The organism is Pseudomonas sp. microsymbiont 2, assembly GCF_054788395.1.
Genome location: NZ_CM139112.1, coordinates 2,025,395 through 2,140,737, shown reverse-complemented (window position 1 = coordinate 2,140,737; position 115,343 = coordinate 2,025,395). Strand labels below are relative to the sequence as shown.

Here is a 115,343-nt window from a genome sequence, read left to right as displayed (position 1 = left end):
TCCGACTTCAATACCTCACGATCAAGGTCGTCATAGTTTCTATCGGTCACCGACACCGGCGCCAATGGCAGTGGACAGACCTTGAAGTCCGAAGTCACTCCAGGGCCCCACTCACGCTTGACTTTTCCTGTGGCGCTGTAGGTCGTGCATTTGACCATCCACTGACTACCCAACTGCGCTGCCTCTTTCACCACTTGCCCATTAGCATTACGCTCGATAACCGTCTGCTTACCTTCCGCATTGACCGTCTTGACGACCTGGCGCTCCGCGTCAAACACATAATCCATTGTGTCCGCCGCATCCGAGCGTGGGCCATCAACTTGTATCTGGTTGCCAACGGCGTCGTACTTAAAAGCACTCGCCAGATTCAGCTTTCCACTACCACCGAAGTCCACTGTTCGCGTCTTGGGCGCATATTTGTTGGACGTATCGTAAGTGGTGACAGTCAGCACGGAGTTGCTGGCATCGATCTTCACCGTCTCGTTGGAGGGCAAGTAGAAATCGGGCCAGCCGCTACGACTGAAAACGGAATATCCGTATGTGGTCTGCGGCGCCAGGCCAGCCGAGTCCTGAGGTTTGGTGACTTGCTTGATTAATCCCTGGGCCGTATAGGTGGTACTGGTAACGTTACCTCGTGCATCCGTGACAGAGGCGACCCGATTGGTGGTTGGCTCATAAGTGAAACTTTCAACTTTCGCGGGAAGCGTCGAGCCTGGCTTGGCTACCTTGCGAATGGTTTTGACGTTGTGCGTGCAACGTTTTTCGCCGCCGGCACAGGTGGCATCATCATAGGTGTACTCCGTGTAATTGCCTTCCGGCTCCGTCCGCCGCACGACGCGAGAATGCGCATCATAAGTCGAGTAAGTCCAACGCCCCATGGGGTCGCTGGATTGCAACGTATTGCCGGCGGCGTCGATGTAATTATTGCGCACGAGGCCATAAGGGCCAATTTCCGCCGTCAGGAAACCGGAGAACAAATAGTTATATGTTTTACCGTTCGCATTGGTCTGTGTCTCGACCCGGCCCAGCGCATCATAGACGTTCGTCACCACTGCCTTGCTGGGATTGGCAGGTGTAAAGTGCTGGGTCATCCGACCTGGAAGATCGTAGACATAACGCGCCGGCCAATTCAACGCATTGGTGAATGTAGTCAGATTGCCACTGGTGTCGTATTGATACTTTACGATCCGCGTACCATCGGTCACCTGGTTGATTCGTCCATTGCTGTAACTGAACCCCAACGAGCGCCCCAGACTGTTCTCTACCAGTGTCAAGTTGTTACCCGAGTAGGTAAATTTCACCCGGATACCACTACGGTCGTCATAGCTGACAATTTTTCCGCTGGCATCATAGTTTTGTCTGTGACGATTCAGCTTTTCGTAGGCAAATGTATTGTCGGTGTTCTTGATCAACCGCGACGATTTTCCGGGTGGTGGATTGTACGTACCGTCGGGCAGCTTGACGAAAACCTCACCATTGAGCCCCTGCCCAACGACAACCGTGTTATTGGTAATCTGTTCGCCCAACCAGTTCTGGCTAATGGCAGCGATGACGAAGGCCTCGGTCGACTCCGTCGTGTCCATCAGCAAGTCTTGGGCAACACGCAACTCGACCAACGCACTGACCGCATCCAGCGCCGAGTCCTCGCCCAAGCCCTGGTAACCGTCGGAGCCGACCCGGACGGTGCCATTGAAGTTGTGGGCCCAGCCTTTACCCAGTACGCCATCGCTGGTACGCAATCCGGAACTGTAAAGACGCTGGAAACCCAGACTGGCGGGAAACTCCCCCACGCCAACGCTGATATCCGCGTTCTCGTACAGGAAGTTTCCCTTGACCATGTCGATGGGGTCGCCGAAAGCCTTGCCGGTAAACTGAGTCAACGCATTCCACTGACTCTGCGCATAGGTCACGGTGTTGTTGACGGTATTGGCCGCCGCCTGGTAGACGCTACTGAACCCACCGGACAGGCCACCGCTGATCATGGCGCCGACCACCAGGTTCGGTTCATTACGCAATGTGAAGTAGCCGACCCCTGTCCAACTGGCTTCGGTCTGGCTGCAATTGGCCGGGATGATCACGCGCCCACCAGCTTCCACAGTACTTTGCAGGGAGGCAAAATAAGGAGCGCAATTGATCAGGTTAGGCTTGACCTGAGACGCATAGTTATTGGCTGTACCGCTGAACACCTTCAGCCCGGAAGCGACCGCCTTGTCCAGCAGGCTGACCGTGGAGACTGCCTTTACTCCTGTCGTTTGTTGCACGGTGGTCGACTCAAGCATGCTGATATGCCCCATCCAGCTGATGAAGGCTGCACGCTCTCTCTGCTCGTTAGCGTCGATATTCACCGTCGACATCATGTTGCCAGGCAGGTCGACATAAGCGGATTTGTAGTGCCCCGTGATCCCGACCTGATGGTGCGACAACATGGAGCTGCCGCTGATGCGCCCGGCAATAGACGCCAGCTCGGTGGACTGACCCAGCCATTGCGCGCCCAAGACCGCGAGGCTTGCTCCCAACACGGCCTCAGAGGTCTCTGCGGCACCGCTCGCGCGTGCCGACTCCAATGAAGTCAGGTAATGCTGCGCCAGCCCCCTTCCTACCGGCCCCCAACCATTGTTGACCAGGTAGGTGCCGCCGCCCTTGATACTTTGGGTAAATTCCTGGTTGCTATCGGTTCGAACATAGGCGTTATGCGTGATGGTCATGGTGACGGTGCTATCAGCACCATTAGCCACGGTACTGCCAGTTGCCACCACGGCACCATCCAACTTGAGCTCTGGCTGGTTGCTCCCGTTGTAGGTAATGGTCAGGCGCTTGCCGTAGATGGCATCCGAGGTGAATGTCTGGTCGATACCCTGATAGCGCAGGCGCAGCGTCGGCTTGGCCGCAGGTTCGAGATAAGTGCCCTCGAGAGTGCCGTATGCGGGGTCCTGGTAGGGTAAGGACGTCTGACGTTCGTTTTGCCCAATGTAGGGCACGATCGTCCATCCGCCCAAGATATCGTCGACCCTCGCCGCGGGCTTGTTGCTTCGCAACCAACTGGCAAGGTTGCTTGCCTGGTTGCTCAGGTTGTTGATGATGTTGGTTCGGTTGAGGCCCTGGACGTAATTGGCGTTAATCGTCGCGCCTGATTTCGCGCTGGCCAGGAAGCTGCTGGCGTTATAGCCGGCAGCAGCAGCCAGGTCGATGCCTGGAGTGCGCGTATGCGGCTTGTAACTCGGATCGAACACGTAATCGCTGCCACCGATATTGGTCTTCACCCAGACATGCTGAAGCACGATATCCACCAGCGCCGCGTTCAATCCCGGGCAGGTCCCGGCCACGCTGGCATTGATGGCGCCATAGGGAATCTGAGAGGCGCCGAGCTGGTTGACCACCGCACAGGCATTGTCGATATCGAAGCCCCACCAGTCGCGCAATTGAGCAGCGCTCAGGTGTATGACGCCGATGACATAGTTCGCGTTGTAGCCGGAAGCGCGCAGCAGTTCGACCATGAGCGCAGCTTGGTCATGCGCTGTTCCCTGATTGTCGAGCAGCGCGCCCAAGGCGCCTTTCTGCACGCCCCACACGGGGTAGTAATCGACGTTATTGCGGATGTACTGGTAAATCAGGTCCGGGCTGTAGTTCAGCGCCCTCGCCAATACCGGAATCGAGGGTGGGCCCAATGGCGCTGCACTGGACGACTGCGCACGCTGCGCATTTTGGGTCGATCGGGCCTTGTTGCCGCCATTGCCACTGCTGTGATCGCCCTGTATCAGGTTCGCCGGAAAGGTTCGCGTACCACGAAGGGCATTGGCCTGCTCCAGGGACGTAGGCGCCATTATCGCCCGCGTGGTCCCACCCGGGCCCAACTGCTCGTGTGCCCCGACAGCCTGTACCGACCCTGCCGTCATCGCCGAAATCCCTGGGGGAGAATTCAAAGCTGGTCGCCCCGGTATTACGTGTACATTGCCTTGCGCCGACACACCACAAGCCACAACCAGGCTCGCTAGCCCAGCAACTGCCGACAGCCTACGTAACGAACTCATGCATCCTCCCCTTCCCGGTCAGAAACCGGGCAGCAACAAGCGTTGGCTTTATCCATTTGCGAAACACACGCACAAGATCGCCCCCTGCCATGAATGACAGAGAGGACCATGTGCCGAATGTCAGGGTGAGCGGGTCGTGGTTACCGAGGTCCGGTTACCCGCCGCGTCGTATTGATAGGAAATGGTCGTGGTCGTACTGCCATCGCTGTATACCACTTGGGTGACCCGGCCCAGCGGGTCGTAGGTATAGCTGACCGTGCCAGCCGATGCAGCGCCTGAGACCATCAGGCCCAGGCTGACCAGCATCGAGCAACACAAGGATCCATACCTTTTCTTATTCTTGCCAACGTCCATGTCGCCCCCGACGGGAATGGTTCCCGCTTTCCAAGAAATGGCTTGCTGACGACAGCATAGAAAAGAGCCAGCATTGTGCCACCTCATCGGATCATTTTTTTACTCAGGGACCGAGATAGATGAACTGCCAGTCGCTGTATCGCTGTGGATCGGCAACCGACGCTTGCGCACCTTTGAGTGCCTTGGCCAAAGGACGCGTTGGAGAACCGCTGCGAACACCGGCGATGCCACCGTTTTCGGACGGCACGGGCAAGAATGGACGAGCCGTGATCGGATCAAGGTAGAGTCGGCGCAGATACCGTCTGACCACCACATGACGTCGATCATGCAGCAGCTCCTCCAAGCGATCCGGGTAGCGAAACGCGCCTTGCGGAGAACTCAGGTAATACGCCTGGATCGCTGTCTTGTAAGCCTCTCCCAGCCGTATCAACTCAACCTCCTTGTAGCGTTGCGCCACTCGCGATTGGAGATCCAGGTAATGCCCTGCCCCCACCGTGACAAGAAACACGACGAACAGGAACCAGAAGTAGGTCAACCCTGTCTGCCACCAACGGCCTCTTACCATGAACGGTATTCCGTGCCATCCAGCGCCTTGCCCGTCGCGCCACTGAGCACATCGACGATTCTCGAAGTGCCTCCATCATCCTTGACGACACGTTCCCAGGTATCGCTACGTCGGGTCAGTGGATCTACCGGGAGTTGCCGCAGATAACGCAGCTCGACCAATACCTCCAGACTCTCTGGATAGCGATCATGGTCTGCCATGTAGAAATCCAGCGCCTGACGCAGTTGTGCGAGATTTTCTCTGAGCACCGCCTCCTGTGCTTTGTCCACTTGCTGCACATAACGAGGAACGACGATCATCAGCAGCGTCGCGACAATGGCCATCACGACCAACAGCTCGATGAGGGTAAACCCTTCAAGCCGCTTGCCGCGCTGCCTACCACTCCTTGTAAGGTATGCCATTCAATCCTGTTCCTGCGCTTCGTGAATAGACGTCGTACACATCGTCCCCCGCTTGCGGTGCCTCGGCCGTGCTGGCGTAGCTGCGCAGGCCCCAGCCGCGCTCACCACCGCGTGACGCCTCTGGCTGCATGGGATCACGAGGAATACGTCGCAAGAAGTACAACCTTCTGCCCTTCGGATCACGCAGGTCGGTCACGCCAGTGACGAGCAACTGCAAGCTTTCGGGGTAGCCCGTGGTCGTCGCGGAGCGATAGATCCGCCCTTCGTCGCCCGCTTTCTTGAACGCGTCGATCGCCTCGCGAATCTGCCAAAGGGCGGTCCTCAGCTCCTGCTCCTTGGCACGCTGTATGGTCATCTGTGCCAGGGGGGTGACGATCAATGCCAGCAAGGCCACCAATGCCACGGTCACCACCATTTCAACGAGGGTGAAACCACCGTTGTGTCGATGCGAGGCCAGCCCACGCATCACGGGTTATCCATGCGGGCCGAGCTGTACTGACCTGTCGGCGTCAAGCGTTGGGATCGAGTGGATGCCCGCTCCAGGGTACCCGACTCGAAGGCAGGCGGCTGGTTGGCCTGAACCTGACCATTTCGCACAATGTGCGGGGTGATCTGCAACACGATCTCCGAGCGCGCATTATTTTTGCTTTTGTTCGAAAAGAGCCGACCTATGCCTGGAATCCAGCCAAGTCCCGGAATCTCCGAAGTCGCCTGTTGCGATTCATCCTTGAGCAGCCCCGCCAGGACCTGCTTCTCGCCGTCACGCAAACGCAACATAGTCGTGGCGTTGCGGGTACCTATCTGATATGCCAGCAGGCCATTGGTCGAACGAATTTCCTTGGCGATATTGCTGACCTCGAGGTCGACATTGATCGACACGTCGTCGTTGAAGTGGATTTCCGGTGTCACCTCCAACTTCAATCCGACATCCAGGTAACTGACAGACTCCATCGACGCGCTCGAGGTCTGGTTGACCGTCGTCGTGATAACAGGGACTTTGTCTCCGATCAGAATCTTCGCCCGCTGCCGGCTGCTCACGCGTATTCGTGGGTTGGCCAGCAACCGTGCGTCGCCCCCCGCCTTCTTGAAATTGATGATCGCCAGAGGGTCTGGGTAATAGAGCAGAAAGTTGCTGCTGTTGAGATTACCCAGTTCCTCGAATGACAACGCCCCGGGTTTCTCTCCTGCCCCTTTCACCCCCACACTCAAGGCATCTGGGTACTGGATTCCAAGGTTGCTCCTGTCATCGGTGTTGACCTCCATGATCTCCACCTCCATGACGACTTCTGGCTCTGGTATGTCATAGATTGCGACCAGGCGCTCGGCGGCGGCGATCACACCAGGTCGATCACGCACGACCACAATGCGCTGCGCTTCATCCACATAGATCGTACGCGGTGCCGCCAACGCTTTGATCATGTCCTGAATCTTTATTGGGTCCGCGCTTCTCAGGTAAAAGGTACGCACCATCAATTCCTCATAGCGGCTGCGCTTTTCCTCCTTGTCGGGATAGATCAGAAACGCATTGTCGCTCAGCGTCTTGCGCGCCAATTGATTCATGTTGAGCACCAGGTCCAAGGCCGCGAGCACGGTGGTATGCCGAGAGTAGATGGTGGTGCGCAAGTCCGACGGCACGTCGTTATCAAGGACGAAGTTGATGCCTGATGTCTGTGTCAGGATACGCAGCAAGTCCTGCAGTGAAATGCCGCTCATCTCCAGGGTGATCGGCTCCTGCAAGCGGGGATCGTCACTGGTCATGTCCGTCCCTGCCGCGAGCGCTTCCTGGCGCTGCACGGACTCCAGCAACTGCCCGGCCTCGGGCTGCGAAGGTGCCATGCGCAGCAGCGATTCCAAGCGCTTCCGCGCGCCCTTGAGATCCCCCTTGTCAATGTCGGCCCGCGCGGCGTCAAGCGCCTGTGCCTGTGCCTGCTCCCGAGGAATGTCGACGAGGGCACGGCTCGCCATTTCCGCTCCCGGTTGAAGGCTCAATACCCGCTGGTACAAATCGCTCGCCAGTTGCCATCGTCGAGCCTCGCGGGCGCTTTTTGCCTGTTGCATCAGGTCGGTCAGGATATGGTCACGGCGTTGCACATAGAGCAAACCGTAGGTCATGGGGTCTTTTTCCGCCAACTCACGGTAGCTGGACAACCCTTCCTCGAAGTTCCCCTGCTCGATGAGCTGCTGCGCTTGCTCCGCCTGATTTTCCAAGGTGGCGCACCCGGTCAACAGCCACCCAAGTACTATCCATAGTCCTCCCAGCCGAGAGGGCAGCCTGGCTGCTCTTGTCATGTCCATGTTCACTGTATTGGAAGATTCTGGGAGACGGGCAACACATGCCCCCCTGCGTCGTTCGACAGCGGCTGATCCGCACGCACCATCGGTATTTGCCTGGTCACGCCCGATTGCCGGTCGCGCAGCTGCACCTGCTGCTCATCGATACGCGTGAGCCGCCACTTTTCATCGATACTGTCCCCTTGTTTGTAGGCATGAACGCCGTCGCCATTGTCCAGAAACACATAGTGTTCACCGCCGCGCAACAAGCGCCCACGATAAACAGGGTCAGGCGCCATCGCCGGTATCGGCATGGGCTCGGGCAACGACTGCTGGAGTGTTTCGATCCTCTCCACTGGCTCGGCGGCGACCTCGGGCTGGTAGCCTGGCAACTGTGCCTCATCCAACAGAGATGGCTGGCGCGTCCACACCACCTGCACGGGCGCGCGATGCGCCTGGTCACCTCGCTCGACGGACGACGGCCCGGACTGCGGTAACAGCACCGGGGATGGCTCGAGCAGCGTCACCAGGGTGAGCACCAGAACGAGTGCCATCCCGACCTGGAGGGCTCGGGAAACCCCCTCCCTGGCCATCATGGCGCCGGCTCTTCTGCGACACCTGCACGCATGTAGAGCCGGGTGTTCAAGGTCAGTCGCACGTTCGCCGAGGCATCGCCCACCAGCAGCTCGTAGGTCAGGTTTTCGATCGCCAGGCTGGGCATCTGCACCAACAACTGATCGAGATAATGCCGCACCGCCGTAGGTTGGCCGGTCAGCACCAGGCGAGCCGCCAACTCGACGACAGGAAGATTGGCTTGTCGCTTGATCTGATACTCGGCCTGCAGCAATCGAGCATCGGTGTCACGCGCCAACTGGTGCAGCGTCTCCAGGTAGTGCAAGCGGGTGCTTTGCGCTGGCAAGAATGCCAGAAAGTCACCGACCAGGTCTGGGCTCCTGGCGCCGGGGTCCGCCTGCCCGGCGGCCACCGTTGGCGGCGTTGCCCGCAAGGATTTCACATCGTGGCGTAGCGGCTCGATGATGAGCCACCAGACCAGAAGCGAGAAAAGCAGCGATGCAAAAAAGATGATCTGCGGCACACTCAGCGCAAACCAGATTCTGCGCCCATGCCAGCGTAGCGCCCCCCATGAAGCAGTTGATAACCAGTCACTCATGATCGGCCCACTCCAGAGCGACCTGGAAAACCACCGAAGAAGTCCCGACATTGGTCGCCGCCTCCTGGAAGGTTTCACTTTCCAGATGAACCGAGCGCCACGCGGGCTCCACCGACAACCGCTGCAGAAAATCCAGCATCGAGGCAGAGTCCTGGGCTTGACCTGTCAGCCGCCAGGTACCATCTCGAACGCTCACGGGCTCCAGATAGAGTGTCTTGATCGAGCCTTCGACACGCTGCAAGGCCCCCCAGACCGCGCCCCATGGATAGCGCAAGGCCGCGGCCATCGCCCTGATCTCGTCTTCCGATTTTCGCGCGGCGGCGTTCGTGCTGGCGTGACTCGGGCGCGGTGATGCCGTCTCCACTGTCAGGGCCGAGAGCAAAACGTCCCGCTGCGCGAGCAATTGGGCTCGCCACCCTACCAGACCGACGCTCAGCAGAAGCGCCAACGACGCGCCAAGCCACCATCGCGTGGATCGAGGGGCGGCGCCAAAGTCGATCTCCAGTGACTGCATCTACTGGCCACCTGCGTAGAGAACATAATCGAAACAGCGCCGGGACACATCGACAGGGTGTCTTGACCAGGATGCCGATAGACTGCCCTCGGGCGCATAGACATAGGTCGATGCTGCCGTCTCCCAAGGTGGAAAGTCTGCAGGGTGTGAACAAGGTCGAACGTCGAGGGCCGTCAGCCAACCCGTCTCGATCTCGATGCGCAAAACCCTGGACTCATCGACCATGAAGACACTTGCGCGGTCTTCGACCGAACAGGGCAACTGACGCCATGCAAACGACAGGAGTGGCTCGATACGCCCATGCGAAATGCCATTGACTGCGAACAACCGCTTCAGGCCAGCAATCAGCTCGCCTGGTACGAAACTCGCGACCTGCGCGCCGCGGTACCTCGACTGCGACAGCAGCAGCGTGAACGCCTCTGGCGGATCGGCGAAGCAGCGCGTGAACATACGCCATGCCATCGAGCCTGCCAGCTCGCCATCCACGAGGCGCTCGTCCCACGGGAGGAGCAGATGCCGGCACCACTGCAGGCCCAGCACCACATCCACCACCAATCGCCCGCCTGTGCCAACGCTCTCCAGCGCCTGGGCAAGCGCCTGGGTGACATCCGCAAGCTCCGCACCCTTGAACGCTATTCGCGCAGTCATGAGCCCGTCTTGCGGCTCCTCCCATGCCAGGGAAGTCTCGCCAATGAAAAGCGTCATCCGATCACGGCAACGCAATCGCCTAATCCACGAATGTGACACGATTGATCTCCTCCAGTGATGTCGTGCCTTCTCGAACCGCCTGCAAGGCCTGATCGCGCAACGAACGCATGCCTTGCTCCCGAGCAAGGGTCTTCAGTCGCGTGACCGACGCCTGCCCCGCGATCAGCTCACGCATCGCGTCAGTCAGCACGAGCACTTCGGCAATTGCCCAGCGGCCCCGGTAACCTACACCTCGACATTGGGCACAGCCGCGCCCCTGCTTGAACGTCCAGCCAGCCACCGCTGCGCAATCCAGGCCCGATGCGTGCAGCAAGCCTGCATCCGGCTTGACCGGCTCGGCGCAATGGACGCAATTGAGGCGAATCAGCCGCTGTGCGATCACACCGTTGAGCGCGGTGACAAAACTGTAGACATCGACCCCCATGTGGCGAAATCGACTCAACACATCGAATGCGCTGTTGGCATGGACCGAGGTGTATACCAGGTGGCCGGTCAACGCCGCCTGCACGGCGATCTCCGCAGTCTCCCGGTCGCGTATTTCACCTACCAGCACACGATCAGGATCATGGCGAAGAATCGAGCGCAAACCGCGCGCGAATGTCAGCCCCTTCTTCTCGTTCACGGGGATCTGCAACACGCCGGGCAGTTGATACTCCACCGGGTCCTCGATGGTGATGATCTTGTCACTACCCTGGTTGATTTCGCTCAGCGTGGCATACAGTGTCGTGGTTTTCCCGGAACCGGTGGGGCCGGTCACGAGCAACATGCCATAGGGTTGCGCAGCCAGTTTGCGAAGCACGCCGCGCGAGTGCCCATCGAACCCCAGAATATCCAGATCCAGGCGCGCCAGCTCGGCAGTCAACGACTGTTTATCGAGAATTCGCAGAACGACATCCTCACCGAACATGCTAGGCATCACCGACACTCGAAAATCGATCGCACGCCCATTCATCGTTGCCGCGAAACGCCCGTCCTGGGGGATGCGTTTCTCACCGATGTCCAGCTCCGCCATGACCTTTATCCGCGAGATCACCTCATCGGTGATCGACAGGTCAGCCAATGCCCGAGCCGGTAACAGCACGCCGTCCAGGCGGTACTTGACCACCAGACCTTGACCAGAATTTTCGAAGTGAATATCACTGGCACCCTGGCGGTGAGCGTCGTAGAGCGTCGAATTGACCAGGCGAATCACCTGGCTTTCATCACGCGCGATCGATGCCGGAGAAATCTCATCGGCGGCGCGCGTGGTACCCGCCTCCACGGTAACCGAGCTCAGGTGCGCGATCGCTTGCTCGTGTCCTTCGTATCGGCCGAGTACAGCTTTGAGAATATGCGGATGGACGAAGGCCAATCGGAAAGCGCCGCGGAACCGATAGCTACCCCAGCTCGCCACTTCAGGATCCAGCGGATCGGCCACCACCAACCAGCGCTCGTCACTTGTCGCCCTCGCGAAAAGACACTCACGCCGCAGGCACTCTGAGTAATCCAATGCATCGAAATCAGGCTTCAGCGCGGCCAGTTCGCGCTCGTCGAGCAGCATCCAGTTCGAGTGGCGCGCAACGGCCTGAAGAACCTCTTCGCTCGAGCGTCCCGACAAGCGTTCGAGTGCAATGAGTACCGGTTCGCGCTCGAGCTCGAATGCCGTACGTGCCGGCAGCAGGCATTGCTCGAGCCAATCGTGGTCGCAGGACTTCATTGCACCCCCCCGGCAAGATCGAAGATGGGAAGGTAGAGCAAGATGACGATCGCCCCGATCACCAACCCGATCACGACCATCAGGATTGGCTCGAACAAGCGCGAGAAGCGCTCGAGCCACTGCGTCACCTCAGCGTCGTGGAACTGCGCAGTCTGCTCCAGCATGGTCGCCAACTGCCCATTGCGCTCGCCAACACGGATCAGACGCAGCGCCACGGAGGTAACCAGGCCGCCGTTGGCCAATCCATCGCTTAGGCGCTTGCCTTCCTCGACCTCACGAATAGTGCTGTCCAGTGCCGCTTTCTGGGAGTCGTCGAGCAATCCTCGCACCGTGCGCAGCGCCTTGATCATCGGTATGCCGCCGCTCAGCAGCAAGCCCAGCGCACGATAGAATCGCGACAGCTGCGCCAGTCGCACCTTGGGACCGATCCATCGATTGCCGATGAGCAATGCCATCGCGCCGTTGCGGACCTCAGGCCTCATCGACAGCAACACCAGAGCAACCGCCAGGCTCAGCGCGCCACCAAGCGCCCATGGCCAGTGACCATTCAACCATCGCCCCCACCCCATCATCCATCGCGACAGCAGCGGCAGCTCCGTGTTGATGTTGTCATAGACCTCGCTGAATCTCGGCACCAGGTAGCACAGCAAAAACACGCCCACTGCCGTACCGGCTGCCATCAACAGCAGCGGATACAGTGAGGCACTCACGATTTTCTGACGAGCCTGGGTCGTCTGGATGTTGTAACGCAGGAACCGTTGCAACGCATCGACTAACTCACCCGTGTGCTCACTGGCGGCGATCGACGCCACGAACAGCTCGGGAAATTCTCGTGGATACCCCCTGAGCGCGCGGGACAGGGGTTGCCCCTCTCGAACCCGCCCCAGCACACCGAGCAATACCTGCCGATCGTGCACGACAGCGCCCTCGCGCTCGACCAGCGCTTCCAGCGCCTCGATCAACGATAGCCCGGCCTGCAGCAGCGACAGAACCTCATGGGTCAGCAAACCGATGTCCAGCCGGCGATGCCGGACCCAATCAGCGAACTGCCACCCAGCCGCGCGCACTTGAATGACATCGCCAACCACTTTGGCGGCCTGTTCACCAGCGGCCTCGGCAGAATCAGCAGCCACCAGCACTTCTGTTATCACGCCTAGCCGTGATACCCCACGAACTCGATATTTGGACATGGTGCGTCGCCAGAAAGGAAGAAGGCGGCAATCAATAGGTAATATCGGCGTTCTCGCCAGTGCCCCCTGGCGTGCGGTCCTTGCCAAAGGAAAAGAGGTCGAAATCGGCCTTGGATCGTTCGGCAGGATAACGATATTGGTAGGCAACGCCCCAGGGATCTGCGGGTACGTCTTTCTTCAGGTAGGGACCTTGCCAGCGCGATTCTCCTGGCGGCGGGGTATTGAGGACGGAAGTCCCCTCTTGGGTGGTGGGATAACGTCCGACATCGAGCCTGAACTGATCGATTGCCTTTCCGAGAATGTCCAGCTGAGCTTTGGCCGTGGTCAGTTCAGACTTGGTCACGTTGCCGAACAACCGGGGCCCGACGATGCTGGCAAGCAAGCCGATGATGACCAGCACCACCAGCAATTCCAAGAGTGTGAAGCCCTGCGCACGCGCGCGCTGGAAACCCGTCGTGGATCTGTAGCTCATCCTTGATTCCTACCTTGTCCTTGGATGGAATGTCCTGTTCTTGTTATCCGGTGTTGCTCGATCCATACGCAGCTTCGCTCACGCGTACGGCGGGAAAGGCATACCGTGGCCAATGTGCCGCCCAGATGATTGCACAATGCCATAAATTTAGCGGATTGGTGATAGCTTGAAGATACTTTTTCACACCTGCGGCACCACATCGGGTCAACGCGTGGCCTCGATCGAAAATGCTGCCGAGAACACGCTCATCGCCTCGACCCGACAGCAGCACAACGCGCCCTCGCTCGGACCGGACACTGCGCCCGGTGAAGGTTCAACGCGGTATTGATGATCCCGATATGGCTGAACGCCTGCGGAAAATTCCCCAACATCCGCTGCCCCGCCGGGTCGTACTGTTCCGCCAGCAACCCCACGTCATTGCACAGCCCGATCAGCCGCTCATAGAGCCCTTGCGCTTCTTGCTGGCGCCCCAGCAGCACATAGACATCCGCCAGCCAGAACGAACACACCAGGAAAGTACCCTCCCCCGGCGTCAGGCCGTCGCTGCGACTGTCACTGTCGTAGCGCAGCAGCAGGCCGTTGCGCAGCAGGCGTCGTTCGATCTGCTGCAGCGTGCGCTGAAAGCGCGGATCCTGTGCCGGCAAAAAACCGGTCAACGCAATCTGCAGCAGGCTGGCATCCAGCTCAGTGGAGCCATAAGCCTGAACGAAGTGACTGCCGCTGGCATCCAGTCCACGGCGACACACCTCATCACGGATCTCATCCGCCACCTGTCGATAATGGCGCCCCCTCTCGCGGTCTTCCTCGGTGGTATCGGCCAGGCTCGCCGCACGATCGAAGGCGACCCAGGCCATGACCTTGGAATGCACGAAATGCTGGCGACCGCCGCGTACTTCCCACAGCCCTTCGTCCGGCTCACGCCAGATGCGCTCGAGGTACGGCAGGATCGCCCGGGCGATCGCCGCGCTGCGCGGATGGCGCGGCAGGCCACCCTTGATGGCCTGGGTCATGGCATCGGCCAGTTCGCCGTAGATATCCAGTTGCAACTGCGCGGAGGCGGCGTTGCCGACCCGCACCGGCTGCGATTGCTCGTAGCCGGGCAGCCACGGCAAGGTGAACTCAGGCAGGTCACGCTCCCCGGCCAGGCCGTACATGATCTGCATCTGCTCAGGGTTGCCGGCCACCGAACGCAACAGCCACTCGCGCCAGGCCTGGGCCTCGTCGAAGTAGCCAAGGTTCATCAGCGCCAGCAAGGTCATGGTGGCGTCGCGCAGCCAGCAGTAACGGTAATCCCAGTTGCGCTCGCCGCCAACACGCTCGGGCAGCGAGGTGGTGACGGCCGCGACCATGCCGCCGGTGGGCGCGTAGGTCATGGCCTTGAGGGTCAGCAACGAGCGGCGCACCTGCTCGGTATAGGGTCCGACATCGGGGCAGCGGGCGGCGAAGGCCTGCCACTGGTCGATGGTCTGCTCGAGGGCGTGCTCGACATCGCAAGCGGGTTGCACGGGCAAGTGCGAGGCCTGATGGCACAGGCTGAACACCTGGCGCTCCCCGGCACGCACGCGAAAGCGCGCGACGCTGTGGTGGTCGCGACCATGGGTTTCGATACTGCTGCGCAGGATCAGGCGATCGGGGCCGGCGACGGCGCTGAGGGTCCGTGGATCGATCTTTTCCACCCAGGGCACGCTGCGGCCATAGTCGAAGCGCAGCACCAGGTCCATCTCGAAGGCCGTCTCGCCGCTCAGGCCCTCGACGATGCGCAGCACGGCGTTGCGCTCGCCCAATGGCATGCAGTCGAGCACCCGGGCGCGGCCACTGGCGGTGGTCCAGGTGGTTTCCAGCACCAAGGTGTCGTCCAGGTAACGCCGGGTACGGTGTTCGACGGGGTCGCTGGGGGCGATGCGCCAGCGGCCGTTTTCCTCGTTGCCCAGCAGAGCCGCGAACACGGCAGGGGCATCGAAGCGTGGCAGGCACAGCCAGTCGAGGGCGCCATCGCGGTTGACCAGGGCGGCACTGCGGCAGTTGCCGATGAGGGCGTAGTCTTCGATCAGCGCGGGCATCGGGGATCCTCTGGCGGGGTGGGCCTGAGTTTGGATGCCTTGGCGGTTGCAGTCGTTCCGCTGGGAGTTGCGCAGCGACCTCAGCCCTCACGCGGGGCCAGCCCACTCACACAGGCACAGCGCATGGCTTGAGGTCGGCGCGCATCCTGTGGGAGCGGCTTCAGCCGCGAACACCGGCAGAGCCGGTGCCAGGCTCCGCGTCATCTGCTTCGCGGCGGTTCGGCGCCCCGACAAACCCGCTCCCACAGGAATAGCGCAAGCTGGTCCCGCAATGAGAGCTGAACCGATCAGCATTCACCCCAAGTCATGCCACTCGCGCTTGTCCCGCGTCAGCAGCTCGTCACCCGCCTCGGGCCCATCCTCCCCCGCCGCATACCCATGCACCTCGCCGCCCTCCGCCGCCCAGGCATCGAGGAACGGCTGCACGGCGCGCCAGCCGTTCTCGATGTTGTCGGCACGCTGGAACAGGGTCTGGTCACCGGTGAGGCAATCGTAGATCAACGTCTCGTAGCCGGTCGCCGGGGTCATCTTGAAGAAGTCCTTGTAGGCGAAGCCCATCTCGACATTCTCCATCACCAGCTCCGGCCCCGGGCGCTTGGCCTGCAGGTCGAACCACATGCCTTCGTTGGGCTGGATCTGGATCTTCAGGTAGTTGGGCTTGGGCCGCTCCAGCTCGCTTTCGCGGAACTGGGCGTAAGGCGCCGGCTTGAAGCAGATGGCGATCTCGGTGTCGCGCACGCTCATGCGCTTGCCGGTGCGCAGGTAGAACGGCACGCCAGCCCAGCGCCAGTTGTCGATCATCACCTTGAGGGCGACGTAGGTCTCGGTCTGGCTGTCCGGGGCGACCTTGGCTTCCTCGCGGTAGCCGGGGAGTTGCTTGCGGCCATGCTTGCCGGCGGTGTACTGGCCACGCACGGAATTGCGCAGGGCCATCTTCTGCGACCAGGGGCGGATGGCGCCGATCACCTTGGCCTTTTCGCCGCGCACGGCATCGGCGCCGAAAGCCGCCGGTGGCTCCATGGCGACCATGGCCAGCAGCTGGAACAGGTGGTTGGGCACCATGTCGCGCAGGGCGCCGGTGTTGTCGTAGAAGGCCCCGCGCGTCTCGACGCCGACGGTCTCGGCGGCGGTGATCTGCACGTGGTCGATGTAATGGTTGTTCCAGAACGACTCGAACAGGCCGTTGGAAAAACGGCTGACCAGGATGTTCTGCACGGTTTCCTTGCCCAGGTAATGGTCGATGCGGTAGATCTGCCGCTCGCTCATCACCTTGAGCAGGCGGGCGTTGAGCGCCTCGGCACTGGCCAGGTCGGTGCCGAACGGCTTCTCCACCACCACCCGGCGAAAGCCCCCGCCCGCCTCGTCGAGCAGGCCGGCATCGCCCAGGCGCTGGGCCACCTCGGGGAAGAAGCGCGGCGAGGTGGCCAGGTAGAAGATGGCGTTGCCGTGGCGCGTCTTGTCGATGCGCCGGGCCAGCGCCTGGTAGGTCTGCGGATCGAGGAAGTCGCCGGTCTGGTAGTCCAGGCGCTTGGCCAGGCGTGCCCATACTTTCTCGTCCAGGCACTTGCCCGCGTCGCGCTCGGCCATGAAGGCGTGCAGGCGCTCGGCGAACGCTTCAGCCGTGGAGGCGTTGTGGTCGACCCCGACGATACGCATGTTGCGGTCGAGCAGGCCGTCACGGCTGAGGTTGTAGAGCGCCGGCATCAGCAGGCGCTTGACCAGGTCGCCGCTGGCGCCGAACAGGAACAGGGTGCACGGCGGCGCAGCGGGAATGGTCGATTTGCTCATTCAGTCCTTCTTCTTCTCGACGTGGCCGCCAAAGCCCAGGCGCATGGCGGAGAGGATCTTGTCACCATAGGTGCCCTGCTGCTGGCGCGAGCGGAAGCGGGCGAACAGCGCGCTGGACAGCACCGGCACCGGCACGGCCTGCTCGACGGCGGCGTCGATGGTCCAGCGCCCTTCGCCGCTGTCGGATACCGAACCGCTGAATTCGCTCAGTTGCGGGTCGGCGACCAGCGCGTCGGCGGTCAGGTCCAGCAGCCAGGAGGTGACCACGCTGCCGCGGCGCCACACTTCGGCGATCTCGGCCACATTCAGGTCGAAGCGCTGGTCTTCCGGCAATTCCGGGCCGCCCTTGCTGCGCAGCAGGTCGAAGCCTTCGGCGTAGGCCTGCATCAGGCCGTACTCGATGCCGTTGTGCACCATCTTCACGTAGTGACCGGCACCGGGCGGGCCGGCGTGGATGTAGCCGTGCTCGGCGCGGTCGTGCTCGCCGCTGCGGCCCTGGGTGCGCGGAATGTCGCCGACGCCTGGGGCGAGGGCCTTGAACAGCGGCTCCAGGCGCTCGAACACCGTTTTTTCACCGCCGATCATCATGCAGTAACCACGGTCCAGGCCCCATACACCGCCGGAGGTGCCGACATCGAGGTAGTGCAGGCCACGCTTGCCCAGCTCGGCGGCGCGGCGCACGTCGTCTTTGTAGAAGGTGTTGCCGCCATCGATGATGGCGTCGCCCGGCTCGAGCAGGTCGGCCAGCTGGGCGATGGTCTGCTCGGTGATTTCGCCGGCGGGCAGCATGACCCACACCGCGCGCGGCGCCTTGAGTTTCTGCACCAGCGCACCGAGGTCGTGGGCGCCCACCGCGCCTTCGCCTTCCAGGGTGGTGATGGCTTCGCGGTTGCGATCGTGGACCACAGTGCTGTGACCTGCGCGCATCAGGCGCCTTGCGATATTGCCGCCCATGCGGCCAAGCCCGATGATTCCCAGTTGCATGTGACGACGCTCCAGTAGCTTTTGCTTTACAACAATTGACGATTTCAGATTAGTCCAGCGTTCTGGCAGAGGGTTCACCGACGAACGGGGCGACAACGATAAACAAAAAAGTTCCCAAGGGCCTGCGGAGAATTCAGAATGCGCGCCGCATGAAGCGACTACGCTTCCAATTGTCACCAGCCATGCGAGGTGTGCCATGGGTACCCTGATGCCAGCCACTCCCACCCAGACCCTCTATGTCACCGTGCGCCGCGACGAGTTGCGCCAGTTGAAGGACGAACGCGACCAGTTGCGCCAGCAGGTCGCCCAGCTGAACCTGCTGCTGGAGCAGGCCCGCGTGCAAGGCAAGGCCGCCGGTCTCTGATTCATCCTTCCCGTGTGGGAGCGCCATGGCTCCCACCCTCTCGCTGACGCCCTTTCTTGTTGCCGTATCGCGCCCGCCGCGGGTCGAACCCGTTGCGTTGCGCTGCGACCCTCATATTTTGCAACAACTCGCCAACGTTTGCGCGGGCAAACGTCCCCGAGAAATATGACCAACGGGTCACTTTTGTCGCATTTCGTCTCCTACACTCCAGTTTCGGCCCGCGTTTTGCTCATAAAAAAGTGACGTAAAAAAGTCGAACTTTGCAAAACACGGGCAGGTCAGGACTTAAGTGGGCCGACGCAAAAGGACTTCCTCACGTCAGGCCCGCCCACCCCAACCAGTCCATACGTCTTTCGGCCGGAATGCCGAACGTGCCGTGCCTGCGCGCACGAATCTGGGGCAAGGACCGCACTACGAAGATGCAACAACGATCAGAGAGCACACCCACGAGCCAACGTTAAGCACACACCAGAACAAGGGACGGAGAGAAGTATGATCAGTGCCGCTGTCGAACCTCACGTAGAGTCATTCAACCCGGATAGCCGCGAGCCGCTGCCATCGGCGCTCGCCCCGACAGTCAAGGCACCCGGCGCCCAGCGCCAGCACAATCCGAATAAGCGCAAGATCCTGTTCGTCACCTCGGAGATCGCCGACCTGGTCAAGACCGGCGGCCTGGGCGACGTGTCCTCCGCCCTGCCCCGCGCCCTGGCGCACCTGCACGACGTGCGGGTATTGATCCCTGGTTACCGCCAGGTGATGGAAAGCGACAACCCCATCCATATCGTCGGCGAACTGGGCGGCCACGCGGCCCTGCCACCGTGCAAGATCGGCCGCATGGACCTGGCCGACGGCCTGGTGATCTACGTGCTGATCTGCCCCGAGCTGTACCAGCGCGACGGCACCCCCTACGGCGCCAACAACGGCCGCGACTGGCCCGACAACCATATCCGCTTCGCCCGCCTGGGCCTGGCGGCGGCGGAAATCGCCGCCGGCGAAGGCATGGCCCACTGGCGCCCCGACCTGGTGCATGCCCACGACTGGCCGGCCGGGCTGGCCCCGGCCTACATGCACTGGCGCGGCCTGAGCACGCCGACCCTGTTCACCATCCACAACCTGGCCTACCAGGGCGTGTACAGCCGCGGCTGCAGCCCAGAGCTGGCGATCCCCGACCACGCCATGCAACAGGAAGGCATGGAGTTCTACGGCAAGCTGTCGTTCCTCAAGGCCGGGCTGGCCTACTCCAGCCACATCACCACGGTCAGCGCCACCTATGCCCGGGAGATCACCACCCCCGAGTTCGGCTGCGGCCTGGACGGTTTCCTCGCCAGCAAGGCCCAGCAAGGGCTGCTCGGCGGCATCCCCAACGGCATCGACGAAAGCTGGGACTCGGCCACCGACCAGCACCTGCACCACAACTTCAGCCTCAACGACTGGGCCGGCAAGGCGCGCAACGCCCAGCAGGTGCGTGAGCTGTTCGAACTGGAGCCGTCGGACGGGCCGCTGTTCGCCGTGGTGTCGCGGCTGGTCTACCAGAAAGGCCTGGACCTGACCCTGGGGGTGGCCGACTACATCGTCCAGCAGGGCGGCCAGATCGCCATCATCGGCCGCGGCGAACCCGAGGAGGAGCAGGCCATGCGCGAGCTGGCCCTGCGGCATCCGGGCCGTATCGGCGTGCGCATCGGCTTCAACGAGACCGATGCCCGGCGCATGTTCGCAGGCTCCGATTTCCTGCTGATGCCGTCGCGCTACGAGCCCTGCGGCCTGAGCCAGATGTACGCCCAGCGCTTCGGCTCGCTGCCGGTGGCGCGCAACACCGGTGGGCTGGCCGACACCATCGACAACGGCGTCACCGGCTTCCTGTTCGACGACTCGACCGTCGACAGCTACCGCGAGGCCCTGGCCCGCGCCTTCTACGTGTACGGCAAGAAGAGCCTGCTGAACGCCATGCGCTGCCTGTCGATGACCCAGCCGTTCAACTGGTGCCAGGCGGTGGAACCCTACGCCCGGCTGTACGAAGACCTGGTCAGGCAGGCGCAGTACGCCCACTACTGAGCGGAGAGCCGGCGATGCACAAGCATGGCGCACAGTTGCTGGACGCCACGTCGGCGCGCTTCGCCCTCTGGGCGCCGGATGCGCGCAGCGTGAGCGTGGCGATCGGGCAGCGGCCGCCCCTGGCGCTGCGGCCCGACGGCGATGGCTGGTACACCGGTGTCGGTCCCTGCCAGGCGGGCGAGCAATACCACTATTGCATCGACGATGAGCTGCAGGTGCCCGACCCGGCGTCGCGCTATCAGCCCGAGGGCGTGCACGGCCCCAGCGCACTGGCGGATGTCGGCGCTTATCCATGGCGGCACCCGTGGCAGGGCCGGCCCTGGCACGAGGCGGTGATCCAGGAGCTGCACGTGGGCCTGCTCGGCGGCTACGACGGCGTGACCAAGGTGCTGCCGCGCCTGGCCGAGCTGGGCATCAGCGCCATCGAGCTGATGCCCCTGGGGCAGTTCCCCGGCGCGCGCAACTGGGGCTACGACGGCGTGCTGCCGTTCGCCCCGCAGCACAGCTACGGCACGCCGCAGGCGCTGTGTGGCTTGGTCGACCAGGCCCACGGCCATGGCCTGATGGTGCTGGTGGACGTGGTCTACAACCACTTCGGCCCAGACGGCAATTACCTGCACCGCTACGCCAGCGGTTTTTTCCGCGACGACCGACAGACGCCCTGGGGCGCGGCCATCGATTTTCGCCGCGCCGAGGTGCGCGAGTACTTCATCCAGAACGCGTTGATGTGGCTGTGCGACTACCGCTGCGACGGCCTGCGCCTGGACGCGGTGCACGCCATCGACCAACCGGACTTTCTCGTCGAACTGGCACAGCGGGTACGCGCCGCCGTCGAGCCCGGACGGCAGGTGTGGCTGGTGCTGGAAAACGAGCACAACCAGGCCGCGCTGCTGCACCAGGGCTTCGACGCGCAATGGAACGACGACGGCCACAACGCCCTGCATGTGCTGCTGACCGGCGAGACCGAAGGCTACTACGCCGACTACAAGGACCGGCCGATCGACCAGCTGGCCCGCTGCCTGGCCGAAGGCTTCGTGTTCCAGGGCCAGCCCGACCGCCACGGCACGCCTCGGGGCGAGCCCAGCGGCCACTTGCCGCCCAGTGCCTTCGTGCTGTTCCTGCAGAACCACGACCAGGTCGGCAACCGCGCCCTGGGCGAACGCCTCACCCGCCTCTGCCCGCCGCAGGCCCTGCGCGCCGCCACCGCGCTGTTGCTGCTGGCGCCGATGATCCCGTTGCTGTTCATGGGCGACGATGACGGCAGCCGCGAGCCGTTCCTGTTCTTCACCGACTTTCACGATGAATTGGCCGATGCGGTGCGTGAGGGGCGACGCGGCGAGTTCGCCCACTTCGATGCCTTCGCCGACCCGCAAAAGCGCGAGCGCATACCCGACCCCAATGCCGAGGCGACCTTCGTCTCTTCCAGGCCCCAGCGCCAGGACGTGCTGGCCGGCTGGCACGGCCTGTACCAGCAATTGCTCGACCTGCGTCGACGCCATGTCATCGCGCACCTGCCCGGCACCCGCGCCCTGGGCAGCGAGGTACTCGGCGACAAGGCGCTGACCGCCCGCTGGCGCCTGGGCAATGGCGACGAGCTGCGTATCGACCTCAACCTCGCCGCCCTGCCCCAGCCGGTCGCGCTGCCGCCCCTGGAACGGCGTCTGTACGACAGCAGCGACAACGCCCACCCTGACTCGACCCTCGCGGCGCACAGCTGTGTGGTCAGCCTGCTGCCCCCCGACCAGGAGACGCCATGAGCGAACAGCCCCTTCACCGCCTGGCCGCTCGGGTGGGCCTGGCCCGCGACTGGATCGACGCCAACAATCGCCCGCAGCAGGTCAGCGACGACGTGTTGCGCCGGGTGCTCGCAGGCCTCGGCCACCCGGCCGGCGACGTCGCCGCCATCGCTGCCAGCCTGCGCGCCGTCGAACAGGCCGAGGACAGCAAACACCTGCCGCCGCTGCTGACCGTCGATGTCGGCCAGCCGCTGGACCTGCAACGCTATTTCAGCGCCGACCGCCAGGCGCACTGCACGCTGGAGGACGGCAGCCGGCGCAGCCTGGCCCTGGACGCCCAGGCGCGCCTGCCGGGCGAGCTGCCGCTGGGCTACCACCGCGTGGACATCGATGGCCGCACCTTCACCCTGGCCGTGGCGCCGCCGCGCTGCCATGCCCTGGAGGACCGCGTCGAGCAGCAACCGCCGCGCTGCTGGGGCATCGCGGCGCAGCTGTACAGCCTGCGCCGCCCAGGCGATGGCGGCTACGGCGACTGCCTGGCCCTGGAGCAACTGGCGCGCAACGCCGCCGAGCGCGGCGCCGATGCCCTGGCGATCAGCCCGATCCACACCCTGTCGGCGTTCGACCAGCGCCACTTCAGCCCCTACTCGCCGTCCAGCCGGCTGCTGCGCAACGTGCTCTACGCCAGCCCCGGTGTCGTCTTTGGCGAGCGCGAGGTGCGCATGGCCATCGAGGCCTGCGACCTGCAGGGGAGCCTCGACACGCTGGAGCAGCAGGCGCTGGTGGACTGGCCACGGGCCGCCGATGCCCGCCTGCGCCTGCTCGAGGCGCTCTACCGGCAGTTCAGCCAGGGCGAGCATCCGCTTCGCCAGGACTTCGACAGTTTCCGCGCCAGCGCCGGCGAGCAGCTGGAGCATCATTGCCGCTTCGAAGTGCTGCAGGCCGAGGCGGTCAGTACGGGCCTGGGCGCCGACTGGCGCCGCTGGCCCAAGGCCTGGCACGCCCCCTATCACCCCGAGGTCGAGGCCTTCGCCAATACCTACCCGGCGCGGGTCGAGTTCCACGCCTTCTGCCAGTGGCTGACCGAACGCAGCCTGCAACGGGCCCAGGACGCGGCGCGCGGCAATGGCATGGCGGTGGGCCTGATCGCCGACCTGGCGGTGGGGGCCGACGGCGCCGGCAGCCAGGCCTGGAGCCGCCAGGACGAACTGCTGGCCGACCTCCAGGTCGGCGCCCCGCCGGATATCCTCAATCAGTCCGGCCAGGACTGGGGGATCTGCGCCTTCTCCCCCGAGGGCCTGCGGCGCAACGGCTACCGCGCCTTCATCGAGATGCTGCGGGCCAACCTGGCCCATGCCGGCGGCCTGCGCATCGACCATGTGATGGGCCTGCGCCGCCTATGGCTGATCCCCCGTGGCGCCAAACCCAGCGAGGGCGCCTACCTGAACTATCCGCTGGACGACCTGCTGCGCCTGCTGGCACTGGAGTCCACGCGGCACCAGGCGATCATCCTCGGCGAAGACCTGGGCACCGTGCCCGAAGGCTTGCGCGAGCGCCTGGCCGACAAGGCGGTGCTGGGCATGCGCGTGCTGCCGTTCGAGCAGACCTCGCCCGGGCAGTTCAAACCGATCCTCGACTGGCCGGACAACGCCCTGGCCACCACCGGCACCCACGACCTCGCCCCCCTGGCCGGCTGGCTGGTGAGCCGCGACATCGACTGGAGCCATCGCCTGCGACTGCTCGACGCCGCCGCCGAGTTGCGCTGGCGCCACACCCGGGCGCTGGAGCGCGACGGCCTGCGCCGCACCCTGGAACAGAACTATGGGCCGCTGGGCGACGACGCGGCGCTGATCGACGCGGCGATCCGCTACGTCGGCCATACCCGCGCGCCCCTGGTGCTGGTGCCGCTGGAAGACCTGCTGGGCAGCGACGAGCAGGCCAACCTGCCCGGCACCACCGAAGGCCATCCCAACTGGCGCCGGCGCTTCAAGGCGCAGGTCGCCGACCTGCTCGACGACGAGCACGCCGCCCGCCGCCTGGAGCTGCTGGCCCAGGCCCGCGAACAGGCCTGGGAGCGCGATCGATGAAACCGTTGACCGCCACCCTGCGCCTGCAGTTGCACAGCGACTTCACCCTCGATGACGCAGTGCCGCTGGTGCCCTACTTCGCTCGCCTGGGCATCAGCCACCTCTACGCCTCGCCGATCCTCGCCGCCCGCGCAGGCTCCCGGCATGGCTACGACGTGGTCGACCCGACCCGGGTCAACCCCGAGCTCGGCGGCGAAGCGGCGCTCGAGCGTCTGGTGGCCGCCCTGCGCCAGCACGGCATGGGGCTGATCCTCGACACCGTGTCCAACCACATGGCCGTGGGCGGCGCCGACAATCCCTGGTGGCAGAGCCTGCTGGCCTGGGGCCGGCGCAGCCCCTATGCGGAATTCTTCGATATCCAGTGGCACTCCAGCGACCCGTTGCTGGCCGGCCAGCTGCTGTTGCCGTTCCTCGGCAGCGACTATGGCCTGGCCTTGCAGAACGGCGAGATTCCACTGACGTTCGACGCGCAACAGGGGCGTTTCGAGGTAGCCCACCACGATCACCGCTTCCCGATCTGCCCGCTGGACTACGGGCGGATCCTCGACCAGGCCGAGGATCCGCGCCTGCTGGCATTGGCCGCGCGCTTCAGCGCCCTCGGCGAGGCCAGCGACCCTCTGACCGAGGCCCAACCACTGCACCGTGAGCTGGCGCGCCTGGCCGCCACCGGCGCAGACCTGCAAGGCGCCCTCGCCGCCTTCGACAGCCGCATTGATGACGGCTTCAAGCGCCTGCACCTGCTGCTGGAGCGGCAGACCTACCGCCTGGCCAGCTGGCGCACCGCCGCCGACGACATCAACTGGCGGCGCTTCTTCGACATCAACGAACTCGGCGGCCTGCGCGTGGAGCGCGCGGTGGTGTTCGAGGCCACCCACGCCAAGCTGTTCGAGCTGATCGAGCGCGGCCTGGTCGACGGCCTGCGCATCGACCATATCGACGGCCTGGCCGACCCACGCCGCTATTGCCGCAACCTGCGTCGGCGGATCGACTCGTTGCTGGCGCGCCGGCCACTGGCCGGGGCGCTGGCACACTTCCCGATCTACGTGGAGAAAATCCTCGGCACCGACGAACACCTGCATCGCGACTGGCTTACCGACGGCACCACCGGCTACGAGTTCATGAATCAGGTGTCGCTGCTGCAGCACGACCCCGCCGGCGAAATATCGCTGGGCGAACTGTGGAGTGACGTCAGCGAACGCCCCGCGTTCCCCGAGGAGGTGCGCCTGGCCCGCCACCTGGTGCTCAACGCCAGCCTGGCCGGCGACTGCGAATCCGTGGCCCAGGCCCTGCTGCAGGTAGCCCGCGACGACCTGATGAGCCGCGATCTCACCCTCGGTGCCATTCGCCGGGCGTTGCAGGCGTTGGTCGAGCACTATCCGGTGTACCGCACCTACATCAATGCCTGCGGTCGCCCCGCCGAGGACGAAGCGTTCTTCCAGCAGGCGCTGGCCGGTGCGCGGCAGTCACTGGGGGAAGCCGACCGGCCCCTGATCGATCAGCTCGAACGCTGGCTCGGTGGCCAGCCGTGGCGCCAGCTGCCACCAGGCCGGCCACGCAAGCACCTGCGCCATGCCTGTGTGCGTTTCCAGCAACTGACCGCGCCCAGTGCCGCCAAGGCCGTCGAGGACACCGCGTTCTATCGTTCGGCCCGTCTGCTGTCGCGCAACGACGTGGGCTTCGACGCCGAGCGCTTCAGTGCCGATGCCTCCTGGTTCCACAACGAAGCCCAGCGCCGCCTGCGCGACTTCCCCGACAACCTGCTGGCCACCGCCACCCACGACCACAAGCGCGGCGAGGACTGCCGGGCGCGGCTGGCGGTGCTCAGCGAGCATGGCCCGTGGCTGGCCAGCCGTGTCGAGCATTGGCGCGAACTGGCCGCGCCGCTGCGCGAAATCCTCGACGATGGCGACGCCCCCAGCCCCGCCGACGAACTGCTGCTGTTGCAGACCCTGCTCGGCAGCTGGCCGCTGACCCTCGACCTGCATGACCCTGCGGCCCTGCGCGTCTATGCCGAGCGCATCCGCCAATGGCAGCGCAAGGCGCTGCGCGAAGCCAAGCTGCGCAGCAGCTGGGCCGCGCCGAACGAACGCTACGAGCAGGCCTGCGCGGCCTATGTCGATGGCCTGCTGCTGGACGACGAGAACCAGCAGCTGCGCCAGTCCCTGCACGAGGCGGCGCGCCGCCTGGCCTGCCCCGGCGCCTTGAACGGCCTGGTGCAGTGCCTGTTGCGCATGACCACGCCCGGCGTGCCGGACCTGTACCAGGGCAACGAGTACTGGGACTTGTCCCTGGTCGACCCGGACAACCGCCGCCCGGTGGACTACCCTGCAAGACGGGCCAGCCTGGACGACGCCACGCCCCTGGCCGAGCTGCTCGCCCACTGGCGCGACGGCCGCCTCAAGCAGGCCCTGGTCGCCCGGGTGCTGGATGCCCGCCAGGCCCACCCCGAACTGTTCCAGCGAGGCGCCTACCTGCCGCTCACCGTGCGCGGGCGCCACGCCGACAAGGTGCTGGCCTTCGCCCGCCTGGGCGAGGACGCACGCGCCATCATCGTCGTACCGCGGCTGGCCAGCGCCCTGCTGGGCCCGGCCGCCACCCCGTTGATCCCGGCACAGAACTGGGACGATACCCGGCTTGTCCTGCCGTTTGCCTTGTCGCCTGCCAACTGCTCGGGACTTTTCGGCGGCGGTGCTGTCACCCCTTCAAGGGAGCTGATGTTGAGCACCGTGCTGATGGAGTTTCCGGTCAATGTGTTGATTGAACATGCCTAACTGCATTCAGGAGCGTCGAGATGAGTGTCGAAGAAAAGCGTATTCGCGAGTTCGCCTATCAGATCTGGGAGTCGGAGGGTAAGCCGGCGGGACAGGAGGACCGTCATTGGCAGATGGCGCGCAAGCTGGCCGAGGCCGAGGCATTGGCGCCCAAGGCCGCGCCGCGCAAGAAGGCGGCGGCCAAGCCTAAGGCCGCTACTCCTGTGGAAAAACCGCTTCCTGTGAAGAAGCCCAGAGCCGTGAAAAAGCCGGCGAGCTAATTGCCATGTAGCGCCTGTACCGGCCTTATCGCGGGGCAAGCCCGCTCCCACGTTCTGATCGCGTCATATTCCATTGTGGGAGCGGGCTTGCCCCGCGATCTCTCTCCCCCGGACCATGAGGACCGCCATGAGCCCGCGCACCCCGAAGAAGACCCGCTCCGTCGCCCCGTCGCGCATCCGCGAGGGCCTGCCCTTCCCGCTCGGCGCCACCTGGGACGGCCTGGGGGTCAACTTCGCCCTGTTCTCGGCCAACGCCAGCAAGGTCGAGCTGTGCCTGTTCGACGCCAGCGGCGAGCAGGAGATCGAGCGTATCGAACTGCCCGAATACACCGACGAGATCTACCACGGCTACCTGCCCGACGCCCATCCGGGCCTGGTCTACGGCTACCGTGTGCACGGTCCCTACGAACCCGAGAACGGCCACCGCTTCAACCCCAACAAGCTGCTGATCGACCCCTACGCCAAGCAACTGGTCGGCACGCTGCAATGGTCCGAGGCGCTGTTCGGCTACACCATCGGCCACCCCGATGGCGATCTGTCGTTCGACGAACGCGACAGCGCGCCGTTCGTGCCCAAGTGCAAGGTCATCGACCCGGCGTTCACCTGGGGCCGCGACCAGCGCGTGCTGATCCCCTGGGAACGCACGATCATCTACGAAGCCCACACCCGTGGCATCAGCATGCGCCACCCGGCAGTGCCCGAGCACCTGCGCGGCACCTTCGCGGGGCTGGCCAACGACGAATTGCTGGCCCATATCAAGGCACTCGGCGTGTCGAGCCTCGAGCTGTTGCCGATCCACGCCTTCGTCAACGACCAGCACCTGCTGGACAAGGGCCTGAACAACTACTGGGGCTACAACAGCATCGCCTTCTTCGCTCCGCACCCGCGCTACCTGGCCAGCGGCAAGATCGCCGAATTCAAGGAGATGGTCGCGCACCTGCACGACGCCGGGCTCGAGGTGATCCTCGACGTGGTCTACAACCACACCGCCGAGGGCAACGAGCGCGGCCCGACGCTGTCGATGCGCGGAATCGACAATGCCTCCTACTACCGCCTGATGCCCGACGACAAGCGCTTCTACATCAACGATTCCGGCACGGGCAACACCCTCGACCTGAGCCATCCACGGGTGCTGCAACTGGTCACCGACTCGCTGCGCTACTGGGCCGGCGAGATGCACGTGGATGGCTTTCGCTTCGACCTGGCGACCATCCTCGGGCGCTATCACGACGGCTACAGCGAACGCCACGGCTTCCTCGTCGCCTGCCGCCAGGACCCGATGCTCAGCCAGGTCAAGCTGATCGCCGAACCCTGGGACTGCGGCCCCGGCGGCTACCAGGTGGGCAACTTCGCCCCTGGCTGGGCGGAGTGGAACGATCGCTTTCGCGACACCGTGCGCAGCTTCTGGAAAGGCGACGAAGGCATGCTCGCCGACTTCGCCTCGCGCATCACCGCCTCGGGCGACCTGTTCAACAACCGGGGGCGGCGGCCCTACGCCTCGGTCAATTTCGTCACTGCCCATGACGGCTTCACCCTGCGCGACCTGGTGTCGTACAACGACAAGCACAACGAGGACAACGACGAGAACAACCAGGACGGCACCAACAACAACCTGTCGTGGAACTGCGGCGTCGAAGGCCCCACCGACGATCCCGAGATCAACGCCCTGCGCATGCGCCAGATGCGCAATTACTTCGCCACCCTGCTGCTGGCCCAGGGCACGCCGATGATCGTCGCCGGCGACGAGTTCAGCCGCACCCAGCACGGCAACAACAACGCCTACTGCCAGGACAGCGAGATCGGCTGGGTGAACTGGGACCTGGACCAGGACGGCAAGGATCTGCTGGCCTTCGTCAAGCGCCTGACCCGCCTGCGCCTGGCCTACCCGATCCTGCGTCGCTCACGCTTCCTGGTCGGCGACTACAACGAAGCGATCGGGGTCAAGGACGTCACCTGGCTGGCACCGGATGGCAGCGAAATGACCGTCGAGCAATGGGAAGACCCCCACGGACGCTGCCTGGGCATGCTGATGGATGGCCGCGCCCAGGTCAGCGGCATCGCCCGGCCCGGTGCCGAGGCGACCCTGCTGCTGATCGTCAACGCCTATCACGATGTGGTGCCGTTCACCCTGCCGGCGGTGCCGGAGGGCGACTACTGGAGTTGCCTGGTGGATACCGACCGGCCGGAGCTGCGCAAGCCGCAGCACCTGGCATTCGAAACGGTCTTCGAGGTCAAGGGCCGGTCGCTGCTGTTGCTGGTGTTGCAGCGCGAGGAAGAATGATCCAGAACCCGTCTCCCCGCGCCTCCGGGCGCGGGTTAAGCCGTGAAGATGACGGGTTTGCAGGCACCTGTAGCAACGATTCGGCATAGCCGCGAAGCGGCAAAGCACCGTTCTTGATATGCAAAGAACAAAACCAATCAAATTCAACAAGTTGATTAACTCAACAAGCCATTATCGACTTCTTCACGCTTTCTTGACGCAAGCGCCAGCGTCTCCTTAGCTGAACAGAACCAACACAGTAAAAATTCGTGCCGGGCCCTCTAGCTCGCGCCTTCGTGCGCGCCCGACGAGGCTGGCGCGCTGGTTTGGGTCGCCCCCTGTTTGCGTCGTACAGCTCGTGACACCAGGCCAGGTCCTCGGCTGTTCAACTCACAACAACAGGAGATCCGCCATGAAAAGCCCCTCGAATCCCTCGCGCTTCGATGCTTTTTTTTGCGCGGTTTCCACGTCGCTGCTCCTGGCAACCCCGGTGGAAACTTTCGCGTTCGAACTAGAGCAAAGCGAGCCCTTCGCCCGCTTCATGGAACAGCCCGAGGTGCAGCGACTATCGCTCGAGCCGCTGAGTGTCAGCGGCTTGAACCAAGGCATGCTCACCGCCTTTTCCGAACGCATGGGCGAGCGCCACGGCCCGCTCGCCCCTGACCTGATCGCCAGCCAGTGGTCACAGTTCTTCCCTGGCGCGCCGCGCTCGGGAGCCTTGCCACCCGCCCAGCTCGAGGCCCCCAGCCAGCAATTGATGATCGGCCCCGACTTGTTCGTGCGTGAAACCGCCGCTGGCAATGTGCACCGCGCCGGGATCTTCGTCGGTCACAACAACCTGCAGAGCAGCTTCAACGGTATGCGCCCCCTGCTCGGTGACAAGCAGCGCAACGCGGTCAACCTCAGCGGCGAAAGCCTGGGCGTCTACTGGAGCATGACCCACGAACAAGGCTGGCACGTGGACGCCGTGGCCATGGGCACGCGCATCGACGTCAACGGCCGCTCCCAGGCCGGCCAGCGGGTGGACGACAGCGGCCATGCGATGACCTTCTCGGTGGAGGGTGGCTACCCCATCGGCCTGGGCGGCGGCTGGGTGATCGAGCCCCAGGCGCAGTTGATCAACCAGCAGTTCTTCCCCGGCAGCCAGGTGCAGGAGGAAACCCTGCAGGCGTTCGACAGCCAGCCAAGCTGGAGCGGTCGGGTCGGTGCGAAACTGTCGGCGCGCTATGAAGTGAAAGGCATGCCGATCGAACCCTACGTGCGCACCAACGTGTGGTACGACTTCAGCGATGGCGACGTGGTCAAGCTCGACCAGGTGGACAAGATCTCCAGCTCGCGCAGCTCCACTTCAGTGGACCTGGGCTTGGGGCTGGTGGCACGGGTCACGCCGAATGTCGCGCTGTTCGTCAGCGCCGACTACAGCACCGACGTGGATGACAATGATCTCAACGGGCTGATCGGCAGTTTGGGGGTCCGGATGCGTTGGTAGAAATCAGCAACCACCGTCCTCTGTAGGAGCGGCCTTGTGTCGCGAAAGGGCCGCAAGGCCGCTCCTACAGGCGAGAGAAAAGCCAGTCACGCCGGCTTCATCACCAGCACCCCCAACGGCGGCAGGTTCAGCGCCAGCGACAGCGGCTGACCATGGCTGGCGATCTCGTCGCTGGCCAGCGCGCCGAGATTGCCCACGTTCGACCCGGCATACAGCCCGGCATCGCTGTTGAGCAGCTCCACCCACTGTTCGCCGAACGGCACGCCGATCCGATAGCCCTCGCGCGGCACCGGGGTGAAGTTGGCCACCACCAGCAACGGCTCGCCCTGGCTGCTCCAACGCAGCCAGGCATACACGCTGTTGTGCGCGTCATCGCCGATCAGCCACTGGAAGCCCTGGGCCTGGCAGTCCTGCTCGTGCAGCGCGGGTAGCTCGCGGTACAGCCGGTTGAGGTCGGCCACCAGTTTCTGCACGCCCTGGTGCTCGGGGTACTGCAGCAGGTACCAGTCCAGCTGCTGGTCGTGGTTCCACTCGCGCCACTGGCCGAACTCGCAGCCCATGAACAGCAACTTCTTGCCGGGGTGGGTCCACATGAACGCCAGGTACGCCCGCAGGTTGGCGAACTTCTGCCAGCGGTCGCCCGGCATCTTGTCGATCAGCGAATGCTTGCCGTGCACCACCTCGTCGTGGGAGATGGGCAGGATGAAGTGCTCGGAGTACGCGTAGATCAGCCCGAAACTCATCTCGTTGTGATGATAGGTGCGGTGGATCGGGTCGTTCTGGATGTAATGCAAGGTGTCGTGCATCCAGCCCATGTTCCACTTGTAGGCAAAGCCCAGGCCGCCCTGCTGCGCCGGCTGGCTGACCCCGGGCCAGGCGGTGGACTCTTCGGCGATGATCAGCGCGCCCGGCGCTTCATGGGCGGCAACGCCATTGAGGTGGCGGATGAAGTCGATGGCCTCGAGGTTCTCGCGTCCGCCATGGCGGTTGGGCACCCATTCGCCGGCCTTGCGCGAATAGTCGCGGTAGAGCATCGAGGCCACCGCGTCCACGCGCAGGCCGTCGATGTGGAAGTGCTTGAGCCAGTACAGCGCCGAGGCCAGCATGAAGCCGCGCACCTCGTTGCGGCCGAGGTTGTAGATCAGCGTGTTCCAGTCCTGGTGGAAGCCTTCGAGCGGGTTGTCGTACTCGTACAGGGCGGTGCCATCGAACCGCGCCAGGCCATGCTCGTCGGTGGGGAAATGCGCCGGCACCCAATCGAGGATCACGCCGATGCCGCCCTGGTGGCAGGCATCGACGAAGAAGGCGAAGTCCTCGGCGCTGCCATAGCGCGAGGTCGGCGCGAACAGCGACAGCGGCTGATAGCCCCAGGAGCCGCCGAACGGGTGCTCCATGATCGGCAACAGCTCGATGTGGGTGAAGCCCAGTTCCTGCACGTAGGGCACCAGGCGCTCGGCCAGCTCGCGCCAGTTGTAGAAGCGCGCGACTTCGCCGGCATCGTCCAGCTCGCAGCGCCAGGAGCCGGCGTGCAGTTCGTAGATCGACAGCGGCGCGCTGTAGGCGTGGCGCTGAGACCGCTGCTCCATCCACTGGCCGTCGCGCCAGTCGTGGGCCAGGGCCCCGGCCACCTTCGAGGCAGTGCTCGGCGGAAGCTCCGTGGCGCGGGCCAAGGGGTCGGCCTTGAGCGGCAGCACGCCGTCCACGCCCAGCACTTCGAACTTGTAGGTCTCGCCCACGCCGAGCCTGGGCACGAACAACTCCCACACCCCGGCGCTATGCCGCAGGCGCATGGGGTGCCTGCGGCCATCCCAGTTGTTGAAGTCACCGACCACCGAGACTCGCCTGGCGTTGGGGGCCCAGACCGAGAAGCACACCCCCGCGATGCCGTCGACAACGGTGGGCTGGGCGCCGAAACGCCCGGACAGGTCGCGGTGGTTGCCCTCGGCGAACAGGTAGAGGTCCATGTCGCCCAGTTGCGGGCCGAAGCTGTAAGGGTCCTCGGTGACCTGCTCGCCGCCGGCCCAGCCGATCTGCAGCAGGTAAGCCCGTGCCTCATCGAGGTGCGCGGTGAACAGCCCCGGCACGCTGCCCTGCACCATTTCGGCTAGCACCTGCCCATCGTCGCGCGCCAGCAGTCGTGCGTTCAGGGCATTGGGCAGGAAGGCGCGGACGAACAGGCCGCCCGCGCCGTCGCCATGGGGGCCGAGCACGGCAAATGGATCGGCGTGCTCGGCGCGGGCCAGGGCGTCGAGGTCCCGTTGCCGAAGGCCGCCGTTGTCACGCGTGGTTGCGTTCATTTATGACTCTCCCCAGGTACTGATCAGTCCATGCAGGCCATGCAAAGGCACGGCCAGCCAGCTTGGCCGGTTTTCGGCTTCATAGGTGATTTCGTAGGCGGCCTTCTCCAGGCAGAACAGCTCCAGCGCCGCGCGCTCGCCCTCGGCCTGCTGCCAGGCGTGGGGCATGGCGGCGCTGGCCAGCCCGTAGGCTTCGACGAAGGCATGACGCGACTGGTGCAGGTACTGCCGGGCGACCCGCTGCCGGGCCTGGCGCGCCGCGTCGGACAGGTCGACCGCCGAAGCGCTGCGCAGGATCATCGCAGCAGCATAGTCGAAGGAGCGCAGCACGCCGCTGACATCCTTGTACGGGCTGTGTTTCGCCCGGCGCTCGTCCAGCAGGCGCGCCGGCTCGCCCTCGAAATCGATCAGGTAGGCATCGCCCTGCACCACCAGTACCTGGCCCAGGTGCAGGTCGCCGTGCACGCGCATCAGCAGGCCACCCCGGGCCTGCCGGGCAAGGTTGTCGACGTGCTGCTGCAGGCCATCACGCTGTTGCTGCAGGTCGTCGACCAGGGCCTGGCTGTCGCGGTCCAGCGTGTCGCGGTGCTGGGCCAGCAGGTCGAGGGCACGGGTCAGCTCAGTGCTGATCTGCCGGCTCCAGCGCTCGCTGTCCCGGGCATCGCTCGGGCGAGACTGGAACGCCGCGTCGTCGCTCGGCGCGGCCAGCAGCAGGTGCATCTCGCCCAGGCGCTGGCCGAACAAGGCGGCGAAACCGGTCAGCTCGGCCAGGGCATCGGTATGCGCCTCCTGTTCGACATCGCCGGGTTCCATCTGATCGCGGATCGCCCGCTCCAGGGTGTTCTGCGTCCATTCCCAGGCATCGCCCTGGTTGCTCAGGTAGCCCTGCGCGATCATCAGCAGGTGGGGCTGCCCGCTGTCATCGACACGGCTGACCCAAGCCAGCAAGGGCGAGATATTGGCAAAGCCCGCAGCGCTGAGGTAAGCGCTCATCTCCAGCTCAGGATGCACGCCCGGATTGACCCGGCGAATCAACTTGAGCACCAGGCTGCCACCGACCACCACCGAGCTGTTGGACTGCTCGGCGCCCAGGTAGCGCACCTCGCTCTGCTCATCGAGCTGCAGCGCGGCCAATGCCTCGGTGCGATGGAAATGCAGCTCGCCCAGCCCGTCGCCACAGGACAGGCGCAGGCCCTCCTGGCAGCCCTTGAGCACGGCGCGAACGAACGGTTCGAGCACGAAGGCATCGGTGATCAGCCCCACCTGGCGGCCACGGCGCACCCGTGACAACGCCAGCTGCTGGGGCAAAGCGGTGTTGATCTGCTCTTCGGGCAGCAGGCCGAAGGGCAGCTGGTAGTGAGTGACGACGCCCTCGCTGTGCACTTCCAGCTCGGCGAGCAGCACCGGCAGCGCCGTGGTGGCGAAGCGCACGCCATAGCGCAGCCGCACCTGGTCGATCGGCCCTTCCTTGCCGGCGAACCAGCGGCGCTTGGGCAGGTATTGCGGCAGGATCGACCCCTGCAAGGTCTCGCGCGATGGCGACTCGAGCAGCTCCTCCATGCGCTTGCGCAGCACCAGGGTGGTCAGCTCGGGCAGCCCCTCGACAGGCTGGACATGCCAACTGGGCATACGATCGTGGGAGGCCAGCAAGAACCAGTAGAAGCCATAAGGTGGCAGAGTCAGCAGGAACGGCAATTGGCCGATGGGCGGGAAGGCGCTGCCACCGAGCATTTCTACCGGCACCCGGTCGGCGTACTGCGACAGCTCCAGCTCCGCTGCCTGGGCCGCCCGTGAGACGTTGGCCACGCACAGCACGATTTCGCCATTGCCGTCGGCATCGGTGTATTCACGGATATACGCCAGCACCCGGCGATTGCTCGGCGTGAGCATTTTCAGGCTGCCACGGCCAAAGGCCTTCTGCTGCTTGCGCACCGCCAGCAGACGGCGATTCCAGTTGAGCAATGAGTGCGGGTCGTGGGCCTGGGCCTCGACGTTGATGGTCTGGTAGCCGTACAGCGGGTCCATGATCGGCGGCAGCACCAGGCGCTGTGGGTCGGCCCGGGAAAAGCCGCCGTTGCGGTCCGGCGACCATTGCATGGGGGTGCGCACACCGTCGCGGTCGCCCAGGTAGATGTTGTCGCCCATGCCCAGCTCGTCACCGTAGTACAGGGTCGGAGTACCGGGCATCGACAGCAGCAGGCTGGTCAGCAGCTCGATACGCCGCCGGTCACGCTGCAGCAGCGGCGCCAGGCGCCGGCGGATGCCGAGGTTGATGCGCGCGCGGCGGTCCTCGGCATAGTAGTTCCACAGGTAGTCGCGCTCACGGTCGGTGACCATCTCCAGGGTCAGCTCATCATGGTTGCGCAGGAAGATCGCCCATTGGCAGTTGGCCGGGATCTCCGGGGTCTGGCGCAGGATATCGGTGATCGGGAAGCGGTCCTCCATGGCCAGGGCCATGTACATGCGCGGCATCAGCGGGAAGTGGAAGGCCATGTGGCACTCGTCGCCATCACCCTCGCCGAAGTACGGGCGGGTGTCTTCCGGCCACTGGTTGGCCTCGGCCAGCAGCATGCGGTCGGGGTAGTTGGCGTCGATCTCGGCGCGGATCGCCTTGAGCACGGTATGGGTTTCGGGAAGGTTCTCGTTGTTGGTGCCGTCACGCTCGATCAGGTACGGGATGGCGTCCAGGCGCAGGCCGTCGACGCCGATGTCGAGCCAGTAGCGCATCACCCCGATCACGGCCTTGAGCACCTGCGGGTTGTCGAAGTTCAGGTCCGGCTGGTGCGAGTAGAAACGATGCCAGAAGTACTGGCCGGCGACCGGGTCCCAGGTCCAGTTGGACTTCTCGGTGTCGAGGAAGATGATCCGCGTGCCGTCGTATTTCTGGTCATCGTCGGACCATACATAGAAATCCCGGGCCTTGCTGCCGCGCCTGGCGTGGCGGGCGCGCTGGAACCAGGGGTGCTGGTCGGAGGTGTGGTTGATGACCAGCTCGGTGATCACCCGCAGGCCGCGCTTGTGGGCCTCGGCGATGAAACGCTTGGCGTCGGCCATGCTGCCGTAGTCCGGGTGCACGGCCTTGTACTCGGCGATGTCGTAGCCGTCGTCGCGCCGGGGCGAGGGGTAGAACGGCAGCAGCCAGAGGGTGTTGACGCCCAGTTCGGCGATGTAGTCGAGCTTGCCGATCAGCCCTGCGAAATCGCCGATGCCATCGTTGTTCGAATCGAAGAACGATTTCACGTGCAACTGGTAGATCACCGCGTCCTTGTACCACAGCGGATCGTCGATGAAGGCTGCCGGGCGGGAACGCTTGGCCATTGGGGACTCCTTTCATTTTCCGGTTCGGCACGCACCCTGTAGGAGCGGCCTTGTGTCGCGAAAGGGCTGCGAAGCGGCCCCAGGTTCTCAGCGACATGACAGATTGCTGGGGCTGCTTTGCAGCCCTTTCGCGACACAAGGCCGCTCCTACAGGGGATTAGCGCAGCTTCTCTATGCGCCAGATGCCAAACGGCTGGTGCCACGGCTCGATGCGCATCCACTGGGTCTTGCCATGCCAGGTCCAGCGGTGGCCATTCATCAGGTCCTCGCCCTGGGTGTCGGCGCTATCGTCCAGCCCCAACTCCCACAGCGGCAGCTCGAAACTGGCCTCCTGGGCGTTGTACGGGTCGAGGCTGATGGCCACCAGGATCACGTTGTCGCGCTCGGGCGTGCGCTTGGCGAAGTACAGGATCTGATCGTTCCAGCAGTTGAGGAACACCACCCCCAGGTGAGTCTGCAGGGCGCGGTTGTGCCGGCGGATGCGATTGAGCTGGGCGATCTCGGCGACGATGTTGCCGGGTTGGGTGAAATCGCGCGGGCGGATCTCGTACTTCTCCGAGTCCAGGTACTCCTCCTTGCCTGGCAGCGGCGTGCCTTCGCACAGCTCGAAGCCCGAATACATGCCCCACAAGCCCGAGCCCATGGTCGCCAACGCGGCGCGGATGAGAAAGCCGGCACGGCCTGAGGTCTGCAGGAAGAACGGGTTGATGTCCGGTGTATTGACGAAGAAGTTGGGCCGGTAGCACTCGCTCCAGGGCGGCTGGTTGAGCTGCTCGAAGTACTCGCGCAGCTCCTGCTTGCTGTTGCGCCAGGTGAAGTAGGTGTAGCTCTGGGCATAACCGACCTTGCCCAGGCGCGCCATCATCGCCGGGCGGGTGAAGGCCTCGGCGAGGAAGATCACCTCGGGGTGCTGGCTGCGCACATTGGCGATCAGCCACTGCCAGAACGGCAGCGGCTTGGTGTGCGGGTTGTCGACGCGGAAGGTCTTCACGCCCTCCGCCACCCAGCCGACCACCACGTCGCGCAAGGCCAGCCACAGGCTCGGCACCGATTCGGGGGCGTAGAAATCGACATTGACGATGTCCTGGTACTTCTTCGGCGGGTTCTCGGCGTAACGGATGCTGCCGTCGGGGCGCCAGCTGAACCAGCCGGGGTGCTCCGTGAGCCAGGGGTGGTCCTGGGAGCACTGGATGGCAAAATCCAGGGCGATCTCCAGCCCATGCTCGGCGGCGGCGGCGACCAGGCGGCGGAAGTCCTCGCGGCTGCCCAGCTGTGGGTGGATGGCGTCGTGCCCGCCCTCGGGGCTGCCGATGGCGTAGGGGCTGCCAGGGTCGCCGGGCTCGGCCTGCAAGGCGTTGTTGCGGCCCTTGCGGTGCTTCATGCCGATGGGGTGGATCGGCGGGAAGTACAGCACGTCGAAGCCCATGTCGCGGATCATCGGCAGGCGCTGGTGCACATCGTCAAACGTGCCGTGGCGCTGCGCGTCGTCGGTGACCGAGCGCGGAAACAGTTCGTACCAGCTGGCGAACAGCGCCGCCTCGCGGTCGACATCCACGGGAAACTCGCGGCTGCGGGTGAGGTAGCTGCGGTGCTCGGCCTCGGCCATCAGTTGCGCCGCGTCGGGGTGCAGCAGCAACGCCACCTGGTCATCCACCGGCAAATCCGGCAGGCGCTGTTGCAAGGTTTCAAGCTGCTCGCGCAGCAACCCGTCGCTGCGTTCGATGCCCTGGCCCAGCAGCAACCGGCCCTCTTCCAGTTCGAGCTTCACGTCCACACCGGCGGCGTACTTCTTCTCCAGGTCATGACAGTAAGTGGCGAAAGGGTCGACCCAGGCTTCGATGCTGAACAGGTGCAAGCCCAGATCGGTCGGGGTGAACGCCGCCAGCCACAGGTCGTTGCCGGGCGAATGCATGGCCACGCAGTGCCAGCGCCGACTGTGGGCCTGGCGCCAGTACAGGCTCACCGCCAGGCGATCGTGGCCATCGCTGTAGACCTTGGCGCTCACCTCGACCTGGTGGCCGCGCACCGCCTTGCTGGCGAAGCTGCCGCCGTCGAGCACCGGGCTTGCGTCCTCGATCACGATGCGCGGCGCCAGCAGCGCCTGGGACAGGCTGATGGCCTGGTCCGGGTGATCGTTGGCCATGGGCACGCTTTCGAACGGCTCTTTACCAGACATCGACCTGCTCCCCTGGGCTGGTGGCGGTAAGGGTTCAGAGCCGTGTCGGCGCGCGGGGGTTCAAAAAAAATGAGCGTCGGGCGCAGGCCTGGGTCAAAGCCTGCGACACCGCTTCATTCATCCCGCGAGGCCAGGCCCATGAACATTCCCATTCCACCGGAGACACCCGACCCGAACATCGACGACCCGACCTTGCCGCCGCCGGTGCCCGAGCAGGATCCGGACGAGCTGCCGGTCAAGCCGACCGTGCCGCCGACCGTGGGCGACCCGCCGAACGAGGAGCCGCCGGTGAAAGGTAGAGGATAGACAAGGTTGTGGAATTTTGACCGCCTGAACCGGCCCCATCGCGGGGCAAGCCCGCTCCCACACAGACTTGTGGGAGCGGGCTTGCCCCGCGATGGGGCCGGCCCTGACAGCACAAAGTCCGGCCCGATACACCTGGCATTTCTACCAGTAGCGCCCGCTCACGAAGCCACGTAAAGAGAAGCACCACCCTCTGACGACCACCTCCAGCATGCGCTCGCGCCTCTACATCGCCTTCCACCTGCAGCGGATTCTCGCCGGTTTCCTCGAACAGAGCCTGCACCGGATCCGGCCGAACATCGCGATGGACGAACTGGGCGCCGACAGCTTCGACGTGGTCGAACTGCAGGCCATCGTCGAAGAGACGTTCGGCATCGTCATCCCCCATCAAGTCCAGACGTACACCACCTTTGCCGAACTGGTCGACCTGGTCTACAAAGCGCTGCCTAACCTCCCAGCTCCTCCACGCTGATCTCACGCATCCGAAACTTCTGCACCTTCCCCGTCACCGTCATCGGAAACTCATCCACGAAACGGAAGTGCCGCGGCACCTTGTAATGGGCGATGCGCGCCTTGCACCAGCCCTGCAGTTCCTCGACCGTGGCGCTATGTCCCGGGTGCAGCTTGATCCACGCCACCACCTCTTCCCCGTACTTGCTGCACGGAATACCGATGACCTGGGCATCGGCCACCGCCGGGTGGGTGTAGAAGAACTCCTCAAGCTCGCGCGGATAGATGTTCTCGCCACCGCGAATGATCATGTCCTTGTTGCGCCCGACGATACGCACGTAACCCTCGTCGTCCATCACCGCCAGGTCGCCGGTGTGCATCCAGCGCGCCGGGTCGATGGCGTCAGCGGTGGCCTGGAGATTGTCCCAATAACCGAGCATCACGCTGTAGCCCCGGGTACACAGTTCGCCGATCTCGCCACGGGCAACGATGCGCCCGTCGGCATCCACCAGCTTGGTCTCCAACTGCGGCTGGGTCCGGCCGACAGTGGTCACGCGCAGTTCCAGCTCGTCGTCCGGGCCGGTCTGCAGCGACACCGGGCTGGTCTCGGTCATGCCGTAGGCGATCTGCACCTCGGCCATGTGCATCTGCTCGATGACCTTGCGCATCACCTCGATCGGGCAGGTGGCGCCGGCCATGATGCCGCTGCGCAGGGTCGAGAGGTCCAGGCCAGTACGCGAGGGGTGGTCGAGCATGGCGATGAACATGGTCGGCACGCCATAGAGGATGCTGGCGCGCTCCTCGGCCACGGCGCGCAGGGTGAGTTCGGCGTCGAAGGCGTCGTTGGGGTAGATCAGGGTGCTGCCGTGGGTGATGCAGCCGAGGTTGCCCATGACCATGCCGAAGCAGTGGTACAGCGGCACCGGGATCACCATGCGGTCCTGCTCGGTCAGGCCCAGGCTCTCGCCGACCATGTAGCCGTTGTTGAGCAGGTTGTAGTGGCTCAGGGTCGCGCCCTTGGGCGCGCCGGTGGTGCCGGAGGTGTACTGGATGTTCACCGGCTGGTCGAACTGCAGGCCCTGCTGCCGGGCCTCGTAGGCAGCGAGCTCCACCTGCCCTGCCCGCCCGGCCAGCGCGGTCCAGGGCAAGAAGCCCGTGGGCGGCTCGACAGCCAGGCTGATCACCCCGCGCAGGTCGGGCAGGCGTTCGCTGGCCAGCTCGCCCACGGCATGGGCCGCCAGCTCAGGTACCAGGTCCTGCACCATCGCGTGGTAGTCGGAGGTCTTGAAAGCGTCGGCACACACCAGCCAGCGGCAGCCGGACTGGCGTAGCACGTATTCCAGCTCGCCCACCCGATAGGCCGGGTTGATATTGACCAGAATCCCGCCGACCTTGGCGGTTGCCAATTGCAGGATGCACCACTGGGCGCAGTTGGGCGCCCAGATGCCGACCCGCTCGCCGACCTCCACGCCCAGCGCCATCAAGGCCCGGGCATGCACGTCGACCTCGGCGGCCAGCTTACGCCAGCTGTAGCGCAATTTCTGGTGGCGCACCACCAGCGCCTCGCGCTCGCCATGGCGGGCGACGGTGGCATCGAAGGCCTGGCCGATGGTCAGGGTGAGCAATGGTTTGTCTTGACGGCCGCGCGTGTAGCTTGGTTGAGGCATGGTTGTCCCTTCTTGTGGTTGTTCTGGGCATGACTGAAGCAGGCGGCAATTACTCTGGCGCAGATTTACGTTTACGTAAAGGTGATGTTCCGATTGACAGCCCCGGAAGGCAGGTTTACGTTAACGTCAACCACGCATCACGGCGACCTTGTGGATACGAGGTTGTGAAAACAAAGTTGTGGGAGCGGGCTTGCCCCGCGATGAGGCCGGACCAGGCAACACAGCTGGCCGTTCTGACGGGCATCGCGGGGCAAGCCCGCTCCCACAACCCCGCTTCCACAAGGTCGCCGTGGTACCTCGAATTTCAAGAACAAGAAGGTGCCTCCCATGCATTACCCCAGCCTGAACTTCGCCCTGGGCGAGACCATCGACATGCTCCGCGACCAGGTGCGCACCTTCGTCGCCGCCGAGCTGGCGCCACGCGCCGCGCAGATCGACCACGACAACCTGTTCCCCGCCGACATGTGGCGCAAGTTCGGCGACATGGGCCTGCTGGGCATCACCGTCCCCGAGGAATACGGCGGCGCCGGCCTGGGCTACCTGGCCCACGTGGTGTCGATGGAAGAGATCAGCCGCGCCTCGGCCTCGGTGGCACTGTCGTACGGCGCCCACTCCAACCTGTGCGTCAACCAGATCAACCGCAACGGCACCCATGAGCAGAAGCAGAAGTACCTGCCCAAGCTGATCAGCGGCGAGCATATCGGCGCCCTGGCCATGAGTGAGCCCAACGCCGGCTCCGACGTGGTGTCGATGAAGCTGCGCGCCGAAAAACGCGGCGACCGCTACGTGCTCAACGGCAGCAAGACCTGGATCACCAACGGCCCCGACGCCAACACCTACGTGATCTACGCCAAGACCGACCTGGACAAGGGCCCCCACGGCATCACCGCGTTCATCGTCGAGCGCGACTGGAAAGGCTTCACCCGCAGCAACAAGTTCGACAAGCTGGGCATGCGCGGCTCCAACACCTGCGAGCTGTTCTTCGATGACGTCGAAGTGCCTGAAGAAAACATCCTCGGCCAGCTCAACGGCGGCGTGCGCGTGCTGATGAGCGGCCTGGACTACGAGCGCGTGGTGCTCGCCGGCGGCCCCACCGGCATCATGCAGAGCTGCATGGACCTGGTGGTGCCCTACATCCACGACCGCAAGCAGTTCGGTCAGAGCATCGGCGAGTTCCAGCTGATCCAGGGCAAGATCGCCGACATGTATACCCAGCTCAACGCCAGCCGCGCCTACCTGTACACCGTGGCCCAGGCCTGCGACCGCAGCGAAACCACCCGCAAGGACGCCGCCGGGGTGATCCTGTACACCGCCGAACGCGCCACGCAGATGGCCCTGGAGGCGATCCAGATCCTTGGCGGCAACGGCTACATCAACGAGTTCCCAGCCGGGCGCCTGCTGCGTGACGCCAAGCTTTACGAGATCGGCGCCGGCACCAGCGAGATTCGCCGGATGCTGATCGGCCGCGAACTGTTCAACGAAACCCGCTGAGCACAAGGAACCGGCGTCCATGGCTACCTTGCATACCCAGATCAACCCGCGCTCGGCGGAATTCGCCACCAACAGCGCGGCCATGCTCGAACAGGTCCAGGCCCTGCGCGGCCTGCTCGCCCAGGTCAATCAGGGCGGCGGGCCGAAGGCCCAGGAGCGGCATACCTCGCGCGGCAAGCTGCTTCCCCGCGAGCGCATCGACCGCCTGCTCGACCCGGGCTCGGCGTTTCTCGAGATCGGCCAGCTGGCCGCCCATGAAGTCTACGGCGAAGACGTGCCGGCCGCCGGCGTGATCGCCGGCATCGGCCGGGTCGAAGGCGTGGAGTGCATGATCGTGGCCAACGACGCCACGGTCAAAGGCGGCTCCTACTACCCGCTGACGGTGAAAAAGCACCTGCGCGCCCAGACCATCGCCCTGCAGAACCGCCTGCCGTGTATCTACCTGGTGGACTCCGGCGGCGCCAACCTGCCGCGCCAGGACGAAGTGTTCCCCGACCGCGAGCACTTCGGGCGAATCTTCTTCAACCAGGCCAACATGAGCGCCCTGGGGATCCCGCAGATCGCCGTGGTGATGGGCTCGTGCACCGCCGGTGGCGCCTATGTGCCGGCCATGGCCGACGAGGCGATCATGGTGCGCCAGCAGGCGACCATCTTCCTCGCAGGCCCGCCTTTGGTAAAGGCCGCGACCGGTGAAGTGGTCAGCGCCGAGGACCTCGGTGGTGCCGACGTACACTGCCGCACCAGCGGCGTGGCCGACCATTACGCCGACAACGACGAGCATGCCCTGGCCATCGCCCGGCGCAGCGTCGCCAACCTCAACTGGCACAAGCAGGGCAAGCTGCAGTGCCAGGCGCCGATCGCGCCGCTGTACAACGCCGAGGAGCTGTACGGCGTGGTCCCGGCCGACGCCAAGCAGCCGTTCGATGTGCGCGAGGTGATCGCCCGCCTGGTCGATGGCTCGGCGTTCGATGAGTTCAAGGCGCTGTTCGGCACCACCCTGGTGTGCGGCTTCGCCCACCTGCACGGCTACCCGGTGGCGATCCTGGCCAACAACGGCATCCTCTTCGCCGAAGCTGCGCAAAAAGGCGCGCACTTCATCGAGCTGGCCTGCCAGCGCGGCATCCCGCTGCTGTTCCTGCAGAACATCACCGGCTTCATGGTCGGCAAGAAGTACGAGGAAGGCGGCATCGCCAAGCACGGCGCCAAGTTGGTGACCGCGGTGGCCTGCGCCCAGGTGCCGAAGTTCACGGTGATCATCGGCGGCAGTTTCGGCGCCGGCAACTATGGCATGTGTGGCCGCGCCTACGACCCGCGCTTCCTGTGGATGTGGCCCAACGCCCGCATCGGCGTGATGGGCGCCGAACAGGCCGCCGGCGTGCTGGCCCAGGTCAAGCGCGAACAGAGCGAGCGCAGCGGCGAGGCGTTCAGCAGCGAAGACGAGAAGAAGCTCAAGCAGCCGATCCTCGACCAGTACGAGCGCCAGGGCCACCCCTACTACTCCAGCGCCCGGCTGTGGGACGACGGCGTCATCGACCCGGCGCAGACCCGCGACGTGCTCGGCCTGGCGTTGTCCGCCGCGCTGAACGCCCCGATCGAACAGAGCCGCTTCGGCATTTTCCGGATGTGACCCATGAGCGAATTCGCCACCCTTGAATTGGTCAAGGACCCTCGCGGCTTCGCCACCCTGTGGCTGAGCCGGGAAGACAAGAACAACGCCTTCAACGCACAGATGATCCGCGAACTGATCGTCGCCCTCGACCGCCTGGCCGAGGACGCCAGCCTGCGCTTCGTGGTGCTGCGCGGCCGTGGCCGGCACTTCAGCGCCGGCGCGGACCTGGCCTGGATGCAGCAGTCGGCGCAGCTGGACTTCAACACCAACCTCGACGACGCCCACGAGCTGGGCGAGCTGATGTACGCCCTGCACCGGCTCAAGGCGCCGACCCTGGCCGTGGTGCAAGGCGCGGCCTTCGGCGGCGCGCTGGGGCTGATCAGCTGCTGCGACATGGCCATCGGCGCCGAGGACGCGCAGCTGTGCCTGTCGGAAGTGCGCATCGGCCTGGCCCCGGCGGTGATCAGCCCGTTCGTGGTCAAGGCCATCGGCGAGCGCGCCGCCCGCCGCTACGCCCTCACCGCCGAGCGCTTCAGCGGCGTGCGCGCCCGCGAGCTGGGCCTGCTGGCCGAGGTGTACCCGGCCAGCGAGCTGGACGCCCAGGTCGAGGCCTGGGTCGACAACCTGCTACAGAACAGCCCGCAGGCGCTGCGCGCCACCAAAGACCTGCTGCGCGAGGTGGACGCCGGCGAGCTGAGCCCGGCCCTGCGCCGCTACTGCGAGAACACCATCGCCCGCATCCGCGTCAGCGCCGAAGGCCAGGAAGGCCTGCGCGCTTTCCTGGAAAAACGCCGTCCCGCCTGGCAAGACAACAAGGAGCCGCGCCCATGAGCCGACCCACGCTGACCACCCTGCTGGTCGCCAACCGCGGCGAGATCGCCTGCCGGGTAATGCGCACCGCCAAGGCCATGGGCCTGACCACCGTGGCCGTGCACAGCGCCACCGACCGTGAGGCGCGCCACAGCCGCGAGGCCGATATCCGTGTCGACCTCGGTGGCACCAAGGCCGCCGAAAGCTACCTGGTGATCGACAAGCTGCTCGCCGCGGCCAAGGCCAGCGGCGCCCAGGCGATCCACCCGGGCTATGGCTTCCTGTCGGAGAACGCCGGTTTTGCCCGCGCCATCGAACAGGCCGGGCTGATCTTCCTCGGCCCACCGGCCAGCGCCATCGACGCCATGGGCAGCAAGTCGGCGGCCAAGGCGCTGATGGAGTCCGCTGGCGTGCCGCTGGTGCCGGGCTACCACGGCGAGGCCCAGGACCTGGAGACCTTCCGCGCCGCCGCCGAGCGCATCGGCTACCCGGTGCTGCTCAAGGCCAGCGCCGGGGGCGGTGGCAAGGGCATGAAGGTGGTCGAGGACGAGAGCCAGCTGGCCGACGCCCTGGCCTCGGCGCAGCGCGAGGCGCAGTCATCGTTCGGCGATGCGCGCATGCTGGTCGAGAAGTACGTGCTCAAGCCGCGTCATGTGGAGATCCAGGTGTTCGCCGACCAGCACGGCAACTGCCTGTACCTCAACGAGCGTGACTGCTCGATCCAGCGTCGCCACCAGAAGGTGGTCGAGGAAGCTCCCGCGCCGGGCCTGTCCCCCGAACTGCGCCAGGCCATGGGCGAGGCCGCGGTACGCGCCGCCCAGGCCATCGGCTACGTGGGCGCCGGCACCGTCGAGTTCCTGCTCGATGCCCGTGGCGAGTTCTTCTTCATGGAAATGAACACCCGCCTGCAGGTGGAGCACCCGGTCACCGAGGCCATCACCGGGCTCGACCTGGTCGCCTGGCAGATCCGCGTGGCCTGCGGCGAGCCGCTGCCGATCACCCAGGAGCAGGTGCCGCTGATCGGCCATGCCATCGAGGTGCGGCTGTACGCCGAGGATCCGGCCAACGAGTTCCTGCCGGCCACCGGCACCCTGGCGCTGTACCGCGAGTCGGCGCCGGGCGAAGGCCGCCGGGTGGACAGCGGCGTCAACGAGGGCGACGTGGTGTCGCCGTTCTATGACCCGATGCTGGGCAAGCTGATCGCCTGGGGCCAGGACCGCGAACAGGCGCGCCTGCGGTTGCTGGCGATGCTCGATGAGTTCGCCATTGGCGGGGTGAAGACCAATATCGCCTTCCTGCGTCGCATCCTTGCGCACCCGGCGTTTGCCGAGGCGCAGTTGGACACCGGATTCATTCCGCGTCATCAGGATGTGCTGCTGCCTGCGCCGCAGGCGCTGCCGGCGCAGTTCTGGGAGGCTGCCGCCGAGGCGTGGCTGCAAAGCGAGCCTGCGTTGCAGCGCCAGGACGACCGCGCTTCACCGTGGGCGGCCCGAGATGGCCTGCGCCTGGGCTTGCCGGCGCGCAGCAGCCTGCACCTTCAGTGCGAAGGGCATGAACAGGCGGTGGCGCTGGAGCGCAGCGCGCCTTCGGCCTATCGGCTGGAGGGGGAGCAGCTGTGTCATGACCAGGACGGCCTGCGCCGTCGGTATCTGGCGGTGCGTCGGGGTGGCACCTTGTACCTGCAGTGGGCCGGCGAGTTGCACGCCATCAGCGTCCATGACCCGATTGCAGCGGCGGAAGCCAGCCACAGCCATCAGGGCGGGCTGGGCGCGCCCATGAACGGCAGCATCGTGCGAGTGCTGGTGGAGCCGGGGCAGGTGGTCGAGGCCGGTACCGCATTGGTGGTGCTGGAGGCGATGAAGATGGAGCACAGCATTCGGGCGCCCCATGAGGGGACGGTGAAGGCGCTGTTCTGCCAGGAGGGGGATATGGTCAGCGAAGGGACAGTGCTGGTGGAGTTGGAGGGGGCGTAACGGCGGCAATGTGTTTGCCGAAAGGGTTGTTTCGCCTATGAGATCGAGCGCCGCCCGCGCGGCGCATCGCGACGCAAGGCCGCTCCTACATTTGTTGCAACGTGCCGAACCTGTCAGGCCATGGTTGCCCGCCCTGGTGCATGCCTTGAGACAGGTGAGGCGGCAGTGGCGCCCACGCTGAAATCGCGTCGTACCCACAAGGCGGACCAGGTGATGGCACAGGATTGACTGGCCCGAAACAGATGTAGGAGCGGCCTTGCGTCGCGATGCGCCGCGCGGGCGGCGCTCGATCTCAAGAGCGCTGCAAGGCTCCCGCCTGGCACCTCGCAGCCCCAACACGGTCTAGGCGCGAACCTAGAGCACCCCGTGCATCCGCACCACGACCCCGAGAAACTCGCACCCGTCCTCACACAACACCGTCGGATACAAGGTATTGAGCGGCCTGAGCATCTGCTGTCCGCCCTCCTCGATCAACTCGCGCAGCACCGCCGGCTTGCCCGGCTGCCGAGCCACCACCAGCCTGCCCGGCGCAGGCTCGACTCCCGCATCCACCAGCACCAGCACGCCCTGCGGCACGCTCCTGCCACTGGCGGCATTCATCGAATCATTCTCCACCGGCAACCAGAACGCATTGCCGGCCGGCATGTACCCGGTCAGCTCGTGGGTTTCACTGGACTCAGGCAATGCCCCTTGCAAGTCGGCCCAACGCAGCACCGGGAAGCGAAAACTGGCATGGCGCAGGGCATTGACCGAAGGCGGTCGGTCCACCGCATAGACACCCCGGTTCTCACGCGCCGTCAGGTCACGCTCGACCACCATCACCCGGGCCTCCAGATACACCAGCCCAAGCTTTTCCAGTTTTTCGTTGACGGTCACCAGGGTCGGCCTGCGCGTGCCGCGCAGCCAATGGCCAACGCCGCCTTGGGTCATGCCCAGACGCTCGGCCAGTTGATGCTGCTTGAGGTTGTGCTCACGCTGGTAGCGCGACAGAAATTCGATCCAGTTTTCCATGGCTGAGAACGATACGGACTGGATGAACGGCATCAATACACATCTAGAATTATCTTAGCAGGTAGAAATAATACAGATTGACCTATTATCAGCGTTCATTGTCCTGGAACGGATTTCATAGGTGCAGTCATGAGCAATGTGAAAAAAGAAGAAACAGATCTCGACGAAGAGGCCGCGCGCCGCGCCCTCGACTACTACCTCAACCCCCCTCCCGCCGCCCCTGACCTGGAGCGCACGCTCTGGACCCTGCGCGAAGGCGTGAGCAGTGCCCAGGCCAGCGAGCACGCCATGGCCCTGCTGCGCTGCGCTGCCGCCACGGCACAGGAAACCGGCAGCCATCTGCAGGGCACGACGCGGGAAGTGGTGTTTGCGCTGATGCACATGATCAACATGGCCCGCGCGTTGCTGGAGCAGTGCCACGCCACGGAAAAAGCATCGATCTGAAGGGAGAACGTGATGGCCGACGAACGGCAAGAGCCCCGATTGCCGGGGACGAGGTGTGCGTCAGTTAGATATTTTTTAGCAAGTCGCGGAAAAATCATTTGACTGGCAAATGATAACGATTATTATTGCACTCAGCAGGTCGCGAGACCCGCTGGATAACCTGCAACGTCCTCAGGTCGGACGCTCAGATTATCTCCTCATCAGGCTAATCACGGTTTTTGACCCGGCTTTTTGCCGGGTCATTTTTTTTGGCTCTTCAGGCTAATGAAGATCGTTGATGGCGGCGATGATAGCAAAACTGTGTCAGGACGTGAACGCTCATTACAAATCTTTGCCGAATCAGCACTTGAGAATCAATCTCGTTTAGCTTAAGCTGATTCCGCGTCAAGGAAGATGCCCCCACCCCTTTCCTTAATGAGCAAGGAGCTATCCATGACCCGCCTGCTGCTGCCCCTCGAGCACGACCCGCGCACCGCCGAACAGCATGGCGATGACGCGCTGCTGCATGCGCTCAAGCGCCTGCCGCGCCGGGTCCAGCAAGTCTTCCTGCTCAACCGCCTCGACCAGCAGGGCTTCGCCGCCATCGCCGAACGCCTGGACCTGCCGCTGATCAGCATCGAGCGCCACATGAACCAGGCCCTGCAGACCGCCCGCGCGCCCGGCGACGCGCTGGCCAGCATCGCCGGCCAATGGTACGTGCGCCTGCAAAGTCCGCAGGTGACCGCCAGCGAACGCATCGACTTCCGCCGCTGGCTGGATACCGACCCCGAGCACCTGCGCGCCTTCCACGAAACCGAACTGCGCTGGCGCAGCCTGCTCGCCCCTGCCCGGCAATTGGGCCATGACGGCTGGTACCGGCAAGGGCGTGCGGCGCTGTCGCTGGGTGGCTGCTCGATTGCCGTCGGGCTTGGTGTTGCTGCCCTCGTGGCGCTGGGGCTGCTCACCTGAACCTAAAGCGCAGCCCCTGGAAATCCCTGCCCCGATCTGACAGGTGATGTGCAGTCATAGCAAACTATCAAAGAGAACTTTCCTGCAAAAATACAGGAATCTGCTGACAAGACTTCCTCCCGCACTCCCCTTACGGTCCTAGCTTTGTGCCACGCATCGAGCGCGCTTCTCTACGTTGAGGCGCCCGGTAACAATGGACAGGGACCGCCATGCTTAGTTATTCCGACCTGCGCTACAGGTCTACTCCCCGCATCGGTAAAACCGACTGCGAGATTGCACCTCCAAGCGTCCCGCGCCAGCGACTCATGCCGCCCCACCGATGTGCAAAGGGGGCATGCCCATGACCCTCAGCGAGAGAATCGCCCATGCCATCGCCGAGTCCGTGCTGCCCCTCGACCAGTGCCAAGCCTGCGAACGCAAGGGCCTGCCCATCCTCCCCCTGCGCCGGGCGCTGGTCCCGGACCAGCGCCCGGCCTACCGCTACCCCCTGGCCGGCGACGACCAGGTAGCCACCCGGCTGGGGCTGCGCACCCTGCGCACCGGCTACCTGTATGTCCTGCTCGACCAGCGCATCTGGTACGCCTATGAAGTCACCGATGAAGCCCATCTGCGCCGCTTCAATCCCATCGAACCGCCGCCCGCGCCACCACAGCTGCTCGCCCGCCAGTGCCTGAGCGAAAACCACGACATCCCCTCATCCTTCCTCACCATCGACACCGAGGCTTTCTCCACCGCCTGGATCGCCTTCAGCAGCGATGCCTGGCCGCCCAGCGTGCTGAATGCCTACCGCAGCGCCAAGACCCCGCCCGATCGCTTCCAGGTGCTGGACCTCGGCCTCGCGCGCAATGCCCCCGACCAGGCCGGCCTGGCCATGACCCACGGCGAGTTGCGGGTGGACCGCCAGGTCTTCGAGTACAGCCAGCAACTGCCCGGCGCCTTCGACAGTGTCCACGGCTTTCACAGCCGCTTCCTGCGCCAGACCGCCACTCGCGGCTACCTGGTCAACGCCATTGCCCGCCACCAGCTCGAACACGGCGTGCTCGCCCTGGTGCTCGACGACACCGTCGGCCTGGTCCAGGAGTACAATCACCAGCGCCTCAACTGGATCGCCCGGCGCCAGCAATGGCGCGAGGACCCGCTGCGCGCCTATCAGCTGCAGACCTCGCAGATCCTGCAGACCCTACGCGCCATGCAATCGACATGGGCCGAACAGCAGACCCCTTCCTTCGAGCCCCATAGCGGCGATGGCCCGCCGGTGTTCGTCGACCCACGGGTCGAGCGCCAGCGCGAGGTCGAACGGCGCACCCGGGATGGCGTCGCCCGGCTCGAGGAGCGCTACCACGAACCCCTGCGCGCGGGCTTCCAGGCCGATTACGAGCGCCAGGAAGCCGAGTACCAGCACTACATCGACCTGAACACCCAGGCCTACACCCGACTCTGCGACAGCAGCCTGTTCCGAGGCATCGAGGAACACGATTACGACGGCGACGACCGCGAATCCGGCATTGCCTACAGCAAGACCATGGCCCTGTGCCTGGCCGGCGGCGTCACCGAGGCCCCCGACCTGGACAGCAAACCCCGCGCGCCCACCCCGGGCAGCAGCGCCGAGCTCTGGCGGCGCTGGCTGCAGGACCCGAACAGCCCGCCCTACCGCGCCGTGCTCCTGCGCGACCGGGCCTTGCTCGCCGCGCTGCTGCCCAGTTTCTCCACCACCGATCCCACCGACTGGGGCGACAGCGACAAGCTCTACGGGGTGCTGAGCAAGCTCATCGCCAGTGACGATACTGGCTTGAACCTGCGCGACAGCCTGCGCCAGGCCATCGCCGAGACGCAAGGCGCGATCAATGGCGCCAGCCTGCGCCTGAAGCCCCTGCTGCCGCCCGGCGTCCAGCGCGCCGTGATACGCCTGAACAGCGCCAGCCAGTGGCTGTACAACGGCGTGCAACTGATCGAGCTGCAGGTGCGGATGAAGCTCAGCGAATACTACGCCCTGCAAAGTGCCCACCTGCGCGAGCTGCAGCACAAGGCCAGCGCGCAGGCAGCCAAGGCCCGAGAGCGCATGCTTTTGGGCCTCGGTGATCTCGATGACGAGATACACGCGTCCAGGCGCTGGGTGCGGCCGGTCATCCAGCACGGGCTGCTGAGCCTGGCGGTGCTCGACCCTAAACTGGCGCACAGCGTCATCACCGTCAGCGCCTGGGTCGAAGGCACCGCCGACGTACTGCGGGAGCGCTTGACCCAAGAGGCCGGCCTGCGCGTCAACCAGCTCAGCGACGCCGCGCAGATCAACCTGGTCAACCTCACCGTCGCCGCAGGAACCCTCGATGCCAGCGCCCGCCAACTGCTCCACGGCATGCGCATCACCGCGCAGCAGGCCGCCCAGCTGGTGCGCACCAGCTTCACCGGCGTGCGCGGCGTGGCGGGCAGCTGGGAGCTACTGCTGGCACTGGGCGGCTTGTACCTGACCCACGACAGCCTGACGAAGAATCTGGAAAAAGCGGAAGTCGAGATCGGCGAAAAATCCAGGGAAGCCGTAATGGCGTTGCATGGATCCAAGCTGGCGATCCTTGGCGGCGAGATCGAGGCGCTGGGCCTGATCATCAGGACCGCCGCCACGCAGATCAACACCAGGATACCTCTGACACTCGCAGGGACGGCACGGATGGCCACGACTATCAAGATGGGGCGGGCAACAGTCAGGTTAGGTGCCGTCATGGGGGCCGTGGCAGGGATTTATGATACAGCGCAAGCAGTGTTTGCCTTGAAGCGAACATGGAAAGGCGGGGATAAAATAGCCGCATCAGCTTACACCCTTGCAGCAGCCACATCGGCCGCAGGAGTAATTTATTCCACAATAGCAGTATTCAATGCCTCATTAATGGGCCCTTTAGGGATAGCGATTATCCTGGCGGCGACCTCCTATGGCATGATCAAACTGGCGAAAAACAAGGAGTCAAGCTCAATAGAGCGTTGGGCAATGCGTTGTCATTTCGGCAAAGCCAACGAAAGCCCTGCCATTCACTGGGAATATCCCGAACATGCGGATATCGCCTTTGCAGCGTTAAACGCCGCTACATTAGGCGTTGAGGCAGGCGTAAAATTCGAGACCCAAAGAGCCAACCCAGCGCTCACGGCTAAAATCGGATGGATTGCCCAAGCGGCCACCGAGCAAAAGCTAACACTCAAGATTTCACTGCCCAACATTAATATTTCAAGCTACAGCTATCACTGGTCCCTGACCGTCCATCGACATGGCGATGGGCTTCCGTCCAACTACACAAGCGGAGAAACAATCGCCTCAGGATCCCATGAGGTTTTACACCCGCTGCCAACCTCACAGAAAAAGCCGTCGTCGCGCCCCGCTCGCAAAGTGAAAGACTACAGGGCAGATACCCTCAGCCAAAGATCCCGCAAAGAAACTTCAGGGTTTCACTCTGGGGCTTCCACTACCACCGAATTTATAACCGGCCATATAGAACTCACCCCGAGCCTTGGCAAGCACAACATATTGGCTGCAACTTTAAGCGTCATTTACTGGCCAGATCGAAACACTCCCGATGCCTATGCACACCTAGAAATCCAGGCGATCAACGAATGACTAAAATCATTGAGTATCTACCTCGTCACCCCCTAGGTTGGAAATATGATCTAGCGCTTCCCCACGAAGAGCCAACCCAACGACTCAACTCGCCCCCGCTACCACCCACACCGAACAAAATAAATGACATCTACATAGAAATCCCCAGATCCACTTACAAAATAAGAGGACTATTTATCATTGGCGGCGCACTATGCCTACTAATTACGCTACTACCAATCGCAGTTCTTGCAGCAACAATGACAGCCGGAAACGCGAAAGCCGCAGCGGACATAATCACAATAACCGCCCTCGCACTAGCAGGCATATACTGGGCAACTCTATTTTTTGTCCGCATGGACATCGAACTTCCACGCGACGAACCCATTCGCTTTAACCGCCCCAGGCAAAAAGTCTATTTTTATGAATATCGATATGATCGCATCCACATATTCAGCCGAAAGAAATGGGGGGTACGCCCAGTCGCCTACGACTGGAAAGATCTCATCGCCGAGGTCTGTAGTGTCTACGCCCCAATGGGTAATGGCGGGCTCGTCGAAAACGTCCTCATCGCAGTCCGTAAACCAGGTACCGACGAAATCATCGACCGTCTTTTCTTCACCCATGACATAGAGGATGGCAAGCGATACTGGGAGATCATCAGACTCTTCATGCAACAAGGCCCCGACGCCCTTCCTGCGTTCATACACCCACCTCGCGACTGGGACAATGACTTCGAATTAAGCCCCATTCGCCGACTGGCCCCCAGGGTGCAATGGCCAGAAACCATAGACCGCGAGTCACGCACCGGCCCAGAGCAATCCCCCGACTTGCAGGCCACGAACAAAGTGACACCCTGAGCACCTTTCGCGGTGTAGAGTACCTCCCACAACAACGCCAACAGGAGGCTGGCAATGACCGTGACGCTCTCCCCGCTGCACATCGACTGCGATTTCGACTCCGGCAACATCCTGGTCCTGGACGCCAGCGATCCTGCGCATGTCCACCTCAACATCCGCAAGGACAGCCACAGCGGCCACTTCCAGTGGTTCCACTTCAAGGCCAGCGGCCTGACCCCGGGCCAGGTCCATCGCTTCAGCCTGGACAACGCCCATGAGTCCTCCTACAAGAACGCCTGGACCGGCTACCACGCCGTGGCCTCCTACGACCAGCAGACGTGGTTCCGCGTGCCCAGCCAGTTCGACGGCAAGGCCCTGAGCTTCGACTTCAAGGCTGAACAGGCGCAGGCCTGGTTCGCCTACTTCGAGCCCTACCCGCGTGCCCGGCACAACCAGTTGATCGAGCGCGCCCGGCAGATCCCCGGCGTAGAGCTGCTGGCCAGCGGGCGCAGCGTGCAGGGCCGTGATATCCCGCTGCTGCGCGCGGGCAGTGGCGCGACCGGCAAGCGCAAGCTGTGGATCATCGCCCAGCAGCACCCCGGCGAGCACATGGCCGAATGGTTCATGGAAGGCGTGATCGACGCCCTCGAAACCAACGGCCCGGTCATCCAGCAACTGCTGGCCAAGGCCGACCTGTACCTGATCCCCAACATGAACCCGGACGGCGCCTTCCTCGGCCACTTGCGCACCAACTTCAAGGGCAAGGACCTCAACCGCGCCTGGCAGGATGCCAGCGTCGAGCTGAGCCCCGAGGTGTTCTTCGCCCAGAGCCAGATGAAGCTGCATGGCGTGGACGCATTCATCGACGCCCATGGCGACGAGGAGATCCCCCATGTGTTCACCGCGGCCTGCGAGGGCAACCCCGGCTACACGCCACGCATCGCCGAACTGGAAGAGCAGTTCCGCAGCACCCTGTGCAGCCTGACCCCGGACTTCCAGACGAAGTACGGCTACACCCGCGACGAGCCGGGCCAGGCCAACATGACTCTGGCCTGCAATGCCGTGGGCCAAGCCCATGACTGCCTGTCGCTGACCCTGGAGATGCCGTTCAAGGACCATGACGATGCGCCGAACCCGCGCACCGGCTGGTCGGGCGAGCGCTCGAAGGCGCTGGCCGGGGCGGTGCTGGAGACGTTGCTGAAGATGGTCGGCGATCTGCGCTGAGCAACGCGATCTTCTATCGGAAATCGCCCTGCCCTTCAGGCTGCGCTGTCGTACAGAAAGCAATGTTGAAACATCACCAGCGTGGGAGCGGGCTTGCCCCGCGATCACCGGCGTAGCCGGTGCCATACACCACATCGCGGGGCAAGCCCGCTCCCACGCTGTTCCGGTGAAATCACAAGGTTACGTTCTGTTCCGTGGAAGGCGAGGCAGCCTACTCAGAACTGCACATCCAGGATCACACTGTCGGTATAGGTCGCCGCCGGCGGTGTGGCCTGGTCGGTGTACACCTTGGCGTTGTAGTTGAACACCTGGCTCCCGGTCCCGGTCCCCGCCCCGGGATTCACCTCGGCATCGCTGCTCGAACGCCGCGCCGCGCCCACCGAGCCCCAGCGCACCACGCCGGCACTCTTGAAGATGTCATAGGCCAGATAGTTGTTGGCGCTGGACTTCATCCGCCGCCGCCCGCCCGAGACATTCTGCCCGTCATCCAGCCCCACCGTGTAGTTGCTGCCCTTGGTGCACGACACGCTCACGCTCTGGTTCACCGTGCCGAACCCGGCCACCACCGGCGCGCTGGCGAAGCTGATGTTGGGCGTGGTGATCTGGCAGTCGTTGGTCACCGTAAGACTGACCAGCAAGGTCTGGTTGCCACTGCCGATGTCGCGCCCCAGGCAGATGGCACCGATACCGATCCCCGAACAGTAGTTCCAGCTCCAGGCGATGTTCAGGGTTTCCTGGTACAGGCCGGCGGCGACGTTGGCGCCGACCACGGTCTTCAGGTACAGCGGCACGGTCTTGGGCGTGGTGCCGTTGAGCAGGCCCAAGGCATCGATGATGCCGTTGCGGGCAAAGTCGAACTGCACGCCGCGGCTGATCGGATAGCTGGTGGTATTGTTCGCGTAGAGCGTGTAGGGGATCACATCACCGGTCGGGCCCACCAAGCCACTGCTGGACGACGTGAAAGTGGCATAGAAATGGTCATTGCTGGTCAACAGCGACAACAGCGAACCGGTGCACTGCAGGCCGGCATTGGTGGTCGAGGCACTCTGCACCGTGGTGCGCACCAGCGTCGAGTTGACCGAGCCGAAGGCCGCCGGCGCGGTGGCCACCGAAGAGCACAACGCCCAGGCAGCCCCCGGCAGCGCCAGCAGCCCTGCCAGGCACCCAAGGATCAGCCGGTTCATCGGCACACCAGCGGGCCGATCAGCGGGATCGGCCCCTGCCCTTCAGGCAGGTCGAACGCCACCTGGCACTGTCCGCCATCGGCCTTGTCCACCTGCAGGCGATTGTGCGGCGCCAGATTCTCCAGGTAGACCAACCCATCCCACCCCACCACCGCCTCGCCGCCGCTTTCCTGATGGCGTACCCGGCTGCCCAGCTTGAGTTCCTGCTGGTCAGCATCGACCAGCACCAGGCTTGCCGCCAGCACACGCTTGAGCGGGAACTCCAGCAGGTAGCCACTGCCACGGCGCACCGCCACGCGCTGCTCCACCTGCGGCGCCAGCACATCGGCGGGCAGGTCCATCGGGTCGATCTCGTACTTGCCGCGGTAGTAACCGCTGCTGTACGGCACCAACAGGTGGCCGTTGCGGTCGGTGCGGCCGATCTGCTGGTTCTCGTAGCGCACCGGCACGTCGGCGTAGCCGCTGGTGCTGACCACCACGAAGGCGTCGTCGATGCGGTTGGCGGCGAACAGGCCTGCGTCCATCAATACCAACGAGCCGCTGGCGTCGGCCCAGCGGGTCATCTCGCCGCTGCTACCGTAGGCGCCCACCTGCAACTGCACCGACTGCAAGCGCCAGGTCAGGTCGGCCTGGCGGTAGTCGTCGCGGTTGCCGCCGGTGGCGTAGCCCAGGTTGTAGCCCACCCCGCCGCCCACCGGCACCGCCTGGCTGTAGTTGACCCGCTGCAGGTCCTGGCCATCCTTGCTGCGTTCGGCGCTGAAGGCCAGGGTGCCGCGCAGGTCGAAGGGGATCACCAGTTGCGCCTGCACCGCCCACTGGCTGTCGCCGACCTCGCGGTTGGCCGACAGGTACAGGCTGCTGTTGCGCCACAGCGGCTTGCTCCAGCTCAGGTTGATCAGCCGCGTGCGCGTGCCGTCGCCGGCGCGCACGTCGAAGTAACCGGCGCCAAGGCTGCCGTAGCGGTCCAGGTTGAGGCTCAGGGTGGCCTGCTCGCTGCGCTGGCTCAGGCGGGTGAAGGGGCTGTCGACCAGCGACAGATCGGCGTAGTCGCCGTGGCGCTGCACGCGCTGGTAGTTGAAGCCGATATGGCGGCTGTTGTACTGGTAGCCCAGCGCCACCTGCTGCCCTGTATCGCCTTCGAAGCGGCTCTGGGCAACGGCCGCGTTGAGCACGCCGAAGGTACCCAGGCGCAGGTTGCCGCCCAGGCCGCCGAGCATCATCGACTCGGCGCTCTCGGCATGGGTTTCCAGGGTGAAGTAGTCGGACACCCCGTGGCGCAAGGTCGCCGAGGCCACCCCTGGGCCATAGGCGAAATCGCGCACGGCATAGTCGCGGCGCAGGCTGCCGGCGGCCACCGAGAAGTCCGACAGGCCCTTGGCCAGTAGGCTGCTGGTGACATAGAACGGCAAGGTGGTCGACACCTGCCGGCCAAGGGCGTCGGTGGTCACCACCACCGCTTCGCCGGCGCCGTTGATGAACGGCACGTTGGTCAGGGTGTAGGGGCCCGGCTGCAGCTCGGTGCTGCTGCTCTTGTAGCCGTTGATGAACAGGTCCAGCGAGGTCGGCACGGCGGCTTCGCCGGCAAAGGCCGGCAGCGGATAGGTAACCAGGTCGGGACGGGCGCCGAAGTCGCGGGACAGTTGCAAGCCGCCCACCCGCACCGAGGTGGTCCAGGGCAGCGCGCCGGTCACCAGGTCGCCGGCCTCGTAGGTGAGCAGGCGCTGCTCGTCGGTGTAGCGGAAGGTGGTGTCGTAGCGCAGGAAACCCTGGCGGCCCTGAGCCTGGGCGCCATTGAACGACTGGCGCCACTGCCCGGTGGTGGAAAAGGTGCCCCAGTCGTCGAACAGGCGCAGCTCGTTCCAGGCGGCCAGGTAGCTGCCACCCTCGTCGGTGTCATTGAGGTAGGCGTCATAGTTGAGCAAGGCGCCAAAGCTGCTGCGCGCGTCGCTGGCCGGGTACAGGTTGCGCTCGCCCACCTGCTGGTCGGGCAGCCAGGCCGGCGGCACCTGCAGCAGCAGGCGCTGGTTCTGGCTGTCGTAGTCGCTGTGCAGGCCGGGGATCTCGTCCAGGGCCACTTCGCCCTGGGGCTCGCCCGGCAGCCTGATGCCCGCCTCACGCAACACCTCGCTGGCCAGGTACAGGCGCCCGGCGCGCTGCTGCACCGGCACCAGCTCAGCCTTGGCCACCTGGTTCACCAACAAGTCGAGGTACAGCGTGGCGTCGGCGATGGCGGCCTGCTCCGAGGGCGGCGGCGGCAGGTCGTCGGCCACGCCCAGGCCGGGCCCCAGCACCGCCAGGCCCAGCCACAACCGGTGCGTTGCCACCCGCACCCAGCTCACACACGATTTCCAACCATTACCGGGTCCTCCCTGGCCCCTGTGATCCGTTCAAGCGCAGGTCACAGCCCCTGTTTGATGGCCTGCGCCACCTCCTGGCCGTTGACCCGCCCCTTGAGCACGCTGGCCGCACCCGGCGCGGCCGGTGCCGGCCAGCGCATGCTGGCGCCGGGCAGCACGTAGCCGAGCAGCCCCTCGACCAGCGGCCGGTCCTGGCCGGCCTGCTGCAGCACCACGTCGGTCAGCCGCGCATGCACAGGCCCCGTGTTGCGCAGCTCGACATAGGGCTTGCCCTGCACCGTCACCGCGCGCCAGCTCAACTGCGGCTTGCCCACGCCTTCGGCACTGCGCTTGCCCTCCGGGTCGGGCTTGCCCCACAGCCCCTCGCCGTAGACGAACAGCGGCACCGAGTAGCGCATCTGCAGGCGGATCGCCGCCTTCGGCCCTTCGCTGGCGGCATCGGCCGGCAGCGGCGAAGGGATCTCGTCGATGATGATGCGGTAGGCCTGTTCCTGGCCTGCGGGCGAGCTGCCGGTGCGGGTCAGGCGGATCAGTTGCTTCTGCCCCGGCGGGATATTGGCCACCGGCGGGCTGCCGATGATCTCGCGCTGGGCCTGGAACTGCTCCTGGTACTCGCCCTGGCGCCAGGCGAACACCCGCACCTGCAGGCTGGTCGGCGCCGCGCCGCGGTTTTCCAGCCACAACGCGCCGGCCTTCTGATCGGCCTCCAGCACCGGGTCGATCGGCCAGATCAGCACCGAAGTGGCCGCGAAGGCCGATGCGCAGCTGGCCAACAGCAGCAGCCCAATGATCCCACGCGCCCGTTTCGCGCCTGCCCCCATGCCCCTCTCCTTCTCTGGTTATCCGCAGTGGCCTTTCACCAGGTCACCGTCACTTGCACGACATCGGTATAGGTCCCGGCCGGCAGGGTGCCGGTCAGGGTGGTACGGCCATAGACCGGCAGCTTGATCGCCGTCGGGTCGCTGTAGCTCACCGCCACGCTGCTGCCGATGCCCAGGCTCTGGCTGAACGCGGCGTCGCGGTACAGCTGGTAGGCCAGCAATTGCGTGCCCCCCGAACGCTTGAGATTGCGCGTGCCGCTGGCGCTGTTCTGGCCGCCGTCCAGGCTCATGCTCAGGGCCACGCCGGGGGTGCACTGGAAGGTCACCGTGCTGCCGCCGAGCGAGGTGCTCAGGATGGCGGTGGACAGCGCCGAACTGGTGCCGTAGTCGAGCACGCCATAGGCCGTCACGCCGCCGACCACCAGGCAGCCGGCGACGATCTGCGCCGTCACCTGGAAGGTGCTGCTGGTGACCGCATGGGCACCCTGGGTCAGCGCCAGGCACAGCCCGACGGCCAGCAGCCGCGCCGTGCCCGGCATGGCTCAGAAACTCAGCTCGACCGCCACCGTGTCGGTGTACACCCCGGCCGGCAGGCCGGCCTTGCCGCGGGCCTGGCCGTACAGGTTGACGGTCTGCGCCACGCCGGTGCTGGTCGGCAGGGTGATGGTGCCGTCGATCGCCAGCAGCTGCGTGTGTCCGGCGTCGGTGTAGAAGTCGTAGGGCACGAAGTTGCCCGCGCCATCGGCCAGGGCCCGGGTGCCCCCGGCGGACTGTGAGTCATGGGTGCCCGCACGCACCTTGATCGTCGGCACCGTGCCTGCCGAGCAGAGAATGCTCATGGCCCCGCCACCGCCGCCGAGCACCTGGCCGTTGGCGGTGGTGAACAGCGAGTCCTGGGTGCCGAAATTGAGGCTACCGAAGTTGAGTCCGGAGCTGCCGCCGCTGCCATTGACCTGGCAGGCGGCGGTCAACGTCAGGGTCGAGCTGATGGTGCCGGTCACGGTGGCGGCCTGGGCCTGGGCGGCCAAAGCCAGGCCAAGACCGACGAATATGCAGCGGGTGAGGTGCTTGGGCATCGGAATCTCCTTGCGTGTTACCAGTCCAGGGTCACCCTGAGGGTGTCGCGATACAGCCCGGCGGGCAGCGCGCGTGGCTGCGCGACCACCACGCCGTAAATCGGCACGGGCACTTGCTGGGTACTGCTGATGGTGAAGGTACGGGCCTGGCCGATGCCGTAGCGGCTGTTGCCGCCCGGGTCGATGGCCAGCTGGTAGGGGATCAGTTCACGGCCATTGCTCAGGCGGCGTATGCCGTCGCCGCCGTTCTGCCCGCCATTGATGCGCACGCTGAAGGCGCGCACCTGTGGCGAACAGCTGATCTGCAGGCTGCCCTCGCCGCCCGCTTCGTCGACCCGGCTGGTCAGGGGCTGGTCCCAGGTCGGCCCGCGCGCGCCGAAATCCATCAGGCCGGGGTTGCCAAGCGTGGCCGGCTGCGGGTCGCTGCTGATCTGGCAGGCGGCGCTGATCACCAGGCGCGCCTGGATGAAGCCGGTGCTGGTGCCATGGGCCGCGCCGCTGGGCAACAGCAGCGGACCGAGGGTGAGCAGCAGAATCGAAGTGCGGTGCAGCGCGTCCATGGGCATGCCCCTTCCTACCAGGTGACCGTGACTTTGAGCAGGTCGGTGTACAGCCCGGTGCGGGGCACCCAGGCCAGCTTGTCGATCCGCGCATACAGGGGCAGGTCCACGGCGCCACTGTCCGGCACCCGCGCCGATTGCGCCGCATCCACCGCCAGAGGCTCGCGCCAGGCCGCGTCGCGATAAAGACGATAGGGAATCGGCCGGGCCATGGCATCGGGGCTGGCGAGGTAGCGCAACTCACCCACGCCGCCGTGCAGGCCGCCATCGACACGTACCTGGTAAGGCGTGTCGGGGTTGCACTCCAGGCGCGGAGGTCGCTGCGCCAGCAGCACGCCGGTCAATGGCGCCCCTGGGCCATCGAGACGCGCCGCGACGCCCAGGTCGATTCGCCCCAGCGCCTGCGGGCCGGCGTCGCGCTGCTGGTTGGCCAGCATGCAACCGCGTTGCACGCGAACCTGCACCTCGACGAGAAAGTCCGCCGCCAGGGCGCCGCCACTCAAGCACAGGCCCAACAGCGCGGCAACCACGCGTTCCGTCACCCTGTCGATCCTTGTCTGCATAGGTTGAGCTTGAGCGTAGCAGTGGGATTGCATCCGCACCGCCGCAGGGCTACCCCTCTTTGGCATTAATGAAAATGGCGAATCACCGATAGGAAGTTTCCTCGCACCCAAGTGAAACCCTTCACGCGCCTACGCCTCTAATTGGCCATGTACCGGCAAACTCATCAGCCTTCTGTTACCGTGCAGCACCTAATCCCTCGCCAACTGCCTACCCGGTACAGGGAAGGCCCTGACAGGAGCTCTGCCTTGAGCCACTCAGCGACCCCGCTCGACCAGGCGATCGAACGCTGTGCCCAGGAGCCGATCCAGGTACCGGGCAGCATCCAGCCACAAGGCTTCCTGCTGGTGCTGGACGAGGGCACGATGCACGTGCTTCAGGCCAGCGAGAACGTCGAGCGCTGGTTCGGCCTGCCCGTGGACGAACTGCTGGGACAGCCCTTCGCGGCCTTGATCGACGAAGGCTTCGACTTGCAAGGTCAGCTGGGCTACCTGCCGGATGGCGACGTCTTTCCGTTCCATATCGGTGACGTGCGACTACGCCGCGACGCGCCCTGCCAGCAAGTACTGCGCATGCTCGCCCACCGCCATGACCAGGTACTGATCCTCGAGTTCGAACCCAGCTTGCGAGGTGCCACGGGGCTCTATCAAGGCGACTACTATCCGCTGGTGCGCGCATTTGTCAGCACCCTGCACCAGGCCACCAGTATCGAGGAGCTGCTGCAGCATTCGGTACGGCAGATCAAGCGCATCACCGGCTTCGGCCGGGTCAAGGCCTACAGTTTCGACAGCGAAGGCAACGGCACCGTGCTCGCCGAAGAGGCCGAACCTGGCTACCCGAGCTACCAGGGCCTGAGTTTTCCGGCAGCCGACATACCGCGCCAGGCCCGCGAGCTGTACCGGATCAATCGCATCCGCCTGATCGAGGATGCCGACTACCAGCCCTCGCCGCTGTGCCCGCCTCTCAATCCATTGACCGGCAAGCCGCTGGACATGAGCTTTGCCGCCCTGCGCAGCGTCTCGCCGGTACACCTTCAGTACATGCGCAACATGGGCACGCTGGCGTCGATGTCGCTGTCCATCGTGGTCGACGACAAGCTGTGGGGCCTGATCTCGTGCCATCACCAGCAACCCCGGCCAGTGGATTTCCAGACCCGCACCGCCTGCGAGCTGCTGGCCAGCGTGCTGTCGCTGCAGATCGAATCGCGCGAATCCCACGACCGCACCCGCACGCTGCTCGAACTGCGCGAGCGCATTGTGCGCATGCTGGCGTCGATGGCCGACCACGACAGCGTCAGCGAAGGCCTGCTCGAACAGCCGCAGGTACTGTTGGCCTTCGCCGGCGCCAGCGGCGCCGCAATCATCAGTGCCGAGCGCTGCGACCTGATCGGCGACACGCCGTGCGCGGCCCAGGTCAACGCCCTGGTGCACTGGCTGGGGCAGCGCAACGAGGATGCGGTGTTCCATAGCGACAACGTCGCAAGGGACATCGACGAACTGCCAGAGCTGGCCCGCCATGTCGGCGGCGTGCTGGCCGTGGCCATTTCGCAGATTCACTCGCACTACCTGGTGTGGTTCCGCCCCGAACAGGCGCGCCTGGTCAACTGGGCGGGACGCCCCGACAAGGCGATCAGCCCCCAGGGACACCTCAGCCCACGCCACAGCTTCGAACGCTGGCAGGAGGAGGTGCGTGGGTTCAGCGCGCCGTGGGACCCGTTGATCATCGATGGCGTGCTGGAGCTGCGCAGCGCCGTGCTGGGCATCGTCCTGCGCAAGGCCGAGGAGCTCGCGCAACTGGCCGGCGAGCTCAAGCGCTCCAACAAGGAGCTCGAAGCCTTCTCCTACAGCGTCTCCCACGACCTGCGCGCACCGCTGCGACACATCGCCGGCTACAGCGAACTGCTCGCCGAGATCGAGGGCGAGCACTTGAGCGAACGTGGGCGGCGTTTCCTGTCGCACATCGATGAAGCCGCGCATTTTGCCGGCTCGCTGGTAGACAATCTTCTAAACTTCTCGCACATGGGACGTTCGGCGTTGCGTCTGGCGGATGTCGACCTCAACGCCCTGGTCGACGCCATTCGCCTGGAGCTCGAACCTGATTACCAGGGACGCGAAATCCTCTGGTCGATCGCCCCCTTGCCCAAAGTCATCGCGGATCCGGCGTTCATCAACATGGCCCTGCACAACCTCATCGCCAACGCCATCAAGTACAGCCGCGGGCGCACGCCGGCGCGCATCGAGATCGGCGCCAAGCACCACGGGCATGAGACCGAAGTGTACGTGCGCGACAACGGCGTAGGGTTCGACATGGCCTACGCCAGCAAGCTGTTCGGTGTGTTCCAGCGCCTGCACCGCATGGAGGAATTCGAAGGCACCGGTATCGGTCTGGCCAGCGTGCGCCGCATCATCGAGCGCCACGACGGCCGGGTCTGGGCCGAAGGCCAGGTTGGCCAGGGCGCCAGCTTCCATTTCACCCTCCCCCGCCACCCAGCGCATTCCTGAGGCGTCCGTACCCATCATGCTCAAACCCATTCTGTTGGTCGAAGACAATCCCAGGGACCTGGAGTTGACCCTCCTCGCGCTGGAGCGCAGCCAGTTGGCCAACGAAGTCATCGTGCTGCGCGACGGTGCCGAGGCCCTGGATTATCTGCTGCGGCGCGACACCTACGCCGAGCGTGACGATGGCAATCCGGCAGTGTTGCTGCTGGACCTCAAGCTGCCCAAGATCGATGGCCTGGAGGTGCTCAAGCAGGTGCGCGACACGCCGGAGCTGCGCAGCATCCCGACGGTGATGCTGACGTCTTCGCGCGAAGAGCCGGACCTGCTGCGCGCCTATGAGCTGGGGGTCAACGCCTACGTGGTCAAACCGGTCGAGTTCAAGGAGTTCGTGGCCGCCATCTCCGACCTGGGGGTGTTCTGGGCGGTGCTCAACGAGCCGCCACCCGGATCCCTGCGCCTGAACAGGCGCGGCGGCAATTGAGCCAGAACGCGATGCACGACGCGCCACTGCGGCTGCTGCTGGTCGAAGACAGCTCGATGGACGCCGAACTGACCCTGCTGCGCCTGGAGCGCAGCGGACTGCAGATCCAGTCGCGCCTGGTGTTCGATCACATCGGCGTCGAGCATGCCCTGGGCGAGGCCAGCTACGACCTGGTCCTGTGCGACTGCGTGCTGCCCGGCTCGTCCGGCAGCCAGGTGCTGGCCATCGTCCGGCGCCTGGCACCCGACGTGCCGTTCATCTTCCTCTCCGGCATCTACGGCGAGGAGCATGCGGTGGAGATGATTCGCCTCGGCGCCACCGACTACGTGCTGAAGAAGAACCTGCCCCTGTTGCCCAAGGCCGTGCGCCGGGCCTTGACCGAAGTGCAGGAGCGCCAGCGCCGACGACGTGCCGAAGAGGCACTGGCCGATGTCGAGGCCCGCGCCCGTATCGCCATCGATGCGGCCGGCATGGGCAGCTGGGACTTTCGCCCGCAGCAGGGCCAGATGTTGTGGGACGACCGCTGCAAGACCCTGTTCGGTATCCCTGTCGATACCGAGATGAGCCTGGAGGTGTTCTACGCCGGCATCTATCCCGACGATCTGGCAAGGGTGCGCGAGGCCGTCGAGCAGGCCATGCGCCCGGACAGCGATGGGCTGTACCGCGTCGAATTTCGCATCGCCCAGCCCGACGGCCTGGAACCGCGCTGGCTGCTCTCCAGCGGCCAGACCCAGTTCGTCGACGGTCGTTGCGTGCGCTTTGCCGGCGTGCTGCAGGACATCCACCAGCAACGACAGGCCACACGCGCCCTGGAGCAACTCAACGAGATGCTCGGCGAACGGATCGAGCGACGCACCCGCGAGCGAGATCGGGCCTGGGAGCTGTCCCACGACTTGCTGGCGGTATTGAACAAGGACCTGACACCCGTCACGCTGAACCCCGCGTGGCAAGCCAGCCTGGGCTTCACCCGGGAACAACTGGGCCAGACCTCGCTGCTCAAGCTGCTGCCCGAGACAGACCAAGAGGCGCTGCTCGCCGAGCTCGCCGCCTTGTCGCAGGGGCGCAGCAGTGCCCGCTTCGTCGGCCGCATCCTGCACGCCAGCGGGCAGCAGCGCTGGCTGTCCTGGGCCGTGGTTCCGGACGACAACCTGCTGTACGTGGTCGCCCGCGACATCACCAGTGAACGCGAGGCGGCGCTCGACCTGGCCGAAGCCAACGAACGCCTGCGCGAGCAGATTGCCGAGCGCGAACGCATCGAAGCCACCCTGCAACAGATGCAGCGCCTGGAAGCGGTCGGCCAGCTGACCGCGGGCGTGGCGCACGACTTCAACAACCTGCTCACGGTGATTCTCACCGGCGCCAGCTTCCTCCAGCGCGACCTCGACAAGGGCTCGCTGGACAAGGCCCACACCCGCCTCCAGTACATCCGCGAAGCCGGCGAGCGTGGCGCCAAGCTGACCGCGCAGCTGCTGGCATTTTCACGCAAGCAACGGCTCGAACCGGTGGCCCTGGATCTGAACCGCACCCTCTGCGGGCTGGAGGAACTGCTGCGCCGCACCCTGGGCGGCAGCATCGCGGTACGGCTGGATCTGGATGAGCAACTCTGGCAGGCGCTCACCGACCCGACCCAGACCGAAATGATCATCCTCAACCTGGCGATCAATGCCCGTGATGCGATGCCCAAGGGCGGCCAGCTGACCCTGGCCACCCGCAACGGCCGAGTCAGCAGCCGTCCTCGCCGCCCGGAAGACCCGGAACCTGGCGAGTACGTGGTGCTGTCGATTCGCGATACCGGCTGCGGCATGAGCGATGAGGTGGTGGCCAAGGTCTTCGAGCCGTTCTTCACCACCAAGGACATCGGCAAGGGCTCGGGCCTGGGCCTGGCCCAGGTGTTCGGCTTCGCCAAGCAATCCGGTGGCGGTGTGCGCATCGATACCGCGCCCGGTCGCGGCACTCAGGTCAGCGTTTACCTGCCCGCCGTGCGCCAGCCAGCGTCGCGGATACCCGCCGAGCCGGACAAGCCCGTCGTGCTGTCACGGCAGGCCAAGGACCGTCAGGTGCTGCTGGTGGATGACGACCACCTGGTACGGGAGATGATTGGCGATGTCCTGCACCGTCATGGCTACCGGGTGCGCCAGGCGCACAACGGCGAACAGGCACTGGCCTTGCTCGACGAGCACGTGGAAGTCTTGCTCACCGACTTCGCCATGCCCGAGTTCAATGGCGCCCAGTTGGCCATGGCGGCTCGCGAGCGCTTTCCGGGCCTGCCCGTGGTGTTCCTCACCGGCTACGCGCAGTTGCAAGGGCTGGAGCTGCCTGGCTGTTCGGTGATCCAGAAGCCGGTAAGCGAGCAGGCATTGGCTCGGGCGCTGGCCGAGGCACTGGAAAACAGGTAGGCAGAAACGAAAAAATCGCCGGTCGGCGATTTGTGAGAAGGTAGTGCTGGAAAATGGCAGGGGCGGCTGGATTCGAACCAACGCATGGCAGGATCAAAACCTGCTGCCTTACCGCTTGGCGACGCCCCTGTATCGGATATGCCGGGTGGCTGACCACCGCGTATCTGACCATTCGCTGCATGTGACGCTGTGCAGGAATGGCGCGCACTTTAACAAGCTTTTTTCGAAGTGGGAAGTTTTTTTTAAAAAAAATCGCAGAAAAACAGCAGGTTAGTTGTACCTGCCTGAATTCGAGCCGATTTCACCAGCCTTTTCGCGGGCTAGCCCGTTCCCACACGGGCAGCCACTCGTCTAATTTCCCGCGCCCTGTTTCAACACAATCGCGATCCACCCTTCCAATCAGATAGACCCCATCTGCGCATCAACAAGGAGGACGCCATGCCAGTTTCCCACGACCTCTACCAGGACCTGCACTACCCACGCGAGATCGTCCAGCAACGCCGCCAGCAGGACCGGCAGCTCGACCGTCTGCTCGACGAATACATGGACATCGACAACCAGGTGCTGGCCGCCGAGTCCATCTCGGCGGGCAACTTCGTCGATGACGACCTGCGCCACCTGAAGGAGCGGCGCCTGGCGATCAAGTACATGATCGAACGCCAACTGGAGCACCAGGGCTGACCTATCGCATTTCACGATCAGTGCCTGGCACATTCTCGATTGCTCGCAAGGGCTGTCCTCGCGCAAGCTGCTGCCTGCCAAATTCCGACCCAAGGAGCATGCCCTTGTCCAGCTGGATCCCCGCGCCCCTGCGCCACCTGGGTCAGCGTCGACGCCCCGACGCGCTCGCGGCCAGTGCCTTGATGGAGCACTTCCAGGGCCAGGCCGACGAGCGCGGCTACACCTTGAGCGACGGCCAGCGGCGGGTGATCGAACACATGGCCGCACAGCTGGAGGCGCTCGCCGACGACCGGGCGAACAGCCTTTACTTGCACGGGGCGGTGGGGCGCGGCAAGAGCTGGCTGCTCGACGTGTTCTTCGACGCCGTGCCCACGCCGAGCAAGCGCCGCCTGCATTTCCATGATTTCTTCGCCCGCCTGCACCAGGGCATGCATCGCCATCGCTCGCTGGACGATGCTTTGGGCACCACGCTCGAGCAATTGCTCGGCGACTGCCGGGTGCTGTGCTTCGACGAGTTCCACGTCCACGACATCGGCGATGCCATGCTGCTGACCCGGCTGTTCGACGCCCTGTTCGCGCGTGGCGTGATGCTGCTGGTGACGTCCAACTACGCGCCCGAGAGCCTGCTGCCCAACCCGCTGTACCACGAACGCTTCCTGCCGGTGATCCGCCTGATCAACAGCCGCATGAAAGTGCTCGAGGTGGGCGGCGACACCGATTTTCGCAGCCTGCCGAGCAACCGCGAACGCCAGCGTTTCACTCGCGGGCATTACATCTGGCCGGGCGAACAGGCACAGCGCCAGGCCCTCGCGCTGCCCTCGCCAGACCCGGTCATGCTGGAGATCAACCAGCGCCCATTGCGCGTCCTGGCCTGCGATGGACGCCAGGTGATGTTCGCGTTCCAGGACCTGTGCGAGCAGGCCACCGCGGTGATCGACTACCTGGTGCTGGCCGAGCGCTACGAGCGCTGGGTCATCGACGGCCTGGACGACCTGGCCGAATGTTCGCTGGCGGCGCAGCAGCGCTTCGCCAACCTGATCGATGTGCTGTACGACCAGGATCGGGAGCTGGTGCTACTGGGGCGACGACCACTGGCGCAGAGCCTGGGTGGTGCCATCGCCGACCTGATGCGCACGCGCAGCCGGCTGGGGCAGCTGCATCAGGTCGGGCCAGGCCAGTCGCTCGCCGACCTGTAGGCCATCCTCGACGCCACGATAAAGCACAGCATCAGCGCATGGCTTGAGGCCTGAGGGAGCAACGGTCTTGCTCAACCTTTTCAAACTGACGCGTCACCCTGTGGGAGCGGCGGTGCGCCGATGCGACTTGCCCGCGAACACCGGCGCAGCCGCTGCCAGGCACCACGTCGTTTGCCTGGGGGCAATTTCAGCCCGCCCGTGGCAGGTCCGCCAACACCGCCTCCATTTCCCCCAGCACCGCCGGGTCGTCCAGGGTCGACGGCGGCACATAGTCCTGCCCATCGGCGATCTTGCGCAGCACCGCCCGCAGGATCTTGCCCGAGCGGGTCTTGGGCAGGCGCTTGACCAACCGCACCCGGTTGAAGCAGGCCAGGGCGCCAATCTGTTCGCGTACGCTGGCCACCAGCTCGCCCTGCAGCTGCGCCTCGCCGATGCCCTGGCCGTCCTTGAGCACCACCAGCGCCAGCGGCACCTGGCCCTTGATCTCGTCATGCACGCCGATCACCGCGCACTCCGCCACGGCCGGATGGCGCGCCACCAGGTCCTCCATCTCACCGGTGGACAGGCGATGGCCGGAGACATTGATCACATCATCGGTGCGCCCCATGATGTAGACGAAGCCATCGTCGTCCAGATAGCCGCCATCGCCCGTGTGGTAGTAGCCCGGATGACTGTGCAGGTAGGCCTGCAGGTAACGCTGGTGATCGCCCCAGAGCGTCTGGCTGCAACCAGGCGGCAGCGGCAGGGCGATGACGATCGCGCCCTGCTGGTTCGGCCCCAGGGGTTTTCCGTCGTCGTCCAGCACCTGCACGTGGTAACCCGGCACCGCGCGATTGCTCGATCCCGGACGCGCCGCGCTGCCCTCCAGGCCCACGCATGGCGCGGTCACCGGCCAGCCGGTCTCGGTCTGCCACCAGTGGTCGTGCACCGGCTTGCCGCTGACCCGCTCGAGCCATTCATGGGTGCTCGAATCAAGCTTCTCTCCGGCCAGGAACAGCTGGCGCAGCGAGCCGAGGTCATGGCGGCGGATCAGCTCGCCTTCCGGATCCTCCTTGCGGATCGCGCGCATGGCAGTGGGCGCGCAGAACAAGCCGTTGACCTTGTACTGCTCCACCACCCGCCAGTAGGCCGAGGCATCCGGGGTGCGGATCGGCTTGCCCTCGTAGAACACCGTGGTACAGCCGCTCATCAGCGGCCCATAGACGATCAGCGAATGGCCGACCACCCAGCCCACGTCGGAAATCCCCCACCACACATCACCCGCCTGCATGCCGTAGACATGGCGCATGGCATAGCACAGGGCGACCGCGTTGCCGCCATTCTCGCGCACGATCCCCTTGGGTTTGCCGGTGGTGCCGGAGGTGTACATGATGTACAGCGGATCACCCGCGTCCAGCTCCACCGGTGCCACCGGCTCGGCGCCGATCAGCGCCTGCTGCCAGTCCAGGTCGCGCCCGGCCTGCAGCTCGGCGCGCGCCTGCGGGCGTTGCAGCACCAGTACATGCCGTGGCTGATGGCGGGCCAGCTGCAGGGCGCGATCGACCAGGGGCTTGTATTCGATCACCCGGTCGAACTCCAGCCCGCACGAGGCCGTGAGCAGCAGTGCCGGCCGGGCATCGTCGATGCGCAGGGCCAGCTCGTTGGCGGCAAAGCCGCCGAACACCACCGAATGCACCGCGCCGATGCGGGCGCAGGCGAGCATGGCCATGGCCGCCTGGGGCACCATCGGCATGTAGATGATCACCCCGTCGCCCTTGCCCACGCCCAGCGAACGCAGCAGCCCGGCCAGGCGCGCCACCTCGTCACGCAGTTGGTGGTAGGTGAAGGTCTGCTGCGCGCCGGTCACGGGCGAATCGTAGATCAGCGCCAGCTGTTCGCCGCGGCCCTGCTCGATCTGGTGGTCGAGGGCCAGATCGCAGCTGTTGAGGCGACCATCGGCGAACCAACGGTGGGTGCCGTCGGTGTTCTGCTGCAGGGTCAGGGAAGGCTTGCGCTGCCAGGCCAGCTGGTCGGCCTGGGCCTGCCAGAAAGCGGCGGGATCGCTGATGGAATGGGCGTAGCTGTGCTGATAGGTCATTGGTTCGCAACCCGGTACTTGTTGTTATTGAAGGGCGAACACCGAGTATGGACCGGGGTCGCGCAACCGCCATCGGACTTAAGTCGCAACCCATATGCAGATTTGCCCTGGCCGAGCGCTTACAATGACCGCCCCCACGGACAGAACAGCCCCATGCATACCCTCGACGACCTGCGCGCCGGCCGCCTGCGCGGCATCACCCGCCTGAACCTCTGCCAGGGACTGACGGATTTCCCTCGGGAGATCTTCGACCTGGCCGACAGCCTCGAGGTCCTCAACCTGACCGGCAACGCCCTGAGCGATCTGCCCGACGACCTGCACCGCCTGACCCGGCTCAAGGTACTGTTCTGCTCGGAAAACCGCTTCACCCACCTGCCCCACGCCATTGGCCGTTGCCAGGCGCTGGAAACCGTGGGTTTCAAGAGCAACCGCATTACCCGGGTCGACGCCCAGGCCCTGCCTCCTTCGTTGCGCTCGCTGGTACTCACCGACAACGCACTGGCGCGACTGCCCGAGGCGTTGGGGGACTGCCCGCACCTGCAGAAGCTGATGCTCGCCGGCAACCGCCTCGACAGCCTGCCCGAGAGCCTCGCCCGCTGCGAACGCCTGGAACTGCTGCGCATCGCCAGCAATCGCCTGGCGGCCCTGCCCGACTGGCTGCTGCGCATGCCGCGCCTGGCCTGGCTGGCCTACGCCGGCAACCCGCTGCCACCTGGCTTCGTCGCCCCGGCCAACGATGCGCACTGCCCCACGCTGCGCTGGCAGGACATCGAGCTTGAAGAAGAACTCGGCCGCGGCGCCTCCGGGCTGATCCACCGTGCCCACCTGCGCGGCCAGGACGCACCGGTGGCGGTCAAGCTGTACAAGGGCGCCATCACCAGCGATGGCTCGCCGCTGGCGGAAATGAGCGCCTGCATCGCCGCCGGCGATCATCCGCGACTGGTGCGCCTGGCCGGGCGCATCGACGATCACCCGCAACGCTTGCCGGCACTGGTGATGCAACTGATCGATACGCACTGGTCGAACCTGGCCGGCCCGCCGAGCCTCGACAGCTGCACCCGCGACCGCTATCCCGAGGCACGCCGACTGAACCTGGCCAGTGTGCGACGCCTGGTCGCCGGCATCGCCTCGGTCTGCGCGCACCTGCATGCTCGCGGCCTGAGCCATGGCGACCTGTATGCCCACAACATCCTGTTCGACGACGACGGTCAGTGCCTGCTGGGCGACTTCGGCGCCGCCTCGTTCCACCCAGGCAACGGCAGTGCCCAGGCAGCAGCACTTGAACGCCTGGAAGTACGAGCCTTCGGCATTCTCGTCGAGGAGTTGCTGGGGTGCTGCGAAGAACCGGACAGCGCACTGCGGCAAATGGCCGAGCGCTGCCAGCAAGCCGATGTGCTGGCACGTCCAGCCTTCAACGAGCTGGCGATGCAACTGACCGATTGAGTTCGCTCGTCTGTACCGGCGGGTTTAGCCGCGAAGCACGCTTCGCGGTGCCTGGCAGCCATTGCCCCACTTCGGTGCAAAGCCTCTAGAATAGGCCACCTCCTCCGTCACAGAGCCGCCCCATGGACATCGATCAGGCCCGAACCTTTCTGGAAATCGTGCGTTGCGGCAGCCTGGTCGCCGCCGCCGAGCGCCTGTTCGTATCGCAGACGGCCATCACTGCCCGGGTCCAGCGCCTGGAGCAGCAGCTGGGTTGCCAGCTGTTCGTGCGCAATCGCAGCGGCGCCAGCTTGACCAGCGACGGCGAGGCGTTCGTCGTCTACGCCAATCAGCTGGTGCAGACCTGGGAGGCGGCTCGCCGCGACCTGCCGCTGCCGCAAGGCTGCCAGCAGGTACTGCACGTGGGCGGCGAAGTGAGCCTGGGCAACCCAATGATGCTCGACTGGGTCAGCGCCCTGCACCGCGAGCTGCCCAGCCACGCCATCCGCAGCGAAGTCAGCGATGGCGAGTCGCTGCTGCGCAAGGTCGAGATGGGCCTGCTCGACGCCGCGCTGGTGTACCAGCCCACCTATGGCCCAGGGTTGCAAGTCGAACAACTGATGGAAGAAAAACTGATTCGCGTGCGTCGGGTGGACGTGCCTGAACCCTATGTCTACATCGACTGGGGCGAAGCGTTCCGTCGCCAGCACGATGCCGCCCTGCCCGACCTGTCGCGCCCGGCGCTGAGCTTCAACCTTGGCCCGCTGGCGTTGCAATTCATCCTCGACCAGGGCGGCAGCGGCTACTTCCGTACCCGGGTGGTACAGACCTATTTGCAGCGCGGGACGTTCGAGCGCGTGCCGCAGGCGCCGGAGTTCACCTACCCGACCTATCTGGTCTATGCCCGCAAGCGCGACAGCGAGGCCCTGCAGCAGGCCTTCACGGTGCTGCGCCGGCTGGTCGCGGCCGGCGAGAGCGACTGGTCACAGCGCTGGGACCCGCTGATCTGAAACCTGCGCGGCGGCATTGAGCAGATGCCGCCTGAGCCCGGCGATCAGGTCAGTCTGGGTGATCACCCCCACCAGGCTGTCACCGTCGAGCACCGGCAGGCAGTGCAGGCCCTGCTCGCTGAGCAGCGGCAGCAAGCGCTCCAGTGGGTATTCGCTGCCGACGCTGACCACGCGGCGGCTCATCACCTGCTCCAGGATCACGCTCCGCCGACGGAACAGCCCGCGCCAGCCAGGACGCCCGCGGGCCATGGCCGGACCGACCAGGTCGCTGAGGCTGACGATACCGACCAGGCGGCCATTGTCCAGTACGGGCAAGGTCTTCAAGTGATGGCTTGCAAGCATTTTCCACGCCTGCTCCAGCGTGGTGCCTGGGGTGGCGGCCTGCACGTCGCGGGACATCACCGAGCGCGCGGTGATGCCGCCCAGGCTGCGTTGCAGGGCATGCTGCTCGGTGGCCAGGATGATGCGCTCCAGCTCGTCGCGGGTGACGTCGACGAACTCGCCGATCTCCTCCAGGGCCTGATCCAGATCCTCGCCACGAATGCCGACCCGCTCACCCGGCAGCGGGTCGTGGGTATGCTGCAGGTCCTTGCGCGGCACCGCGCCCTTGGGGTAGCGCACGCCGGTCAGGCGGTTGTACAGCAGCGCCACGCCCACCAGGATCAGCGCATTGAGCATTATCGGTTCGAGCAGGTGGTCGCCCATCGCCACCAGGCCCGGATCGGCCAGCACCGCACTCACCGCCACGCCGCCACCGGGCGGATGCAGACAGCGCAGCAGGCACATCACCAGGATCGCGAGCCCCAGCGCCGCCGCCGCTACCCAAAGACCATCGCCAAAGCCGTGGCGCATGGCAAGGCCCACGGCGCCGGCCAGCGCGTAGCTGCCCAGCACCGGCCAGGGCTGTGCCAGAGGCCCGGAGTGCACGGCGAACACCAGCACCGCCGAGGCCGCCAGCGGGCCCAGCAGGTGCAGGGCGATGGATGGACCATAGGCCAGGCTGCACAGGTAGCCGGCGAGGAACAGGCCCAGCAGCGCGCCGACACCTGCACGCAGCCATTCCTTGGGGGGGATGTTCAGGGGCGCCGGGAGCAGGCGCTGCAAACGACTTTCGGGACGCGAGGCAGACATCGAGGTATTCGGATCGTGTTCTTGTGCGGAAAAAGAAAGCCCAGCGCGACCGGCCTGGGCCCTGTGTTGCGCAATGCAATGGCGCAAGGGGCTCCGTCCATGGAGAGATGGAAACCGCAGGGTTTCGTGGGCAGGGATTGTGCCGGGCGTGAGTGGCGGTGGGCCAATTCAAAAAACTGCGGCTGTACTGCAATTTTTTTGCAGGGTTGATCCGCTTCTCTTCAGGGCATGCGCAATCCTGTAGGAGCGGCCTTTCCGACCGGTCCGACGCCTCGGCAAGGCCGCTCCTACAAGGGATTGCGCACCCGGATCAACGCCCCTTGCGCGGCAGTTCGATACTGACCCGCAACCCGCCCTGCGGGCTTTCCAGCAGCGCGATCCGCCCGCCCCAGGCCTCGACGATATCGCGCACGATGCCCAGCCCCAGGCCATGCCCATCGACCTGCTCGTCCAGCCGCGAACCGCGCTCGAGCACCTGCAGGCGTTGTGTCTCGGGGATGCCCGGACCATCATCGTCCACCCACAGCCGGTAACCCTCGGTGGTCGGCGCGATACCCAGGCGCACCTCGCTGTCGGCCCACTTGCAGGCGTTGTCCAGCAGGTTGCCGAGCAACTCCAGCAGGTCCTCGCGATCCCACGGCAACAACAGCCCCGACGGCACATCGCGCTCGAGCAACAGCCCTTCGCCATGGATCATGCCGAGGGTCGACAACAAGCCCGGCAACTCGGCATCGCAGTCGAACTGCGCGCCCGGCAACGCATCGCCGGCCAGCCGCGCGCGGTTGAGCTCTCGGGCCAGGCGCTGCTGGATCTGCTCCAGTTGCTCGCGCATTTGCGCCCGCACCTCGGGCAGCGCTTGCAAGCGTTCGCCAGCGGCCAGGCTGAGCAGCACCGCCAGCGGTGTCTTCAAGGCATGGCCGAGGTTGCCCAGGGCGGTGCGCGAACGCCGCAGGCTGTCCTCGGTATGGGCCAGCAGGTGGTTGATCTGATCCACCAGCGGCTGCAGCTCGCTGGGCACCTCGGCATCCAGCTGCGAACGCTGGCCCTGCTGCAACTGGGCGATCTGCCGACGCGCCCGCTCCAACGGGCGCAGCGAGCGGGTCACGATGATGCGCTGCAGCACCAGCACCAGCACCAGCGCCACCAGGCCCAGGCCGATACCGATCTGCTGCATGCGCCGGAAGCCCTCGCGTACGGGCGAATAGTCCTGGGCCACGCTGATGGAGATGTCCTGGCCCAGGCGCCGGTAGTCACCACGATAGGCCAGCAGTTGCTGGCCCTCGGGCCCCAGTTCGTGGCCATCGTCCAGGCCGGTCTTGCCCGGCTTGGGCATGTCCAGGTCCCACAGCGAACGCGATCGCCACGTCCCCTGGTCGAAGTCGATGCGAAAGTAATAACCCGAGAACGGCTGCTGGTAGGCCGCCGACAGTCGCCGCTCGTCCAGCTGCAGACCCGATGGCCCGCGCACGATGGCCACCAGCAGGTTTTCGCTTTCCTTGCGCAGGCCGTTTTCCAGGTAGCGTTGCAGGCCGGACTCGAACAGCCAGAGGGTGAGCTGCGCCAGCGCCAGGCCCACCACCACCAGCACCGCCACCAGGCCCAGGCTCAGGCGCGCCTGGATCGATTTCACGCAACGCTCCCGGCGTAGACGTAACCCTGGCCACGGCGCGTCTCGATCACGCTGCGCCCAAGCTTGCGACGCAAGTGATTGACATGCACTTCGAGCACATTGGAATCACGCTCGGTCTCGCCGTCATACAGGTGCTCGGCCAGGTGGCTCTTGGACAACACCTGCCCGGGGTGCAGCATGAAGTAACGCAACAGGCGAAACTCCGCGGCGGTCAGCTGGATGTCGGCACCTTCGCGGCTCACGCACTGACGCGATTCATCCAGGTGCAGGCCGGCGGCCTCCAGCTTCGGCTGGTTGGCCAGGCCCTTGGCACGGCGCAACAAGGCCTGGATGCGCAACTGCAGCTCCTCGGGGTGAAAAGGCTTGCTCAGGTAATCGTCGGCACCGGCCTTCAGTCCCTCGATGCGCTCGGCCCATGAGCCGCGGGCAGTGAGGATCAGCACCGGGGTGGCCAGGGCGGCCGCACGCCATTGCGCCAGCACCTCGAGCCCGGGCAGGCCGGGCAGGCCGAGGTCGAGAACGATCAGGTCATACGGTTCGCTCTGGCCCTGGTAGACCGCGTCGCGGCCATCGGCCAGCCAGTCCACGGCGTAGCCCTGGCGTTGCAGGGTGACGGTCAGTTCGTCGGCCAGGGGGACATTGTCCTCGACAAGCAACAGGCGCATTCAGTCGTCTTCCTCGTCTTTGAGCAACGCGCCGGTGCGGGCATCGAGCTTGATCTCGCGCACCACGCCGGCCGGGGTCAGCAGCTCGACCTCGTACTCGTAGCGCTCGTGTTTCTCTTCCAGCTCTGCTTCCAGCAGCCGCGCCCCGGGGTAACGCCCCAGGGCGGACTCGAGCAGTTGCTCCAGCGGCAGGATGATGCCCTTTTGCCGAAGCTCGAGGGCCTCATCCTGATCCAGGTCGCGCGCGGCGGCCAGCGAGCAGACGGTCATCAGTGCGAAAGCAAGATAGCGCGTCGTTCGCGGTAGATCGCTCATCAGTTGTCCCGGACGTCCCGCAGCACTTCACCGGTCTTGGCATCAACGTCCACGTCCCATTCGACGTTCTGCGCATCACGCAGCTCGACCTTGAGCACATAGCGGCCATAGGTGTTTTCCAGCTCGGAATCGGTGATGGTGGCGCCTGGGTGCTTGGCCTTGGCGATGTCTGCGATTTTTTGCAGCGGCTGAACGGTACCTGCCTTTTCCAGGCCACTGATCTCGTGAGCAGGCACATCGGCCAGGGCAACGCTGGCGCCAAACGTCAGGGCGGCGGCAGTAACAAGGGCAGTCAAAGTTTTCATGAGGTTCTCTCCAGCGAGATGGGTAATTTGTCTACGGGGTTAAGATTAACCACCGGTCCTTAACTCAACCTGAAAACAGCTGGCCGCATGATAGCGCAGCTCTTGGTGCCCATGCGCAGTCCCTTGTAGGAGCGGCCTTGTGTCGCGAAAGGGCCGCAAAGCGGCCCCAGCGATCTTTGCATGAACGCTGACATCCTGGGGCTGCTGCGCAGCCCTTTCGCGACACAAGGCCGCTCCTACAGGGGGGGGTGTACGTCCAGCCCAGCGATACACTCTATACTGCCCGCCTGCCCCACCCGAGACCCCGCCATGAGCGCCATCCACATCAAGTACCCCGCCCTGACCTTCAAGGCCGGCCAACGCGCCCTGCGGCAGATCCGCGAGCGCGGCCTGCGGGCCGCCGATGTCGGGGTGCTGCCGGGCGCCGCTGGCGGACCCAAGCCACTGGGCATCCAGGGCCTGGACCTGGCGCTGTTCGGTGAGTGGTTGCCGACGGCGCCGCGCCAACGCGCCCTTGTCGGCGCCTCGATCGGCTCCTGGCGCTTCGCCAGCGCCTGCCTCGACGACCCGGTCGCCGGCATCCGACGCCTGGGCGAGCTGTACACCGAGCAGGATTTCGCCAGGGGCGTGACCCCTAAGCAGATCAGCCAGAGCTGCCAGCGCATGCTCGACGACCTGCTGCAAGGCCGTGACGAGCAGATCCTCGCCAACCCGCATTACCGCCTGAACATCCTGGTGGTGAAAAGTCACGGCCAACTCGCCCACGACCACCGCGGCCGGCTGGGCGTGGGCCTGTCGGCGGTGATCGCCAGCAACCTGCTCGGGCGCTCGCGCCTTGCCCGGCATTTCGAACGAATCATCCTGCATGACCGCCGCAGCGCGCCGCCGCTGGATGCCCTGACCGACTTCCCCTCGCGCTGCCTGCCGCTGGACCTGGCCAACCTGCGGTACGCCCTGCTCGCCTCGGGCTCCATCCCGATGATCATGGAGGGCGTGCGCGACATCCCCGGCGCGGGCGCGGGCACTTACCGCGACGGTGGCCTGCTCGACTACCACCTGGACCTGCCCTACCAGGGCGACGACCTGGTGCTCTACCCGCACTTCACCGACAAGGTGGTGCCGGGCTGGTTCGACAAGGCCCTGCCCTGGCGCAAGGGTGACGCCAGGCGCCTGCAGAACGTGCTGCTGATAACGCCATCGCCGCAGTACCTGGCCGCCCTGCCCTACGGCAAGCTGCCGGGGCGCAAGGACTTCAAGCGCTTCATGGGCGATGCGCCGGGCCGCAGGCGCTACTGGTACAAGGCCATCGCCGAAAGCCAGCGTCTGGGCGACGAACTGCTGGAGCTGATCGCCACCGGGCGGTTGCAGGATCGGTTGCAAGCCTTGTAGCGGGCATGCTGGTAGACTGCGCGCATCATCGATTCACACAGAGTTATGCCAGCGTGGAAATCTTTAAGGAATTTACCTTCGAATCGGCTCACCGCCTGCCCAACGTCCCTGCCGGCCACAAGTGCGGCCGCCTGCATGGTCACTCGTTCAAGGTCGCCCTGCACCTGACCGGCCCGCTCGATCCGCACACTGGCTGGATCCGCGACTTCTCCGAGATCAAGGCGATCTTCAAGCCGATCTACGAGCAACTGGACCACAATTATCTGAACGATATTCCAGGCCTGGAAAACCCCACCAGCGAGGTGATCGCCAAGTGGATCTGGGACCAGGTCAAGCCGTTGCTGCCGGAGCTGTCGAAGGTGCGCATCCATGAGACCTGCACCAGCGGGTGCGAATACACCGGCGACTGATCGCAGGGCCTCATCGCGGGGCAAGCCCGCTCCCACGCCGATTTAGCGTGGGAGCGGGCTTGCCCCGCGATGAGGCCGGCAGCCTTACTGCATGGCGTCGCGCAAGAAGCTCGGAGCGATGTAGCGCTGGTAATGCGCCTCGGACAGCAAGAAGAACTCGCGGTCGATGGCATCGCGCAGCTGCGGCAAGTCCCAGTCACGGAACTCCGGCAACAGCGCCATCCCGTACGCCTCCAGGTCACGGATCATCCGCGCTCCGCGGGCGATCAGCTGATACGCCCAGCAATACTCCGACTGCTGCACGACAAAGCGGATCGAACGCTGCTCCAGCTGCTGGCGCAGCAGCTCTTTGTCGAACACTTCCAGCTTGGCCATCATCACCTGCACCAGCAGTTGCTCCAGGCGCAGCCAGACCGCGCGCTTCTGCTCGTCGTCGTAGCCGTTCCAGTGGATCACTTCGTGGTGAAAGCGCTTGCAGCCGCGGCACACCAGGTCGCCGTAGACCGTGGAGCACAGGCCGACGCAAGGAGTCTTGATGGATTGGTTGGACATGTAGAAACAACGGCTTGGCGGTGGAACACGGGTTCATGTTAGCCCTTTGTCTAACCAGGGTCACCCGTTAAAGTCATCTACGCCGCCTTACCTTCGGCTTATTTTTGCCGTAGAATCACTCCGCCTTTTCAAGGCAACAATGTCCGTTGGAAGCTGTTTTCAAAGCGTCACGAGCACAGTTCATCCGGTAGAACGGCGTTGGCCCTGTCCATGCAAGCGCGCATGGCCATGGCCAACCCCTCATCAGCCTTCCGTTCTACAGGCGTAAAACTTTGAAAGCAGCTTCTGTAAGGATTCTCTGCGACCCTGGCTTGCCGGCTCAAAAAGCCGTCCTTAGCGCATGGGTGCATGGGAATGCTGGATGAGCGTCCCGGACTCCCTTTAGGGACCACTGATGAGGGTAATAACTGTGCTTGAAGCCTACCGCAAACACATCGAAGAGCGTGCCGCTCTGGGTATCGTGCCCCAGCCGCTGAACGCCGAACAAACCGCAGGCCTGGTCGAGCTGCTGAAAAACCCGCCGGCCGGCGAAGAAGCCTTCCTCGTAGACCTGATCACCAACCGCGTTCCGCCAGGAGTCGACGAGGCCGCCTACGTCAAGGCCGCCTTCCTCTCCGCCATCGCCAAGGGCGAAGCCAAGTCCCCGCTGATCGACCGCAAGCACGCCACCGAGCTGCTGGGCACCATGCAGGGCGGCTACAACATCGAGACGCTGGTCGCGCTGCTGGACGACGCCGAACTGGGCGCCGTCGCGGCCGAACAGCTCAAGCACACCCTGCTGATGTTCGATGCCTTCCACGACGTGGCCGAAAAAGCCAAGGCCGGCAACGCCCACGCCAAGGCCGTGCTGGAATCCTGGGCTGCCGGCGAGTGGTTCACCAGCCGTCCGGCGATCGCCGACAAGTACACCCTGACCGTGTTCAAGGTGCCTGGCGAAACCAACACCGACGACCTGTCCCCTGCCCCGGACGCCTGGTCGCGCCCTGACATCCCGCTGCACGCCCTGGCCATGCTGAAGATGGCCCGCGACGGCATCGAGCCTTCGCAGCCAGGTTCGGTCGGCCCGCTGGCCCAGATCGAAGCCGTGAAAGCCAAAGGCTTCCCGGTCGCCTACGTCGGTGACGTGGTCGGTACCGGTTCCTCGCGCAAATCCGCCACCAACTCGGTGCTGTGGTTCTTCGGCGACGACATCCCGTACGTGCCGAACAAGCGCGCCGGTGGTTTCTGCTTCGGCACCAAGATCGCCCCGATCTTCTACAACACCATGGAAGACGCCGGCGCCCTGCCGATCGAATTCGACTGCACCAACCTGGCCATGGGCGACGTCATCGACGTCTACCCGTTCAAAGGTGAAGTGCGCCGTCACGGCAGCGACGAACTGGTCACCAACTTCGAGCTGAAAACCGAAGTACTGCTGGACGAAGTCCGCGCTGGCGGCCGTATCCCGCTGATCGTCGGCCGTGGCCTGACCGAGAAAGCCCGCGCCGAATTGGGCCAGGCCCCATCGGACCTGTTCAAGAAACCCGAGCAGCCTGCCGCTTCGACCAAGGGCTTCACCCTGGCGCAGAAGATGGTCGGTCGCGCCTGCGGTCTGCCGGAAGGCCAGGGCGTGCGCCCAGGTGCCTACTGCGAACCGAAGATGACCACCGTCGGTTCCCAGGACACCACTGGCCCGATGACCCGCGACGAGCTGAAAGACCTGGCGTGCCTGGGCTTCTCCGCCGACCTGGTGATGCAGTCGTTCTGCCACACCGCCGCTTATCCGAAGCCGATCGACGTCACCACCCACCACACCCTGCCAGACTTCATCCGCACCCGTGGCGGCGTGTCGCTGCGTCCAGGCGACGGCATCATCCACAGCTGGCTGAACCGCATGCTGATGCCTGACACCGTCGGCACCGGTGGCGACTCGCACACCCGTTTCCCGATCGGCATCTCGTTCCCGGCCGGTTCCGGCCTGGTGGCCTTCGCCGCCGCCACCGGCGTCATGCCGCTGGACATGCCAGAGTCGATCCTGGTGCGCTTCAAGGGCAAGCTGCAGCCTGGCATCACCCTGCGTGACCTGGTGCATGCGATCCCTTACTACGCCATCCAGAAGGGCCTGCTGACCGTCGAGAAGAAAGGCAAGAAGAACGCCTTCTCCGGCCGCATCCTGGAGATCGAAGGCCTCAACGACCTGACCGTCGAGCAAGCCTTCGAGCTGTCCGACGCCTCGGCCGAACGCTCCGCCGCCGGTTGCACCATCAAGCTGCCGGAGAAGGCCATCGCCGAATACCTGCAGTCCAACATCACCCTGCTGCGCTGGATGATCGGCGAAGGCTACGGCGATGCCCGCACCCTGGAGCGCCGTGCCCAGGCCATGGAAGCCTGGCTGGCCAAGCCTGAGCTGCTGTCGGCCGACGCCGATGCCGAATACGCCGAGATCATCGAGATCGACCTGGCCGACGTCAAGGAGCCTGTGCTCTGCGCGCCGAACGACCCGGACGATGCCCGCCTGCTGTCCTCGGTACAGGGCGAGAAGATCGATGAAGTGTTCATCGGTTCGTGCATGACCAACATCGGTCACTTCCGCGCCGCCGGCAAGCTGCTGGACAAGGTCAAGGGCGGTATCCCGACCCGTCTGTGGCTGGCCCCGCCAACCAAGATGGACGCCCACCAGCTGACCGAGGAAGGCTACTACGGCATCTACGGCAAGGCCGGCGCGCGCATGGAAATGCCAGGCTGCTCGCTGTGCATGGGTAACCAGGCACGTGTGCAGACCGGTTCGACCGTGGTCTCCACCTCGACCCGTAACTTCCCGAACCGTCTGGGCGACGCCACCAACGTGTACCTGGCCTCGGCCGAGCTGGCCGCGGTCGCTTCGATCATCGGCAAGCTGCCGACCGTCGAGGAGTACATGCAGTACGCGAAAGACATCGACAGCATGGCTGCCGACGTCTACCGCTACCTGAGCTTCGACCAGATCGCCGAGTTCCGCGAAGCGGCGGCCAACGCCAAGATCCCGGTGGTTCAGGCGTAAGCTGAGCGGCAAGTTGTAAGCTGCAAGCTGCAAGAAGAAGCCCTGGCAGAAATGCCGGGGCTTTTTTGTGCCGCTTGTGTTGGCCTTGCTGGCCTCTTCGCGGCTAAAGCCGCTCCCACAGGTCCGTCGTAGTCTTGAAGATTTCGGGTTTCCTGTGGGAGCGGCTTTAGCCGCGAAGAGGCCGGTACAGGCCAGCTCAGATCACGAACAATTCAACAAAGCGGTGCACCGCCATCTGCTCAAGCGCCTGCTGATCCCTGCACAGTTCGAAGATTTGCTCGCAGCGCTGCCGCGCGAACCGCGTCGCCAGGTTCTCGCGGAACTTGGCCTCAAGCAACGGCATCCCCTCCTCCCGCCGCCGTCGATGCCCGATCGGGTACTCCACCACCACTTGCGGCGTGTGCGAGCCATCCTTGAAGAACACCTGCACGCCATTGGCGATGGAGCGCTTGTCGGCCTCCAGGTACTCGCGACTGAAGCGCGGCTCCTCGACGATCACCATCTTCTCGCGCAGGCGGTCGATGCTCGGGTGCGCGGCATGGAAGGCATCCTCGTAGTGCTCGGCCACCAGGTCACCGAAGATCAGCGGCACGGCGGTCATGTACTGCAGACAGTGGTCGCGGTCGGCAGCGTTGGCCAGGGGGCCTTCCTTGGAAATAATGCGAATCGCTGACTCGTGGGTAGTGATGAGAATACGGTCGATCTCATGCAGGCGATTGCGCACCTGCGGGTGCAGAATCACCGCAGCCTCGCAGGCGGTCTGGGCATGGAATTCGGCAGGGAAACTGATCTTGAACAGCACGTTCTCCATCACGTAGCTGCCCAATGGCTGCGGCAGGCGCAATTCACGCTGACCTTCTGGCTTGAGCGCCAGGTCCTTGTTGGTATGGCTGAACGACACATGGTAGAACCCCCACTGCCTGGCCGTGAGCGCACCGGGCACACCCATCTCGCCACGCAGGGCGATATCGGCCAGGCGCACGCCTCGACTGGAGGCATCCCCCGCCGCCCACGACTTGCGCGACCCGGCGTTGGGCGCATGACGGTAGGTGCGCAGGGCCTGGCCATCGACGAAGGCATGGGACAGCGCCGACAGCAGCTGCTCGCGATTGGCGCCCATGAGCCTGGCGCAGACCGCCGTGGAAGCGACCTTGACCAGTAGCACATGGTCCAGGCCAACCCGGTTAAAGGAGTTCTCCAGCGCCAGCACGCCCTGGATCTCGTGGGCCATGACCATGGCATCGAGCACCTCGCGCATGACCAGAGGCGCCTCGCCATTGGCCACGCGCTTCTGCGACAGGTGGTCGGTGACCGCCAGGATGCCGCCGAGGTTGTCCGAGGGGTGGCCCCACTCCGCCGCCAACCAGGTGTCGTTGTAGTCCAGCCAGCGGACGATGCAGCCGATGTCCCAGGCGGCCTTGACCGGGTCGAGGCGGTAGCTGGTGCCAGGCACGCGGGCGCCATGTGGAACGATGGTGCCCTCGACCAGCGGGCCGAGGTGCTTGGTGCATTCGGGGAAGCGCAGGGCCAGCAGGCCACAGCCCAGGGTGTCCATCAGGCAATGGCGGGCGGTGTTCAGGGCTTCGGGGGAATCGACGCGGTAGCCGAGCACATAGTCGGCGAGGGTCTGCAGGACCTGGTCGTAGTCGGGGCGGGTGTTGAGGTCTACGTTTGCGCTCATATACAGCTCCCTTCTGGATTGCCGGGGCTGCTCTGCAGCCCCAACCAACGAAAGCCGAACGCTAGATGCCTTAGAAACCATCGCCGGGCACGCGCACCCAGCCCTCCATCAGCACCCGAGCGCTTCGGCTCATGATTGCCTTGGTCACGGTCCACTGCCCGTCCACCTGACGCGCCTCGGCCCCGACCCGCAGCGTGCCGGACGGATGGCCGAAACGCACGGCACTGCGCTCCCCGCCACCGGCGGCGAGGTTGACCAGCGTTCCCGGGATCGCCGCAGCGGTGCCGATGGCGACCGCCGCGGTGCCCATCATCGCGTGGTGCAGCTTGCCCATCGACAGCGCGCGCACCAGCAGGTCAACGTCCTCGGCGGCGACAACCTTGCCACTGGAGGAGGTATAGCCGGTTGGCGCCGCGACGAACGCCACCTTCGGCGTGTGCTGGCGCCCGGCGGCCTGGTCGATGTGCTCGATCAGCCCCATGCGTACCGCGCCATGGGCGCGGAGGGTCTCGAAACGCTGCAATGCCGCAGCATCGCCGTTGATCGCGTCCTGCAGCTCGGTACCGGTATAGCCGATATCGGCGGCATTGACGAAGATGGTCGGGATGCCGGCATTGATCAGAGTCGCCTTGAACGTGCCGACACCCGGCACCTCGAGGTCGTCGACCAGATTGCCGGTGGGGAACATCGCCCCGCCGTCACCGTCCTCGTCGGCGGCCGGATCGAGGAACTCCAGCTGTACCTCGGCGGCCGGAAAGGTCACGCCGTCGAGCTCGAAATCACCGGTTTCCTGCACCTCGCCTTCGGTGACCGGCACATGGGCGATGATGGTCTTGCCGATATTGGCCTGCCAGATCCGCACGGTGGCGATGCCATTGCGCGGAATGCGGCTGGCATCGACCAGCCCGCCGCCGATGGCGAACGAGCCGACCGCGGCGGACAGGTTGCCGCAGTTGCCGCTCCAGTCGACGAAAGCCTTGTCGATCGACACCTGGCCGAACAGGTAGTCGACGTCGTGGTCGGCCTTGAGGCTCTTCGACAGGATCACCGTCTTGCTGGTGCTGGACGTCGCGCCGCCCATGCCGTCGATCTGCTTGCCGTACGGGTCGGGGCTGCCGATCACCCGCAGCAGCAGGGCGTCGCGGGCCGGGCCCGGGACCTGGGCGCGCTCGGGCAGGTCCTGGAGGCGGAAGAACACGCCTTTGCTGGTGCCGCCACGAATATAGGTGGCGGGGATTCTTACTTGAGGTACATGGGCCATTGCAGTTTTTCCTGATCTTTTCGTTTCGGCGAAAATCCCTGGGGCTGCTTTGCAGCCCTTTCGCGACACAAGGCCGCTCCTACAGGAGGTCGCGGTCGCCTGTAGGAGCGGCCTTGTGTCGCGAAAGGGCCGCAAAGCGGCCCCCGTTTCATGCTCAGGCCGCGCCTTCCAGGAAGTCCTGGGCAAAGCGCTGCAACACGCCACCCGCCTCGTAGATCGACACCTCTTCGGCGGTATCCAGGCGGCAGGTCACCGGCACCTCGACACGCTCGCCATTGCGCCGCGTCACCACCAGGGTCAGCGTCGCGCGTGGCTTGCGCTCACCGAGCACGTCATAGGTCTCGCTGCCGTCCAGGCCCAGGGTCTTGCGGTCGGTGCCCGGCTTGAACTCCAGCGGCAGCACGCCCATGCCCACCAGGTTGGTGCGGTGGATACGCTCGAAGCCTTCGGCGACGATGGCCTCGACACCGGCCAGGCGCACGCCCTTGGCCGCCCAGTCACGGGACGAGCCCTGGCCGTAGTCGGCACCGGCAACGATGATCAGCGGCTGCTTGCGCTCCATGTAGGTCTCGATGGCCTCCCACATGCGGGTCACCTTGCCTTCCGGCTCAAGGCGCGCCAGCGACCCCTGCTTCACGCTGCCGTCGTCCTTGCGCACCATCTCGTTGAACAGCTTGGGGTTGGCGAAGGTGGCGCGCTGGGCGGTGAGGTGGTCGCCACGGTGGGTCGCGTAGGAGTTGAAGTCCTCCTCCGGCAGGCCCATCTTGGCCAGGTACTCGCCGGCGGCGCTGTCGAGCAGGATGGCATTGGACGGTGACAGGTGATCGGTGGTGATGTTGTCCGGCAGCACCGCCAGAGGGCGCATGCCGCGCAGGGTGCGCTCGCCGGCCAGGGCGCCTTCCCAGTACGGCGGGCGACGGATGTAGGTGCTCATCGGGCGCCATTCGTACAGCGGCGCCACCTTCGGCCCGCGATCTTCCTCGATGGCGAACATCGGGATGTAGACCTTGCGGAACTGCTCGGGCTTGACCGCCGCACGCACGACCGCGTCGATCTCTTCGTCGCTCGGCCAGATATCCTTGAGACGGATTTCCTTGCCGTCGACCACGCCCAGCACATCTTTCTCGATGTCGAAGCGGATGGTGCCAGCGATGGCGTAAGCCACCACCAGCGGCGGCGAGGCGAGGAACGCCTGCTTGGCGTAGGGGTGAATGCGCCCATCGAAGTTGCGGTTGCCCGACAGCACGGCGGTGGCATAAAGATCGCGGTCGATGATTTCCTGCTGGATCACCGGGTCCAGCGCACCGGACATGCCGTTGCAGGTGGTACAGGCGAACGCGACGATGCCAAAGCCCAGCTGCTCCAGTTCTTTCTCCAGGCCGGCTTCTTCCAGGTACAGCTGCACGGCTTTGGAGCCTGGCGCCAGCGACGACTTGACCCAGGGCTTGCGTGCCAGGCCGAGCTTGTTGGCATTGCGCGCCAGCAGGCCTGCGGCGATCACGTTGCGTGGGTTGCTGGTGTTGGTGCAGCTGGTGATGGCGGCGATGATCACCGCGCCGTCCGGCATCTGGCCCGGCACTTCTTCCCAGGCGCCGGCGATGCCCTTGGCCGCCAGTTCGCTGGTGGCCACTCGGGCATGCGGGTTGGACGGGCCGGCCATGTTGCGCACCACGCTCGACAGGTCGAAGCTCAGGGTGCGCTCGTACTCGGCCTTGGCCAGGCTGTCGGCCCACAGGCCCGCGACCTTGGCGTAGGTTTCCACCAGCTGCACCTGCTGGTCATCACGACCGGTGAGCTTGAGGTAGTCGATGGTCTGCTGGTCGATGGCGAACATCGCCGCGGTGGCGCCGTACTCCGGGGCCATGTTGGAGATGGTGGCGCGGTCGCCCAGGGTCAGCGCGCTGGCGCCTGCGCCGTGGAACTCCAGGTAGGCGCCGACCACCTTCTGCTTGCGCAGGAACTCGGTGAGCGCCAGCACCAGGTCGGTGGCGGTGATGTTCGGCGCCAGGCGACCGGTCAGCTCGACGCCGACGATTTCCGGCAGGCGCATCCACGAGGCACGGCCGAGCATCACGTTCTCGGCCTCCAGGCCGCCGACGCCGATGGCGATCACGCCCAGGGCATCCACATGCGGGGTATGGCTGTCGGTGCCGACACAGGTGTCCGGGTAGGCCACGCCGCGATCGTTGTGGATCACCGGCGACATCTTCTCCAGGTTGATCTGGTGCATGATGCCGTTGCCCGGCTGGATCACGTCGACGTTCTTGAACGCCTGCTTGGTCCAGTTGATGAAGTGGAAACGGTCTTCGTTGCGGCGGTCCTCGATGGCGCGGTTCTTGTCGAACGCCTGCGGATCGAAGCCGCCGCACTCCACGGCCAGCGAGTGGTCGACGATCAATTGCACCGGTACCACAGGGTTGACCTGGGCCGGGTCGCCGCCCTTGTCGGCGATGGCGTCGCGCAGGCCGGCCAGGTCGACCAGGGCGGTCTGGCCGAGAATGTCGTGACATACCACGCGGGCCGGGAACCAGGGGAAGTCGAGGTCGCGCTTGCGCTCGATCAGCTGTTCCAGCGAGGCGTTGAGGGTGGCCGGATCACAGCGGCGCACCAGGTTTTCGGCCAGTACCCGGGAGGTGTACGGCAGGCCCTCGTAGGCGCCGGGCTTGATCGCCTCGACCGCGGCACGGGCGTCGAAGTAGTCCAGGGCGGTGCCTGGCAGGTTCTTGCGGAATGCGGTGTTCATATCGTTATCGGGCTCGGTCACGGTAATCGTTATGCAGGTCTGGCCATTGGGGCCGCTGCGCGCCCCTTTCGCGACACAAGGCCGCTCCTACAGGGACTGCGCCGCACCTGTAGGAGCGGCCTTGTGTCGCGAAAGGGCTGCGCAGCAGCCCCAGCAGTCGACAATTCAGCGCTGCTCGATCGGCACGAACTGGCGCTGTTCGACGCCCACGTACTCGGCGCTCGGGCGGATGATGCGGTTGTTGGCGCGCTGCTCGAACACGTGCGCGGCCCAGCCGGTCAGGCGCGAGCAGACGAAGATCGGGGTGAACAGCTTGGTCGGGATGCCCATGAAGTGATACGCCGAGGCATGGTAGAAGTCGGCGTTGGGGAACAGGCGCTTCTGCTCCCACATGGTTTTGTCGATGGCTTCGGAAACCGGGTACAGGACCTTGTCGCCGACTTCATCGGCGAGCTGCTTCGACCAGCCCTTGATCACTTCGTTACGCGGGTCGGACTCTTTGTAGATGGCGTGGCCAAAGCCCATGATCTTGTCCTTGCGCTCGAGCATGCGCAGCAGCTCGGCGGTGGCTTCCCGCGGGGTCTGGAAGCGCTCGATCAGCTCCATCGCCGCTTCGTTGGCGCCGCCGTGCAGCGGGCCGCGCAGCGAGCCGATGGCGGCGGTGACGCAAGAGTAGAGGTCGGACAGGGTCGAGGCGCAGACCCGGGCGGTGAAGGTCGAGGCGTTGAACTCGTGCTCGGCGTAGAGGATCAGCGAGACGTTCATCACCTTGACGTGCAGCGCGCTCGGCTTCTTGCCGTGCAGCAGGTGCAGGAAGTGACCGCCCAAGGTGTCCTCGTCGCTGGTGCAGTCGATGCGCACGCCGTGGTGGGTGAAGCGGTACCAGTAGCACATCACCGCCGGGAACAGCGCCAGCAGGCGATCGGTCTTCTCGCGCTGGGCGTCGAAGGTCAGCTCGGGCTCGAGGGTGCCGAGCACCGAGCAGCCGGTGCGCATCACGTCCATCGGGTGGGCGTCGCGCGGAATGCGCTCGAGCACTTCCTTCAGCGCTTGCGGCAGGTCGCGCAGACCCTTGAGCTTGCGCTTGTAGTCGGCCAACTCCGTCTTGCTCGGCAGCTCGCCGTACAGCAGCAGGTAGGCGACTTCCTCGAACTCGGCGCCGGCGGCCAGGTCGCGCACGTCATAGCCGCGGTAGGTCAGGCCGGCCCCGGCCTGGCCGACGGTCGACAGCGCGGTCTGGCCGGCCACCTGGCCACGCAGGCCCGCGCCACTGAGTACTTTTGCTTCGGCCATGGTGTTTCTCCTTTCTTGAATTTGTTATCGAAGTCTTGCTGGCTAATCCTGGTGACTTGTACCGGCCCTATCGCGGGGCAAGCCCTCTCCCACGAAGCCGCTACAGGTGTTCGCTTACCCTTTCTTCTGGGCAAACAACGCATCGAGGCGTTGCTCGAAGGCGTGGTAGCCGATGGCATCGTAGAGCTCCATGCGGGTCTGCATGGTGTCGATCACGTTCTTCTGGGTGCCGTCGCGGCGCAGCGCGGTGTAGACGTTCTCGGCCGCCTTGTTCATGGCGCGGAAGGCCGACAGCGGGTACAGCACCAGCGACACGTCGACCGAAGCCAGTTCCTCGGTGGTGTACAGCGGCGTGGCGCCGAACTCGGTGATATTGGCCAGGATCGGCGCCTTCACCCGGTCGGCGAAGGTCTTGTACATCGAAAGCTCGGTGATGGCTTCCGGGAAGATCATGTCGGCGCCGGCCTCGATGCAGGCGGCGGCGCGGTCCAGCGCGGCGTTCAGGCCTTCCACCGCCAGGGCATCGGTACGCGCCATGATCACGAAGCTGTCGTCGCTGCGGGCGTCGACGGCGGCCTTGATGCGATCGACCATCTCCTGCTGCGAGACGATCTCCTTGTTCGGCCGGTGGCCGCAGCGCTTGGCGCCGACCTGGTCCTCGATATGGATAGCCGCAGCGCCGAACTTGCTCATCGACTTGACGGTGCGGGCAACGTTGAAGGCCGAGGCGCCGAAGCCGGTGTCGACATCCACCAGCAGCGGCAGGTCGCACACGTCGGTGATGCGCCGTACGTCGGTGAGCACATCGTCCAGGCCGCTGATGCCCAGGTCCGGCAGGCCCAGGGAGCCGGCGGCGACACCGCCGCCGGACAGGTAGATGGCCTTGAAGCCGGCGCGCTTGGCCAGCAGGGCATGGTTGGCGTTGATGGTCCCGACCACCTGCAGCGGATGTTCGGCGGCGACCGCGTCACGGAAACGCTGGCCGGGCGTGCTCTTCACTGTCATGACTCACCTCGTGGGCTATTGTTGTCGGCACCTTGGTAGTGGCGCTCGATATTGCGTTTGGACGCGCCGATGTGGCGGCGCATCAGGAGTTCTGCCAGTTCGCCGTCACGGGCCTCGATCGCGTCGAGGATGCGGTGGTGCTCGGCGAAGGCCTGGCGCGGGCGGTTGGGCGTGCTGGAGAACTGGATGCGGTACATGCGCACCAGTTGGTACAGCTCGCCGCAGAGCATCTTGTACAGGGTCTGGTTGCCGCTGCCCTGGATGATCCGGTAGTGGAAGTCGTAGTCGCCTTCCTGCTGGTAGTAGCCCTGCCCGGCCTGGAACGCGGCGTCGCGCTCATGGGTGTCGAGCACGTGGCGCAGTTCGTCGATGGCCGCCTGGCTCATGCGCTCGGCGGCCAGGCGGCAGGCCATGCCTTCGAGGGATTCGCGGATTTCGTACAGTTCGATCAGCTCGGCATGGCTGAGCGATACGACCCGGGCGCCGACATGCGGCACGCGCACCAGCAGGCGCTGGCCCTCCAGGCGGTGGATCGCCTCGCGCAGCGGGCCGCGGCTGATGCCGTAGGTACGCGCCAGCTCCGGCTCGGATATCTTGCTGCCGGGGGCGATGTCGCCCTTGACGATGGCGGCCTGGATGCAGCGGAAGACATGCTCCGAGAGGGTCTCGGTCTCGTCCTGGGGCAGTGCGGTGGCCGGGGCTGTATCCAGCATGATTGTCGACACCTTCAAAATCAGTGACGCCAAAACTAGCCAAATAGAGGAGCTGAGTCAAAGACAAAAAGAATATTGTCGACAATCGTCTAATAACGAACTTACCCCGCCCTTACGGGGTCTGATCGCGGGCGCGCTGGCGTCAAGACATCGGCGTGATAGAATGCCGCGCTCCCCCGGGAGCATGGATAGTGTGTCTGTCATCATTTCATGTTGTTGACAGATCAATGAGGACGCTTGGCCAGTCGCCTTGCCCTGAACTTCGCACCGCACCGCGCCAGGATTATGAGACTCATACCCGTTTCACTGCTGCTCTGCCTGACCCTGCTGCCGGCGCTCGCGCCCGCGGCCGAGAAGACCGTGTACGGTCTGAACGAATACGCCCGCCTGGGCGGCCTTGACCTGGAAGTCGCGGCCAAGCTCGACACCGGCGCCAAGACCGCCTCGCTCAGCGCCCGCGACATCAAGCGCTTCAAGCGCAACGGCGAAAGCTGGGTGCGCTTCTACCTGGCCATCGACGCCGCGCACAAGCACCCCATCGAACGCCCCCTGGCCCGCGTCAGCAAGATCAAGCGCCGCGCCGGGGACTATGATGTCGAATCCGGCAAGGCCTACACCGCCCGCCCGGTCATCGAACTCGAGATCTGCATGGGCCAGACGCAACGCACCATCGAGGTCAACCTCACCGACCGCAGCGCCTTCCAGTTCCCGCTGCTGATCGGTTCCGAGGCCCTCAAGCACTTCGGTGCGCTGGTCGACCCAAGCCTTAAATACGCGGCCGGCAAACCTGCCTGCGCCACCGAAGCTCCCAAAGCAGAGTAATTCCGATGCGCTCTCTTACCCTTCACCTGAAAGTCCTGATCACCGTCCTGGTGCTGCTGGGCATCGCGATCACGGCCTATCAGATCTTCGCCCTCGGCATTCCGGTGACCGAGGACGAGACCGACGACCTGTGGAACATCGACGCCAAGGTCGAGTTCGTCGCCAGCGCCAAGGACCCGGTCAAGGTGCAGATGTTCGTGCCCCCGCTGAACCGTGACTACGTGAGCCTCAACGAGAGCTTCATCTCCAACAACTATGGAGTGAGCGTCAACCGCGCCGATGGCAACCGCAAGGTGACCTGGTCGGCCCGTCGTGCCAGCGGCAACCAGACCCTCTACTACCGCCTGGTGCTGACCAAGCGCTACAGCACCGAAAAAGCCAAGATCAAGGGCCCGACCTTCCGCGACAGCCTGGCCGTAGAAGGCCCGGAAAAGATCGCCGCCGAAGCGCTGATGGCGCCGATCCGCCAGCACTCGGCCGACGTCGAGACCTTCGTCAGCGAGACCATCAAGCGGGTCAACAACCTCAATGACGACAACGTCAAGCTGCTGCTGGCCGGCGACACCTCGCCGATGAAGAAAGCCCAGGTGATCGACCTGCTGCTGTCCATCGCCCATGTGCCGCTGGAAAAGGTCCACACCATCCGCCTGGTCGCCGACACCCCGCAAAACCCCGAACTGTGGCTGCGCAGCTTCAACGGCAACGACTGGCTGTACTTCAACCCGGATACCGGCGAGCAGGGCCTGCCAGCCGACCGCCTGCTGTGGTGGACGGGCGATGACAACCTGATCACCGTCGATGGCGGCAGGAAAGCCAGCGTCACCTTCAGCATGAACAACAGCGAGATGAACGCCATCCGCCTGGCCAAGCTGACCGACGAGAACACCGACGCCGACTTCCTCGAGTATTCGCTGTACGGCCTGCCGCTGCAGACCCAACAGACCTTCATGATCATGGTGATGATCCCGATCGGCGTGCTGGTGATCCTGGTGCTGCGCAACCTGATCGGCATCCAGACCCTGGGTACCTTCACCCCGGTGCTGATCGCCCTGGCCTTCCGCGAGACCCAGCTGGGCTTCGGCATCATCCTGTTCACGGTGATCACCGCGCTGGGCCTGTCGCTGCGCTCGTACCTTGAGCACCTCAAGCTGCAGATGCTGCCGCGCTTGTCGGTGGTACTGACCTTCGTCGTGGTGCTGATCGCCGCCATCAGCCTGTTCAGCCACAAGCTGGGCCTGGAGCGCGGCCTGTCGGTGGCACTGTTCCCGATGGTGATCCTGACCATGACCATCGAGCGCCTGTCGATCACCTGGGAAGAGCGTGGCGGCGGCCATGCCATGAAAGTGGCCATCGGCACCCTGTTCGCCGCCTCCATCGCGCACCTGCTGATGACCGTGCCGGAAGCGGTGTACTTCGTCTTCACCTTCCCGGCGGTGCTGCTGATCCTGGTGGGCTTCATGCTGGCGATGGGTCGCTACCGCGGCTACCGCCTGACCGAGCTCGTGCGCTTCAAGGCATTCCTGAAGAAGGCTGACGCCTGATGTTTGGCCTGATCAAGACGTGGAAAGCCCTGGAGGCCCGGGGCATCATGGGTATCAACCGGCGCAACGCGGACTACGTGTTGAAGTACAACAAGCGCCACCTGTACCCGATCGTCGACGACAAGATCATCACCAAGGAGCGTGCCCTGGCGGCCGGCATCCATGTGCCGGAGATGTACGGCATCATCGAGACCGAGAAGCAGATCGAGAAACTCGACGAGATCATCGGCGGGCGCAGCGACTTCGTCATCAAGCCGGCCCAGGGCGCCGGCGGTGACGGCATCCTGGTGATCGCCGACCGTTTCGAGGACCGCTATCGCACGGTGTCGGGCAAGATCATCAGCCATGAGGAGATCGAGCACCAGATCTCCAGCATCCTCACCGGCCTGTACTCGCTGGGCGGGCACCGCGACCGCGCGCTGATCGAGTACCGGGTCACCCCGGACCAGATCTTCAAGAGCATCAGCTACGAAGGCGTGCCGGACATCCGCATCATCGTGCTGATGGGCTATCCGGTGATGGCCATGCTGCGCCTGCCGACCCGCCAGTCCGGCGGCAAGGCCAACCTGCACCAGGGTGCCATCGGCGTGGGTGTGGACCTGGCCACCGGCCTGACCCTGCGCGGCACCTGGCTGAACAAGATCATCAGCAAGCACCCGGACACCACCAACGCGGTGGACGGTGTGCAGCTGCCGAACTGGGACGGTTTCATGAAGCTCGCGGCCAGCTGCTACGAGCTGTGCGGCCTGGGCTACATCGGCGTGGACATGGTCCTGGATCAGGACAAGGGCCCGCTGATCCTCGAGCTCAACGCCCGCCCCGGCCTGAACATCCAGATCGCCAACGACTGCGGCCTGACCCAGCGCACCCATGCCATCGAGGCGCACCTGGAGATGCTGGCCAAGGAAGGTCGCAGCGAGGATGCCGAGCAGCGCGTGAACGTCTCGCAGGGCTTGTTCGGGCACGTCAATCCGCTTTAGTCCAGGCCCTGCGCAATCCCTGTAGGAGCGGCCTTGTGTCGCGAAAGGGCCGCAAAGCGGCCCCGGCAATCTCTGCATAAACGCTGAAATTCTGGGGCTGCTTTGCAGCCCTTTCCGACCGGTCCGACGCCTCGGCAAGGCCGCTCCTACAGGGGAATTGCGCAAATCCGGATGGTGAATGTCGCTGCCAGCGCTAGGCGCATTTCCTACACAGGACTACAATCGCCCTCCTCGCTTTTCATCGCCGTCCATCCTGATGCCGACCTGTACGCTCCACCCCCTGCCCTACCAGCCCGACCCCGCCTTCTACTTCGAACGCCTGCGCCGCGCGCCCGGTGCGATCCTGCTCGACAGCGCCCGTCCAGGCGCCGAGCGTGGCCGCTACGACCTGCTCAGCGCCTGGCCGTTGCAACAGTTGCAGGCACACCCCGACGAAGACGGTCGCGACTACCTCCAGCGCCTGCGCCAGGCTCTGGCCGACCTGGGGACGGCACAACTGCCCGAGAGCATCGAACTGCCGTTCGCCGGTGGCCTGATCGGCTACCTGAGCTACGACTTCGGCCGGCGCCTGGAGCAGCTGCCGACGCACGCGGTCGACGACCTCGGCCTGCCCGACGCGCGGCTGGGGCTGTATGCCTGGGCACTGGTGTCCGACCATCGGCTGTGCAGCAGCCAGCTGGTGTTCCACCCGAGCCTGCCCGAGGCCGAGCAACAACGGCTCATCGCGTTGTTCGAGACCAGCACCCCAGGCGATAGCGGTGACTTCCACCTGCTCGCGCCCATGACCGGCGACCTTCGTCCCGAGCAATACCGGACGGCGTTCGACCAGGTTCAGCACTACATCCAGGCCGGCGACTGCTACCAGATCAACCTCACCCAGCGCTTTCGCGCCCCCTGCCAGGGCGACCCGTGGCGCGCCTACCAGGCCCTGCGCGCCGCCTGCCCGACGCCGTTCTCCGGCTACCAGCAGCTGGATGAAGGCACGGCGTTGCTGAGCTTCTCCCCCGAGCGCTTCATCCGCGTCAGCCAGGGCGCGGTCGAGACCCGCCCGATCAAGGGCACCCGCCCGCGCGCCGCCGACCCGGCCGAGGACGCGCGCAACGCCGCCGAGCTGCTGGCAAGCGCCAAGGACCGCTCGGAAAACCTGATGATCGTCGACCTGCTGCGCAACGACATCGGCCGCACCTGCCAGACCGGCTCGGTGAAGGTGCCGGAGCTGTTCAGCCTGGAGAGCTACCCCAATGTCCACCACCTGGTCAGCAGCGTGGTAGGCCGACTGGCCGCCGACAAGGACGCCCTGGACCTGATCGCCGGCAGCTTCCCCGGCGGCTCGATCACCGGCGCCCCGAAGATCCGCGCCATGCAGATCATCGACGAGCTGGAGCCGGCGCGCCGGGCGCTGTACTGCGGCTCGCTGCTGTATGTCGATGTGCGCGGCGAAATGGACAGCTCCATCGCTATCCGCAGCCTGCTGGTCAAGGATGGCCAGGTCAGTTGCTGGGGCGGCGGCGCGGTGGTGGCCGATTCGCACTGGCAGGCCGAGTACGAGGAGTCGATCGCCAAGGTGCGGGTGCTGATGGAAACGCTGCAGATCTTGTAATCAGCGGCGCCTGCTTCCCGTTCAAGCCCGCCCCCACAAGGCCTGCGCCACTGTCGGGATCACTCGACACCTGTGGGAGCGGGTTTACCCGCGAAAGGGCCCGCGCAGGTAGCACAAACCCTTGAGATAAACGTCTGCCCCGCCATTTTTTGTTACCATCTGAGCACTACGAGCGCACAGCGCCACTCAACCGATGGAAACCGCCTGATGAGCCAACCCTTCGACGTCGCCGCCCTGGCCGCGACCTACGCCAGCAAGTCCCCGCAGGAGATCCTCAAGCTCGCCTTCGAGCATTTTGGCGATGACCTGTGGATCTCCTTCAGCGGCGCCGAGGATGTGGTGCTGGTGGACATGGCCTGGAAGCTGAACAAGCAGGTCAAGGTGTTCAGCCTCGACACCGGTCGCCTGCACCCGGAGACCTACCGGTTCATCGACCAGGTGCGCGAGCAGTACAACCTGCCCATCGAGATCCTCAGCCCGGACCGCGACAAGCTCGACCCGTTCGTCAAGGAAAAAGGCCTGTTCAGCTTCTACAAGGACGGCCACGGCGAGTGCTGCGGCATCCGCAAGATCGAGCCGCTGCGCCGCAAGCTGGCCACCGTCAGCGCCTGGGCCACTGGCCAGCGCCGCGACCAGAGCCCGGGGACCCGCAGCCAGGTGGCGGCCCTGGAAATCGACAGCGCCTTCTCCACTCCCGAGCGCACCCTGTACAAGTTCAATCCGCTGGCGCAGATGACCAGCGAGGAAGTCTGGGGTTATATCCGCATGCTCGAGCTGCCCTACAACAGCCTGCACGAGCGCGGCTTCATCAGCATCGGCTGTGAGCCCTGCACCCGCCCGGTGCTGCCGAACCAGCACGAGCGCGAAGGGCGTTGGTGGTGGGAAGAGTCGACCCAGAAGGAATGCGGGTTGCACGCCGGCAACCTGATCAGCAAGGCTTGAAATAGCGGGGGCCGCTTCGCGCCCCATCGCGACACAAGGCCGCTCCTACAGGAGATCGCACAATCCTGTAGGAGCGGCCTTGTGTCGCGAAAGGGCCGCAAAGCGGCCCCGCTATTTCAGATCAGTGCACCGGCAGCTCGACACCCTCGAACAGCTCTTCGAGCTCCTGCTTGTTATGGCACTGGATCGCCTTGGCCATCACCTCACGGGTCAGGTGCGGCGCGAACTTCTCGATGAAATCGCACATGAAGCCACGCAGGAAGGTGCCGCGACGGAAGCCGATCTTGGTGATGCTGGCCTCGAACAGTTCGCTGGCGTCCAGGCACACCAGATCGCTGTCGAGCTTCGCATCGACCGCCATCTTGGCCACGATCCCCACGCCCAACCCCAGGCGCACATAAGTCTTGATCACGTCGGCATCGGCGGCGGTGAACACCACCTTCGGCGTCAGGCCGCGATGGTTGAATGCCTCGTCGAGCTTGGAACGACCGGTGAAACCGAACACGTAAGTGACGATCGGATACTCCGCCACCGCCTCCAGCGTCAGCTTCGGCAGCTTGGTCAGCGGGTGCCCCTGGGGCACCACCACGCAACGATTCCACTTGTAGCACGGCATCATGATCAGGTCGCCGAACAGCTCCAGTGCCTCGGTGGCGATGGCGAAGTCGACGGTGCCGTCGGCGGCCATCTCGGCGATCTGCATCGGCGAGCCCTGGTGCATGTGCAGGGCGACTTCCGGGTATTGCTTGATGAAGCTGCTGATCACCGGTGGCAGCGCGTAACGTGCCTGGGTGTGGGTGGTGGCGATCGACAGCGTGCCTTTTTTCTCGTTGGAGAATTCCTGGGCGATCTGCTTGATGCTTTCGACCTTGCGCAGGATCTCGCCGGCGGTATTGATGATGCGCTCGCCGGCCGGGGTGACACGGGTCAGGTGCTTGCCGCTGCGGGCGAAGACTTCGACGCCCAGCTCGTCCTCGAGCAGGCGGATCTGCTTGCTGATCCCGGGTTGGGAGGTGTACAGGCTCTGCGCCGTCGCGGAAACGTTGAGGTCATGGTGCGCCACTTCCCAGATGTAGCGCAGTTGCTGAAGCTTCATAGATATCCCTCAGAGACGGTAGGTCACCGGCACGCCGGTCGCGACGAGTTATAACTATATTAGTGGCTTGAGAAATAAATCTAGAACTATTTTGTTACGTTCGCCGGAAAAAGTCCTACCGCTAGGTTCACGCTTTCCTGCGCCCAAGGTGCTGGGCCAACGGCACCATGTACACCGGTACCGGCGACAGCTGCAGCAGCCGCACCGCAGTACGGCCGATCGGCACATCCACCCCCGCGCCCGCGCTATGGCTGCCAAAGATCAGCAGATCGACCGACAGCCGTTGCGCCTGCTCGAGGATCACCTGGGCAGGATCGCCCTGGCGCACCCGCACCGCACGGATCAACGCCAGGTCCGCCGGTTCGCTCATCTCGTCACGAAAGTTTTCCAGTACTCGCTGCTCGATATTGGCCATGACCGTGGTGACGCCCTCGCTGTGCAGCGCATCGAGGGTCTGTTCGTCGAGGTAACTCTGCAGCAGCGATTCGGCGAACTGGCCCATGGGCTCCACGGCGTGGATCACATACAGTTCTGCGTTGAAGGTCCGTGCCAGGGCCAGGGCGTGCTGCATGACGAAGGGCGCATAGACACCGAGGTCGGTGGCAAACAGCATGGAACGGATCATTCGACCTCCTCGACTGCCGTGACGGCAGAGCAAGCTTGAGCTTAGCAGCGCCATCGACCATCGCCTGGCCGTCTGGCGCACGGCAGCCGCGGGCTTCAGGCCTGCCGGCTGCGCCGGTCGATGAACGCCAGGGCCTGGTACAACGCCTCCATGCGCGGCAGCGCGCATCCAGCCGCCTGCGCCCGGGCCAACGGCTCGGCGTAGATCGCCTGCAACTCCAGCGGCCGCTGCTGGACGTGGTCGTGGTACATGCTCGGCCAGTAGTCCGGCATCTTTTCGGTAACCCGGAACAAGTGGTCAGCGTAACCCTCTGGCAGTTCATGACCGCACGCCCGAGCCCCCGCCACGACTTCCGCCATCAACGCCTGGATCAGCGCACGACTGTCGACATCGGCCATCAAGGGCGTGGTGCTGGCCTGCAGCAACACCGACAAGCCGTTGTAGGGGACATTCCACACCAGTTTCTGCCAGCGCGCCTGGTTGAGATCGGCCATGGCCTGGGAGTCGATGCCCGCCGCGCGGAACAGTTCGGCGCCCTGCTCCACCACGGCGGCGCCGCCGTCCGGGGCCGGGCCACTGTGGTACCCCAGGTTCACCGCGCCCAGCGACTGGTGGCGGATCTCGCCGGGCCCCTCGCGGTTGACGCAAATAAAGCACAGGCCGCCGAGCAGGTGCAGGTCCGGGCGCAAGGCCGGGCGCAACTGCTCCTCGACGCCGAGGCCGTTCTGCAGCAACACCACCCGGGCGTCGGGCGCCGCGGCCTGCACGATCAAGGGCGCAAGTTCGGCGTTGCTGGTGGCCTTGGCGCCCACCAGCAACCAGTCGCAGCGCGGCATGTCGGCGGCACGGGCGTACGCCTGCACCGGCATCCGCACCTGGCCATGCACCGCGCTGTCGAGGCTCAGCCCCTGCTTGCGCACGGCCTCGTATTCGCTGCGCAGCAGAAAGTGCACGTCAAAACCTGCGCGAGCCAACATCAGGCCGTAGAAACCACCAATTGCGCCGCTGCCGATGATGCCGATGCGGGGTTTGCCAATGCCGGGGTCGAGGGACGCCATGCCGTGCTCCTGATCAAGAGTCATTATTGTCGGTCTGCCACTATACGCGGGTGCTCGCCTGCACGGCCAAATGCCCCGTCACCGGCAAAAACCCCGGCTCAGCGGCCCCAGCCCATTGTCGCGCCCCCGCTAACGCGCTAAGGTTCGGCCTCCCCGCTGCGAACAATCTGCTGCTGGGCCGCACGGGGATCGCTGGCGGCCGGCACCCGTGACCTGACGAGTAACACGATGGCTGACTTACCGATCGATGACCTTAACGTTGCCTCCAACGAGACCTTGATCACCCCCGATCAGCTCAAGAAGGAAATCCCCCTCAGCGCCAAGGCCCTGCAGACCGTGACTGCCGGCCGCGAAGTGGTGCGCAACATCCTCGACGGCAAGGATCATCGCCTGTTCGTGGTGGTCGGCCCCTGCTCGATCCACGACATCAAGGCCGCCCACGAGTATGCCGAGCGCCTGAAGGTACTGGCCGAGGAAGTTTCCGACACCCTGTACCTGGTCATGCGCGTGTACTTCGAGAAGCCACGCACCACCGTCGGCTGGAAAGGCCTGATCAACGACCCGTACCTGGACGACTCGTTCAAGATCCAGGACGGCCTGCACATCGGTCGTCAACTGCTGCTGGACCTGGCCGAGAAGGGCCTGCCCACCGCCACCGAAGCGCTCGACCCTATCTCCCCGCAATACCTGCAGGACCTGATCAGCTGGTCGGCCATCGGTGCCCGCACCACCGAATCGCAGACCCACCGCGAGATGGCCTCGGGCCTGTCCTCGGCGGTCGGCTTCAAGAACGGTACCGATGGCGGCCTGACCGTGGCCATCAACGCCTTGCAGTCGGTGTCCAAGCCGCACCGTTTCCTGGGCATCAACCAGGAAGGCGGCGTATCCATCGTCACCACCAAGGGCAACGCCTATGGCCACGTGGTACTGCGTGGCGGCAACGGCAAGCCCAACTATGACTCGGTCAGCGTCGCCCTGTGCGAGCAGGACCTGGCCAAGGCCAAGATCAAGGCCAACATCATGGTCGACTGCAGCCACGCCAACTCCAACAAGGACCCGGCCCTGCAGCCGTTGGTCATGGAAAACGTGGCCAACCAGATCCTCGAAGGCAACCAGTCGATCATCGGCCTGATGGTCGAGAGCCACCTGAACTGGGGCTGCCAGGCCATTCCAAAGAACCTCGAGGAGCTGCAGTACGGCGTATCCGTCACCGATGCCTGCATCGACTGGGCGGCCACCGAGAAGACCCTGCGCAGCATGCACGCCAAGCTCAAGGACGTGCTGCCCAAGCGCCAGCGCGGCTGAAACCCGCACACATGAAAACGCCGGGCAATGCCCGGCGTTTTCATGTGTGCGTTGCGCTCAAGCCTTGCTGGAGTGGCGCTGCTGGCGTTCCATGTAGCGCTCGACATAGGAACACGACGGGATCACGGTGTAGCCCATCTGTTCGGCGTAGTCCAGCGCCTTCTCGGTGAGCGCGGCAGCGATCCCGCGCCCGCGCAAGGCGTTGGGAACGAAGGTGCGGTAGATGTCCAGCGTCTGCTTGCCCAGGTCCATGTACGTAAGGTACGCCCGGTGACCGTCCACGGTGGTCTCGAACTGATGACCGGCCTGGTCATGGTGGATGGTCAGCGTCTCGCTCATCACTACTCCTCGCAGGTCTTGTCGGCAGACCCTTACCTTACCGATGGGATTTATCCGGCGAAGGAACCTCTACGCCACCTGTTGCCCTTGGACAGCAGGACGATCTGGACGTTCTGTGTCGATGGCACCCTCAAATAGTAGGCGCCGCCAACAAGAATGCTCAAGCCGCCAGGAATGAAAATGCTGACAGCTACCTGCTTCTGGTGCGACAACAGCAACCGGATGTTCTTGGGCTAAGACGCCGGGCGACAGTTAAAGTCACCCTTAGTTCAACAAAAAAGTTCCTGTACTACAGACGCTTGCGGAGGCTGATCAAGATTTTCACACTTTGTTTACAAAGCCCGTCGCGGGAGCCGCCCGCCGCATTTTTTTTGCAGTTCTTGCGCTTAGTCAGTTTACTTACTACAAGTAATGGGTACTATGTACGCCGGCCAGTTTCTCTTTTCCGAGAGATGGCTCTTTAATAGAAAGTCCTTGAAGGGGAACACGATGAACAACGTTCTGAAATTCTCTGCTCTGGCTCTGGCCGCAGTTCTGGCTACCGGTTGCAGCAGCGTATCCAAAGAAACCGAAGCTCGCCTGACTGCTACCGAAGACGCAGCAGCTCGCGCTCAGGCTCGTGCAGACGAAGCCTACCGCAAAGCTGACGACGCTCTGGCAGCTGCTCAGAAGGCTCAGCAGACCGCTGACGAAGCCAACGAGCGCGCTCTGCGCATGCTGGACAAAGCCAGCCGCAAGTAATAATCCTCGCGGATTGTTATGGAGCCGACCCACTTGTGGGTCGGCTTTTTTGTTGCCTTGAAAAAGGCCTCCTGCACATGCGAAAAGGCCCGCACTGAGGCGGGCCTTGGGCAAGTAGCGGACGGCTTACTGCAGTTCGGGCGGGATGCTCGAGACCATCGGCGCGGCCCCGCCATTGACTGGCACGGCAATCTCGACCGGCATGCCATCTTCGGCGGCAACCACGTCGCGAACCATGTCCCAGTTCATGCGCAAGTTGTTGGCCAGGTCTTCACGCTTGAGCAGGGCATTGATCACCGCGGTGTGCTTGTCGACCACCGATGGGTTGCCATGGTCATCCAGCGGCGTGTGCGCCTCCAGATAAACCTTGCCGCCACTGATGCCGAACTTGTATGGCTCGTTGATGATACGCACCGGCGTACCCACCGGAACCATCTTCGACAGTTCCAGCACATTGTTGTTGAGCATTCGGAAGCAGCCGTGGCTGGTGCGCATGCCGATGCCGAACTTCTTGTTCGAACCATGGATCAGGTAGCCCGGCACGCCCAGGGTGAACTTGAAAGGCCCCAGCGGATTGTCAGGACCCGCCGGCACCACGGTGGGCAGGATATCGCCATCGGCAGCATGTTCGGCACGAATCGAGGCGGGCGGCGTCCAGGTCGGGTTCGGGGTCTTGGCGGTGATCTTGGTGTTGGCGATCGGTGAACCCCAGCCCTCACGACCGATACCCAGCGGGAAGGTGTGCACCACGCCCTGCCCTTTCGGGTAGTAATACAAGCGGTACTCGGCGAGGTTGATGACGATGCCTTCGCGCGGGCCCGGCGGCAGAATGTACCGGGTGGGGAGAATGATCTCGGTGCCCGCGCCCGGCAGCCAGGGGTCGACCCCGGGGTTGGCGGCGATCATTTCCAGGTAGCCCAGGTCATTGGCGGTACCGATGTCGGCAAAGGTGTCCTCGTACTTGGCCTTGATCGTCTGGACCTGCCCAACGACATCCTCCCCGGGAGGTGGCAGCGGCAGCTCCAGCGCAACAGCGGGGCCTGTCGCCAGCAAGGCGGCCAGGGTCAGGCTACGGGTGACGGCAGGAAAGCGCGACAACATCCGGGAAATCCTTCGAAAGGTCAGTCAAGGGAATCGATTGTACACCCGCGTGCAATCCAACGGGAGGCATTGCCAGGGGACAACCGTTTCAGATGATGAAAGGTGCTCAGAGTTCCGGCCACACCGGACGCATGCCACGGCGCTGGGCATCGAGAATTACCCGGCACAGCGGACACAGGCGCTCGTCCCGGTATATCGCGCGCTCGACGCCCGACCAGCGGGGCTGCGCCGGCAGCAGGCCGCCACACAAGGTACGATCGACAGGCACGCCCAGCTCGAGCTGGCGAGCGGCCAGGTGGATGCGCACTTCCTGGCAGGCAAACAGGTCGAGCTGCTCATCAGGCTCGATCAGTTGGTAGGCGTACAGGGACCAGGCGGGGCGCGGCATTGGGGGCACTCGAAACGGGGGGCGCAACATTAGCCGAAAGCGGCCCCCGATAAAAGCGTCACAGCAAGGGTTTTATCGTCGGCCAGGCATTTTCCAGCAAGCGCTGCTGGGCGGCCGCGGCTGGATGGATGCCATCGGCCTGCATCAGCTCCGGCACCCCGCCCACGCCTTCGAGGAAGAACGGCACCAGCGGCACCTTTTTATCCGCGGCCAGCTGTTCATAGACCTGGGCGAACGCCGTGGTGTAACGCACGCCATAGTTCGGCGGCAGGCGCATGCCCAGCAGCACCACCTTGGCCCCGGCCTGGCGGGACTGATCGATCATCGATGCAAGATTCTGTTGCAATTGCTGCGCAGGCTGCCCGCGCAGGCCATCGTTGCCACCCAGCTCCAGCACCACCAGGTCCGGCTTGTGCGCTGCAAGCAGCGCCGGCAGCCGCGCCTGGCCACCTGCACTGGTGTCGCCGCTGATCGAGGCATTGACCACCTGGTCGTCGAAACCCTCCTTCTCCAGCTGCTGTTGCAGCAGGTTGACCCAGCCCTGGCGGGTATCCAGGCCAAAACCGGCGCTGATACTATCGCCGACGACCAGCAACGTTCCCGCCGCCGCGCCCTGGGCCAGGCAACACAGGGCCAGACCGGCACTCAACCACCAATTTCGCATCGGATTCTCCATGGGCCCCAGCATTCTCGTTGCGCAGAACCTTAGCAAAGTGGTCCCCAGCGCGGAAGGCGACCTGACCATCCTTCACGCCCTCTCCCTCGACCTCGCCCAGGGCGACAGCCTGGCCATCATCGGCGCCTCCGGCTCCGGCAAGTCGACGCTGCTGGGCCTGCTCGCCGGCCTCGACCGGCCCAGCGCCGGCAAGGTGGTGCTGGCCGGCCACGACCTCGGCCCGCTCGACGAGGACCAGCGCGCGCGGGTGCGCGCCGAGCACGTAGGCTTCGTGTTCCAGTCGTTCCAGTTGCTCGACAGCCTCAACGCCCTGGAGAACGTCATGCTGCCACTGGAGCTCGATGGCCGCCGGGATGCCCGTGAGCATGCCCGCAGCCTGCTCGAGCGCGTCGGCCTGGGCAAACGCCTGAGCCATACGCCGCGCCAGCTCTCCGGTGGCGAACAGCAGCGCGTGGCGATCGCCCGGGCCTTCGCTGCGCAGCCAGCGGTATTGTTCGCCGACGAGCCCACCGGCAACCTCGACAGCCACACCGGCGAGCGCATCAGCGACCTGTTGTTCGAGCTGAACCAGGAGCGCGGCACCACCCTGGTACTGGTGACCCACGACGAGCGCCTGGCCAAGCGCTGCCATCGCCTGATCCGCCTGGATGCCGGTCGCCTGGTGGCGCCCCTGGAGCCCTGATGACCCGTCTATCGTTCCCGCGCCTGTGCGCCCTTGCGCTACGTCAGCTGCTGCGCGATGCCCGCGCCAGCGAAGTCCGCGTGCTGTTCTTCGCCCTGCTGGTGGCGGTGGCGGCCAGTACCGCGATCGGCTATTTCGGCGCTCGCCTCAATGGCGCCATGCAACTGCGCGCCAGCGAGTTCCTCGCCGCCGATCTGGTCCTGCAGGGCAGCGCCGAGCCCGGCGATGCACAGATCGCCAGCGGCACGGCGCTGGGCCTGCGCCATGCGCGGGTGGTGGAGTTCACCAGCGTGGTCGGCGGCGACAGCGGCATCCAGCTTTCCAGCATCAAGGCGGCCGACCCCGCCTATCCTCTGCGCGGCCAACTGCGTAGCGCGGCGGCGCCCTACGCCGAGGAAACGCCCGGCGGCGGTCCCGCGCCGGGCGAGGCCTGGGTCGAACCGCGCCTGCTCGCGGCGCTGGGCCTGGCCATCGGCGACAGCATCGACGTGGGCATGAAGACGCTGCGCATGAGCCGCGTGCTGACCTACGAGCCCGACCGCGCCAACAATTTCTACAGCCTGACGCCACGGGTGCTGATGAACCTTGCCGACCTGGACGCCACCGGCGTCATCCAGCCCGGCAGCCGGGTCAGCTATCGAGATCTGTGGCGTGGCGATGTCGACGCCCTGCAACAGTATCGCCAGGATGCGCAAAAGACCCTGGCCGCCAACCAGCGCCTGCTCGATACCCGCGATGGCAACCGCCAGATCGGCGGCGCCCTGGGCAAGGCCGAGCGCTACCTGAACATGGCGAGCCTGGTGGCAGTGCTGCTGGCTGGCGTCGCCGTGGCCCTATCGGCCAGCCGCTACGCTGCCAGGCGCCTGGATGCCAGCGCCCTGCTGCGCTGCCTGGGACTGTCCCGGCATCAGGCCCTTGGCCTGTACAGCCTGCAACTGGCCATGCTCGGCGCGGCCGCCGCGCTGGCAGGCGCCCTGCTCGGCTGGCTGGCGCAACTGGGGCTGTTCCACCTGCTCGAAGGCCTGCTGCCGAGCCAGGTGCCACCCGGTGGTCTCACCCCAGCGCTGGCCGGTATCGGCACTGGCCTGGTGGCCCTGGCCGGCTTCGCCCTGCCGCCGCTGGCAGCCCTTGGCCGCGTGCCGCCGCTGCGCGTGCTGCGGCGCGACCTGCTGCCACTGCCGCCGAGCAGCTGGCTGGTATACGGCGCGGCGCTGTTCGCTCTGGGCCTGATCATGTGGCGACTGAGCCTGGATCTGCTGCTGACCTTCGCCCTGCTCGGCGGCGGACTGATCGCCGCGCTGTTCCTGGGCGGATTGCTGTTGCTCGGTTTGCGCAGCCTGCGCCGGCTGCTGGCCGACGCGCCGCTGGCCTGGCGCCTGGGGCTCGGGCAACTGCTGCGCCACCCGCTGGCAGCTGCCGGCCAGGCCCTGGCCTTCGGCCTGATCCTGCTGGCGATGGGGCTGGTCGCCCTGCTGCGGGCGGAGCTGCTCGATACCTGGCAGGCACAATTGCCCAAGGACGCGCCCAACCATTTCGCCCTGAACATCCTGCCCGACGAGCGCCAGCCATTCGCCGAGCACCTGGCCCGTATCAACGCCACCGCCGCGCCGCTGTACCCGGTGATTCCAGGCCGCCTGACACATATCAACGAGCAGCCGGTACGCCAGCTGGTCAGCAAGGAGTCCACCGGCGAGCGCGCCATCCAGCGCGACCTCAGCCTGACCTGGGCGGCCGAACTGCCCCAGGGTAACGCCCTGAGCGCTGGCCAGTGGTGGCAACAGGCGCCCGCCGGCGATGAAGTGCCCGGGGTTTCCGTGGAGGCGGAGCTGGCGCAGAGCCTGCACCTACAACTGGGCGACCTGCTGACCTTCGACATCGGCGGCCAGCAGCGCCAGGCGCGGGTCAGCAGCCTGCGCAGCGTGCACTGGGACAGCTTCCAGCCCAACTTCTACATGATCTTCCAGCCAGGCACCCTGCAAGGCCTGCCCACCACCTACCTCACCAGCTTCTACCTGGCGCCGGGCCACGACCAGGAGATCGTCGCGTTGTCCCGGGCCTTCCCGGCGGTGACCGTGCTGCAGGTCGACGCGCTGCTGGCGCAGCTGCGCAGCATCCTCGCCCAGGTCACCCTGGCGGTGGAGTACGTGCTGCTGTTCGTGCTGGCGGCAGGACTGGCGGTGCTGTTTGCCGGCCTGCAGGCGACCCTCGACGAACGCATTCGCCAGGGTGCCCTGCTGCGGGCGCTGGGGGCGGCGCGCCCGTTGCTGGTCAAGGCACGACGCATCGAGTTCGGCCTGCTCGGCGCGGCCAGCGGCGTGCTGGCGGCGCTGGGTTGCGAGCTGATCACCTGGGCGCTGTACCGCTATGCTTTCGACCTGCACTGGGCACCCCATCCGTGGCTGCTGGCGTTGCCGCTGGCCGGGGCGGTGCTGGTAGGCGGAGCCGGGGTGGTCGGCACGCGTCGCGCGCTCAATGCAAGTCCGTTGGCGGTGTTGCGCGAGGGGTGAAAATGAAGCCTTGCGCAGTGATCGGAGGCTTACGCTTTCTCCTGTAGGAGCGGCCTTGTGTCGCGAAAGGGCTGCGAAGCAGCCCCGGGATATCAGCACCAAGGCAACGATTGCTGGGGCCGCTGCGCGGCCCTTTCGCGACACAAGGCCGCTCCTACAGAAATCGCCAGCTAGAGGTTGTAGCGGATACTGTTCACATACCAGGTCGCCTCGCCCGTGGGCGTGTGCACCAGCACCTCGTCACCCTCCTCTTTCTTGAGCAAGGCGCGGGCCATGGGCGAGTCGATGGAGATGTAGTCGTTGCGCCCATGGATCTCGTCATAGCCGACGATGCGAAAGCGCAACTGCTCACCGTCGTCGTTCTCGATTTCCACCCAGGCGCCGAAGAACACCTTGCCTTCCTGCTGGGGTGAATACGCGACCACCTTGACGTCTTCCAGGCGCTTGCGCAGGTAACGCACGCGCCGGTCGATCTCGCGCAGGAGCTTCTTGTTGTACTGGTAGTCGGCATTCTCGCTGCGATCGCCCAGCGATGCGGCCCAGGTGACCTTCTGGGTGATTTCCGGGCGATAGACCCGCCACAGATGATCGAGCTCCTTCTTCAGGGCTGCATGACCTTCGGTGGTGATGATGTTGGTGCTCAACGACTGCCTCCTCAGTGCATCGGCACGGGCGCCAGGCACCCGCCGAGCGTCCGAGCTTAGCGAAATCGCGGCGAGTCGTTCAACGCCGGGTGATCAGACCCTGGCGCGCGATACGGGTCAGCTGGCCGATGACCTCGGCGGCGTCCTCGGCCGCAGGTGCCTGGATCACGGCCAGGTCGAACCGGTCGTTGCCGTATTGGTCGAGCTGTTCACAGCTGTCGGAGAACTGGATGAGGAAGGCACAGGCCTGGCCCTTGCGTCGGGAAAAGCCGTCGAGATTGCGCAAAAGCGTGGGTTGATGCTGGCCGCCGAGCAGGATGCGCGGGGTACGGGAGGCCTGGTTCTTGGCCAGGGGGGTCAAGCAGACACTGGTACGTGGGCAACTCATGGAGTCTCTCTCCGCCTCGCTGATCCCGCTGGGCAGCGGTGGGAGGCGTCACCGAACCAGCGCTTTAGCGGTATTTCGGAGACCCCGGGGGCATCTCCTGCGCCCCGCAAGTAGCTGTTTAAATCGGCGCAGTCGGTATGCTAGAGCCTGACGCATCAAGTTACAAGCGCTTGTGCAAAAGCAATCGCGGGACAGGCCCGCTCCCACAATCTTCGTGGGAGCGGGCCTGTCCCGCGATCGATGATCAGCGTGCGATCAGACGATCCAGCGATAGGCGGCCCGCACCCTCGATCAGCACTGCCACGGTACCGGCCATCAGTGCCAGGGCGAACTCATAACCGTTGTTGGACATGAACAAGCCATTGCCGATGTGCACCGAGAAGATCGCCACCACCAGTGTCACGGTCAGTGCCAGTGCCGCCGGGCGGGCCAGCAGGCCGACCACCAGCGCCAGCCCGCCGAAGAACTCTGCGCTGCCCGACAGCAGGGCCATCAGGTAGCCTGGCGCCAGGCCGATGCTTTCCATCCATTGGCCGGTGCCTTCCAGGCCATAGCCACCGAACAGGCCAAACAGTTTCTGCGCACCATGGGCCATGAAGATGATGCCGACCAGGATGCGGATGACGCTCAGGCCGTAACCGGCGCGGGTGGAGAACAGGGCTTTGAGGGAGTGGTTCATGTCGTGCTTCCTTGTTTGAGCAGGTGTGTGTGCAATGGGCGCCATAATAATCAATTAATCGAATAGTAAAATCGCAATTTATGCGTTAAAAACATCTAATAAATAGATTTGTTTAGCGCTTGGCCACCCGCTCCAGGGAAGCCCGCTCGCGATTGAACGCGAGGTAGTACTTGTTCACGCTGTTGACGAAATTCACCGGCCCCATGCCCACTTGCTCCATGGCGACCCGTTCGGTCTGGAAGAACCACTGGTTGCCATTGAGCCCTCGCCGCCGGGCTTCGGCACGCATGGCTTGTACCCGCTCCGGCCCCAGGTTGTAGGCGGCCAGGATAAAGGCCATGCGCTCACGCTCGTTGAGCACGGGGCTGGAGAAGAACTTGCGACGGATCAACGCCAGGTAGCGCGCACTGGCCTGGACATTGCCGTCCACAGTGGCGGTGTTGCTCACCCCGACCCGCTGGGCCGCCGCCGGGGTGATCTGCATCAGCCCATGGGCACCGCCGACACCGCGCGCCTGGGGATTGAGCGTGGACTCCTTGAACGCCAGCGCCGCCAGGTTCAACCAGTCGAACTGCTGGTCACCGCCGTGCTTCTGCAATACCGGGCGCAGCGAGACCAGACGCTGGCGGTCCTTGCTGGCCAATGGGTTGTGCACCCGATACTGGCGCCGGTAGATACGCTCGAAAGCCGCGTCCTGGTTATCCGGGGCGCGGTAGGTGGCGAGAAAGCGGTCCACCGCCGCGCGGAACATCGGCGCGTCCTGCCGTACATACCAGCGCATGGCTCCCGGCTGGGCCAGGTGCACCTTGCTGTCCACCCGCAGGCGCGGCATCACCCGCGCCCAACGCTGGGCGATCGGGCGCTCCACCACGGTCAGCGGGTAGATACCGGCCTGAACCATCTCCAGCACATCCTCGACGGCCAGCGTCGGATCGACCCACTCCACCTTGATCGGCGCCCGCTTGCGCAATGCCAACTGCTGGTTGAGGACCTGGATCGCCGCCCCGGCGGCACTGGCGCTGGTCAGGGCGATGGTACGCCCGGACAGTTGCTCGACCCGGTTGTAACCGCGCCCGCCCTTGCGCCCCACCAGTTGCAAGGGCACCTGGTCGACCACCGGGGCGCTGGCGTCGACGCCGCGCACCACGCTCGGATCGAGCAGTTCGCCCGGCGCGGCAAGATCGCCCTCGCCTCGCTGCAGCGCCCCGAGCAATTGCTCCTTGGCCCGTGGAATGATCTTCAGGGTGATTTCCTGCCCATCGGCCACCCGGGCATTGAGGTAATGCTCCAGGGCCCGCAATCGATAGTACTCGACGCCCACCGGCTCGCCCTTGACCTCGCCGGAGCTGTTGCGGCTCTGGTTGACCAGCACCCGCAGGACCTTGCTCGAACGGATCTGCGCCAGGTCACGCGCCTGGCTGGCGGGCACATGCTGTTGCGGGCCGGTTTCACGGGCGATGACCGGCCCGGTGACCAGCAGTCCGGACAGCAACAGAATCGTCAGCAGGGTTCGCAGCATGAGGGAGAGGGTCCAAGGGTGGTTGGCAGGCACCATGCGCAGTGATCATCCGTGACAAATGACGGCAAAAGACCACGGCAAACGTTTGAAGTTCTTGGTTTTTTCTCGATTTCCCGGTTTTTGCTATGCTGGCCGCCCCGGGCACGAGGTAGCACCATGCAACTGATCGATATCGGCGTCAACCTGACCAACAGCAGTTTCCATGACCAGCAGGCCGCTATCGTCGAGCGCGCCATCCAGGCCGGCGTGGCGCAGATGGTCCTCACCGGCACCAGCCTGGACGTCAGCACCGAAGCACTGGAGCTGTGTCAGCGCCTGGATGAGCCCGGCCAGCGCCTGTTCAGCACCGCCGGCGTGCATCCCCACGACGCCAGTCACTGGAACACCGACAGCGAGCGCCAGCTGCGCCAGTTGCTCGCCCAGCCGCGGGTCATGGCCGTGGGCGAATGCGGCCTGGACTTCAACCGTGACTTCTCCCCACGCCCCGCCCAGGAAAAGGCCCTGGAAGCCCAACTGGCACTGGCCGTGGAACTGCGCCTGCCGGTATTCCTCCATGAACGCGAGGCCAGCGAGCGCTTGCTGGCGATCCTCAAGGGCTACCGCGACCACCTGCCCGCCGCCGTGGTGCACTGCTTCACCGGTGAACGCCAGGCGCTGTTCGCCTACCTAGACCTGGACCTGCATATCGGCATCACTGGCTGGATCTGCGACGAACGCCGAGGCACCCACCTGCATCCCTTGGTCGGCAGCATTCCCCAAGGCCGCCTGATGCTCGAGAGCGACGCGCCCTACCTGCTGCCCCGCAGCCTCAGGCCAAAGCCGAAGAACGGTCGCAACGAACCAGCCTTCCTGCCCGAGGTACTGCGCGAAGTGGCGCGGCACCGCGGTGAAACCCCAGAACGCACGGCGGCCCATACCACCGCCTGTGCCCGGACGTTCTTCGGCCTGCCCGAGGTTTCTTGACGCACGTCAAGGCAGGTCCTGGCCCTGGCGGACACAATGATGGCACCTTGCCAATAATGTTTCCGCCAACTCAGAGAAGACCTGCCATGGGTGCCTGGATTAGCAACCTTTCCCTCAAATACAAGTTCTGGGCCGTCAATGCCGTGGCCTTCGTCACCACGCTGATGCTGGTGCTCTACGCGGTGTACCTGGAGCAACAGGCCCGCGCCAGCGGCGCCCAGACGCAGGCCCTCGCCCAGGCCGAACTGCTGGCGGCCTGGCCCGCCGGCCAGGCGCTGCCCAACCAGGCCAACCTGATCACCTGGCGCAGCGGCCAGACGCCGCAGTTCGCTGGCGAACCGCTCGAAGCCCTGCGCGACGCCCAGGGCTGGGTACAGCTGCCCAGTGCCTGGGTCCTTGGCGACAACCCGCTGCGCGGCGCCCAGGTACTGCGCCAGGGCGACCGGCACCTCGCCGTGCTCGCCCAGTCGCCAAGCCTGCGCCAGGTCTATTTCGACCGTTTCAGCAACTATGCCGTGTGCGTGCTGGTCCTGATGCTGGCGATGCTAGGCGCCTCGCAGTTGCTGATCCGCTTCCTGCTCAGCCAGCTCAACACGCTCAAGGACGTGATGCTGCACGTGGAGAAGACCGGGGATCTGTCGGCCCGGGTACCCCTGGCCTGTGGCGACGAAGTCGGCCAGATGGCCGGCGCCTTCAACGCCATGCAGACCACCTACCACCGCGTGGTCAGCACCGTGGCGCGCACCGCCGCTCAGCTGGACTCCGGCGCCGCGCGCCTGGCCGGCAGCATGGACGAAGTGCGCCACGGCATGATCGGCCAGCAGAGCGAAACCGACCAGGCCGCCACCGCCATCAACGAAATGACCGCCACCGTGCATCACATCGCCCAGCATGCCGGCGCCACCCGCGACCTGTCGCAGACCGCCGATACCCTGGCCGGCAGCGGCCAGGCCGTGGTCAGCCGGGTGCAGGACTCGATCTCCGGCCTGTCCAGCGGCGTGCAGCAGACTGCCGAGATGATTCGCCAGCTCGCCGACGACAGCCAGAAGATCAACAGCGTGGTCGGGGTCATCCACAGCATCGCCGAACAGACCAACCTGCTCGCCCTCAACGCCGCCATCGAAGCGGCCCGGGCTGGCGACCTCGGCCGTGGCTTCGCCGTGGTCGCCGATGAGGTGCGCAACCTGGCAAAGCGCGTGCAGACCTCCACCGATGAGATCACCACCATGGTCGCCGACCTGCAGGCCGGCACGCGCGACGCCGTGGACTTCATGCAAGAGAGCTCTTACAAAGCCGACGATTGCGTCAGGCAGGCCCGCGAAGCCGGCGAGGCCCTGGCCGAGATCACCAGCGCCGTGGCCCAGATGCGCGAGAGCAACACGCAGATCGCCGTGGCCGCCGAGCAGCAGAGCCAGGTGGCCGAGGAGATGAACCGTGCCGTGGTGAGCATCCGCGATGTCACCGAGCAGACCGTGCAACAGACCGTGGGCTCGGCCACCACCAGCAGCGAACTGGCGACCCTGGCCGGCGAGCTGAACAAGGCGATCGGCCAGCTCAAGCTCTGACACCCGCGCTATGGTTGCCATAGCCAGCCTTGATTGGCCCCCTTGCGGGGGCCGCACTAAGCTTGGGACATGTCCTGGAGGAACTGTCCATGAGCAAGCGACTGCCCAACCTGCCCGCCTGGCAATGGCGTGGCTACCATCACAATCATCGCCACCCCACCAATCTGGTGCTGCACCTGATCGCCGTGCCGCTGTTCATCCTGGGCGCGCTGTTGGTGCTCTCGGGGCTGCTCGGGCTGGACCTGTCGCAGATTGCCGTGGGCGTCATCGCCCTGGTCGCCGGGCTGGGCCTGCAGCGCCAGGGGCATCGCCTGGAGGCCGAGCAGCCCGAGCCCTTCGCCGACCGCAAGGACGCCGTGCAACGCCTGCTCACCGAGCAGTTCGTCACCTTTCCGCGCTTCGTGCTCAGCGGTGCCTGGTGGCGGGCCTGGCGCGAACGCCACAAGCATCGTCATTGACTGGAAGACATCGCGGGCAAGCCCGCTCCCACGCCATGCAATGGCGCTTGTGGGAGCGGGCTTGCCCCGCGACTGGCTTGATGAAGATGGCTCAGGCGAACACGGTCACCGTCTGCCGGCTCAACGCCAGCAATTCTCCTTCGGCTGTCCATAGGGTCGCGGCCGCATGCCCGTAGCCATCACGGGCATACTCGGTCTCGACCACGTAGCGACACCAGTCGAGCGTCGACAGCCGCGGCGTAGGCTGCACGAACTCGATGGTCCAGGTCAGCGTGCTACCTGCGGCTGGTTGCTTGAGATACGGCAGCAGGCTCGGCGGCCAGGCATCGACCAACGCCAGCAGGTGCGCCACCCCCACCGGTTCCTCGGCGACATCGCGCAGCCGCACCCAGCCACCCATGTGGCGTGAGTCGTTGCCGCTGAACGGCAAGCCGCCGACCGCCCAGCGAAACGCCACGTGCTGCATGAACTCGGGCGTCAAGCCCTTGATGTAAGGCAGCTCCGGCGCAGCCTCCTGCAACGGTTTCATTGGCATGGCCGGCGCCGCGTCGACCGCCACCACCGAACTGCGACCGGCGCCGAAGTTGCCTTGCACCAACGTCACCACCTGGCCGTCCTGCACGGCGCGGCCGAGCAGCGTGCTGACTGCCTTGCCTTCGCGCAAGACCTCCACTTCCAGGCTGATCGGTACATCCGGCGCCGCCGGACCGACGAAGGTGATCGCCAGTGAACGCACCGGACGCTCGTCGGTCAGCTTCTGACGCATCGCTTCATGCACCATCGCCGCCATCAGGCCGCCGAACACGGCACGCCCCTGGGCCCAACCAGCCGGTACGCTGACGGCCTCGGGATGCGCGCGCGCCGCTGCCAGCAACTCAGTGAAATTCATGGTTCAGGGCTCCTTGCGGGAAAAGCCCGATGTTAACCAGCACTG

At 65.0% G+C, this 115,343-nt stretch carries 94 protein-coding genes and 1 tRNA gene (1 of these 95 cut by a window edge); 41 read left to right on the top strand and 54 right to left on the bottom strand.

Annotated features, from left to right (window positions below):
* From ACYUME_RS09650 to gnd, 16 genes are all read right to left on the bottom strand, one after another.
* On the bottom strand, positions 1-3,821 hold the 5' portion of the coding sequence (locus ACYUME_RS09650) for an RHS repeat-associated core domain-containing protein (protein WP_460418691.1). Its footprint begins 1,942 nt before the window's first position; the window shows 3,821 of its 5,763 coding nt (coding positions 1-3,821); its start codon is at positions 3,819-3,821; the stop codon falls past the left edge of the window.
* Between the two features lie 327 nt (positions 3,822-4,148).
* A complete protein-coding gene (locus ACYUME_RS09645; RefSeq protein ID WP_401105871.1) occupies positions 4,149-4,346 on the bottom strand; it encodes an RHS repeat domain-containing protein in 198 nt (65 codons plus the stop codon).
* Between the two features lie 139 nt (positions 4,347-4,485).
* Positions 4,486-4,917: a type II secretion system protein gene (locus ACYUME_RS09640; RefSeq protein WP_460418690.1), complete on the bottom strand. Its 432-nt coding sequence runs from the start codon at positions 4,915-4,917 to the stop codon at positions 4,486-4,488.
* A 23-nt stretch (positions 4,918-4,940) separates the two neighbouring features.
* On the bottom strand, positions 4,941-5,348 hold the full coding sequence (locus ACYUME_RS09635) for a type II secretion system protein (RefSeq protein ID WP_401105867.1): 408 nt from the start codon (positions 5,346-5,348) through the stop codon (positions 4,941-4,943).
* Positions 5,323-5,814: a type II secretion system protein gene (locus ACYUME_RS09630; protein ID WP_401105865.1), complete on the bottom strand. Its 492-nt coding sequence runs from the start codon at positions 5,812-5,814 to the stop codon at positions 5,323-5,325. Before ACYUME_RS09630 ends, ACYUME_RS09635 begins: the two co-directional genes overlap by 26 nt.
* Positions 5,814-7,556, bottom strand: a complete 1,743-nt coding sequence (locus tag ACYUME_RS09625; protein ID WP_401105863.1) for a hypothetical protein — start codon at positions 7,554-7,556, stop codon at positions 5,814-5,816. The genes ACYUME_RS09630 and ACYUME_RS09625 overlap by 1 nt, the downstream gene beginning before the upstream one ends.
* An 89-nt stretch (positions 7,557-7,645) precedes the next feature.
* Positions 7,646-8,173 carry a hypothetical protein gene (locus ACYUME_RS09620; protein WP_460418689.1) on the bottom strand — a complete coding sequence of 176 codons (528 nt, stop codon included), beginning with the start codon at positions 8,171-8,173 and terminating at the stop codon, positions 7,646-7,648.
* Positions 8,174-8,211: 38 nt separating this feature from the next.
* A complete protein-coding gene (locus ACYUME_RS09615) occupies positions 8,212-8,790 on the bottom strand; it encodes a hypothetical protein (protein ID WP_401105859.1) in 579 nt (192 codons plus the stop codon).
* Entirely contained in the window at positions 8,783-9,304 is a 522-nt protein-coding gene (locus ACYUME_RS09610) for a hypothetical protein (RefSeq protein ID WP_460418688.1), read from the bottom strand. The genes ACYUME_RS09615 and ACYUME_RS09610 overlap by 8 nt, the downstream gene beginning before the upstream one ends.
* The gene (locus tag ACYUME_RS09605) at positions 9,305-10,009 is read right to left on the bottom strand and encodes a hypothetical protein (protein WP_460418687.1); all 705 of its coding nucleotides are present in this window, start codon (positions 10,007-10,009) and stop codon (positions 9,305-9,307) included.
* Positions 10,010-10,031: 22 nt separating this feature from the next.
* Positions 10,032-11,708, bottom strand: a complete 1,677-nt coding sequence (locus ACYUME_RS09600) for a GspE/PulE family protein (protein WP_460418686.1) — start codon at positions 11,706-11,708, stop codon at positions 10,032-10,034.
* On the bottom strand, positions 11,705-12,898 hold the full coding sequence (locus tag ACYUME_RS09595; protein ID WP_401105851.1) for a type II secretion system F family protein: 1,194 nt from the start codon (positions 12,896-12,898) through the stop codon (positions 11,705-11,707). Before ACYUME_RS09595 ends, ACYUME_RS09600 begins: the two co-directional genes overlap by 4 nt.
* Positions 12,899-12,929: 31 nt before the next feature.
* On the bottom strand, positions 12,930-13,370 hold the full coding sequence (gspG, locus tag ACYUME_RS09590) for a type II secretion system major pseudopilin GspG (protein WP_401105849.1): 441 nt from the start codon (positions 13,368-13,370) through the stop codon (positions 12,930-12,932).
* 245 nt (positions 13,371-13,615) lie between these two features.
* A complete protein-coding gene (locus ACYUME_RS09585) occupies positions 13,616-15,430 on the bottom strand; it encodes a glycoside hydrolase family 15 protein (protein ID WP_460418685.1) in 1,815 nt (604 codons plus the stop codon).
* Positions 15,431-15,724: 294 nt separating this feature from the next.
* Positions 15,725-17,218 carry a glucose-6-phosphate dehydrogenase gene (zwf, locus tag ACYUME_RS09580; RefSeq protein ID WP_460418684.1) on the bottom strand — a complete coding sequence of 498 codons (1,494 nt, stop codon included), beginning with the start codon at positions 17,216-17,218 and terminating at the stop codon, positions 15,725-15,727.
* Positions 17,219-18,202 carry a phosphogluconate dehydrogenase (NAD(+)-dependent, decarboxylating) gene (gnd, locus tag ACYUME_RS09575; RefSeq protein ID WP_460418683.1) on the bottom strand — a complete coding sequence of 328 codons (984 nt, stop codon included), beginning with the start codon at positions 18,200-18,202 and terminating at the stop codon, positions 17,219-17,221. It abuts the gene before it with no gap.
* 196 nt (positions 18,203-18,398) lie between these two features.
* On the opposite strand from gnd, the gene ACYUME_RS09570 reads away from it, so the two are divergent.
* The 8 genes from ACYUME_RS09570 to ACYUME_RS09535 all read left to right on the top strand — a co-directional run bounded on the left by ACYUME_RS09570 (position 18,399) and on the right by ACYUME_RS09535 (position 31,221).
* Entirely contained in the window at positions 18,399-18,566 is a 168-nt protein-coding gene (locus tag ACYUME_RS09570) for a DUF6026 family protein (RefSeq protein WP_220037411.1), read from the top strand.
* A 492-nt stretch (positions 18,567-19,058) separates the two neighbouring features.
* Positions 19,059-20,618, top strand: a complete 1,560-nt coding sequence (gene glgA, locus ACYUME_RS09565; RefSeq protein WP_460418682.1) for a glycogen synthase GlgA — start codon at positions 19,059-19,061, stop codon at positions 20,616-20,618.
* Between the two features lie 14 nt (positions 20,619-20,632).
* Positions 20,633-22,375, top strand: a complete 1,743-nt coding sequence (gene treZ / locus ACYUME_RS09560; RefSeq protein ID WP_460418681.1) for a malto-oligosyltrehalose trehalohydrolase — start codon at positions 20,633-20,635, stop codon at positions 22,373-22,375.
* Positions 22,372-24,441 carry a 4-alpha-glucanotransferase gene (gene malQ, locus ACYUME_RS09555; protein ID WP_460418680.1) on the top strand — a complete coding sequence of 690 codons (2,070 nt, stop codon included), beginning with the start codon at positions 22,372-22,374 and terminating at the stop codon, positions 24,439-24,441. The genes treZ and malQ overlap by 4 nt, the downstream gene beginning before the upstream one ends.
* The gene (locus tag ACYUME_RS09550) at positions 24,438-27,212 is read left to right on the top strand and encodes a malto-oligosyltrehalose synthase (protein ID WP_460418679.1); all 2,775 of its coding nucleotides are present in this window, start codon (positions 24,438-24,440) and stop codon (positions 27,210-27,212) included. Before malQ ends, ACYUME_RS09550 begins: the two co-directional genes overlap by 4 nt.
* A gap of 20 nt (positions 27,213-27,232) precedes the next feature.
* On the top strand, positions 27,233-27,472 hold the full coding sequence (locus ACYUME_RS09545) for a DUF2934 domain-containing protein (RefSeq protein WP_460418678.1): 240 nt from the start codon (positions 27,233-27,235) through the stop codon (positions 27,470-27,472).
* 127 nt (positions 27,473-27,599) lie between these two features.
* Positions 27,600-29,753, top strand: a complete 2,154-nt coding sequence (gene glgX, locus ACYUME_RS09540) for a glycogen debranching protein GlgX (protein WP_279880443.1) — start codon at positions 27,600-27,602, stop codon at positions 29,751-29,753.
* Between the two features lie 391 nt (positions 29,754-30,144).
* Complete coding sequence (locus tag ACYUME_RS09535; protein WP_460418677.1) at positions 30,145-31,221, top strand: autotransporter domain-containing protein; 1,077 nt, start codon at positions 30,145-30,147, stop codon at positions 31,219-31,221.
* An 86-nt stretch (positions 31,222-31,307) separates the two neighbouring features.
* Here the strand turns inward: ACYUME_RS09535 and glgB are convergent, their stop codons facing one another.
* The 3 genes from glgB to ACYUME_RS09520 all read right to left on the bottom strand — a co-directional run bounded on the left by glgB (position 31,308) and on the right by ACYUME_RS09520 (position 39,012).
* Positions 31,308-33,518, bottom strand: a complete 2,211-nt coding sequence (gene glgB / locus ACYUME_RS09530) for a 1,4-alpha-glucan branching protein GlgB (protein ID WP_460418676.1) — start codon at positions 33,516-33,518, stop codon at positions 31,308-31,310.
* Positions 33,519-36,836, bottom strand: coding sequence for a maltose alpha-D-glucosyltransferase (gene treS, locus ACYUME_RS09525; protein ID WP_460418675.1), 3,318 nt, complete (start codon positions 36,834-36,836; stop codon positions 33,519-33,521). It lies immediately after the preceding gene.
* Between the two features lie 157 nt (positions 36,837-36,993).
* Complete coding sequence (locus ACYUME_RS09520; protein ID WP_460418674.1) at positions 36,994-39,012, bottom strand: alpha-1,4-glucan--maltose-1-phosphate maltosyltransferase; 2,019 nt, start codon at positions 39,010-39,012, stop codon at positions 36,994-36,996.
* A gap of 138 nt (positions 39,013-39,150) precedes the next feature.
* On the opposite strand from ACYUME_RS09520, the gene ACYUME_RS09515 reads away from it, so the two are divergent.
* Both ACYUME_RS09515 and ACYUME_RS09510 read left to right on the top strand, forming a co-directional pair.
* Positions 39,151-39,318 carry a hypothetical protein gene (locus ACYUME_RS09515; RefSeq protein ID WP_460418673.1) on the top strand — a complete coding sequence of 56 codons (168 nt, stop codon included), beginning with the start codon at positions 39,151-39,153 and terminating at the stop codon, positions 39,316-39,318.
* A gap of 208 nt (positions 39,319-39,526) precedes the next feature.
* Positions 39,527-39,787: an acyl carrier protein gene (locus ACYUME_RS09510; protein ID WP_460418672.1), complete on the top strand. Its 261-nt coding sequence runs from the start codon at positions 39,527-39,529 to the stop codon at positions 39,785-39,787.
* Here the strand turns inward: ACYUME_RS09510 and ACYUME_RS09505 are convergent.
* Positions 39,762-41,432: an AMP-binding protein gene (locus tag ACYUME_RS09505; protein ID WP_460418671.1), complete on the bottom strand. Its 1,671-nt coding sequence runs from the start codon at positions 41,430-41,432 to the stop codon at positions 39,762-39,764. The two genes, ACYUME_RS09510 and ACYUME_RS09505, sit on opposite strands and share 26 nt — an antisense overlap.
* 327 nt (positions 41,433-41,759) lie before the next feature.
* On the opposite strand from ACYUME_RS09505, the gene ACYUME_RS09500 reads away from it, so the two are divergent.
* The 4 genes from ACYUME_RS09500 to ACYUME_RS09485 are packed head-to-tail and all read left to right on the top strand — an operon-like array spanning position 41,760 to position 47,315.
* A complete protein-coding gene (locus ACYUME_RS09500; RefSeq protein WP_460418670.1) occupies positions 41,760-42,923 on the top strand; it encodes an isovaleryl-CoA dehydrogenase in 1,164 nt (387 codons plus the stop codon).
* 19 nt (positions 42,924-42,942) lie between these two features.
* Positions 42,943-44,550, top strand: a complete 1,608-nt coding sequence (locus ACYUME_RS09495) for a carboxyl transferase domain-containing protein (protein ID WP_460418669.1) — start codon at positions 42,943-42,945, stop codon at positions 44,548-44,550.
* A 3-nt stretch (positions 44,551-44,553) separates the two neighbouring features.
* Positions 44,554-45,363, top strand: a complete 810-nt coding sequence (locus ACYUME_RS09490; RefSeq protein ID WP_279880423.1) for a gamma-carboxygeranoyl-CoA hydratase — start codon at positions 44,554-44,556, stop codon at positions 45,361-45,363.
* On the top strand, positions 45,360-47,315 hold the full coding sequence (locus ACYUME_RS09485; RefSeq protein WP_460418668.1) for an acetyl/propionyl/methylcrotonyl-CoA carboxylase subunit alpha: 1,956 nt from the start codon (positions 45,360-45,362) through the stop codon (positions 47,313-47,315). The genes ACYUME_RS09490 and ACYUME_RS09485 overlap by 4 nt, the downstream gene beginning before the upstream one ends.
* Positions 47,316-47,669: 354 nt before the next feature.
* Here the strand turns inward: ACYUME_RS09485 and ACYUME_RS09480 are convergent, their stop codons facing one another.
* The gene (locus ACYUME_RS09480; protein WP_279880419.1) at positions 47,670-48,326 is read right to left on the bottom strand and encodes a LexA family protein; all 657 of its coding nucleotides are present in this window, start codon (positions 48,324-48,326) and stop codon (positions 47,670-47,672) included.
* A gap of 129 nt (positions 48,327-48,455) precedes the next feature.
* Between ACYUME_RS09480 and ACYUME_RS09475 the strand changes: the two genes are divergently transcribed.
* The 5 genes from ACYUME_RS09475 (at position 48,456) to ACYUME_RS09455 (ending at position 55,358) form a co-directional block, all read left to right on the top strand.
* Complete coding sequence (locus ACYUME_RS09475) at positions 48,456-48,770, top strand: DUF6124 family protein (RefSeq protein ID WP_279880417.1); 315 nt, start codon at positions 48,456-48,458, stop codon at positions 48,768-48,770.
* 432 nt (positions 48,771-49,202) lie between these two features.
* On the top strand, positions 49,203-49,718 hold the full coding sequence (locus tag ACYUME_RS09470; protein WP_460418667.1) for a DUF4880 domain-containing protein: 516 nt from the start codon (positions 49,203-49,205) through the stop codon (positions 49,716-49,718).
* Between the two features lie 340 nt (positions 49,719-50,058).
* Complete coding sequence (locus tag ACYUME_RS09465; protein WP_460418666.1) at positions 50,059-53,316, top strand: T6SS effector BTH_I2691 family protein; 3,258 nt, start codon at positions 50,059-50,061, stop codon at positions 53,314-53,316.
* The gene (locus ACYUME_RS09460; RefSeq protein WP_460418665.1) at positions 53,313-54,155 is read left to right on the top strand and encodes a DUF6708 domain-containing protein; all 843 of its coding nucleotides are present in this window, start codon (positions 53,313-53,315) and stop codon (positions 54,153-54,155) included. Before ACYUME_RS09465 ends, ACYUME_RS09460 begins: the two co-directional genes overlap by 4 nt.
* Positions 54,156-54,209: 54 nt before the next feature.
* Positions 54,210-55,358: a M14 family metallopeptidase gene (locus ACYUME_RS09455; RefSeq protein ID WP_460418664.1), complete on the top strand. Its 1,149-nt coding sequence runs from the start codon at positions 54,210-54,212 to the stop codon at positions 55,356-55,358.
* Positions 55,359-55,573: 215 nt separating this feature from the next.
* On the opposite strand, the gene ACYUME_RS09450 is transcribed toward ACYUME_RS09455, so the two are convergent.
* From ACYUME_RS09450 to ACYUME_RS09420, 7 genes are all read right to left on the bottom strand, one after another.
* Positions 55,574-56,542 carry a Csu type fimbrial protein gene (locus ACYUME_RS09450; protein WP_279880411.1) on the bottom strand — a complete coding sequence of 323 codons (969 nt, stop codon included), beginning with the start codon at positions 56,540-56,542 and terminating at the stop codon, positions 55,574-55,576.
* Positions 56,539-58,872, bottom strand: a complete 2,334-nt coding sequence (locus tag ACYUME_RS09445; RefSeq protein WP_460419322.1) for a fimbria/pilus outer membrane usher protein — start codon at positions 58,870-58,872, stop codon at positions 56,539-56,541. The genes ACYUME_RS09450 and ACYUME_RS09445 overlap by 4 nt, the downstream gene beginning before the upstream one ends.
* Before the next feature lie 68 nt (positions 58,873-58,940).
* Complete coding sequence (locus ACYUME_RS09440; RefSeq protein ID WP_460418663.1) at positions 58,941-59,720, bottom strand: fimbrial biogenesis chaperone; 780 nt, start codon at positions 59,718-59,720, stop codon at positions 58,941-58,943.
* A 35-nt stretch (positions 59,721-59,755) separates the two neighbouring features.
* The gene (locus tag ACYUME_RS09435; RefSeq protein WP_460418662.1) at positions 59,756-60,259 is read right to left on the bottom strand and encodes a Csu type fimbrial protein; all 504 of its coding nucleotides are present in this window, start codon (positions 60,257-60,259) and stop codon (positions 59,756-59,758) included.
* Positions 60,260-60,262: 3 nt separating this feature from the next.
* Positions 60,263-60,796 (bottom strand): Csu type fimbrial protein, encoded by a 534-nt coding sequence (locus tag ACYUME_RS09430; RefSeq protein ID WP_279880405.1) that lies wholly within the window; start codon positions 60,794-60,796, stop codon positions 60,263-60,265.
* Positions 60,797-60,813: 17 nt separating this feature from the next.
* Positions 60,814-61,347: a Csu type fimbrial protein gene (locus tag ACYUME_RS09425; protein ID WP_279880541.1), complete on the bottom strand. Its 534-nt coding sequence runs from the start codon at positions 61,345-61,347 to the stop codon at positions 60,814-60,816.
* Between the two features lie 23 nt (positions 61,348-61,370).
* Positions 61,371-61,898: a Csu type fimbrial protein gene (locus ACYUME_RS09420; protein ID WP_460418661.1), complete on the bottom strand. Its 528-nt coding sequence runs from the start codon at positions 61,896-61,898 to the stop codon at positions 61,371-61,373.
* A 267-nt stretch (positions 61,899-62,165) separates the two neighbouring features.
* Between ACYUME_RS09420 and ACYUME_RS09415 the strand changes: the two genes are divergently transcribed.
* Genes ACYUME_RS09415 through ACYUME_RS09405 form a run of 3 tightly spaced genes read left to right on the top strand, consistent with a single transcriptional unit; the run spans position 62,166 to position 67,292 of the window.
* Positions 62,166-64,418, top strand: coding sequence for an ATP-binding protein (locus tag ACYUME_RS09415; RefSeq protein ID WP_460418660.1), 2,253 nt, complete (start codon positions 62,166-62,168; stop codon positions 64,416-64,418).
* Positions 64,419-64,434: 16 nt separating this feature from the next.
* Entirely contained in the window at positions 64,435-64,896 is a 462-nt protein-coding gene (locus tag ACYUME_RS09410; protein WP_460418659.1) for a response regulator, read from the top strand.
* An 11-nt stretch (positions 64,897-64,907) separates the two neighbouring features.
* Complete coding sequence (locus ACYUME_RS09405) at positions 64,908-67,292, top strand: response regulator (RefSeq protein ID WP_460419321.1); 2,385 nt, start codon at positions 64,908-64,910, stop codon at positions 67,290-67,292.
* Between the two features lie 54 nt (positions 67,293-67,346).
* Here the strand turns inward: ACYUME_RS09405 and ACYUME_RS09400 are convergent.
* A tRNA-Gln gene (locus ACYUME_RS09400) sits at positions 67,347-67,421 on the bottom strand.
* A 309-nt stretch (positions 67,422-67,730) separates the two neighbouring features.
* Between ACYUME_RS09400 and ACYUME_RS09395 the strand changes: the two genes are divergently transcribed.
* Both ACYUME_RS09395 and zapE read left to right on the top strand, forming a co-directional pair.
* The gene (locus ACYUME_RS09395; RefSeq protein WP_279880396.1) at positions 67,731-67,973 is read left to right on the top strand and encodes a hypothetical protein; all 243 of its coding nucleotides are present in this window, start codon (positions 67,731-67,733) and stop codon (positions 67,971-67,973) included.
* Positions 67,974-68,077: 104 nt separating this feature from the next.
* Entirely contained in the window at positions 68,078-69,169 is a 1,092-nt protein-coding gene (zapE, locus tag ACYUME_RS09390) for a cell division protein ZapE (protein ID WP_279880394.1), read from the top strand.
* 187 nt (positions 69,170-69,356) lie between these two features.
* Here zapE and ACYUME_RS09385 read toward each other — a convergent pair whose 3' ends face one another.
* The gene (locus tag ACYUME_RS09385) at positions 69,357-71,246 is read right to left on the bottom strand and encodes a propionyl-CoA synthetase (RefSeq protein WP_460418658.1); all 1,890 of its coding nucleotides are present in this window, start codon (positions 71,244-71,246) and stop codon (positions 69,357-69,359) included.
* A 153-nt stretch (positions 71,247-71,399) separates the two neighbouring features.
* Here ACYUME_RS09385 and ACYUME_RS09380 point away from each other — a divergent pair, with 153 nt between their 5' ends.
* Together ACYUME_RS09380 and ACYUME_RS09375 are read left to right on the top strand one after the other, a co-directional pair.
* Positions 71,400-72,689: a leucine-rich repeat-containing protein kinase family protein gene (locus ACYUME_RS09380; protein ID WP_460418657.1), complete on the top strand. Its 1,290-nt coding sequence runs from the start codon at positions 71,400-71,402 to the stop codon at positions 72,687-72,689.
* 122 nt (positions 72,690-72,811) lie between these two features.
* Positions 72,812-73,678, top strand: coding sequence for a LysR family transcriptional regulator (locus ACYUME_RS09375; protein ID WP_460418656.1), 867 nt, complete (start codon positions 72,812-72,814; stop codon positions 73,676-73,678).
* On the opposite strand, the gene ACYUME_RS09370 is transcribed toward ACYUME_RS09375, so the two are convergent.
* The 5 genes from ACYUME_RS09370 to ACYUME_RS09350 all read right to left on the bottom strand — a co-directional run bounded on the left by ACYUME_RS09370 (position 73,652) and on the right by ACYUME_RS09350 (position 77,724).
* A complete protein-coding gene (locus ACYUME_RS09370; protein WP_279880385.1) occupies positions 73,652-74,809 on the bottom strand; it encodes an HPP family protein in 1,158 nt (385 codons plus the stop codon). The genes ACYUME_RS09375 and ACYUME_RS09370 overlap by 27 nt on opposite strands.
* 310 nt (positions 74,810-75,119) lie before the next feature.
* Complete coding sequence (locus ACYUME_RS09365) at positions 75,120-76,439, bottom strand: sensor histidine kinase (protein ID WP_460418655.1); 1,320 nt, start codon at positions 76,437-76,439, stop codon at positions 75,120-75,122.
* Positions 76,436-77,104, bottom strand: a complete 669-nt coding sequence (locus ACYUME_RS09360) for a response regulator transcription factor (RefSeq protein ID WP_460418654.1) — start codon at positions 77,102-77,104, stop codon at positions 76,436-76,438. The genes ACYUME_RS09365 and ACYUME_RS09360 overlap by 4 nt, the downstream gene beginning before the upstream one ends.
* Entirely contained in the window at positions 77,105-77,419 is a 315-nt protein-coding gene (locus tag ACYUME_RS09355) for a PepSY domain-containing protein (protein WP_279880379.1), read from the bottom strand.
* A complete protein-coding gene (locus tag ACYUME_RS09350; RefSeq protein ID WP_279880377.1) occupies positions 77,419-77,724 on the bottom strand; it encodes a PepSY domain-containing protein in 306 nt (101 codons plus the stop codon). Before ACYUME_RS09350 ends, ACYUME_RS09355 begins: the two co-directional genes overlap by 1 nt.
* 309 nt (positions 77,725-78,033) lie before the next feature.
* On the opposite strand from ACYUME_RS09350, the gene ACYUME_RS09345 reads away from it, so the two are divergent.
* Positions 78,034-79,113 carry a patatin-like phospholipase family protein gene (locus tag ACYUME_RS09345; RefSeq protein ID WP_279880375.1) on the top strand — a complete coding sequence of 360 codons (1,080 nt, stop codon included), beginning with the start codon at positions 78,034-78,036 and terminating at the stop codon, positions 79,111-79,113.
* 53 nt (positions 79,114-79,166) lie between these two features.
* On the top strand, positions 79,167-79,523 hold the full coding sequence (gene queD, locus ACYUME_RS09340; RefSeq protein WP_023630589.1) for a 6-carboxytetrahydropterin synthase QueD: 357 nt from the start codon (positions 79,167-79,169) through the stop codon (positions 79,521-79,523).
* An 84-nt stretch (positions 79,524-79,607) separates the two neighbouring features.
* Here the strand turns inward: queD and ACYUME_RS09335 are convergent, their stop codons facing one another.
* Complete coding sequence (locus ACYUME_RS09335; protein ID WP_279911485.1) at positions 79,608-80,075, bottom strand: DUF1289 domain-containing protein; 468 nt, start codon at positions 80,073-80,075, stop codon at positions 79,608-79,610.
* 409 nt (positions 80,076-80,484) lie between these two features.
* Between ACYUME_RS09335 and acnB the strand changes: the two genes are divergently transcribed.
* Positions 80,485-83,094 carry a bifunctional aconitate hydratase 2/2-methylisocitrate dehydratase gene (acnB, locus tag ACYUME_RS09330; RefSeq protein WP_279888876.1) on the top strand — a complete coding sequence of 870 codons (2,610 nt, stop codon included), beginning with the start codon at positions 80,485-80,487 and terminating at the stop codon, positions 83,092-83,094.
* A gap of 196 nt (positions 83,095-83,290) precedes the next feature.
* Here acnB and prpD read toward each other — a convergent pair whose 3' ends face one another.
* The 6 genes from prpD to ACYUME_RS09300 form a co-directional block, all read right to left on the bottom strand.
* On the bottom strand, positions 83,291-84,775 hold the full coding sequence (gene prpD, locus ACYUME_RS09325) for a 2-methylcitrate dehydratase (protein WP_460418653.1): 1,485 nt from the start codon (positions 84,773-84,775) through the stop codon (positions 83,291-83,293).
* A 70-nt stretch (positions 84,776-84,845) separates the two neighbouring features.
* Positions 84,846-86,036 carry a 2-methylaconitate cis-trans isomerase PrpF gene (gene prpF / locus ACYUME_RS09320; RefSeq protein WP_460418652.1) on the bottom strand — a complete coding sequence of 397 codons (1,191 nt, stop codon included), beginning with the start codon at positions 86,034-86,036 and terminating at the stop codon, positions 84,846-84,848.
* A gap of 154 nt (positions 86,037-86,190) precedes the next feature.
* On the bottom strand, positions 86,191-88,779 hold the full coding sequence (acnD, locus tag ACYUME_RS09315; protein ID WP_460418651.1) for a Fe/S-dependent 2-methylisocitrate dehydratase AcnD: 2,589 nt from the start codon (positions 88,777-88,779) through the stop codon (positions 86,191-86,193).
* A 165-nt stretch (positions 88,780-88,944) separates the two neighbouring features.
* Positions 88,945-90,072, bottom strand: coding sequence for a bifunctional 2-methylcitrate synthase/citrate synthase (prpC, locus tag ACYUME_RS09310; protein WP_460418650.1), 1,128 nt, complete (start codon positions 90,070-90,072; stop codon positions 88,945-88,947).
* A gap of 114 nt (positions 90,073-90,186) precedes the next feature.
* Positions 90,187-91,077: a methylisocitrate lyase gene (gene prpB, locus ACYUME_RS09305; RefSeq protein WP_460418649.1), complete on the bottom strand. Its 891-nt coding sequence runs from the start codon at positions 91,075-91,077 to the stop codon at positions 90,187-90,189.
* A complete protein-coding gene (locus tag ACYUME_RS09300; RefSeq protein ID WP_279885654.1) occupies positions 91,074-91,790 on the bottom strand; it encodes a GntR family transcriptional regulator in 717 nt (238 codons plus the stop codon). The genes prpB and ACYUME_RS09300 overlap by 4 nt, the downstream gene beginning before the upstream one ends.
* 285 nt (positions 91,791-92,075) lie before the next feature.
* On the opposite strand from ACYUME_RS09300, the gene rloA reads away from it, so the two are divergent.
* The 5 genes from rloA to ACYUME_RS09275 all read left to right on the top strand — a co-directional run bounded on the left by rloA (position 92,076) and on the right by ACYUME_RS09275 (position 97,675).
* Positions 92,076-92,612: a retropepsin-like aspartic peptidase RloA gene (gene rloA, locus ACYUME_RS09295; RefSeq protein ID WP_279885657.1), complete on the top strand. Its 537-nt coding sequence runs from the start codon at positions 92,076-92,078 to the stop codon at positions 92,610-92,612.
* Positions 92,613-92,617: 5 nt separating this feature from the next.
* The gene (rloB, locus tag ACYUME_RS09290) at positions 92,618-94,153 is read left to right on the top strand and encodes an osmotic stress tolerance membrane protein RloB (protein WP_460418648.1); all 1,536 of its coding nucleotides are present in this window, start codon (positions 92,618-92,620) and stop codon (positions 94,151-94,153) included.
* Positions 94,153-95,133 carry an alpha-L-glutamate ligase-like protein gene (locus ACYUME_RS09285; protein WP_460418647.1) on the top strand — a complete coding sequence of 327 codons (981 nt, stop codon included), beginning with the start codon at positions 94,153-94,155 and terminating at the stop codon, positions 95,131-95,133. Before rloB ends, ACYUME_RS09285 begins: the two co-directional genes overlap by 1 nt.
* A gap of 256 nt (positions 95,134-95,389) precedes the next feature.
* Entirely contained in the window at positions 95,390-96,733 is a 1,344-nt protein-coding gene (pabB, locus tag ACYUME_RS09280; RefSeq protein ID WP_460418646.1) for an aminodeoxychorismate synthase component I, read from the top strand.
* 207 nt (positions 96,734-96,940) lie between these two features.
* On the top strand, positions 96,941-97,675 hold the full coding sequence (locus ACYUME_RS09275; RefSeq protein ID WP_050705067.1) for a phosphoadenylyl-sulfate reductase: 735 nt from the start codon (positions 96,941-96,943) through the stop codon (positions 97,673-97,675).
* A 121-nt stretch (positions 97,676-97,796) separates the two neighbouring features.
* Here the strand turns inward: ACYUME_RS09275 and cysB are convergent, their stop codons facing one another.
* The 3 genes from cysB to ACYUME_RS09260 form a co-directional block, all read right to left on the bottom strand.
* A complete protein-coding gene (gene cysB / locus ACYUME_RS09270) occupies positions 97,797-98,771 on the bottom strand; it encodes an HTH-type transcriptional regulator CysB (RefSeq protein ID WP_279806355.1) in 975 nt (324 codons plus the stop codon).
* 127 nt (positions 98,772-98,898) lie between these two features.
* Positions 98,899-99,396: a universal stress protein gene (locus tag ACYUME_RS09265; RefSeq protein ID WP_279885669.1), complete on the bottom strand. Its 498-nt coding sequence runs from the start codon at positions 99,394-99,396 to the stop codon at positions 98,899-98,901.
* A 95-nt stretch (positions 99,397-99,491) separates the two neighbouring features.
* Entirely contained in the window at positions 99,492-100,454 is a 963-nt protein-coding gene (locus tag ACYUME_RS09260; RefSeq protein WP_460418645.1) for a putative 2-dehydropantoate 2-reductase, read from the bottom strand.
* Positions 100,455-100,682: 228 nt separating this feature from the next.
* Here ACYUME_RS09260 and ACYUME_RS09255 point away from each other — a divergent pair, with 228 nt between their 5' ends.
* Positions 100,683-101,759: a 3-deoxy-7-phosphoheptulonate synthase gene (locus ACYUME_RS09255; RefSeq protein ID WP_279885672.1), complete on the top strand. Its 1,077-nt coding sequence runs from the start codon at positions 100,683-100,685 to the stop codon at positions 101,757-101,759.
* 57 nt (positions 101,760-101,816) lie between these two features.
* Here the strand turns inward: ACYUME_RS09255 and ACYUME_RS09250 are convergent, their stop codons facing one another.
* Complete coding sequence (locus ACYUME_RS09250; RefSeq protein ID WP_279885674.1) at positions 101,817-102,098, bottom strand: GNAT family N-acetyltransferase; 282 nt, start codon at positions 102,096-102,098, stop codon at positions 101,817-101,819.
* Between the two features lie 489 nt (positions 102,099-102,587).
* On the opposite strand from ACYUME_RS09250, the gene oprI reads away from it, so the two are divergent.
* Positions 102,588-102,839 carry an outer membrane lipoprotei OprI gene (oprI, locus tag ACYUME_RS09245; RefSeq protein ID WP_003259780.1) on the top strand — a complete coding sequence of 84 codons (252 nt, stop codon included), beginning with the start codon at positions 102,588-102,590 and terminating at the stop codon, positions 102,837-102,839.
* Between the two features lie 126 nt (positions 102,840-102,965).
* Here the strand turns inward: oprI and ACYUME_RS09240 are convergent, their stop codons facing one another.
* The 3 genes from ACYUME_RS09240 to ACYUME_RS09230 all read right to left on the bottom strand — a co-directional run bounded on the left by ACYUME_RS09240 (position 102,966) and on the right by ACYUME_RS09230 (position 104,992).
* Positions 102,966-103,940: a L,D-transpeptidase family protein gene (locus tag ACYUME_RS09240; protein ID WP_279885675.1), complete on the bottom strand. Its 975-nt coding sequence runs from the start codon at positions 103,938-103,940 to the stop codon at positions 102,966-102,968.
* Positions 103,941-104,046: 106 nt separating this feature from the next.
* A complete protein-coding gene (locus ACYUME_RS09235) occupies positions 104,047-104,328 on the bottom strand; it encodes a hypothetical protein (protein ID WP_460418644.1) in 282 nt (93 codons plus the stop codon).
* A gap of 58 nt (positions 104,329-104,386) precedes the next feature.
* The gene (locus ACYUME_RS09230; protein WP_460418643.1) at positions 104,387-104,992 is read right to left on the bottom strand and encodes an arylesterase; all 606 of its coding nucleotides are present in this window, start codon (positions 104,990-104,992) and stop codon (positions 104,387-104,389) included.
* Between the two features lie 10 nt (positions 104,993-105,002).
* Here ACYUME_RS09230 and ACYUME_RS09225 point away from each other — a divergent pair, with 10 nt between their 5' ends.
* Together ACYUME_RS09225 and ACYUME_RS09220 are read left to right on the top strand one after the other, a co-directional pair.
* Positions 105,003-105,686, top strand: coding sequence for an ABC transporter ATP-binding protein (locus tag ACYUME_RS09225; protein WP_279885679.1), 684 nt, complete (start codon positions 105,003-105,005; stop codon positions 105,684-105,686).
* Entirely contained in the window at positions 105,686-108,193 is a 2,508-nt protein-coding gene (locus ACYUME_RS09220; protein ID WP_460418642.1) for an ABC transporter permease, read from the top strand. The genes ACYUME_RS09225 and ACYUME_RS09220 overlap by 1 nt, the downstream gene beginning before the upstream one ends.
* Before the next feature lie 170 nt (positions 108,194-108,363).
* Here ACYUME_RS09220 and greB read toward each other — a convergent pair whose 3' ends face one another.
* The 4 genes from greB to ACYUME_RS09200 all read right to left on the bottom strand — a co-directional run bounded on the left by greB (position 108,364) and on the right by ACYUME_RS09200 (position 111,423).
* Positions 108,364-108,837: a transcription elongation factor GreB gene (gene greB, locus ACYUME_RS09215; protein ID WP_460418641.1), complete on the bottom strand. Its 474-nt coding sequence runs from the start codon at positions 108,835-108,837 to the stop codon at positions 108,364-108,366.
* Between the two features lie 79 nt (positions 108,838-108,916).
* Complete coding sequence (locus ACYUME_RS09210; protein ID WP_279885685.1) at positions 108,917-109,225, bottom strand: hypothetical protein; 309 nt, start codon at positions 109,223-109,225, stop codon at positions 108,917-108,919.
* 244 nt (positions 109,226-109,469) lie between these two features.
* The gene (locus ACYUME_RS09205) at positions 109,470-109,904 is read right to left on the bottom strand and encodes a DoxX family protein (RefSeq protein WP_279885687.1); all 435 of its coding nucleotides are present in this window, start codon (positions 109,902-109,904) and stop codon (positions 109,470-109,472) included.
* Positions 109,905-110,016: 112 nt separating this feature from the next.
* Complete coding sequence (locus tag ACYUME_RS09200) at positions 110,017-111,423, bottom strand: MltF family protein (protein WP_460418640.1); 1,407 nt, start codon at positions 111,421-111,423, stop codon at positions 110,017-110,019.
* Positions 111,424-111,579: 156 nt separating this feature from the next.
* On the opposite strand from ACYUME_RS09200, the gene ACYUME_RS09195 reads away from it, so the two are divergent.
* The 3 genes from ACYUME_RS09195 to ACYUME_RS09185 all read left to right on the top strand — a co-directional run bounded on the left by ACYUME_RS09195 (position 111,580) and on the right by ACYUME_RS09185 (position 114,409).
* The gene (locus ACYUME_RS09195) at positions 111,580-112,386 is read left to right on the top strand and encodes a TatD family hydrolase (RefSeq protein ID WP_460418639.1); all 807 of its coding nucleotides are present in this window, start codon (positions 111,580-111,582) and stop codon (positions 112,384-112,386) included.
* 86 nt (positions 112,387-112,472) lie between these two features.
* Positions 112,473-113,951 (top strand): methyl-accepting chemotaxis protein, encoded by a 1,479-nt coding sequence (locus ACYUME_RS09190; RefSeq protein ID WP_460418638.1) that lies wholly within the window; start codon positions 112,473-112,475, stop codon positions 113,949-113,951.
* Positions 113,952-114,040: 89 nt separating this feature from the next.
* Positions 114,041-114,409 carry an Mpo1-like protein gene (locus ACYUME_RS09185; protein WP_279885694.1) on the top strand — a complete coding sequence of 123 codons (369 nt, stop codon included), beginning with the start codon at positions 114,041-114,043 and terminating at the stop codon, positions 114,407-114,409.
* Positions 114,410-114,500: 91 nt separating this feature from the next.
* Here ACYUME_RS09185 and ACYUME_RS09180 read toward each other — a convergent pair whose 3' ends face one another.
* Positions 114,501-115,298, bottom strand: coding sequence for an acyl-CoA thioesterase (locus tag ACYUME_RS09180; protein ID WP_279885696.1), 798 nt, complete (start codon positions 115,296-115,298; stop codon positions 114,501-114,503).
* Between the last annotated feature and the right edge of the window lie 45 nt (positions 115,299-115,343).

Excerpts from the sequence above, each read along its gene's own strand:
- ACYUME_RS09635 (WP_401105867.1), bottom strand. The coding sequence starts at position 5,348 with ATGGCATACCTTACAAGGAGTGGTAGGCAGCGCGGCAAGCGGCTTGAA.
- ACYUME_RS09630 (WP_401105865.1), bottom strand. The coding sequence starts at position 5,814 with ATGCGTGGGCTGGCCTCGCATCGACACAACGGTGGTTTCACCCTCGTT.
- ACYUME_RS09620 (WP_460418689.1), bottom strand. The coding sequence starts at position 8,173 with ATGGCACTCGTTCTGGTGCTCACCCTGGTGACGCTGCTCGAGCCATCC.
- ACYUME_RS09615 (WP_401105859.1), bottom strand. The coding sequence starts at position 8,790 with ATGAGTGACTGGTTATCAACTGCTTCATGGGGGGCGCTACGCTGGCAT.
- ACYUME_RS09610 (WP_460418688.1), bottom strand. The coding sequence starts at position 9,304 with ATGCAGTCACTGGAGATCGACTTTGGCGCCGCCCCTCGATCCACGCGA.
- ACYUME_RS09605 (WP_460418687.1), bottom strand. The coding sequence starts at position 10,009 with ATGACGCTTTTCATTGGCGAGACTTCCCTGGCATGGGAGGAGCCGCAA.
- ACYUME_RS09600 (WP_460418686.1), bottom strand. The coding sequence starts at position 11,708 with ATGAAGTCCTGCGACCACGATTGGCTCGAGCAATGCCTGCTGCCGGCA.
- ACYUME_RS09595 (WP_401105851.1), bottom strand. The coding sequence starts at position 12,898 with ATGTCCAAATATCGAGTTCGTGGGGTATCACGGCTAGGCGTGATAACA.
- gspG (WP_401105849.1), bottom strand. The coding sequence starts at position 13,370 with ATGAGCTACAGATCCACGACGGGTTTCCAGCGCGCGCGTGCGCAGGGC.
- ACYUME_RS09585 (WP_460418685.1), bottom strand. The coding sequence starts at position 15,430 with ATGCCCGCGCTGATCGAAGACTACGCCCTCATCGGCAACTGCCGCAGT.
- zwf (WP_460418684.1), bottom strand. The coding sequence starts at position 17,218 with ATGAGCAAATCGACCATTCCCGCTGCGCCGCCGTGCACCCTGTTCCTG.
- gnd (WP_460418683.1), bottom strand. The coding sequence starts at position 18,202 with ATGCAACTGGGAATCATCGGGCTTGGCCGCATGGGCGGCAATATCGCA.
- ACYUME_RS09570 (WP_220037411.1), top strand. The coding sequence starts at position 18,399 with ATGGGTACCCTGATGCCAGCCACTCCCACCCAGACCCTCTATGTCACC.
- glgA (WP_460418682.1), top strand. The coding sequence starts at position 19,059 with ATGATCAGTGCCGCTGTCGAACCTCACGTAGAGTCATTCAACCCGGAT.
- treZ (WP_460418681.1), top strand. The coding sequence starts at position 20,633 with ATGCACAAGCATGGCGCACAGTTGCTGGACGCCACGTCGGCGCGCTTC.
- malQ (WP_460418680.1), top strand. The coding sequence starts at position 22,372 with ATGAGCGAACAGCCCCTTCACCGCCTGGCCGCTCGGGTGGGCCTGGCC.
- ACYUME_RS09550 (WP_460418679.1), top strand. The coding sequence starts at position 24,438 with ATGAAACCGTTGACCGCCACCCTGCGCCTGCAGTTGCACAGCGACTTC.
- ACYUME_RS09545 (WP_460418678.1), top strand. The coding sequence starts at position 27,233 with ATGAGTGTCGAAGAAAAGCGTATTCGCGAGTTCGCCTATCAGATCTGG.
- glgX (WP_279880443.1), top strand. The coding sequence starts at position 27,600 with ATGAGCCCGCGCACCCCGAAGAAGACCCGCTCCGTCGCCCCGTCGCGC.
- ACYUME_RS09535 (WP_460418677.1), top strand. The coding sequence starts at position 30,145 with ATGAAAAGCCCCTCGAATCCCTCGCGCTTCGATGCTTTTTTTTGCGCG.
- glgB (WP_460418676.1), bottom strand. The coding sequence starts at position 33,518 with ATGAACGCAACCACGCGTGACAACGGCGGCCTTCGGCAACGGGACCTC.
- treS (WP_460418675.1), bottom strand. The coding sequence starts at position 36,836 with ATGGCCAAGCGTTCCCGCCCGGCAGCCTTCATCGACGATCCGCTGTGG.
- ACYUME_RS09520 (WP_460418674.1), bottom strand. The coding sequence starts at position 39,012 with ATGTCTGGTAAAGAGCCGTTCGAAAGCGTGCCCATGGCCAACGATCAC.
- ACYUME_RS09515 (WP_460418673.1), top strand. The coding sequence starts at position 39,151 with ATGAACATTCCCATTCCACCGGAGACACCCGACCCGAACATCGACGAC.
- ACYUME_RS09510 (WP_460418672.1), top strand. The coding sequence starts at position 39,527 with ATGCGCTCGCGCCTCTACATCGCCTTCCACCTGCAGCGGATTCTCGCC.
- ACYUME_RS09505 (WP_460418671.1), bottom strand. The coding sequence starts at position 41,432 with ATGCCTCAACCAAGCTACACGCGCGGCCGTCAAGACAAACCATTGCTC.
- ACYUME_RS09500 (WP_460418670.1), top strand. The coding sequence starts at position 41,760 with ATGCATTACCCCAGCCTGAACTTCGCCCTGGGCGAGACCATCGACATG.
- ACYUME_RS09495 (WP_460418669.1), top strand. The coding sequence starts at position 42,943 with ATGGCTACCTTGCATACCCAGATCAACCCGCGCTCGGCGGAATTCGCC.
- ACYUME_RS09490 (WP_279880423.1), top strand. The coding sequence starts at position 44,554 with ATGAGCGAATTCGCCACCCTTGAATTGGTCAAGGACCCTCGCGGCTTC.
- ACYUME_RS09485 (WP_460418668.1), top strand. The coding sequence starts at position 45,360 with ATGAGCCGACCCACGCTGACCACCCTGCTGGTCGCCAACCGCGGCGAG.
- ACYUME_RS09480 (WP_279880419.1), bottom strand. The coding sequence starts at position 48,326 with ATGGAAAACTGGATCGAATTTCTGTCGCGCTACCAGCGTGAGCACAAC.
- ACYUME_RS09475 (WP_279880417.1), top strand. The coding sequence starts at position 48,456 with ATGAGCAATGTGAAAAAAGAAGAAACAGATCTCGACGAAGAGGCCGCG.
- ACYUME_RS09470 (WP_460418667.1), top strand. The coding sequence starts at position 49,203 with ATGACCCGCCTGCTGCTGCCCCTCGAGCACGACCCGCGCACCGCCGAA.
- ACYUME_RS09465 (WP_460418666.1), top strand. The coding sequence starts at position 50,059 with ATGACCCTCAGCGAGAGAATCGCCCATGCCATCGCCGAGTCCGTGCTG.
- ACYUME_RS09460 (WP_460418665.1), top strand. The coding sequence starts at position 53,313 with ATGACTAAAATCATTGAGTATCTACCTCGTCACCCCCTAGGTTGGAAA.
- ACYUME_RS09455 (WP_460418664.1), top strand. The coding sequence starts at position 54,210 with ATGACCGTGACGCTCTCCCCGCTGCACATCGACTGCGATTTCGACTCC.
- ACYUME_RS09450 (WP_279880411.1), bottom strand. The coding sequence starts at position 56,542 with ATGAACCGGCTGATCCTTGGGTGCCTGGCAGGGCTGCTGGCGCTGCCG.
- ACYUME_RS09440 (WP_460418663.1), bottom strand. The coding sequence starts at position 59,720 with ATGGGGGCAGGCGCGAAACGGGCGCGTGGGATCATTGGGCTGCTGCTG.
- ACYUME_RS09435 (WP_460418662.1), bottom strand. The coding sequence starts at position 60,259 with ATGCCGGGCACGGCGCGGCTGCTGGCCGTCGGGCTGTGCCTGGCGCTG.
- ACYUME_RS09430 (WP_279880405.1), bottom strand. The coding sequence starts at position 60,796 with ATGCCCAAGCACCTCACCCGCTGCATATTCGTCGGTCTTGGCCTGGCT.
- ACYUME_RS09410 (WP_460418659.1), top strand. The coding sequence starts at position 64,435 with ATGCTCAAACCCATTCTGTTGGTCGAAGACAATCCCAGGGACCTGGAG.
- ACYUME_RS09405 (WP_460419321.1), top strand. The coding sequence starts at position 64,908 with ATGCACGACGCGCCACTGCGGCTGCTGCTGGTCGAAGACAGCTCGATG.
- ACYUME_RS09395 (WP_279880396.1), top strand. The coding sequence starts at position 67,731 with ATGCCAGTTTCCCACGACCTCTACCAGGACCTGCACTACCCACGCGAG.
- ACYUME_RS09385 (WP_460418658.1), bottom strand. The coding sequence starts at position 71,246 with ATGACCTATCAGCACAGCTACGCCCATTCCATCAGCGATCCCGCCGCT.
- ACYUME_RS09380 (WP_460418657.1), top strand. The coding sequence starts at position 71,400 with ATGCATACCCTCGACGACCTGCGCGCCGGCCGCCTGCGCGGCATCACC.
- ACYUME_RS09375 (WP_460418656.1), top strand. The coding sequence starts at position 72,812 with ATGGACATCGATCAGGCCCGAACCTTTCTGGAAATCGTGCGTTGCGGC.
- ACYUME_RS09370 (WP_279880385.1), bottom strand. The coding sequence starts at position 74,809 with ATGTCTGCCTCGCGTCCCGAAAGTCGTTTGCAGCGCCTGCTCCCGGCG.
- ACYUME_RS09360 (WP_460418654.1), bottom strand. The coding sequence starts at position 77,104 with ATGCGCCTGTTGCTTGTCGAGGACAATGTCCCCCTGGCCGACGAACTG.
- ACYUME_RS09355 (WP_279880379.1), bottom strand. The coding sequence starts at position 77,419 with ATGAGCGATCTACCGCGAACGACGCGCTATCTTGCTTTCGCACTGATG.
- ACYUME_RS09350 (WP_279880377.1), bottom strand. The coding sequence starts at position 77,724 with ATGAAAACTTTGACTGCCCTTGTTACTGCCGCCGCCCTGACGTTTGGC.
- ACYUME_RS09345 (WP_279880375.1), top strand. The coding sequence starts at position 78,034 with ATGAGCGCCATCCACATCAAGTACCCCGCCCTGACCTTCAAGGCCGGC.
- ACYUME_RS09335 (WP_279911485.1), bottom strand. The coding sequence starts at position 80,075 with ATGTCCAACCAATCCATCAAGACTCCTTGCGTCGGCCTGTGCTCCACG.
- prpD (WP_460418653.1), bottom strand. The coding sequence starts at position 84,775 with ATGAGCGCAAACGTAGACCTCAACACCCGCCCCGACTACGACCAGGTC.
- prpF (WP_460418652.1), bottom strand. The coding sequence starts at position 86,036 with ATGGCCCATGTACCTCAAGTAAGAATCCCCGCCACCTATATTCGTGGC.
- acnD (WP_460418651.1), bottom strand. The coding sequence starts at position 88,779 with ATGAACACCGCATTCCGCAAGAACCTGCCAGGCACCGCCCTGGACTAC.
- prpC (WP_460418650.1), bottom strand. The coding sequence starts at position 90,072 with ATGGCCGAAGCAAAAGTACTCAGTGGCGCGGGCCTGCGTGGCCAGGTG.
- prpB (WP_460418649.1), bottom strand. The coding sequence starts at position 91,077 with ATGACAGTGAAGAGCACGCCCGGCCAGCGTTTCCGTGACGCGGTCGCC.
- ACYUME_RS09300 (WP_279885654.1), bottom strand. The coding sequence starts at position 91,790 with ATGCTGGATACAGCCCCGGCCACCGCACTGCCCCAGGACGAGACCGAG.
- rloA (WP_279885657.1), top strand. The coding sequence starts at position 92,076 with ATGAGACTCATACCCGTTTCACTGCTGCTCTGCCTGACCCTGCTGCCG.
- rloB (WP_460418648.1), top strand. The coding sequence starts at position 92,618 with ATGCGCTCTCTTACCCTTCACCTGAAAGTCCTGATCACCGTCCTGGTG.
- ACYUME_RS09285 (WP_460418647.1), top strand. The coding sequence starts at position 94,153 with ATGTTTGGCCTGATCAAGACGTGGAAAGCCCTGGAGGCCCGGGGCATC.
- pabB (WP_460418646.1), top strand. The coding sequence starts at position 95,390 with ATGCCGACCTGTACGCTCCACCCCCTGCCCTACCAGCCCGACCCCGCC.
- ACYUME_RS09275 (WP_050705067.1), top strand. The coding sequence starts at position 96,941 with ATGAGCCAACCCTTCGACGTCGCCGCCCTGGCCGCGACCTACGCCAGC.
- cysB (WP_279806355.1), bottom strand. The coding sequence starts at position 98,771 with ATGAAGCTTCAGCAACTGCGCTACATCTGGGAAGTGGCGCACCATGAC.
- ACYUME_RS09265 (WP_279885669.1), bottom strand. The coding sequence starts at position 99,396 with ATGATCCGTTCCATGCTGTTTGCCACCGACCTCGGTGTCTATGCGCCC.
- ACYUME_RS09260 (WP_460418645.1), bottom strand. The coding sequence starts at position 100,454 with ATGGCGTCCCTCGACCCCGGCATTGGCAAACCCCGCATCGGCATCATC.
- ACYUME_RS09255 (WP_279885672.1), top strand. The coding sequence starts at position 100,683 with ATGGCTGACTTACCGATCGATGACCTTAACGTTGCCTCCAACGAGACC.
- ACYUME_RS09250 (WP_279885674.1), bottom strand. The coding sequence starts at position 102,098 with ATGAGCGAGACGCTGACCATCCACCATGACCAGGCCGGTCATCAGTTC.
- oprI (WP_003259780.1), top strand. The coding sequence starts at position 102,588 with ATGAACAACGTTCTGAAATTCTCTGCTCTGGCTCTGGCCGCAGTTCTG.
- ACYUME_RS09240 (WP_279885675.1), bottom strand. The coding sequence starts at position 103,940 with ATGTTGTCGCGCTTTCCTGCCGTCACCCGTAGCCTGACCCTGGCCGCC.
- ACYUME_RS09235 (WP_460418644.1), bottom strand. The coding sequence starts at position 104,328 with ATGCCGCGCCCCGCCTGGTCCCTGTACGCCTACCAACTGATCGAGCCT.
- ACYUME_RS09230 (WP_460418643.1), bottom strand. The coding sequence starts at position 104,992 with ATGCGAAATTGGTGGTTGAGTGCCGGTCTGGCCCTGTGTTGCCTGGCC.
- ACYUME_RS09225 (WP_279885679.1), top strand. The coding sequence starts at position 105,003 with ATGGGCCCCAGCATTCTCGTTGCGCAGAACCTTAGCAAAGTGGTCCCC.
- ACYUME_RS09220 (WP_460418642.1), top strand. The coding sequence starts at position 105,686 with ATGACCCGTCTATCGTTCCCGCGCCTGTGCGCCCTTGCGCTACGTCAG.
- ACYUME_RS09210 (WP_279885685.1), bottom strand. The coding sequence starts at position 109,225 with ATGAGTTGCCCACGTACCAGTGTCTGCTTGACCCCCCTGGCCAAGAAC.
- ACYUME_RS09205 (WP_279885687.1), bottom strand. The coding sequence starts at position 109,904 with ATGAACCACTCCCTCAAAGCCCTGTTCTCCACCCGCGCCGGTTACGGC.
- ACYUME_RS09200 (WP_460418640.1), bottom strand. The coding sequence starts at position 111,423 with ATGCTGCGAACCCTGCTGACGATTCTGTTGCTGTCCGGACTGCTGGTC.
- ACYUME_RS09195 (WP_460418639.1), top strand. The coding sequence starts at position 111,580 with ATGCAACTGATCGATATCGGCGTCAACCTGACCAACAGCAGTTTCCAT.
- ACYUME_RS09190 (WP_460418638.1), top strand. The coding sequence starts at position 112,473 with ATGGGTGCCTGGATTAGCAACCTTTCCCTCAAATACAAGTTCTGGGCC.
- ACYUME_RS09185 (WP_279885694.1), top strand. The coding sequence starts at position 114,041 with ATGAGCAAGCGACTGCCCAACCTGCCCGCCTGGCAATGGCGTGGCTAC.
- ACYUME_RS09180 (WP_279885696.1), bottom strand. The coding sequence starts at position 115,298 with ATGAATTTCACTGAGTTGCTGGCAGCGGCGCGCGCGCATCCCGAGGCC.